The organism is Bordetella tumbae (assembly GCF_054780995.1).
Map to the genome: position 1 here is coordinate 230,687 of NZ_BAAGVG010000018.1, position 115,343 is coordinate 346,029.

General features: G+C 58.3%; 108 protein-coding genes and 1 pseudogene (1 of these 109 cut by a window edge). 51 read left to right on the forward strand and 58 right to left on the reverse strand.

Annotated features, from left to right (window positions below):
* Positions 1-37: 37 nt before the first annotated feature.
* Positions 38-238 carry a twin transmembrane helix small protein gene (locus ACYVI2_RS15915; protein WP_094819629.1) on the reverse strand — a complete coding sequence of 67 codons (201 nt, stop codon included), beginning with the start codon at positions 236-238 and terminating at the stop codon, positions 38-40.
* Between the two features lie 34 nt (positions 239-272).
* On the opposite strand from ACYVI2_RS15915, the gene ACYVI2_RS15920 reads away from it, so the two are divergent.
* Genes ACYVI2_RS15920 through ACYVI2_RS15940 form a run of 5 tightly spaced genes read left to right on the forward strand, consistent with a single transcriptional unit; the run spans position 273 to position 4,419 of the window.
* Positions 273-1,088, forward strand: a complete 816-nt coding sequence (locus ACYVI2_RS15920) for an SURF1 family protein (protein WP_415815308.1) — start codon at positions 273-275, stop codon at positions 1,086-1,088.
* 39 nt (positions 1,089-1,127) lie between these two features.
* Positions 1,128-1,847 (forward strand): SCO family protein, encoded by a 720-nt coding sequence (locus ACYVI2_RS15925; protein ID WP_415815310.1) that lies wholly within the window; start codon positions 1,128-1,130, stop codon positions 1,845-1,847.
* A 14-nt stretch (positions 1,848-1,861) separates the two neighbouring features.
* Positions 1,862-2,872 carry a COX15/CtaA family protein gene (locus ACYVI2_RS15930; RefSeq protein ID WP_415816469.1) on the forward strand — a complete coding sequence of 337 codons (1,011 nt, stop codon included), beginning with the start codon at positions 1,862-1,864 and terminating at the stop codon, positions 2,870-2,872.
* Positions 2,873-2,901: 29 nt separating this feature from the next.
* On the forward strand, positions 2,902-3,795 hold the full coding sequence (gene cyoE, locus ACYVI2_RS15935) for a heme o synthase (RefSeq protein ID WP_415815312.1): 894 nt from the start codon (positions 2,902-2,904) through the stop codon (positions 3,793-3,795).
* 18 nt (positions 3,796-3,813) lie between these two features.
* Entirely contained in the window at positions 3,814-4,419 is a 606-nt protein-coding gene (locus tag ACYVI2_RS15940; protein WP_415815314.1) for an SCO family protein, read from the forward strand.
* A gap of 9 nt (positions 4,420-4,428) precedes the next feature.
* On the opposite strand, the gene ACYVI2_RS15945 is transcribed toward ACYVI2_RS15940, so the two are convergent.
* From ACYVI2_RS15945 to ACYVI2_RS15965, 5 genes are all read right to left on the reverse strand, one after another.
* Complete coding sequence (locus ACYVI2_RS15945; RefSeq protein ID WP_415815317.1) at positions 4,429-5,427, reverse strand: tripartite tricarboxylate transporter substrate binding protein; 999 nt, start codon at positions 5,425-5,427, stop codon at positions 4,429-4,431.
* A gap of 39 nt (positions 5,428-5,466) precedes the next feature.
* Complete coding sequence (locus tag ACYVI2_RS15950) at positions 5,467-6,486, reverse strand: hydroxyacid dehydrogenase (protein WP_415815319.1); 1,020 nt, start codon at positions 6,484-6,486, stop codon at positions 5,467-5,469.
* A gap of 142 nt (positions 6,487-6,628) precedes the next feature.
* Entirely contained in the window at positions 6,629-7,528 is a 900-nt protein-coding gene (locus ACYVI2_RS15955) for a LysR family transcriptional regulator (RefSeq protein WP_415815321.1), read from the reverse strand.
* A gap of 102 nt (positions 7,529-7,630) precedes the next feature.
* Positions 7,631-7,852, reverse strand: coding sequence for a DUF3717 domain-containing protein (locus ACYVI2_RS15960; RefSeq protein ID WP_415815323.1), 222 nt, complete (start codon positions 7,850-7,852; stop codon positions 7,631-7,633).
* 88 nt (positions 7,853-7,940) lie between these two features.
* Entirely contained in the window at positions 7,941-9,176 is a 1,236-nt protein-coding gene (locus ACYVI2_RS15965) for an RNA-guided endonuclease TnpB family protein (protein WP_415815325.1), read from the reverse strand.
* 137 nt (positions 9,177-9,313) lie between these two features.
* Between ACYVI2_RS15965 and ACYVI2_RS15970 the strand changes: the two genes are divergently transcribed.
* From ACYVI2_RS15970 to ACYVI2_RS15990, 5 genes are all read left to right on the forward strand, one after another.
* A complete protein-coding gene (locus tag ACYVI2_RS15970) occupies positions 9,314-10,075 on the forward strand; it encodes a glycine zipper 2TM domain-containing protein (RefSeq protein ID WP_415815327.1) in 762 nt (253 codons plus the stop codon).
* A 21-nt stretch (positions 10,076-10,096) separates the two neighbouring features.
* Entirely contained in the window at positions 10,097-10,864 is a 768-nt protein-coding gene (locus tag ACYVI2_RS15975; protein WP_415815329.1) for a PhaM family polyhydroxyalkanoate granule multifunctional regulatory protein, read from the forward strand.
* Positions 10,865-10,928: 64 nt separating this feature from the next.
* Entirely contained in the window at positions 10,929-12,302 is a 1,374-nt protein-coding gene (gene glmU / locus ACYVI2_RS15980; RefSeq protein WP_415815331.1) for a bifunctional UDP-N-acetylglucosamine diphosphorylase/glucosamine-1-phosphate N-acetyltransferase GlmU, read from the forward strand.
* Positions 12,299-13,702: an MFS transporter gene (locus tag ACYVI2_RS15985; RefSeq protein ID WP_415815333.1), complete on the forward strand. Its 1,404-nt coding sequence runs from the start codon at positions 12,299-12,301 to the stop codon at positions 13,700-13,702. The genes glmU and ACYVI2_RS15985 overlap by 4 nt, the downstream gene beginning before the upstream one ends.
* 69 nt (positions 13,703-13,771) lie before the next feature.
* A complete protein-coding gene (locus tag ACYVI2_RS15990; RefSeq protein ID WP_415815335.1) occupies positions 13,772-14,839 on the forward strand; it encodes a glycosyltransferase family 4 protein in 1,068 nt (355 codons plus the stop codon).
* Positions 14,840-14,845: 6 nt separating this feature from the next.
* Here ACYVI2_RS15990 and ACYVI2_RS15995 read toward each other — a convergent pair whose 3' ends face one another.
* Positions 14,846-15,337: an Lrp/AsnC family transcriptional regulator gene (locus tag ACYVI2_RS15995; protein ID WP_415815337.1), complete on the reverse strand. Its 492-nt coding sequence runs from the start codon at positions 15,335-15,337 to the stop codon at positions 14,846-14,848.
* Between the two features lie 149 nt (positions 15,338-15,486).
* Between ACYVI2_RS15995 and glmS the strand changes: the two genes are divergently transcribed.
* Complete coding sequence (gene glmS, locus ACYVI2_RS16000; protein WP_415815339.1) at positions 15,487-17,319, forward strand: glutamine--fructose-6-phosphate transaminase (isomerizing); 1,833 nt, start codon at positions 15,487-15,489, stop codon at positions 17,317-17,319.
* A gap of 116 nt (positions 17,320-17,435) precedes the next feature.
* On the opposite strand, the gene ACYVI2_RS16005 is transcribed toward glmS, so the two are convergent.
* The 3 genes from ACYVI2_RS16005 to ACYVI2_RS16015 are packed head-to-tail and all read right to left on the reverse strand — an operon-like array spanning position 17,436 to position 19,751.
* A complete protein-coding gene (locus ACYVI2_RS16005; RefSeq protein ID WP_415815341.1) occupies positions 17,436-17,945 on the reverse strand; it encodes a RidA family protein in 510 nt (169 codons plus the stop codon).
* Positions 17,912-18,793 (reverse strand): PhzF family phenazine biosynthesis protein, encoded by an 882-nt coding sequence (locus ACYVI2_RS16010; protein ID WP_415815343.1) that lies wholly within the window; start codon positions 18,791-18,793, stop codon positions 17,912-17,914. The genes ACYVI2_RS16005 and ACYVI2_RS16010 overlap by 34 nt, the downstream gene beginning before the upstream one ends.
* Entirely contained in the window at positions 18,786-19,751 is a 966-nt protein-coding gene (locus ACYVI2_RS16015) for a tripartite tricarboxylate transporter substrate-binding protein (RefSeq protein WP_415815345.1), read from the reverse strand. The genes ACYVI2_RS16010 and ACYVI2_RS16015 overlap by 8 nt, the downstream gene beginning before the upstream one ends.
* Before the next feature lie 127 nt (positions 19,752-19,878).
* On the opposite strand from ACYVI2_RS16015, the gene ACYVI2_RS16020 reads away from it, so the two are divergent.
* Positions 19,879-20,814: an AraC family transcriptional regulator gene (locus tag ACYVI2_RS16020; RefSeq protein WP_415815347.1), complete on the forward strand. Its 936-nt coding sequence runs from the start codon at positions 19,879-19,881 to the stop codon at positions 20,812-20,814.
* Positions 20,815-20,900: 86 nt separating this feature from the next.
* On the opposite strand, the gene ACYVI2_RS16025 is transcribed toward ACYVI2_RS16020, so the two are convergent.
* The 5 genes from ACYVI2_RS16025 to ACYVI2_RS16045 form a co-directional block, all read right to left on the reverse strand.
* The gene (locus tag ACYVI2_RS16025) at positions 20,901-21,983 is read right to left on the reverse strand and encodes an amidohydrolase family protein (protein WP_415815349.1); all 1,083 of its coding nucleotides are present in this window, start codon (positions 21,981-21,983) and stop codon (positions 20,901-20,903) included.
* Between the two features lie 71 nt (positions 21,984-22,054).
* Entirely contained in the window at positions 22,055-23,374 is a 1,320-nt protein-coding gene (locus tag ACYVI2_RS16030) for an MFS transporter (protein WP_415815351.1), read from the reverse strand.
* Between the two features lie 81 nt (positions 23,375-23,455).
* A complete protein-coding gene (locus ACYVI2_RS16035) occupies positions 23,456-24,886 on the reverse strand; it encodes an NAD-dependent succinate-semialdehyde dehydrogenase (RefSeq protein ID WP_415815353.1) in 1,431 nt (476 codons plus the stop codon).
* 45 nt (positions 24,887-24,931) lie between these two features.
* Positions 24,932-25,822, reverse strand: a complete 891-nt coding sequence (locus ACYVI2_RS16040; protein WP_415815355.1) for an NAD(P)-dependent oxidoreductase — start codon at positions 25,820-25,822, stop codon at positions 24,932-24,934.
* Between the two features lie 107 nt (positions 25,823-25,929).
* Positions 25,930-27,036: a Bug family tripartite tricarboxylate transporter substrate binding protein gene (locus ACYVI2_RS16045; protein ID WP_415815357.1), complete on the reverse strand. Its 1,107-nt coding sequence runs from the start codon at positions 27,034-27,036 to the stop codon at positions 25,930-25,932.
* A 112-nt stretch (positions 27,037-27,148) separates the two neighbouring features.
* On the opposite strand from ACYVI2_RS16045, the gene ACYVI2_RS16050 reads away from it, so the two are divergent.
* The 3 genes from ACYVI2_RS16050 (at position 27,149) to ACYVI2_RS16060 (ending at position 29,965) form a co-directional block, all read left to right on the forward strand.
* A complete protein-coding gene (locus ACYVI2_RS16050; protein ID WP_415815359.1) occupies positions 27,149-28,087 on the forward strand; it encodes a LysR substrate-binding domain-containing protein in 939 nt (312 codons plus the stop codon).
* A 103-nt stretch (positions 28,088-28,190) separates the two neighbouring features.
* Positions 28,191-29,081 carry a helix-turn-helix transcriptional regulator gene (locus ACYVI2_RS16055; RefSeq protein WP_415815361.1) on the forward strand — a complete coding sequence of 297 codons (891 nt, stop codon included), beginning with the start codon at positions 28,191-28,193 and terminating at the stop codon, positions 29,079-29,081.
* A 98-nt stretch (positions 29,082-29,179) separates the two neighbouring features.
* A complete protein-coding gene (locus ACYVI2_RS16060) occupies positions 29,180-29,965 on the forward strand; it encodes a fumarylacetoacetate hydrolase family protein (protein ID WP_415815363.1) in 786 nt (261 codons plus the stop codon).
* Positions 29,966-29,981: 16 nt separating this feature from the next.
* Here the strand turns inward: ACYVI2_RS16060 and ACYVI2_RS16065 are convergent, their stop codons facing one another.
* The gene (locus ACYVI2_RS16065; RefSeq protein WP_415815365.1) at positions 29,982-30,647 is read right to left on the reverse strand and encodes a TetR/AcrR family transcriptional regulator; all 666 of its coding nucleotides are present in this window, start codon (positions 30,645-30,647) and stop codon (positions 29,982-29,984) included.
* A 96-nt stretch (positions 30,648-30,743) separates the two neighbouring features.
* Between ACYVI2_RS16065 and ACYVI2_RS16070 the strand changes: the two genes are divergently transcribed.
* The 10 genes and pseudogenes from ACYVI2_RS16070 to ACYVI2_RS16115 all read left to right on the forward strand — a co-directional run.
* On the forward strand, positions 30,744-31,739 hold the full coding sequence (locus tag ACYVI2_RS16070; RefSeq protein WP_415815367.1) for an HlyD family efflux transporter periplasmic adaptor subunit: 996 nt from the start codon (positions 30,744-30,746) through the stop codon (positions 31,737-31,739).
* A gap of 4 nt (positions 31,740-31,743) precedes the next feature.
* Complete coding sequence (locus ACYVI2_RS16075; protein WP_415815369.1) at positions 31,744-33,534, forward strand: ATP-binding cassette domain-containing protein; 1,791 nt, start codon at positions 31,744-31,746, stop codon at positions 33,532-33,534.
* The gene (locus ACYVI2_RS16080) at positions 33,531-34,715 is read left to right on the forward strand and encodes an ABC transporter permease (RefSeq protein WP_415815371.1); all 1,185 of its coding nucleotides are present in this window, start codon (positions 33,531-33,533) and stop codon (positions 34,713-34,715) included. Before ACYVI2_RS16075 ends, ACYVI2_RS16080 begins: the two co-directional genes overlap by 4 nt.
* Positions 34,716-34,719: 4 nt before the next feature.
* The gene (locus ACYVI2_RS16085; protein ID WP_415815373.1) at positions 34,720-35,835 is read left to right on the forward strand and encodes an ABC transporter permease; all 1,116 of its coding nucleotides are present in this window, start codon (positions 34,720-34,722) and stop codon (positions 35,833-35,835) included.
* A 14-nt stretch (positions 35,836-35,849) separates the two neighbouring features.
* Positions 35,850-37,370, forward strand: coding sequence for an efflux transporter outer membrane subunit (locus ACYVI2_RS16090; protein WP_415815375.1), 1,521 nt, complete (start codon positions 35,850-35,852; stop codon positions 37,368-37,370).
* A 192-nt stretch (positions 37,371-37,562) separates the two neighbouring features.
* A complete protein-coding gene (locus ACYVI2_RS16095; RefSeq protein ID WP_415815377.1) occupies positions 37,563-38,111 on the forward strand; it encodes a cupin domain-containing protein in 549 nt (182 codons plus the stop codon).
* 233 nt (positions 38,112-38,344) lie between these two features.
* A complete protein-coding gene (locus ACYVI2_RS16100; RefSeq protein WP_415815379.1) occupies positions 38,345-39,322 on the forward strand; it encodes a Bug family tripartite tricarboxylate transporter substrate binding protein in 978 nt (325 codons plus the stop codon).
* Positions 39,323-39,337: 15 nt separating this feature from the next.
* Positions 39,338-40,846 carry a M81 family metallopeptidase gene (locus ACYVI2_RS16105; RefSeq protein WP_415815381.1) on the forward strand — a complete coding sequence of 503 codons (1,509 nt, stop codon included), beginning with the start codon at positions 39,338-39,340 and terminating at the stop codon, positions 40,844-40,846.
* A 23-nt stretch (positions 40,847-40,869) separates the two neighbouring features.
* Positions 40,870-42,111, forward strand: coding sequence for an aspartate aminotransferase family protein (locus ACYVI2_RS16110; protein WP_415815383.1), 1,242 nt, complete (start codon positions 40,870-40,872; stop codon positions 42,109-42,111).
* A gap of 14 nt (positions 42,112-42,125) precedes the next feature.
* A pseudogene (locus ACYVI2_RS16115) lies at positions 42,126-42,446 on the forward strand (tripartite tricarboxylate transporter substrate-binding protein); the annotation flags it as partial.
* A 71-nt stretch (positions 42,447-42,517) separates the two neighbouring features.
* On the opposite strand, the gene ACYVI2_RS16120 reads toward ACYVI2_RS16115, so the two are convergent.
* Positions 42,518-43,558 carry an HpcH/HpaI aldolase/citrate lyase family protein gene (locus ACYVI2_RS16120; RefSeq protein ID WP_415815385.1) on the reverse strand — a complete coding sequence of 347 codons (1,041 nt, stop codon included), beginning with the start codon at positions 43,556-43,558 and terminating at the stop codon, positions 42,518-42,520.
* On the opposite strand from ACYVI2_RS16120, the gene ACYVI2_RS16125 reads away from it, so the two are divergent.
* Positions 43,557-44,330 (forward strand): class II aldolase/adducin family protein, encoded by a 774-nt coding sequence (locus ACYVI2_RS16125; protein WP_415815387.1) that lies wholly within the window; start codon positions 43,557-43,559, stop codon positions 44,328-44,330. The genes ACYVI2_RS16120 and ACYVI2_RS16125 overlap by 2 nt on opposite strands.
* 42 nt (positions 44,331-44,372) lie before the next feature.
* Here the strand turns inward: ACYVI2_RS16125 and ACYVI2_RS16130 are convergent, their stop codons facing one another.
* From ACYVI2_RS16130 to ACYVI2_RS16155, 6 genes are all read right to left on the reverse strand, one after another.
* Positions 44,373-44,888: a hypothetical protein gene (locus ACYVI2_RS16130; protein WP_415815389.1), complete on the reverse strand. Its 516-nt coding sequence runs from the start codon at positions 44,886-44,888 to the stop codon at positions 44,373-44,375.
* Positions 44,889-45,015: 127 nt separating this feature from the next.
* Positions 45,016-45,603: a DJ-1/PfpI family protein gene (locus tag ACYVI2_RS16135; RefSeq protein WP_094819522.1), complete on the reverse strand. Its 588-nt coding sequence runs from the start codon at positions 45,601-45,603 to the stop codon at positions 45,016-45,018.
* 54 nt (positions 45,604-45,657) lie between these two features.
* Positions 45,658-46,617, reverse strand: a complete 960-nt coding sequence (locus ACYVI2_RS16140) for a substrate-binding domain-containing protein (protein WP_415804663.1) — start codon at positions 46,615-46,617, stop codon at positions 45,658-45,660.
* A 68-nt stretch (positions 46,618-46,685) separates the two neighbouring features.
* Positions 46,686-47,675, reverse strand: a complete 990-nt coding sequence (locus ACYVI2_RS16145) for an ABC transporter permease (RefSeq protein ID WP_415815391.1) — start codon at positions 47,673-47,675, stop codon at positions 46,686-46,688.
* Complete coding sequence (locus ACYVI2_RS16150; protein ID WP_415815393.1) at positions 47,641-49,275, reverse strand: sugar ABC transporter ATP-binding protein; 1,635 nt, start codon at positions 49,273-49,275, stop codon at positions 47,641-47,643. Before ACYVI2_RS16150 ends, ACYVI2_RS16145 begins: the two co-directional genes overlap by 35 nt.
* A complete protein-coding gene (locus ACYVI2_RS16155) occupies positions 49,272-49,955 on the reverse strand; it encodes a GntR family transcriptional regulator (protein WP_415815395.1) in 684 nt (227 codons plus the stop codon). The genes ACYVI2_RS16150 and ACYVI2_RS16155 overlap by 4 nt, the downstream gene beginning before the upstream one ends.
* Positions 49,956-50,125: 170 nt before the next feature.
* On the opposite strand from ACYVI2_RS16155, the gene ACYVI2_RS16160 reads away from it, so the two are divergent.
* Entirely contained in the window at positions 50,126-51,340 is a 1,215-nt protein-coding gene (locus tag ACYVI2_RS16160; RefSeq protein WP_415815397.1) for an iron-containing alcohol dehydrogenase, read from the forward strand.
* 52 nt (positions 51,341-51,392) lie between these two features.
* Positions 51,393-52,226: an alpha/beta hydrolase gene (locus ACYVI2_RS16165; RefSeq protein ID WP_415815399.1), complete on the forward strand. Its 834-nt coding sequence runs from the start codon at positions 51,393-51,395 to the stop codon at positions 52,224-52,226.
* A 119-nt stretch (positions 52,227-52,345) separates the two neighbouring features.
* On the opposite strand, the gene ACYVI2_RS16170 is transcribed toward ACYVI2_RS16165, so the two are convergent.
* Both ACYVI2_RS16170 and ACYVI2_RS16175 read right to left on the reverse strand, forming a co-directional pair.
* Complete coding sequence (locus ACYVI2_RS16170; RefSeq protein ID WP_415815401.1) at positions 52,346-54,466, reverse strand: NHL repeat-containing protein; 2,121 nt, start codon at positions 54,464-54,466, stop codon at positions 52,346-52,348.
* A gap of 294 nt (positions 54,467-54,760) precedes the next feature.
* A complete protein-coding gene (locus ACYVI2_RS16175; RefSeq protein WP_415815403.1) occupies positions 54,761-55,660 on the reverse strand; it encodes a LysR substrate-binding domain-containing protein in 900 nt (299 codons plus the stop codon).
* Positions 55,661-55,817: 157 nt separating this feature from the next.
* On the opposite strand from ACYVI2_RS16175, the gene ACYVI2_RS16180 reads away from it, so the two are divergent.
* From ACYVI2_RS16180 to ACYVI2_RS16200, 5 genes are read left to right on the forward strand one after another with little or no spacing between them, the layout of a single operon-like run.
* Positions 55,818-56,825 (forward strand): TRAP transporter substrate-binding protein, encoded by a 1,008-nt coding sequence (locus tag ACYVI2_RS16180; RefSeq protein WP_415815405.1) that lies wholly within the window; start codon positions 55,818-55,820, stop codon positions 56,823-56,825.
* Positions 56,826-56,834: 9 nt separating this feature from the next.
* On the forward strand, positions 56,835-57,413 hold the full coding sequence (locus ACYVI2_RS16185) for a TRAP transporter small permease (RefSeq protein ID WP_415815407.1): 579 nt from the start codon (positions 56,835-56,837) through the stop codon (positions 57,411-57,413).
* The gene (locus ACYVI2_RS16190) at positions 57,407-58,690 is read left to right on the forward strand and encodes a TRAP transporter large permease (protein WP_415815409.1); all 1,284 of its coding nucleotides are present in this window, start codon (positions 57,407-57,409) and stop codon (positions 58,688-58,690) included. The genes ACYVI2_RS16185 and ACYVI2_RS16190 overlap by 7 nt, the downstream gene beginning before the upstream one ends.
* 24 nt (positions 58,691-58,714) lie before the next feature.
* A complete protein-coding gene (locus ACYVI2_RS16195; protein ID WP_415815411.1) occupies positions 58,715-59,854 on the forward strand; it encodes a zinc-binding dehydrogenase in 1,140 nt (379 codons plus the stop codon).
* Positions 59,855-59,902: 48 nt separating this feature from the next.
* A complete protein-coding gene (locus ACYVI2_RS16200) occupies positions 59,903-61,378 on the forward strand; it encodes an aldehyde dehydrogenase (RefSeq protein ID WP_415815413.1) in 1,476 nt (491 codons plus the stop codon).
* Positions 61,379-61,437: 59 nt separating this feature from the next.
* Here the strand turns inward: ACYVI2_RS16200 and ACYVI2_RS16205 are convergent, their stop codons facing one another.
* The 10 genes from ACYVI2_RS16205 to ACYVI2_RS16250 form a co-directional block, all read right to left on the reverse strand.
* Positions 61,438-62,592 carry an iron-containing alcohol dehydrogenase gene (locus ACYVI2_RS16205; protein WP_415815415.1) on the reverse strand — a complete coding sequence of 385 codons (1,155 nt, stop codon included), beginning with the start codon at positions 62,590-62,592 and terminating at the stop codon, positions 61,438-61,440.
* Between the two features lie 3 nt (positions 62,593-62,595).
* Positions 62,596-63,204 (reverse strand): ANTAR domain-containing response regulator, encoded by a 609-nt coding sequence (locus ACYVI2_RS16210; protein WP_415815417.1) that lies wholly within the window; start codon positions 63,202-63,204, stop codon positions 62,596-62,598.
* Positions 63,201-64,340, reverse strand: coding sequence for a transporter substrate-binding domain-containing protein (locus tag ACYVI2_RS16215; RefSeq protein WP_415815420.1), 1,140 nt, complete (start codon positions 64,338-64,340; stop codon positions 63,201-63,203). Before ACYVI2_RS16215 ends, ACYVI2_RS16210 begins: the two co-directional genes overlap by 4 nt.
* Complete coding sequence (locus ACYVI2_RS16220) at positions 64,337-65,848, reverse strand: amidase (protein WP_415815422.1); 1,512 nt, start codon at positions 65,846-65,848, stop codon at positions 64,337-64,339. Before ACYVI2_RS16220 ends, ACYVI2_RS16215 begins: the two co-directional genes overlap by 4 nt.
* A gap of 13 nt (positions 65,849-65,861) precedes the next feature.
* On the reverse strand, positions 65,862-66,566 hold the full coding sequence (locus tag ACYVI2_RS16225; protein ID WP_415815424.1) for an ABC transporter ATP-binding protein: 705 nt from the start codon (positions 66,564-66,566) through the stop codon (positions 65,862-65,864).
* Positions 66,550-67,284 (reverse strand): ATP-binding cassette domain-containing protein, encoded by a 735-nt coding sequence (locus ACYVI2_RS16230; protein WP_415815426.1) that lies wholly within the window; start codon positions 67,282-67,284, stop codon positions 66,550-66,552. The genes ACYVI2_RS16225 and ACYVI2_RS16230 overlap by 17 nt, the downstream gene beginning before the upstream one ends.
* Positions 67,281-68,285, reverse strand: a complete 1,005-nt coding sequence (locus tag ACYVI2_RS16235) for an ABC transporter permease subunit (RefSeq protein ID WP_415815428.1) — start codon at positions 68,283-68,285, stop codon at positions 67,281-67,283. Before ACYVI2_RS16235 ends, ACYVI2_RS16230 begins: the two co-directional genes overlap by 4 nt.
* A complete protein-coding gene (locus ACYVI2_RS16240; protein WP_415815430.1) occupies positions 68,285-69,154 on the reverse strand; it encodes an ABC transporter permease subunit in 870 nt (289 codons plus the stop codon). The genes ACYVI2_RS16235 and ACYVI2_RS16240 overlap by 1 nt, the downstream gene beginning before the upstream one ends.
* Positions 69,155-69,162: 8 nt before the next feature.
* Complete coding sequence (locus tag ACYVI2_RS16245) at positions 69,163-70,404, reverse strand: urea ABC transporter substrate-binding protein (RefSeq protein ID WP_415815432.1); 1,242 nt, start codon at positions 70,402-70,404, stop codon at positions 69,163-69,165.
* A 372-nt stretch (positions 70,405-70,776) separates the two neighbouring features.
* Positions 70,777-71,127, reverse strand: coding sequence for a hypothetical protein (locus ACYVI2_RS16250; protein WP_415815434.1), 351 nt, complete (start codon positions 71,125-71,127; stop codon positions 70,777-70,779).
* Positions 71,128-71,309: 182 nt separating this feature from the next.
* On the opposite strand from ACYVI2_RS16250, the gene ACYVI2_RS16255 reads away from it, so the two are divergent.
* Positions 71,310-72,437: a zinc-binding dehydrogenase gene (locus tag ACYVI2_RS16255; protein WP_415815436.1), complete on the forward strand. Its 1,128-nt coding sequence runs from the start codon at positions 71,310-71,312 to the stop codon at positions 72,435-72,437.
* Between the two features lie 48 nt (positions 72,438-72,485).
* On the opposite strand, the gene ACYVI2_RS16260 is transcribed toward ACYVI2_RS16255, so the two are convergent.
* The 3 genes from ACYVI2_RS16260 to ACYVI2_RS16270 form a co-directional block, all read right to left on the reverse strand.
* The gene (locus tag ACYVI2_RS16260) at positions 72,486-73,466 is read right to left on the reverse strand and encodes a Bug family tripartite tricarboxylate transporter substrate binding protein (protein WP_415815438.1); all 981 of its coding nucleotides are present in this window, start codon (positions 73,464-73,466) and stop codon (positions 72,486-72,488) included.
* Between the two features lie 89 nt (positions 73,467-73,555).
* A complete protein-coding gene (locus ACYVI2_RS16265) occupies positions 73,556-74,794 on the reverse strand; it encodes a CaiB/BaiF CoA transferase family protein (protein ID WP_415815440.1) in 1,239 nt (412 codons plus the stop codon).
* On the reverse strand, positions 74,791-75,678 hold the full coding sequence (locus ACYVI2_RS16270) for an HTD2 family dehydratase (protein WP_415815442.1): 888 nt from the start codon (positions 75,676-75,678) through the stop codon (positions 74,791-74,793). Before ACYVI2_RS16270 ends, ACYVI2_RS16265 begins: the two co-directional genes overlap by 4 nt.
* A gap of 179 nt (positions 75,679-75,857) precedes the next feature.
* Here ACYVI2_RS16270 and ACYVI2_RS16275 point away from each other — a divergent pair, with 179 nt between their 5' ends.
* On the forward strand, positions 75,858-76,778 hold the full coding sequence (locus ACYVI2_RS16275; protein ID WP_415815444.1) for a LysR substrate-binding domain-containing protein: 921 nt from the start codon (positions 75,858-75,860) through the stop codon (positions 76,776-76,778).
* An 8-nt stretch (positions 76,779-76,786) separates the two neighbouring features.
* Here the strand turns inward: ACYVI2_RS16275 and ACYVI2_RS16280 are convergent, their stop codons facing one another.
* A complete protein-coding gene (locus ACYVI2_RS16280; RefSeq protein WP_415815446.1) occupies positions 76,787-77,458 on the reverse strand; it encodes a TetR family transcriptional regulator in 672 nt (223 codons plus the stop codon).
* A gap of 277 nt (positions 77,459-77,735) precedes the next feature.
* Between ACYVI2_RS16280 and ACYVI2_RS16285 the strand changes: the two genes are divergently transcribed.
* The 7 genes from ACYVI2_RS16285 (at position 77,736) to ACYVI2_RS16315 (ending at position 84,811) form a co-directional block, all read left to right on the forward strand.
* Entirely contained in the window at positions 77,736-79,859 is a 2,124-nt protein-coding gene (locus ACYVI2_RS16285; protein ID WP_415815448.1) for a hydantoinase/oxoprolinase family protein, read from the forward strand.
* Positions 79,856-81,589, forward strand: a complete 1,734-nt coding sequence (locus ACYVI2_RS16290; protein WP_415815450.1) for a hydantoinase B/oxoprolinase family protein — start codon at positions 79,856-79,858, stop codon at positions 81,587-81,589. Before ACYVI2_RS16285 ends, ACYVI2_RS16290 begins: the two co-directional genes overlap by 4 nt.
* Before the next feature lie 69 nt (positions 81,590-81,658).
* Positions 81,659-82,660, forward strand: coding sequence for an ABC transporter substrate-binding protein (locus tag ACYVI2_RS16295; RefSeq protein WP_415815452.1), 1,002 nt, complete (start codon positions 81,659-81,661; stop codon positions 82,658-82,660).
* 16 nt (positions 82,661-82,676) lie between these two features.
* Positions 82,677-83,450, forward strand: coding sequence for an ABC transporter ATP-binding protein (locus ACYVI2_RS16300; RefSeq protein ID WP_415815454.1), 774 nt, complete (start codon positions 82,677-82,679; stop codon positions 83,448-83,450).
* A gap of 3 nt (positions 83,451-83,453) precedes the next feature.
* The gene (locus ACYVI2_RS16305; protein WP_415815456.1) at positions 83,454-84,296 is read left to right on the forward strand and encodes an ABC transporter permease; all 843 of its coding nucleotides are present in this window, start codon (positions 83,454-83,456) and stop codon (positions 84,294-84,296) included.
* A 136-nt stretch (positions 84,297-84,432) separates the two neighbouring features.
* The gene (locus tag ACYVI2_RS16310) at positions 84,433-84,537 is read left to right on the forward strand and encodes a hypothetical protein (RefSeq protein ID WP_415816471.1); all 105 of its coding nucleotides are present in this window, start codon (positions 84,433-84,435) and stop codon (positions 84,535-84,537) included.
* On the forward strand, positions 84,530-84,811 hold the full coding sequence (locus tag ACYVI2_RS16315) for a helix-turn-helix domain-containing protein (protein ID WP_415815458.1): 282 nt from the start codon (positions 84,530-84,532) through the stop codon (positions 84,809-84,811). Before ACYVI2_RS16310 ends, ACYVI2_RS16315 begins: the two co-directional genes overlap by 8 nt.
* Positions 84,812-84,868: 57 nt before the next feature.
* Here the strand turns inward: ACYVI2_RS16315 and ACYVI2_RS16320 are convergent, their stop codons facing one another.
* The 3 genes from ACYVI2_RS16320 to ACYVI2_RS16330 are packed head-to-tail and all read right to left on the reverse strand — an operon-like array spanning position 84,869 to position 88,393.
* Positions 84,869-86,338: a class I adenylate-forming enzyme family protein gene (locus ACYVI2_RS16320; protein ID WP_415815460.1), complete on the reverse strand. Its 1,470-nt coding sequence runs from the start codon at positions 86,336-86,338 to the stop codon at positions 84,869-84,871.
* A complete protein-coding gene (locus tag ACYVI2_RS16325) occupies positions 86,335-87,213 on the reverse strand; it encodes an amidohydrolase family protein (protein ID WP_415815462.1) in 879 nt (292 codons plus the stop codon). The genes ACYVI2_RS16320 and ACYVI2_RS16325 overlap by 4 nt, the downstream gene beginning before the upstream one ends.
* Positions 87,214-87,250: 37 nt before the next feature.
* Positions 87,251-88,393 (reverse strand): acyl-CoA dehydrogenase family protein, encoded by a 1,143-nt coding sequence (locus tag ACYVI2_RS16330; protein WP_415815464.1) that lies wholly within the window; start codon positions 88,391-88,393, stop codon positions 87,251-87,253.
* Between the two features lie 134 nt (positions 88,394-88,527).
* Between ACYVI2_RS16330 and ACYVI2_RS16335 the strand changes: the two genes are divergently transcribed.
* The 3 genes from ACYVI2_RS16335 (at position 88,528) to ACYVI2_RS16345 (ending at position 91,351) form a co-directional block, all read left to right on the forward strand.
* Positions 88,528-89,325 (forward strand): IclR family transcriptional regulator, encoded by a 798-nt coding sequence (locus ACYVI2_RS16335; RefSeq protein ID WP_415815466.1) that lies wholly within the window; start codon positions 88,528-88,530, stop codon positions 89,323-89,325.
* A gap of 125 nt (positions 89,326-89,450) precedes the next feature.
* The gene (locus ACYVI2_RS16340) at positions 89,451-90,461 is read left to right on the forward strand and encodes a Bug family tripartite tricarboxylate transporter substrate binding protein (RefSeq protein ID WP_415815468.1); all 1,011 of its coding nucleotides are present in this window, start codon (positions 89,451-89,453) and stop codon (positions 90,459-90,461) included.
* Positions 90,462-90,517: 56 nt separating this feature from the next.
* Positions 90,518-91,351, forward strand: coding sequence for an alpha/beta fold hydrolase (locus ACYVI2_RS16345; RefSeq protein ID WP_415815470.1), 834 nt, complete (start codon positions 90,518-90,520; stop codon positions 91,349-91,351).
* Between the two features lie 45 nt (positions 91,352-91,396).
* On the opposite strand, the gene ACYVI2_RS16350 is transcribed toward ACYVI2_RS16345, so the two are convergent.
* From ACYVI2_RS16350 to ACYVI2_RS16385, 8 genes are all read right to left on the reverse strand, one after another.
* Positions 91,397-92,356 (reverse strand): LysR family transcriptional regulator, encoded by a 960-nt coding sequence (locus ACYVI2_RS16350; RefSeq protein ID WP_415815472.1) that lies wholly within the window; start codon positions 92,354-92,356, stop codon positions 91,397-91,399.
* Between the two features lie 44 nt (positions 92,357-92,400).
* Positions 92,401-94,104, reverse strand: a complete 1,704-nt coding sequence (locus ACYVI2_RS16355; RefSeq protein ID WP_415815474.1) for a dihydroxyacetone kinase family protein — start codon at positions 94,102-94,104, stop codon at positions 92,401-92,403.
* A gap of 199 nt (positions 94,105-94,303) precedes the next feature.
* Complete coding sequence (locus tag ACYVI2_RS16360; RefSeq protein ID WP_415815476.1) at positions 94,304-95,317, reverse strand: transketolase family protein; 1,014 nt, start codon at positions 95,315-95,317, stop codon at positions 94,304-94,306.
* Positions 95,314-96,180: a transketolase gene (locus ACYVI2_RS16365; protein WP_415815478.1), complete on the reverse strand. Its 867-nt coding sequence runs from the start codon at positions 96,178-96,180 to the stop codon at positions 95,314-95,316. Before ACYVI2_RS16365 ends, ACYVI2_RS16360 begins: the two co-directional genes overlap by 4 nt.
* 31 nt (positions 96,181-96,211) lie before the next feature.
* Entirely contained in the window at positions 96,212-97,471 is a 1,260-nt protein-coding gene (locus ACYVI2_RS16370; RefSeq protein WP_415815480.1) for a TRAP transporter large permease, read from the reverse strand.
* A 27-nt stretch (positions 97,472-97,498) separates the two neighbouring features.
* The gene (locus tag ACYVI2_RS16375) at positions 97,499-98,026 is read right to left on the reverse strand and encodes a TRAP transporter small permease (RefSeq protein ID WP_415815482.1); all 528 of its coding nucleotides are present in this window, start codon (positions 98,024-98,026) and stop codon (positions 97,499-97,501) included.
* A 79-nt stretch (positions 98,027-98,105) separates the two neighbouring features.
* Positions 98,106-99,095, reverse strand: coding sequence for a TRAP transporter substrate-binding protein (locus ACYVI2_RS16380; protein WP_415815484.1), 990 nt, complete (start codon positions 99,093-99,095; stop codon positions 98,106-98,108).
* Between the two features lie 39 nt (positions 99,096-99,134).
* Positions 99,135-99,884: an SDR family NAD(P)-dependent oxidoreductase gene (locus ACYVI2_RS16385; protein ID WP_415815485.1), complete on the reverse strand. Its 750-nt coding sequence runs from the start codon at positions 99,882-99,884 to the stop codon at positions 99,135-99,137.
* A gap of 209 nt (positions 99,885-100,093) precedes the next feature.
* On the opposite strand from ACYVI2_RS16385, the gene ACYVI2_RS16390 reads away from it, so the two are divergent.
* Positions 100,094-100,981: a LysR substrate-binding domain-containing protein gene (locus tag ACYVI2_RS16390; protein WP_415815487.1), complete on the forward strand. Its 888-nt coding sequence runs from the start codon at positions 100,094-100,096 to the stop codon at positions 100,979-100,981.
* 51 nt (positions 100,982-101,032) lie between these two features.
* On the opposite strand, the gene panB is transcribed toward ACYVI2_RS16390, so the two are convergent.
* Complete coding sequence (gene panB, locus ACYVI2_RS16395) at positions 101,033-101,938, reverse strand: 3-methyl-2-oxobutanoate hydroxymethyltransferase (protein ID WP_415815489.1); 906 nt, start codon at positions 101,936-101,938, stop codon at positions 101,033-101,035.
* An 80-nt stretch (positions 101,939-102,018) separates the two neighbouring features.
* Positions 102,019-102,783 (reverse strand): MipA/OmpV family protein, encoded by a 765-nt coding sequence (locus tag ACYVI2_RS16400; protein ID WP_415816473.1) that lies wholly within the window; start codon positions 102,781-102,783, stop codon positions 102,019-102,021.
* A 163-nt stretch (positions 102,784-102,946) separates the two neighbouring features.
* On the opposite strand from ACYVI2_RS16400, the gene ACYVI2_RS16405 reads away from it, so the two are divergent.
* Positions 102,947-103,606, forward strand: a complete 660-nt coding sequence (locus tag ACYVI2_RS16405; protein WP_415815491.1) for a response regulator — start codon at positions 102,947-102,949, stop codon at positions 103,604-103,606.
* Positions 103,607-103,609: 3 nt separating this feature from the next.
* Positions 103,610-104,986, forward strand: coding sequence for an ATP-binding protein (locus ACYVI2_RS16410; protein WP_415815492.1), 1,377 nt, complete (start codon positions 103,610-103,612; stop codon positions 104,984-104,986).
* A gap of 106 nt (positions 104,987-105,092) precedes the next feature.
* On the opposite strand, the gene ACYVI2_RS16415 is transcribed toward ACYVI2_RS16410, so the two are convergent.
* From ACYVI2_RS16415 to ACYVI2_RS16440, 6 genes are all read right to left on the reverse strand, one after another.
* Positions 105,093-106,622, reverse strand: a complete 1,530-nt coding sequence (locus ACYVI2_RS16415; protein ID WP_415815494.1) for a tripartite tricarboxylate transporter permease — start codon at positions 106,620-106,622, stop codon at positions 105,093-105,095.
* Between the two features lie 6 nt (positions 106,623-106,628).
* Positions 106,629-107,057, reverse strand: a complete 429-nt coding sequence (locus ACYVI2_RS16420) for a tripartite tricarboxylate transporter TctB family protein (RefSeq protein ID WP_415816475.1) — start codon at positions 107,055-107,057, stop codon at positions 106,629-106,631.
* Between the two features lie 241 nt (positions 107,058-107,298).
* Entirely contained in the window at positions 107,299-107,979 is a 681-nt protein-coding gene (locus ACYVI2_RS16425) for a response regulator (protein WP_415816477.1), read from the reverse strand.
* Between the two features lie 145 nt (positions 107,980-108,124).
* The gene (locus ACYVI2_RS16430) at positions 108,125-109,357 is read right to left on the reverse strand and encodes an MFS transporter (RefSeq protein WP_415815496.1); all 1,233 of its coding nucleotides are present in this window, start codon (positions 109,355-109,357) and stop codon (positions 108,125-108,127) included.
* A gap of 174 nt (positions 109,358-109,531) precedes the next feature.
* On the reverse strand, positions 109,532-111,064 hold the full coding sequence (proP, locus tag ACYVI2_RS16435; RefSeq protein ID WP_415815498.1) for a glycine betaine/L-proline transporter ProP: 1,533 nt from the start codon (positions 111,062-111,064) through the stop codon (positions 109,532-109,534).
* Positions 111,065-111,177: 113 nt separating this feature from the next.
* Positions 111,178-111,906 (reverse strand): IclR family transcriptional regulator, encoded by a 729-nt coding sequence (locus ACYVI2_RS16440; protein WP_415815500.1) that lies wholly within the window; start codon positions 111,904-111,906, stop codon positions 111,178-111,180.
* 203 nt (positions 111,907-112,109) lie between these two features.
* On the opposite strand from ACYVI2_RS16440, the gene ACYVI2_RS16445 reads away from it, so the two are divergent.
* The 3 genes in view from ACYVI2_RS16445 to ACYVI2_RS16455 are tightly spaced (at most 58 nt apart) and all read left to right on the forward strand, a layout consistent with a single transcriptional unit that may run on beyond the window.
* Positions 112,110-113,051: a hydroxymethylglutaryl-CoA lyase gene (locus ACYVI2_RS16445; RefSeq protein WP_415815502.1), complete on the forward strand. Its 942-nt coding sequence runs from the start codon at positions 112,110-112,112 to the stop codon at positions 113,049-113,051.
* 49 nt (positions 113,052-113,100) lie between these two features.
* Entirely contained in the window at positions 113,101-114,303 is a 1,203-nt protein-coding gene (locus tag ACYVI2_RS16450) for a CaiB/BaiF CoA transferase family protein (protein ID WP_415815504.1), read from the forward strand.
* A 58-nt stretch (positions 114,304-114,361) separates the two neighbouring features.
* On the forward strand, positions 114,362-115,343 hold the 5' portion of the coding sequence (locus ACYVI2_RS16455; RefSeq protein WP_415815506.1) for a Bug family tripartite tricarboxylate transporter substrate binding protein. The gene runs 29 nt beyond the window's last position; 982 of the gene's 1,011 nt are visible here — the first part of the coding sequence; the start codon lies at positions 114,362-114,364; its stop codon lies beyond the right edge, outside the window.

Below are 115,343 nucleotides of genomic sequence, written 5' to 3' on the forward strand. Positions count from 1 at the left end.
CAATGGCCGTACTGCGGCTCGCCAGCCACGGTGGTGCTCATCGATAGCCGGTGCTTTCGATCCAGCCCATATGATGGGCGAACAAGACAAACAGAAACAGGGCGACCGATAGCCCGATACGTACGGTCAGTGCGTTGACGGTCCGATTGGTCGTGCCCTTGTCCTTCATCAAATAAATCAGCGCAGAGGCGAGACTGGCCAAAATACCGATGAATGCCAAGACGACAAATATGCGCATTTTGGCCTCCGGGTAAAACGGAATTATTGCAGACATGGCTCATTCAGTTCGGCGTATCTTCGCGGCTTTGGTATTACTGGGTGCGGCCGTGGCAGTGTTGGCGTCACTTGGCGCTTGGCAACTGCGCCGTGCCGACGAACGGCGAGCTATTGCCGTCAGTATCGAGGCTGGGCGGGCACAGCCGCCATTGGTATTGACCCCCGAGACGCGACCCGACGCGTTGACGGCGTGGCGGCCGGCCCAGGCCACCGGGCAATGGCTGAATCAATACAGCGTCTTGCTGGATAACCGCAATCAGGACGGCAAGCCTGGCTATTGGCTGGCCACGCCGCTATTGCTGGACGCAGCGAGTCATCGGGCGGTACTGGTCCTGCGAGGCTGGTTGCCGCGCTCGCTGTCCGCACCCTCGTCTTCATCTGCGTCGCCCATGTCTCCGGCGCCGCAATTACCCGACACGCCGGCCGGTGTGCAGTCCGTCATCGGCGAATTGTCTGTGCGCGTGCCTCGTTTGTTCGAACTCTGGTCATTGGGAGGCGCGTCGCAGGGACAATTGCCCGGCACACTGCCTGCCGCAGACGGCCGTGTGCCTCAAGTCCAGAATCTGGAGTTGCCCGCCTACGCCCAAGCCACCGGCCTGAGCCTATTGCCGGCCGTGCTGATGCAAACGCGTGGCGCGGATACACTGGTGCGCGATTGGCCCCAACCCTCGGTCGATTACAACCAGAACCGGGGTTATGCCTTGCAGTGGTTCTCGTTCGCTGCGATTGCGGCGGTTGCCTGGTTGGTACTGGCGTGGCGTGCCTTGCGCCGTCGGCGGGGACGCCAATTCGATGATTCCCAGAACCCTTGAGTGTGTCGCCGGTCTGATCATTCACTCTTGCACAGGAAAATGCGCGTGGCCCAAGTAACCCCTACTGCTCCTGCAAAAAAACGCTCGCTGATACCGCTGGTACTGGTATTCCTGTGCACGCTGGCCCCGATCCTGGCGGCCTTTGTCATGTATAACAACCCGCAATGGTGGCCGGACGACTCCAGTAATTACGGTACCTTGCTCGAGCCGCAGCGTCCCATACCGAGCGCGAGTGAGCTGCAATTGACTACACTGGAGGGCAAGCCTTTCGATCTGCAAAGCCTGAAAGGCAAATGGTTGCTGCTCAGCGTCGATGAGGCGGCTTGCCCGGAGTCCTGCGCCCGCAAGCTCTTCATCACCCGTAATTCGCACGCCAGCCAGGGCAAAAACGTCGATCGTCTGGCGCGTGTCTGGTTCATCACCGACGACGGCGAAGTCCCCGCCAAAGTGCTGGAGGCCTACCGAGGCACCATCATGGTCCGGGCACGGCCCGAGCAGTTGGCGCGTTTCCTGGCGGCACGTGAGGCGGGGGCGACAGCTGCCCCTGCAACTGGCCATCCGTCTGATTCACCTGTTTCCTCGTTATCGAATTCCTCGTCATCCGGTCAATCCGCTTTATCCGCCCCTTCGGACTTATTGGGGCCCATCTGGGTCGTTGATCCACTGGGCAACCTCATGCTGCAGTTCCCCCCAGAGGCCGACGGCGTCAAAGTGCGCAAAGACATCAGCAAACTGATCTATAGCTCGCGCATAGGCTAATGGCCGGTCTTACTATGCAACACATCAAACAACGTTATCGCAAGCTGGTTTTCTTCACTTGGTTTCTGACGCTCGATCTGATCATGTTCGGCGCGTTTGTGCGCTTGACCGATTCCGGGCTCGGCTGCCCGGATTGGCCCGGTTGCTATGGCAAGGTGACACCTTTGGGCGCCATGGGCGACATTCATCAGGCCACGCAGTCCATGCCCTATGGGCCGGTCACGCTTTCCAAAGCCTGGATCGAGATGATCCACCGCTATGTCGGTGCATTTCTGGGCATGTTGATCATTGCGATCGTGTTCATGGCTTGGCGTTATCGCCGGGAACTGGGGCGTTCTCCGGTGTTGGCGATTGTGACGCTGGTCGCGGTGTGCGTGCAGGGCGCCTTTGGCGCCTGGACGGTGACGCACAAGCTCATGCCCGCTGTGGTGACCTCGCATCTGGTGCTGGGTCTGTCGCTGCTGGCGCTGATGACCTGGCTGTCGGCCCGTGAGCGCCCGCATGCGCCGCTGCCGGCCGCTGCCATCCGATGGCGTCCCTGGCTGATCGTGGGCATTGCGCTGTTGGCCGTGCAAGTCGCCTTAGGCGGTTGGGTCAGTACGAACTACGCCGCGTTGGCATGTCTGGATTTTCCGACCTGCCATGGGCAATGGCTGCCGGATATGGACTTTCACGGTGGCTTTTCCGTCATCCGGGGGCTGGGCGAATTGCCCTCTGGCGAGATGATTTCCCAGCATGCCCTGACCGCGATCCATTGGGTACACCGCAATTTTGCGTTTGTGGTGTTGATTTACCTGGGGATATTGGCGTGGCGCCTGCGCGCAGAGGCGGGCCTGCGGGGGCCAGCCACCCTGGCCTTGGTCCTGCTGGCGGCGCAGTTGTGTACCGGCTTGACCACGATTTTCTTCCAGTGGCCTTTGCTGATCGCGGTGTTACATAATGGCGGGGCTGCCGGGCTGACCTTGGCCTGCGTGGTCATGTTGGTGCGTCTTTCCAACGCCGGGCGCCCAGCTCCGACCGCCTGATGGCCGCCAGCGTTTAAAATAGCCCCATTATGTCCAGTCTTGCCGCTCCTCAATCCGGCCTGCTACGCCAGTATCTCGTGCTGACCAAACCGCGCGTGACACAACTGGCGGTGTTCTGTGCCGTCATTGGTATGTTCCTGGCCGTGCCAGGCGTACCTGATCTCAACCATGTCGTTTTTGGCACGCTCGGTATTTGGCTCCTGGCCGCCGCCGCCTTTGCCATCAACTGCCTGATCGAACAAGAAGTCGACGCGCGCATGTTGCGTACGGCTCGCCGCGCCACGGCGCAGGGTACGATTTCGTCCGCCCAGGTCATCACCCTGTCGGGCCTGCTCGGCGGGATAGGCATGTTGGTGCTGTATCACTTGGTCAACCCGCTGACGATGTGGCTGACGTTTGCCACATTTGTGGGTTACGCGATCATCTACACCATCATTCTCAAGCCACGCACCCCGCAGAATATCGTCATCGGCGGGTTGTCGGGCGCGATGCCGCCTGCCCTGGGCTGGGCGGCGGTCGCGAATTCCGTGCCCGCCGAGGCATGGGTCCTGGTGTTGATCATTTTCATCTGGACGCCGCCGCATTTCTGGGCGCTGGCCCTGTATCGCAGACACGATTACGTCAAATCGGGCTTGCCCATGCTGCCGGTCACCCATGGGCAGAAATACACGCAGTTGCAGATTCTGCTGTATAGCATCGTGTTGCTGGCCTCGACCACACTGCCCTATATCATCCGCATGAGCGGATTATTCTATTTGGCGTCGGCGCTCGTGTTGGGCGCCATGTTTGTTGCCTACGCCTGGCGGCTTTATCGTGAATACAGCGACGAGCTGGCGCGCCGGCTGTTCCGCTTTTCCATCCTGTATCTGTCGCTGTTGTTCGCCGCGTTGTTGGTGGACCACTGGGCCGGCATATTGCTCTGACCTGGGAGATCCCGTTTCATGTCCGTGTTTTCCACCCATCGCCGTGCCGTGCTGCGTGGCGCAGCCGCTCTTGTGCTGACCAGTGTCCTGGCCGCCTGCAGTGATCCTGCACCGAAATTCAAGGGCAATGACATCTCCGGTACGCAATTGGGTAAAGCGCTGGCACTGAATGACCATAACGGCCAGGCGCGCACGTTGCAGGACTTCGCCGGGAAAGTCGTCGTGGCATTTTTCGGCTTTACGCAATGCCCCGACGTCTGCCCCACGGCCTTGGCAGAGCTGTCGCAGGTCATGCAGAAACTGGGGCCCGATGCTGACCGCGTCCAGGTATTGCTGATCAGTGTTGATCCCGAGCGCGATACGCCCGAGATCCTCAAACAATACGTCACGACGTTCGACCCGAGTTTCCTGGGATTGACAGGCACGCCCGACCAGGTCAAAGCCACGGCCGCCTCGTTCAAGGCCTATTACGCCAAGGTCCCGACCGAGGGCGGCAAGAACTACACCATGGATCACACCGCCGCGTTTTACCTGTTTGACGGTAAAGGCGAGTCTCGCGTGCTGGCCAACAGCACCATCGGCGTTGACGCGATGGTGCACGACATCAAGCTATTGCTCGATTGATCGGTCGGCCTACTTGTCGATCCAGGGCGACTCCTGCCAGAGCTTGCGAAAATTGGCTTCGCCCGCCTCCAGTTCTTTGGCGTAATCTGCCGGGGCCAAATAGCGCAGCGGGGCAAACATATCGCGTGCCTTGGCTTGAAACTCCGGATCTTGCATGGTCTTGTCCAAGGCATTGACCAGCTTGTCGCGCACGTCCGCCGGCAGACCCTTGGGCGCGGCCAGGCCGCGTAATGAGGCCAGCTCGATATCGAAACCCTGTTCCTTAAAGGTGGGGACGTCGGGCAGCGCTGACGAACGCGTCGAGCCCATTTGCCCCAGGAAATGCAGCGGTGTACCGCCCTTCTTGTATTGCAGGACTTCGCCAACGTTGATGGCGCCGATCATGATTTCGCCGCCTGCCACCGCGCCGCGTACTTCGCCTGCGCCTTTATAGGGGACATGAGTCAGCTTGGCACCCGACGCGCGCGCGAATTGCAGCATCGCCAAATGATCGTCGGAGCCAGTGCCGGTCGTGCCGACGGTGGCCTCACCGGGCTTTTGCTTGGCATAGGCAGTGAGATCTGCCAAGGTTTTTACTGAATTGGTCTCGAGCACCGCGAAAGCCCCGGGATCGTCGACGACGTTGCCAATGAGATCAAAGCTTTTCCAGGTAAAGGTCGTCTCGCGTTCGATGGGGATCGTCAGCAGATTCGGGGTATTGATGAAACCGATGGTGTAGCCGTCCGGTTGGGCCCGAGCGAGTTCTGCAAAGCCGATGGCGCCGCCCGCACCGGGCCGGTTCAGCACCACAATACGGCTGTCGCTACCCAAGTACTTCTGCAGAAACGGCGCCATCATGCGGGCTACCAAATCCGTGCCCCCGCCAGGGCCATAAGACACGATGAAATTAATAGGGTGTGACGGATAGCCGGCGGCCTGCGCTGCGCCTGCCAGGCCGGTCAGCGTGCCAAGGCAGGCTGCACTAGCTGCCAAACGAATGAAACGGCGTCGCAAATTCAGAGTTTGCATAGGGTTGTCTCCTGGTGATGGCGGATATCCCGCTCGTTTTCAGAATGGATGCTGGCCAAGGCGCTCTAGAAATCGTGGCCAGACATCGGGGTTTAACAGGCGTGGCGGCCGCTCTCCGCGCAGCATCATGACGAGTTGCTCGGCGGCCCCTCGTGCGACGTTGCGCCGTGCTTCGTGAGTCACACCCGCCGTATGAAAGCTGCCTACGACGTTGTCATGCAGCAGCAGCGGGGCGTCGTTGCCCGGCGGTTCCTGATCCCACACATCCAGGCCGGCACCCGCCAAGTGGCCACTGGACAGGGCTGCATTGAGCGCGGCCTCGTCATGAATGCCGCCACGGGCCGTAGTGATAAATACCGATCCGGGCTTCATGGCGGCAAATTGGGCTGTGCTGAACATCCCGCGTGTCTGGGCATTGAGCGGGCAATGCAGCGACACGACATCTGCATTGGCCAACAGTGTGTCCAGATCCATCGGTTCCGCTCCGCGTTCGCGGATCGCCGTCTCATCCAGCAACGGGTCATAGGCGCAGACACGCATGCCAAAGCCCTGTGCGATCCGAACGACCCGGCGGCCAATTTCGCCGACACCGATCAGGCCGATGCAGGTGCCCCGTATTTCATGACCCATCAGCGATTCACGGCTAAAGCCCGTCGCTGTGCGCAATTGCTGGTGAGACAGCACGATGCGCCGCTGCACGGCCAGCAACAAGGCAAACGTGTGTTCGGCAACCGAATCTGCATTCATGCCAGCCTGGTTCACGACCGCTACACCCGCCTCGGTGCAGGCGGCCACGTCGATGGTGTCGTAGCCGGCTCCCGAGGAAGAGACACACAGCAGGTTCGGACAATCGCGCAGTAACTCGCGTGAGACAAACCATTCCCGGGGGAGCTCATCCTTGGCGGCGGAGGCCAGATAGGCATGAGCCTGCTGCAGCTGGGATAGCGTGTGATCATTGTTGCCGCGGGCCGGCAATACCGATAGCTTGGCCGATTGCGCGATCAGGTCATCAAAAATCGGATTGACCCACAGGTCCAACCGGCAAACAAGAGGCATCATTCTCAACCGTCCTTTAACATGCAGACGACTGTACGAAACTCTTGTTGTGAAATAAAGCGAATATTTTTCCAAAAAATAAAACGCTTTTAGGAAACAAATATAGGAAAAGTGCGCATCGAAGGCCCACTCTCACGCAACCGACTCAAATCATGCAACTGGGGGCATGAAAATCGATGGTCTCCACAGCCAGCTTGCGCATGCTCTCCAGCATGGGCCGGGTATCGTCGCGCCGCCATTCAAAGCAGTACTGCAGTGGCGTGAGGGGCGGAAACTCCGCGAGCGGCACCATTTCGCCACGTTGACAGAGCAACTGCGCCCAGGCGCTTGGCAAAAAGCCTACGCCCAATCCCTGGCGGATGATGCCCGCCACTGCCCCCCAGCTGTTGCACGACAGCGTACGCCCGGGGGCGAGCCGGTTTTGGGTCAACCATTCGTCCAGGATGCGGATGACGCCGGAGTTTTGCGGCAGCGTCACCAGCGTCAGCTCTGACAGTTGTGCAGGCAGCGCCGGGCCGCGCCGGCCGAGCGCGCGCGGGGTGCCCACCCAGGAGAATTCCACTTGCCCAATCGTGCTGGACGCAATGGCAGGCCGGGACGACGGGCCGCCGATGATCGCGAAATCGAGCTCTCCTTCCTCCAGTTTGTCTTCCACCAGATGGCCGACATCGGCAAAGGGTTCGACCCGTAGATCGGGGTGATCGCGCTGAATGGCCTCGATAAACTGCGGCATCCATGTCCATGAAGTCAATTCCCCCACCCCGAAACAGCAGCGCCCCGAGTAGTTCAGATGCGTACCGGCTTGCTGCATGAACAGGTCTGCCCCGCGCAGCAACTCCTTCGCATGAGGTAGCAGGTGATCGCCCAACGGCGTCAGCGTGGCGGTGCGTGCGCTGCGATTAAAGAGCTGAGCACCCAGCGACGTCTCCAGTTCTCCGATGCGTTTGGAGAGCGACGAGACGGAAATATTCAAACGATTGGCGGCAATGGCGAAGTTCTTGCAGATTGCAGCCCAGTAGAAAGCTTCCAGTTGTTTGAGGGTCATATCTCGCGTGACGACGATCGGAAAAAAGCGAAATCAAATATATCAATAAATTCGCTTTTTTGAGATAAATCGTCGCGGATGCTGTGCCGGGCAAGTGCCCTTTCACCCATGTGCCGCGCGCCACGCCTGATATGCGGCCAGCGCCGACGGCGTCAAGTCGGCCGGTGAGATCTCGCGCTGATGTCCCATGATCATCAACGCGTAGGGCGTCGCCAAGGCAGCCGCCTCGGCACATAGACGCGCCTCCTCGCCTTGCGAGGGTAGCCGGTTGCGCCAATAATTAATGGCTTGCTCGAGATCGGGCAATGAAATGGGCGTGTTCATGCTGGTATTGTCCCAGAACGACGCGTGACAAGTCCGTCACCGTTTGCAAAGCGTCACGATAGCAACACGCCGATACGGCGGCCAGATGCTATATAACGGGTCGTGTTGTCGATGGAGGCACCTTTTGACTGCTCCCTTCCCTAAAGGAAAGGGATTCCCACTTCACCGAACCGAGCCGTTGTACATCATCACTCATGCACTCAGGTCTTACCGTTTCTCCATGGGCTAACACCGCCAGCCCGGCGGCTAATACGTTATGCGCCGCGTTGATGTCACGGTCGTGGTCTGCGTTGCATCCCGGACAGGACCAATGCCGCACGCTCAACGGCAGCTTAGGTGAAACATACCCACAGCTGTGGCAGCGCCTACTCGATGGGTACCAGCGGTCCACCCGCACGAACTCACGCCCATACCAACGGGCCTTGTATTCCAGCTGCCTCACAAACTCCGACCACCCGGCATCACCGATAGATTTGGAAAGACAGCGGTTTTTCTGCATGTTGGACACAGACAAGCTTTCTACGGCAATCACTTGGTTCTCGTGGATCAACCGGGTGGAAAGCTGGTGCAGGAAATCCCTGCGGATGTCTGCGATCTTTGCATGCAGCTTGGCGACTTTCAGCTTCGCCTTGGCGCGGCGAGCCGATCCTTTTTGTTTCCTGGCCAAGCGGCGCTGTAGCTTAGCTAACTTAACTTCATGCTTGCGAAAGATCTGTGGCGCATCGACTTTTTCTCCTGTTGAGAGCACAGCAAAATGAGACAGTCCCAGATCTATCCCGACACAGCTCGACGTAGGCGTTTTCTGCGCCACAACGTCGTCGCACAGCAGACTGACAAAGTATCGGTCCGCTGCGTCTTTGCTGACCGTGACGGTAGTGACCTTGGCGGCTTTGGGAATTTGACGGGACCAACGAATGGGCAACGCCTCGGTCATCTTCGCCAGTTTGAGCGAACGGCCATCCCATCGAAAGGCACTGGCGGTGTACTCCGCCGATTGTGTGCCATCCTTGCGTTTGAAACGGGGATATCCCGTTTGTTTGGTAAAGAAACCGACAAACGCCGTTTGCAGATGGCGCAGTGCCTGCTGCAACGGAACACAGCTGACCTCGTTCAACCACGCGTAGTCCGGCATCTTTTTCAGTGCTGTCAGCGCGGCAGAGGTAGCGTGATACCCCAGGCGCTCTTGTCGCTCAGCCCAGGCGGTCGAACGCAAACTAAGCATGTGGTTGTAGACCACACGTACGCAACCGAACGTACGAGCCAGCGTGCTCGCTTGCTCGGGCGTCGGATAGAACCGGAATCGGTAGGCACGTTTGGTTTGCATGCCCGAAATACTATCTACATCAAACCAGATAACTGGATATTTATCCAGCCACCAGCACGAATCAGACCAATCTTGCAGCCTCACGGCCGCGCCCCTTACCTTACCGGCATGAATGCCGAGGTTTCTCGGAGCAATGGATGAATACGCAAGTTCCTACGCCGGGCGAAACGCCGCGCCGCCGGTTGCACCCTTTAGTGGCGACTGCAGCAGTGTCGGTCATTGTGCTTTCCACGGTCGCAGTGGCTTCGTTGCTTGGCTGGATTCCCACGCCGTGGGCCGAGTCCACTGGCCAGCCTCCTGTGCACGAAGCAAAGGTCCAAGCCGAGGCCGAGGCTCAGGCGCAACAAGCAGCGGCTGAGCCCGGTTCTGTGCCGGATGCAGAGACCGAAGCGGCCTACGCTTCACCTGCCGCCCAGTCTAGTGCTTCCGCGCAAGGCCGTGCCGAGGCACAATCGTCTGCCCCCGCGCCGGCCAAGTCTGCCAGCGCGTCCAAATCGTCTTCCTCTCAGGCCTCTGCTGCCAGTAAATCGTCCGCCTCCTCGGCGACTTGCGCGAACTGCGGTGTGGTCGAGACCATACGGACCGTCCAGGTTCCCAAGAAAAATGAGGGCTATAACGTGGTGGGCACCGTCGCCGGCGGCGTCGTCGGAGGGGTAGTAGGCCATCAGTTCGGTGGGGGCAGCGGCAAAGACGCTCTGACCGTGCTGGGCGCCGTAGGGGGCGCTTTGGCAGGTCATGAAATCGAGCGTAATATCAGACAGCAACAGACCGTGACACACTACGAGCTGACGGTGCGCATGGATAATGGCAGCAAGCGTACGTTTCGCAGCTCGCAGCCGTTTGCCTATGCGTCCGGCGATCACGTTCGCGTCGAAAACGACCAACTGCTGCCACGCTAAGCATTGCCTTCTGGAGACTGCATGTCCACGTCCAATACCAATCCCTTTGTTTTGCCTGGTTTAGGGCAGGACAGCGACCTTTCGGGTAACCCGTTGCTGGCCAGCATGGAGATGATGCGCAAGGCATGGGCGGGGCTCGCGGGCCCGGGGGGCTTGGCCCAGTCGTTGCCTATCGCTCCTCCGATGAATCTCGAGGAGCTCGAACGCCGCATTGCCGAACTGCGTACCGTCGAAAGCTGGCTGCGCATGAATCTGTCGATGTTGAGCAGCGCCATCCAAGGCATGGAGGTTCAGCGTTCCACCATCGCAACGTTGCGCTCCTTTATGACCGGCGCCGCCGGAAACGGGCCATCGCCCCTGGAGGTCGTGCTGGGGCTTAAACCTGCTCAGGGGGCGGCCAAGCCTGCGTCGGCATCGACGGGGGCATCTTCCCGTTCCGAAACCCGCTCATCATCAACGGCCGAGGCGTCAGCTTCGTCTGGCGATGAGGCATCGGCGCCATCCGCTGGTGTCGGCACCGCCAGCATGGCAGATCAAATGAGCCAGGCGTCGCAAGCGTGGTGGAATCTGCTGCAGCAGCAATTCAACCAAATCGCGACAGCCACGGCCTCCAGCATGCCCGATCCCGCCGCCATGCAAGCCGCAGCCGACGCCGCTGCTAAAACGGCGACCGGGGCTCCTCCTGCACAGGCGAACGCTGCACCAGCCGCTGCGTCGGCTGCGGCTCCTCGCAAGCGTGCACCGCGCAAAGCCGCGGCCAAACGTGCGCCCGCCGCACCGAAGTCATAACCTTTCTATTCAATCGTGCGGCGAGCGAGTTGCTTGTCGCCCCAAAGCTGTTTTCTGAATTCCTATGCTAAACGTCGTTATTCTCGCCGCCGGACTGGGTAAACGCATGCAGTCCGATCTGCCCAAAGTCTTGCACCCTCTCGCGGGCAAACCCATGCTCGAGCACGTGCTCGATAGCGCCAGCCAACTGAATCCCGGCCGCATTACGATCGTGGTCGGTCATGGCGCTGATCGTGTCCGTGGCGCATTCGACGGCCGCGCAGACCTCAGCTTTGCCTTGCAGCAGCCGCAACAAGGCACAGGCCATGCCGTTCAGCAGGCAGTTCCATTCCTGCAAGAAGACGGCAAAGACGATGTGACGCTGGTGCTATACGGCGATGTGCCGCTGGTGCAGCCCGACACACTGCGCCGTTTGCTCGACGCGCGCGGTGAGGGTGCTGCCGTGTTGACCGAAATTCTGGACGATGCGACCGGTTATGGCCGTATCGTCCGCAACGACCAGGGCCAAGTCACGCGCATCGTCGAACACAAAGATGCGAACGAGACTGAGCGCGCCATTCGCGAGGTCAATACCGGCATTCTGGTTGCCCCCACGGCCAAGCTCAAGGACTGGCTCAGCCGCATCGACAACAACAATGCTCAGGGCGAGTACTACCTGACCGACGTGGTCGGCCTGGCTGTCGCCGATGGCGTGCCGGTAGGCGCCGCCCAGCCTGCTGCAGGCTGGGAAACACTGGGGGTAAACAGCCGCGTGCAGCAAGCCGAGTTGGAGCGCCGCTACCAACAAGAACAAGCCCGCCGTCTGCTCGAGGCTGGCGTGACGCTGGCTGATCCCGCACGTTTCGATGTGCGCGGTTCTCTGACGTGCGGACGCGACGTGGTCATCGACGTGGGCTGCGTATTCGAGGGCAAGGTCGAATTGGCCGACGGCGTGCGTGTCGGCCCGCATTGCGTCTTGCGCGACGTTTCGGTGGGTGCCGGCACGCAGATCGAGGCATTCAGCCATATCCAGCAGGCCGTTGTCGGCAGCGACGCACGTGTGGGCCCTTATGCTCGCTTGCGTCCTGGCGCGCAGTTGGGTGACCGCACACACGTAGGCAACTTCGTAGAAGTCAAAAACAGTGTGCTGGACGTGGACAGCAAAGCCAACCATTTGGCGTATATCGGCGACGCCGATGTTGGTGCACGCGTCAACGTTGGCGCGGGCGTCATCACCTGCAACTACGACGGCGCCAACAAGTTCCGCACGACCATCGAGGACGATGCGTTCATCGGTTCGGATAGCCAACTGGTCGCGCCGGTACGTGTTGGCCGTGGCGCCACGCTGGGCGCTGGCACCACATTAACCACCGACGCACCGGCTGGGAAACTGACCATCTCGCCGCGCGCGCGCCCGAGCACGATCGAGGGCTGGCAGCGCCCCCAGAAAAAGTCGTGAGCGCCGCAGCACCGGAGGAGCCGGAACCCCGCGAGGAGCCTCGTCCTCGTTCTGCGTTGCCTGATGGCTTGCCGACACCGAGGCGATATTGGGCGGCAGCTACCGTCCTGACGGGCATCAGCCTGTCGGTGCTGGATACCTCCATCGCCAATGTGGCGCTGCCTACCATTTCTGTCGACCTGAATGCGCAGCCCTCGCAGGCGGTATGGGTCGTCAACGCCTACAACCTGGCGGTGGTGATGCTGTTGCTGCCGTTGTCCGCCTTGTCCGAGCGCATTGGTTTTCGGCGCATGTTTTCGATCGGGTTGGCCTTGTTCACCGTGGCGTCATTCTGCGGCGCGATCTCGACCTCGTTGTGGCAATTGACCGCGGCGCGCGTCGTGCAGGGTATTGGCGCTGCTTCGCTGATGTGCATGTTCGGCGGGCTGGTGCGCAATATCTATCCGCTGCACATGCTCGGTCGTGGTATCAGCATCAATGCTACCGCCGTCGCCGTCATGTCTGTCCTGGGGCCCACGATAGGTTCGGTGATACTTGAGGTCGCCCATTGGCGCTGGATCTTTGCCATCAATCTTCCTATCTGCATCGGCGTCATGTTTGGTCTGCGCCATCTGCCCGAGGTTCCCCGCAGCAACATCCGTCTCGATTGGCGCAGTGCCCTGCTCTGCATGTTGACACTCGGCGTCTTTATTTCCGGTGTCGACACGCTGGGCCACAGCGCCTGGCGTGGCGTGTTGCTCATCGCGGTAGCGATTGTGGCGGGCTGCATATTGGTGCGCCGTGTGAGTCATCAACCTGCGCCCCTGGTCCCCGTCGATCTGTTGCGGATTCGATCGGTTGCCTATGCGGTAGCGGCGTCGGTATGTACTTTCGCGGCCCAGATGGCCTCGTTTGTGTCACTGCCGTTTTATTTTCAACAGATCCTGGGCCGGCCTTATCTAGAGGTCGGCATGTTGATGGGGGCATGGCCAGTAGGTACCGCCATCGTGGCGCCCTTGGCAGGCCGCATGTCCGATCGTTATTCCGCCGCCATGCTCAGTGGCGTTGGGGCGGCGGCCATGGTGTTGGGATTGGCCACCTTGGCATTCTTGCCGCTCACTGCGAGCAATACCTGGATCATGGTCGCGATGTTCATCACGGGTATGGGGTTCGGCTTTTTTCAAACCCCCAATAATCGTGCCATGCTGTCCTCGGCCCCGCGCCAACGCAGCGGTGCCGCGGGTGGTATGCAGGCCACGACACGCGTGTTTGGCCAGAGTTTCGGCACGGCGCTGGTCGCTATCGCCTTTGGCATGGGCGGGGCTCACGGACCGTCTGTCGCCTTGATATTGGCAACCCTGTGTGCGGCACTGGCAATAGGCGTCAACACAGTGCGAGCCAACAAGCTTCGGACAGATTGAAACGCAGGAGTATCCTCGGCGCATCGTCCTCCTATAATGCGCCGATATAGGCTTCCTTAGACGCGGCGCATGAAAATCCTGCAACTCAATTTTGAAAAAGGCTGGCGCGGCGGCGAACGTCAAACGCTCTATTGCATGCGCGCCTTTCGCGCGGCGGGACATGACGTAGAGGTGCTGTGCCGTGCGGGCGCGCCGCTGCAGGCGCGCGCCACCGAAGACGGCTTCGTCGCACATGGCGTACGCAACGTGTTTGCGCAACTCGCCTATTTGGCGCGCGCCGGCCAGCGCTACGACATCATCCACGCGCAAACGGCCAACACGGTGACCTGGGCGGTGCTGACCAAGGCCTTGCATCGTCGTCCCGTCGTGTTTTCCCGTCGCACCTCGTTCGAGGTCAAACCCAACGAAGAATGGAAAACCGGCGCCAAGTGGCGGCGTGTCGATTGTTTTGTCGCCATCAGTGAGATGGCCGCCTCCGAGCCGCGCCGTCTCGGTTTGCACCCCGTCATCATTCGCAGTGCTGTCGAGCCGCACACAATCGATACCGGCAACGTCGGGCGCTTGGTCGCCGAGCTGGGTCTGCACGGTAAAAAGGTCTTGGCAACCTCAGCCGCGCTCATTCACGACAAAGATCCCATCACGCTGATCCGTGCGGTCGGCGAGCTTGCCCGCACGCGCAACGACTTTGTTTTTGTGCACTTTGGCGCGGGAGGCGATCGCGAGGCACAGGCCCGGGCAGAGGTCCAGGCCCTCGGCCTACAAGACGTCTACCTGTTTGCCGGTTTTCGCAAAGGCATCGAAGACTACTACAGCATCTTTGACGTTTTTGTCATGAGTTCCCTCGAAGAGGCCCTGGGCAGCAGTGTGCTCGACGCCTTTCTGCAGCGCGTGCCTGTAGTCTCAACCGACGCCGGTGGCCTGAAAGAAAGCCTCGCAGAGGGCCGTGGTGTGTTGTGCGCGGTGGGAGATGTGCAAGGCATGGCGCAAGGCATGGCCCGTTGCCTGGATGATGCGGCCTTTCGCGCCGACTGCACCCAACGCGCTTACGATTACGTGCGCACCGAGCACGACGTCACCGAGATGGGACGGCGCTACCTCGCGCAGTTCGACAAGCTGCTGGCCTCACATCGAGCCTGATCGATGCTATGCATCGGGCACTTCGACTCGTGTTTCGAACTTTGCCCGATGCATTGAGAAAAACGTGCGTACGTTGCGCACATTCGCCTGTGCCGTGAACGCCCGATGCACTAGCGCATGATAGGCGGGCATATCGCGTACCTGCACAATCACGACAAAATCCGGACCCGTCGATACCCGATAGCATTGCTGTACGGCCGGTTCGTCCATCAGACTGCGTTCAAACACATCCAGACTTTCGGCCGCCTGCACATCCAGCGTGATCTCCACAATCGCCGTCAAACTGCTGCCCAGCTTCTCCGGTGCCAGGATTGCCACCTGACGTGCGATCACTCCCGATTCCACCAATCTCCGCACTCGACGCAGGCAGGTCGGTGGCGACGCATGCACTCGCGCCGCCAATTCCTGGTTCGTCAGCGCGCTGTCCTGCTGCAGCTGATTCAGGATGCGGCGATCCAAATCATCCAGTTCTAGAGGGATTGAGCCGTTGTCTTGCATTTTTATTTCATAAAATCCGATCAAACGAAAATATATTTAATCACGTTTATGTAAGAAAATAAGATTTCATATGTAATCAAATAAGGAAATCAAATTTCATTCCATCCGGCGCACAATGCCCCATACCCAAATTATTGGAGGTCCACCTTATGTGCGGCATCGTTGGCGCCGTCGCTCAGCGCGACATCACCCCTATCCTGGTCGAGGGCCTGAAGCGGCTCGAATACCGTGGCTACGATTCGTGCGGCGTCGCGCTGTACATGGACGGTCATCTGCGCCGTACGCGCAGCACGCAGCGCGTCGCCGAGCTGGGTGACCAAATCGCTCAGGACAAACTGTCCGGTTTCACCGGCATTGCGCACACCCGTTGGGCCACTCACGGCGTCCCCGCCACGCACAACGCCCACCCGCACTTTTCCCATCTCGGCAACGATGAGCCGCGCATCGCGCTCGTACACAACGGCATCATCGAAAACCACGACGAGCTGCGCGCCGAGCTGCAAGCCGCCGGTTATGTTTTCGAAAGCCAGACCGACACCGAGGTCATCGCTCACCTGGTCAATCACCTGTACAACGGCGATCTGTTCGACACCGTGCAACAAGCCGTCCGCCGCCTGCACGGCGCCTACGCGATCGCCGTGTTCTGCCGTGATGAGCCGCACCGCGTGGTCGGCGCACGCCAAGGCTCGCCCTTGGTCGTCGGCGTAGGCCAGAACGAAAATTTCCTGGCCTCCGATGCCTTGGCCCTGGCCGGCACCACCGATCAGATCATCTATCTGGAAGACGGCGACGTCGTCGACCTGCAGCTGTCGCGCGTCTGGATCACCGACAGCGAAGGCAAGCCCGTAGAACGCAAGGTCCACACCGTGCAGGTGCACACTGGTGCTGCCGAGCTCGGCCCCTATCGCCACTACATGCAAAAGGAAATCTTCGAGCAGCCGCGCGCGGTAGGCGATACCTTGCAGGACATCGAGACCATCACGCCTGAGCTATTCGGCGACGAGGCGTACAAGGTCTTCAAAGACATCGATTCGCTGCTCATTCTGGCGTGCGGCACCAGCTACTACGCCGGCTTGACCGCCAAATACTGGATCGAATCCGTCGCAAAGATTCCCGTCGCCGTCGAGATCGCCAGCGAATACCGTTATCGCGACAGCGTGCCCAACCCGCGTTCGCTGGTCGTCACCATCTCACAATCCGGTGAGACCGCCGACACGCTGGCCGCGTTGAAACACGCGCGTTCGCTGGGCATGGAGCACACGCTGACCATCTGCAACGTGGCTACCAGCGCGATGGTGCGTGAATGCAAGCTGTCATACATCACGCGCGCAGGTGTCGAGATCGGCGTGGCCTCGACCAAGGCCTTCACCACGCAATTGACCGCCTTGTTCCTGTTGACGCTGGCCTTGGCCCAAGTGCGCGGCACGCTGAATGCCGAACAAGAAGCCGAGCATTTAAAAGCCCTGCGTCACTTGCCCGTCGCGATTGGTTCAGTGCTCGCGCTCGAGCCTCAGATCATGGCCTGGGCCGATCGCTTTGCGACCAAGGAAAACGCCTTGTTCCTGGGCCGCGGCATGCATTACCCCATCGCTTTGGAAGGCGCGCTGAAGCTGAAAGAAATCAGCTACATCCACGCCGAGGCCTATCCTGCTGGTGAGCTCAAGCACGGCCCGTTGGCATTGGTCACCGAACACATGCCTGTCGTGACCATCGCCCCGCGCGATGCTTTGCTGGAAAAGCTGAAATCCAACATGCAAGAAGTCCGCGCACGAGGCGGTGAGCTGTATGTATTCGCCGATGCCGACAGCCGTATTGCCAACGCCGAAGGCATGCACGTGATCCGTATGCCGGAACACTATGGTGTGTTGTCGCCGATCCTGCATACGATCCCGCTGCAGTTGCTGTCGTATCACACGGCATGCGCGCGTGGGACGGATGTGGATAAACCGCGCAACTTGGCGAAGAGTGTGACGGTGGAGTAACCGCTTATCGGCACTTGCCACGCTGATCGTTATCCCTTGCTCTTCGAAAGTGAGGGCGCCCGTGGGCCGTTCTCAAGCGGGAAAATCACCTTGGGCCACTGCCGGATTGCGCGGGCTCATCCGACTATCAGGGCGGTGATCTCCACTTCGGCCCAGGCGCTGCCGGGCAGGCTAATCACGCCCATCGCGCTGCGCGCCGGGCGTGGCATGTCGGGAAAGGCGGTCCCGAGCACCTGCGAGGCGCCGTCCAGCACCGCGCTGTGTTCCTCGAAGTCTGCCCCGCTGCGCAGATAGCCGCGCAACTGCAGGATGGCGCGCACTCGGCCGAGGTCGCCGCCGCAGGCTTGCCGCAAAGCGGCCAGGCCGCTTAACGCCGCCTGCGCGCATGCGGCTCTGGCCGGCTCGAGGTCCTGTCCTGGCCGGCATACCCCCACGATCGGCACGCCGTCCAAGCGGCTCGCCTGGCCGCTGACGCAGGCTAGCCTAGCCTCGTCCAAAGGCGCCAGGTGGTAGGGTGCGTAGCTGCCGCGCGGGCGCGGCGGCGCCGGTAAGTGCCAGCCCGCGGTGGCCAGCCGTAACTCGATGACGCCGGTCACGTCATCCATTGCGTGTCTCCACTCAGCCAACAGCCCGCGCCATGGCCGCGCGGGCGCAACTGGATTGCCGACGGCGAACCCATAGCCATGCCCTGCCGCACCGTATAGACCTGGCCGGCGGGAATGGCGCGGGTCTTGTCCAAATAGCCCCACAACGCCGCTGCCGCAATGCCGGTGGCTGCGTCCTCGGGATAACCAGACGCTTTGGGGAACTGCCGTGCGCTGGCACCGTCCGTGGACAGTGCGTAGGGATACAGGCCGGTCGAGCCGATGGCTTCGCATAGGCCGTGCATGGCGTTGAAATCGGGGGCCAGGGCGTCCAGCACGGCCGCGTGGGGCAGCCTCACCAGGGTTTTGACGCGGCTGGTGTTGGCGTTGATCATGTGTAGGCCGGGTAGCCCGGGATCGATGCGTAGCACCGCCGCGATGGAGCGGCATTGCTCCGGCGTCAGCGCGGACGTGGCCACGGCGGGTTGCGAGACCCAGGCGCGGCCGCGGGCCTCATCCCATTCGACGTCCACGCTACCGCTTAGGGTCTGGACCCGCGTGGCGGGCGTGCACCAATGTCCCCATTGCCGCAGCGCCCAGAGTGTCCCAACGGTAGCGTGGCCGCACATCTCCATCTCGTGGCCGGGCACGAAGAAGCGCAGCCGGCACAGGTGGTCATCGTGATCGGCCGGCATCACGAAGGACGATTCATGACCGTGGTGCGCCGCCAGGGCCTGCATGTCGCCAGCCGTCATGCCGAGCGCGTTCAGCACCAGGGGCACGGGGTTGCCGCCTTGCGTGGTCTGGGTAGGATCGACGAAGACGCGCAGCAGGGCTGCGGTGCCGGCAGCAGGCTCGGCGGGCGGGCGCGGGGAATGAAGGTCAGTCAAACTGGACTCCGAGGGTGGTGATGAGATCGCCCCAGAAGGCGAGGTCGTGGGAGACGGTGTGCGCCAGTGCGTCGGCCGTGTCCAGCCGAACGTCGACTCCTTTGGCTGCGAGATCCTCCGCGATGGCCGGATCGCGCAACACCGTGTTCAGGGCAAGATTCATCTTCTGCACGATAGTCGGCGGCGTGCCTTTCGGGAACGCCAGGCCGTACCAAAGCGATTGCGTGTAGGCCGGCAAACCCTGCGCGGCGAAGGTCGGTACGTTCGGCAGGATGGGGGTAGCGCTGGTAGTGGCTACGGCGACCAGCTTGCCGCTCTGCACGAAAGGTGCCAAGCCCACGGGATTGTCGAACATGATGTCCACCTGGCCGCCGATCAGATCGGTATAGGCGGGAGCCGCGCCGCGGTAGGGCACGTGCGTCAGATCCAGATGTTGGTCTTTTTTAAACATCTCGCCCAACAGGTGCGACACGGTGCCGGCGCCCACCGAAGCGTAAGTGACGCTGCGGCCCTTCAGTACCGCGATTAGCGTGGGCAGGGTGGTGGCATTCAGGGCCGGCTGTGCCGCAAGCACATAGGGCGAGGTGCCGATGAAGCCGATATAGTCGAAATCCTGGCCCGGCTTGTACGGCAGGTTCTTGTACAGGCTGGCGCTGAGTGCGACAGTGCTGGTGGTGACGGCGACCGCAGTGTAGCCGTCAGGTTTGGCGCGCGCGGCCTGACTTGTGCCCACCGTGCCGCCGGCGCCGCCCGCATTCTGTATGATGACGGTCTGCTGCAATTGGCGCGTCAACGCTGGCTGCAGAGTGCGCACTACCAGGTCGGTGCCACCACCGGCCGGGAACGGCACGATCAGCGTGATTGGTTTATCAGGCCAGACGGACTCGGCTGCCGCGCTAGCAGGCGGCAGAGCCAGGGTGGCGGCGGATAGCAAAGCGAGTGGCAACGCGCGGATCATTAATATCCCCTTGTATTGGTTGAATGTCTCAGATCGTAGGGACCGGCCCGCCTGCAGGCGAACCACGACGCGACAGGGATTAATCCCGCATGCGACAGCGGCCGAGCGGCGCGGGCGCCGGGCTTGCATGAAAGCGGGGTGTGCGTCGATACTGGTCCAATGTCCATTCCCGCCTGCGTCGGCCAGTTGCTGGCGCGGCAACTGCGCCGCCCGACCCATCATGCGTTCCGTTCCGCTTTCGTCCAAACAGAACCTGATCTCCCAGACCGGCTTTGCCATCGCCGCCAGCCGTCAGCCGTACTACGCCTTTCACTGGCACGAGCACGACTGCGCCATGCTGCTCTGGCCGCGCGCTGGCGCGCTCGACAGCGCCTGGAACGATGAGGAAGGCGCGCGGCGCCGCAGTCGGCTGGTCCGCGGCCAGGCCTTGCTGCTGCCGTCGCATGTCGAGCACAGCACGCGCGCCGAGAGCGCCGTGCAGCAGCATGGGGAGCTCTATCTGGCCCCCGAATTGCTGCGGTCCTGCCAGGCCGTTGGGGTGCTGCAATTGGACGGCGCGGCCCAGGCGATGCTCGACGCGCTGTGCAAGCCAGCCATGTCGGCCGCGGCCCTGCCGATGCTGGTGGCGGCGCTGATCACCCAGCTCGACGCCAATCACCGCCTCCAGGCCCAGGCTCGCGTGGCGCAGGCGCCACTACCGATGGCGCGGCAATGGCTGGCGTTGCTGCGTAGCCGGCTAGAAGACGGGCTGCCGCTGCCCGCCATCGCGGCGTCGGCCAGCGCGCTGGGAGCCACCACGCGCACACTCCAGCGCGCCTGCCAGGAAGCCTACGGACTTTCCCCCATCACGCTGCGCCGCAGAATCCTGGCGCAAGCCGCACGTCAGCGGATCGCGCTGGGCGAACCGTTGGCGCAGGTTAGCGCCGAACTGGGATTTTCCAGCAGCGGGCACTTAGGCCGGCTGCTGCGTTCAGTCGATACTGCTTCGGTCCCCAACACATCGGGTTACGCCGCCTGTGACGACGCATCGTTCGCTCTTGATGCGGGGCCAGATGTAGGCTGAGTCTAGCGTTGCTCTCGCAATTGGCCTGAGTGTGCCGACCAGGCGCCTTGCCAAAATACTTGCCATCAGGACGCTTCCGTCCAGAATCAGCCGTAGCCTTTTCGCAGTAGCTCGTTTTTACGCTTAATCTGGTAAACGCGTGCCGCCGTTGCGGAGAACAAATCGTTCTTTTCATCCTCGCTGGCGGCCGCCGAGATTCGCTTGAAGGCATTCCAGACCGTGGCGTAGCTTCCGGATGAGCGATCGACAGGAAAATTACTTTCGAACATGCAACGGCTTGAGCCGAACGCATTGATAACCTCTTCTGCCGACGGGCGCCAGGTATCGGCAAGTACAGCAGAGGAGGGTGGGGACGCCAGCGATTCAGACTTGTGGCCAAACATGGCAATGCCATAGCCGCCAATCTTGACGCTCACGTTCGGGCATGCTGCGAGTAATTTGATCGACTTGCGCCATTCGTCGAACGCCTCATGGCGGCGTTGCGCGTAGCTTCCCACGCCGAGGATACCTCCGACATGGTCGAGAACAATCGTGGCGTCGGGAACGGCTCGTGCCAGGTCAATGACTTCCTGCAATTGGGGATGATAGACCCACGCATCAAAGACAAGATTCATTGCCGTCAGCCGGCGTATCCCCGCCCGAAACTCGGGAAATGAATAGAGGCCCATCGGCGGCAGAGGCAATACCCCGAACCTGAAAGACTCATTGCGCGCAGCCGAGGCCCGAATGCCCCGGAACCGTCCTTTCCCGGCTTCGACATGGGCAGCAAGAACCTCCTCTACCGCATCGCCCAGGCACAAGTCTGCGTAGCCTACGATTCCGGCAGCGACTTCGGTTGCTGCCGCACGTGACAGGGCTTCTTCGGCCAATGCCACCACAGCTTCCGTTTCGCCGACAGGACGGAGATGCTCCGGGCCGCTGGTTCGGTATTTCCAGCCAACCTGCATGAATATCGTAGCGTCTACGCGGTGGCCGGTCGCGGCATCCTGCAATTGGTCCTCGAGCCCATAGCCAGCCCAGTGATCGGAGAAGTGGAAGTGCGCGTCAATGATGCGGCGTTCCGGATCCAAAGCAGGCTCGGAGGGTGTCGAGTACCACGTGGGGCTCAAGTGCGGTGGTAGCAAAACGGGTGGTTCGCTGTTGGCAAGCGTATCCAAGGACGAGTTCATTTTTTAGACTCACTGAATTTAAATGACGGCCAGCATTGAGGGGGCCACTGAGCGTGCCCTTTGGCGTTTCTTTATTCGGTACGCAAGGCGGTCCTTGCCGTCTCCTTCTGAGGCAACATCGTGAGCAAGGAAATAGCCGCGGCCACGATCAGTATCCAAGCAGGCGAATTTGCGGATTCCGTGTTCGCGATGAGCCATGTGGCGGCGTACGGAGCAGAACCGCCCGCAACAATCGCGGCAATACTGATTCCCAGATTGATACCGCTCGTGCGCACGTTCGTCGGAAGCAACTCGCTAAAGAGCGTGTAGTTTGTCGATAGATAGGCGGCTTCAAAAAGGCCGAAGGCTATCTGTGCGAGGATCGCTGCTGTCAACGAAGTCTGCATCACCATAAAGAGGGGATAGCTGAAAACGATGAAGCACAACGTTGTGCCCAAGATCATGGGTCTGCGCCCGACCTTATCGGACAAGATACCGAGTGGATAAATAGCCAAGGCTGCGATCAGCATCGACAGTGTGGCGGACCAGCCTGCCATTTGGGCAGACATGATTCCCTGCTTCTGGAAGAACGTGACAAAATAAGTGAACGCAACGTAGTACCCCGCCATCCCGCAGCATGCAAGGCCCGTGATGGCCAGCACGCCCTTCGGATAGCGGCACAGCAGAGTAACCGTGGGTGTTTTCTGGACCTTGCTCTGACTCTCGAGATGGACAAAGTCAGGCGTTTCCTCCATTTTGTGTCGAACCAGCAATGCAATCACACCCATCGGGGCTGAAATGAGGAACGGGATACGCCAGCCCCATGAATGGAGCTCATCGAGTGTCAACGACGAATTGAGCAGCGCGACGGCAATCGCGCCTCCCATGGTGCCGACCAGGCATCCGATCTGCGTTGTGCTGGTCACGGCTGCTCGCCGAGCATCGGGGGCGACTTCTGCTACATAGGCGACTGCGCCGCCCATCTCTCCGCCTGCTGCGAAGCCTTGAACGCATCGCAGGAAGCAAAGGAGTATCGGAGCAAGCACGCCGATATGATCGTACGTCGGCAGCAGTCCGATGCACGTTGTCGCGGCCACCATGCCGACGACCGAAACCAGCAAGGCTGGCTTGCGCCCGTAGCGGTCTGCCAGGCTACCCAGAACGATACCGCCCAATGGTCGAACGACAAACGCGACGCCAAACACCGCAAAGGTGTAAAGCAGCGCAGACGTTCCACTTTGGGGAAAGAACAAGATTGCGAGAGTAGTGGCAAGAAACGCGTAGACGGTGTAGTCGTAGTATTCGATGAGCGTGCCGATCGATCCTGCCCATACGGCTCGGCGAATGGATCTATCGGATCGTGCGGATGCTATTGCCATCGTAGAGGGGATGCAATGCTGTATGGAACTCATGTTTTTCTGTCTCCGTGCTGTTGTGGGAATGACATGGCATCCGCACGAGTCTGCATGGGTGTTGACCCTGCTAGTAGTCAATCAGGTCGCCGCATTCTGGCGTACACATTTCACTCGTATGAACTCCCGGAGGCCTTCGATTCCACCTTCGGATCCGAGTCCGCTGTCCTTGTGGCCGCCGAAGGGTGTTTCGGGCAGCGAGGCTTGCCATTCGTTAATGCATACCGAGCCGCTCTCGATTTCGTTTGCCAGGCGGTGCGCCGTGCCCAAGTGATTGGTGAAGGCATAGGCGGCCAATCCAAAGGGCAGCCGGTTAGCCTCGCTGATTGCTTCATCGAGATGCTTGAACGAGCTGAGCAAGGCAACCGGACCGAACGGTTCGATGTTGGCAACGTCGCTCTCAATCCCAGGGCGAAGAATCACCGTCGGTTGGTAGTAAAAGCCGGTCGTTCCGATCCGCTGGCCTCCAGTGGCAATTTTGAATCCGCGAGCGCTTGCGTCGTCGACAAGTCTCTCGATCGAATCGAGCCGGCGCTGGTTCTTCAGGGGCCCCATCTGCGTCGAGGGATCAAGGGGATCACCGACCTTCAGTGCGGCGGCGGCATTGACGAACTTTTCGCAGAACTCCGGAAATATGGCTTCGTCCACGAGAAAGCGGGTCGGGCAGACGCAGAACTGCCCGGAGTTTCTATATTTTGTCGCGACCGCCGACTTGACGACACGATCTATGTCGACGTCAGCGCAGACGATGACTGGCGCGTGACCACCCAACTCGAGCGTTGCCCGCTTCAGGGTCTTGGCAGCCTTAGTGCCCAGTTCCTTGCCCACGGATGTGGCGCCGGTAAAGGTGAGCATCGCGATGTTCGGAGAGGCGCATAGCAAGTCAGCGATCTCGATCGGGTCGCCGAAAACCATATTGACTACGCCAGCAGGAATCCCGGCATCCTGGATGGACTGTGCGATCAGCAGCGCTACGCCGGCGGTTTCCTCGGACGGTTTTAGCACTACGGTGCAACCAGCCGCGAGCGCACCGCTGATTTTTCTGGCTGGCGTGATGGCGGGGGCGTTCCAACCCGAGAAAGCGGCGACGGGGCCAATGGGCTCCAGCATCACTGTTTGCGTGGTGCCAGCGGTTCGCGCGGGGATGGTGCGGCCATACAGCCGGCGTGCTTCCTCAGCGGACCACTCGAACATCTCCGATGCCGTGACGACTTCCTTGCGTGCTTCTCCGATCGGTTTGCCCAGTTCCAGGGAAATTTGTTCGGCAAACGTTTCCGTCCGTTCAGTCATCAGTGCCGCGACCCGTCGCAGTAATGAGGAGCGCTCTAGCGCAGACGTCTTTCTCCAGCTCTTGAACGCCCCGGTAGCAGCTTGTATGGCTTCTTCGACGTCAGTGGCGGTCGCGTACGGAAAGGCCTCAAGTGCCTCGCCAGTCGTCGGATTGACGCCTTGAATAAGCTTGTTCGATTTGCCTGGTCGAAACTCTCCGGCGATGAATTGCGTGTACTTCATGATGTGTGCCCTTTTTGATTGCTTGAAAACGTACGTGTTAATCCATTAACAACGGGGGGGCGGGACGTCGTTGGCTTGCGCCCAGAACTCGGTCATCGACGAGGTGTCTTTGCCGTCATAGCCCGCATTGCGCGCGAGTTGGAACATGCTGCGAACGAGGTTTCCGACTGGCAGAGAAACCCCGCTCGATTGGGCTGCTTGGCAGGCAAGCGTCAGATCCTTGAACCCAAGGGCAATGTCGAAGCCCGGAGAGAGATCGCCCTTCAGAACCTTGACCGGCCACTTTTCCTTGAGTTGGCCGTTCGATGCAGTGGTGCCGGTCAAGACATTAAAGGTCTTCTTTATATCCATGCCCAACGAGTTCGCAAGAACCAGGGCTTCGGAATTCAACTGGCAGTAGCAGAGCACCATGAGGTTGTTGATCAACTTCATCCGAGTTCCAGAGCCCGGGTTGCCGCAATGGAGAACCGTGGAACCCATGTCGAGCAAGATCGATTGAAACTCCTCGAAGTTCGAGTCCGTCGTGCCTAGCATGAAGAGCGACTCGCCCCGATCGGCATTTGTCGCGAGTCGTCCCACCGGCGCATCGGCAAAGCGGATGCCTTTCGCCTCTGCTGCACGCGCCATCTCGTCAACAGTGTCGATATCTATCGTGCTGAGCTCGACAAAGATTTTGCCGGCATCCATATTCGACAGTACGCCGTCCGGGCTCAGTACAACCTCCCGGGATTGCTTCGGGCCAGGCAACATCGTAAAGATGATGTCCAGGTCTTGCGCCATGCTCTTGATGTCGGAGCCGGCTACTGCACCTAATGTGACGAGCTTGTTGACTGGATCAGGTTGAATATCGAATACAACGACTTCACCCCGGTTGCGCAAAAGGTTTGCGGCCAATGCATAGCCCATCCGGCCCAGGCCGATAAATCCTACTTTCACTATTTGCTCCTTAGGAATCGCCGGTGCTGTTCACACGGGCGATGTGTAAATGCGATCACTGCTTTCTCTGAAATAGCGTCGGGTAAGCCGTGTCGCGTCCGTCTTGGTTATTGCTCAATGGTTAGATTCAAGGTCTTGACCAGATCCGCTGTTTGTGCGGACTGCTTACGAATGTGATCGGCAAATACGTCGACCGAGCCCGTGAATGGATACTGATCCAGCTTCTTAAGCCGTTCTTTTATGTTTGGGCTGGTCATTACTTCGTTCACGGCGGCATTCAATATCTGCACGATGTCCGACGGCAAACCCGCCGGACCAAGCAAGCCATTCCAAGGTTCCGCGGTAAATCCGGGCAGCTCATCACGTCCGAGCACCGGGATTTCTTGCAAACCGATATCAGGCGATGAACTGGCGGATGCGATCAGGCGAATCTTTTCAGCCTCGACCTGCGGAATAACGACCGATCCCGCCAAGAATGCAAAATCAACGCGATTGGCAATCAAGTCAGTCAACGCTGCGGCATCCCCTTTGTAGGGGATGTGAACGGCATCCATTCCTGTTGCCTTCGCAAACCATTCACCGGCCAAGTGATTTGCCGACCCGGGACCGGCAGAGCCAAAGGTCAATCCTTTTGCGTGTGATCGTCCATACTTCACCAGATCATCATAGGTACTGAATGTCGACTCCTTGGAAACCGCCAGGTAATAAGGAAACCGGGCGACAGGGGCAATCGGCACGAAGTCGCGCAGCGGTTGGTACTGTATGGTCTTTCTCACTGCTGGCAGGATAGACAACGTACCGTTGGCGCCGATCATTAACGTATATCCGTCTGGCGTTGCTTTCTTTAGTAGATTGGCCGCCAATTCCCCACTGGCTCCGGGCCGGTTCTCAATGACAAAGGATTGCCTGAATTTGTGGGTCAATCCCTCTGCCAACAGGCGCGCAACGACGTCGGTGGGACCGCCCGCAGCGAATCCGACATAAATCGTCACCGGCTTATCTGGATAAGCGGCTGCACCGGCGTTACTGGATGGAGCAAACAAGCCTGTTCCCAATACGCAAGCTGCGACACTCGTCAGTTTTTTAAAAATAGCCATCATCGTCTCCGTTAATTGTTTCTTGACGCCTGATCTTTTCCAGATCATTGGTTTTTGCCCTATGTCCGGTAAAGCCGAACTCATCCTGGTCAGCCTTGCCTGCGTCAAGTGCTGCACGGAACAGGCTTCTGGCCGCCGTGAGTTGTCGATAAGGTATCAGCAAAAATGTGCCTCAAGGTATACTCATATATGGGTATTCAAACTTTTAGTATTCTTATTGGAAGCACGAATGACGCTTCAACAATTACGCGATTTCATTGCCATTGCGGACATCGGTAGCTTGCGAGGGGCGGCGTCCAGTAGAGGTGTTACTGGCCCGGCATTGGCCAAGAGTGTCCGTTTGCTTGAGGAAGAGTTGCACGTCGCGCTGCTGGAACGCCGTTCGCGCGGTATGGTGCTGACTGAAGACGGCATGGCCTTACTTGCCCACGCTCGCCTCATTGATTCGCAATCGCGCAAAGCCATCGAAGACCTCGCACAGCGCCGGGGGAAACAAGAGGGCTCACTGGTCCTAGGAGTTGGTCCTTCAGCTGGCGTGGCTCTGATGCCAGGGGTGCTCAAGGATTTCCAACGTAAATACCCCGCGGTGCAGATAGATATGTTCGGCGGTTCCTATTACGACCACATTGGCCCCATACTCCAAGGCAGCATCGATCTCGCTATCGTGGCGGTGCCGGAAACTCGCGAATCGAATTTGGATGCAGAGCATCTGTTCTACAACGATCTGGCCGTGATATGCCGGCGTGGTCACCCCCTGAGCGGCGCTCGCTCGCTCGCGGAACTGGTGGACTGTGTATGGATACTGACAGGTCCCGCGGGACGCGGGCCAGGGTCGGCAATACTCGAGGCATTCAAGCAGCTTGGATTGCCTGCTCCGACCCGTCTGCTTCAGTGCGACATGACATGGACACTGAACAATTTGCTAGTCAAGAGCGATATGCTTTGCGCGCTGCCACGTATCATGATTGAGCAGCCCGCCCTGTCCGGCGCGCTCCAGGCATTGCATATCGTTGAATCGCTGCCGCATTACAGCATTAGCTTGCTCAAGCGCGGTGATGCGCCGCTGCTCCCCATTGCCGATTACATGGCAACGCTGATCCGGCGCCACGCGCATTACCTGGGTGAAGATTCACGGCGCTCGGCTCAGCCGCCGTTGGCAGCCCCCTGATGACTCCTCACGGTGTCGTGCTCGGTGTGATTTCCGCTTTCATGATCAAAGAGCGGGCACACAAGGCACATATCGACAATCATTAAAAGGGACTTGGAACCCGATGCACACCTATGCGATGGTGGAGCGATCAAATCATCTTGACTTCGACATTCGAGACCAGAGTCTGCGCGCGCCGCTCACGCAGCCGCATAAGCATGAGTATTTCCAGATCCAGGTCAATCTCGCCGGGGACACCCAGCACCACGTAGGAAACATTACACGTCCTTTCACCGCGCGGACGTTGAGCTTCGTGCTACCGCATCGCATGCACGTGGTGCTGCATCCTCCAGGCGCGCGTTGGCTTGTGATCAATTTCAGCCAGCGTTTTTTGCGGCCCGAGCTAGATGTAGACCCATTGGATCTAGAGGATGTACCACTCACGCTCGCTCCCGAATTGGCGCCATTTCAATTCCAGGAGCATCTCGATTTTACCTTTGATGAAGCCTGTTTCGACGAGGCGCTGGGGCTTATCGCGATCATGCAGCAAGAGAACAGTACGCGCCGTCTTGCCTCGCTCGCTCGCATCCGTGGTTGTTTGCTGCAGTTGCTCGCATTGACCTGCCAGCAGTGGGAAAACGAGTTGCTGGCCTTGGCGAGTACTCATGCACAACAGGGCAGCCGTCGCGCAGCGCTGGCACGTGTTTTGCGATACCTGCGCAATGAGCTCGCGCATGAACCCACGCTCGCGGAAGCGGCCCAGGCTGCGAGCCTATCGCCCAATTACCTCGCGCATCTCATCAAAAAGGAAACTGGCAGGACATTTACCGACCTGCTTACCGAGCGGCGTTTGGCACTCGCGCAGGAGCTTTTGCTCACAACAAATCAACGCATCAGCGAGGTCGCGCGACGCTGCGGCTTTACCGACGAGGCCTATTTCGCGCGGCGCTTTCGCCAATGGCATGGAACCAGTCCTCGCGCATGGCGCGAGGCACAGAGGCAAGCATTGGGTTAGTAGAGGTTGCGTCCAAGTCTTGCGTGGAATTGTCCGGTTTTTGAACGGCACATGAATCTACACTCGGGACGATAACTATCACCTGAGGAGACTGCTACATGAATCGACGAGACGCCTTGATGATCTCTACCGCATCCCTTGGCGGTGTACTGGCTGCCGGTTGCGCCAGCGTAGCCGCTACGTCTGCCCAGCGTACGCCTTTCACCGTATCGCAACCCTCCGTCCCCATCGCTGGCAGTGACGAAGTTTTTCCCGTTCATCGCATCTACTGCATTGGCCGCAACTACGCGGCCCATGCACGTGAGATGGGATCGGATCCCACACGCGAACCTCCGTTCTTCTTTCAAAAGCCCAGCGACGCGGTGCAGGTCGTGCCGCCCGGCCAGACCGTGGATCACCCATACCCCAGTCTCACGCGCAACTATCACTACGAGGTAGAACTGGTGGCGGCTCTGCAGAGCGGTGGCCGCAACATTCCTGTCGAACAAGCGCTGCAGCATGTCTATGGCTACGCTGTCGGCCTGGATATGACCCGGCGCGACTTGCAGGGCGACATGAAAGACCAGAGAAAACCGTGGGAGATCGGCAAGTCCTTTGATCTGTCAGCGCCCATAGGCCCTATCCATCGCGTGGCCCAAACCGGCCAGCTGGACAAGGGGGCGATCACTCTATCCGTGAACGGCGCAGTCAAGCAGAGCGCCGATCTGAATCAAATGATCTGGAGCGTGGCCGAGCAGATCAGCAAGCTGTCCGAAGCCGTCGAGCTGAAGGCCGGTGACCTGATTTATTCCGGCACACCCGAAAACGTAGGTCCGGTAGTGCGCGGCGATATTATGGTCGCGCATATTGACGGCCTGCCGGATATTTCGCTCAAGGTCGTCTGAATCAGTTGGCTGCCGCTCATGGCTTCGTAGCATCCTGAGGTACTTGAGCGGCTATCGCCTGCAATCCCCCCAACGAAAAGCGGCATAGATGGTCCACGATCGCATCTCGTGACATCTGGCGGGCCTCTTGCAGGGGCCCGGGGATACCGCGCGCGCCTACCAACAGCATCAGACAGGGGGCCGCAACGCTGAGCAGGCAGCGCGTTAATGCAGGGTCGTCTGGCGGAATATTTGTAATGTTGCTGAGGATCTGCCGGACGACTGCGAGCTTTGGCTGCAGCACATTCTGGAACAGCAACTGGAGATGTGAGCTCGGAGAGAGCAGCTCGCGAGCCAGCACATGCAAATGCCAGCCTTCCGGCTGGCCAATCGCACGGTCCACCAGCAAGCCAATGAAAGTCCTCAGCTTCTGGGGCGGCGAGGCAGTGCTGCCAGCGATCAGCTGAAGATCGGCATAGTTGACGAGTTGATGATGCGCTTCGACCAGCACCGCCTGATAAAGCCCGCTGCGATTGCCAAAATGGTAGTTGATCGATGCCAGGTCGACCTGTGCCCGGGTGGCGATTTCCTTGCTGGTGGTCTCGGCGTAGCCCGTGGTTGCAAATAGCGCTCCGGCGGCTTGCAGTATTCGGTTACGGGTCGCCTCTCCATCGGCACGAGGTCCGCGCGAGGCCTTAATCATTGGTGCAATCTCCTGAGCATCACAGCTTGCATTTTCTTCGATCATAAATTTAAAATCAATTTAACTTTAATGTCTGCTCTCCTCTTGGAGCCATGGATGAAAAAGCCCCTCATCGCCATTGTGGCCATCGTCGTGTTGGCCGTAGGAGGCGGAGCGTGGTGGTATTTCCGCGATTCCGGTGCAAACGGCACATTGGTCTTGCACGGCAACGTGGACATCAGGCAGATTGCGCTGGCCTTCGACGGCAATGGCCGGGTGATGGCGTTGCGCGCCGATGAAGGCGACCACGTCAAGGCAGGCATGGTATTGGGCATACTCGATACTCGTACCCTGCAATTACAGGCTGACCAAGCGCGGGCGCAAATCGACGTGCAGCGGCAGAATCTGGCGCGCTTGAGGAACGGATCTCGCCCCGAAGAGATCGCTCAGGCCCGCAGCCGGCTGGCCGCCTCGAAGGCTGAGGCCACGCGTGCGCAGCAGGATCTGACCCGTCTGCAAGGTATCGCGGCCAACACCCACGGACGCGGCGTCAGTGCCCAGGATCTCGATCGTGCTCGCAGTAGTGTCCAGGTAGCCAGGGCCAGATTGGCGGAGCAAGAGGAAGCCTTGCGCCTGACAGAGGTCGGCCCGCGCCAGGAGGACATCGACGCCGCCGCGGCGCAACTGCAGGTCTCGCAAGCACAACTGGCGTTGTTGGAACATCAAATCGCGCAGGGTGAGCTCAAGGCCCCAGCCGATGCCGTCATCCGGTCCCGGCTGCTCGAGCCGGGTGACATGGCTACGCCTCAGAGGGCGGTGTTCGCCCTGGCGCTGACTCAACCCAAATGGGTGCGCGTCTATGTCAGTGAACCTGATCTAGGCAAGCTCCAGCCGGGCATGGCCGCAGAGGTCTTCACGGACAGTCACCCCGATCAGGCGGTCAAAGGCACGGTCGGCTATATCTCTTCAGTGGCCGAGTTCACTCCCAAGTCGGTACAAACCGAAGAGTTGCGCACCAGCCTGGTTTATGAGGTGCGTGTGCTGGTCGACGACGCTGAAAACCGGTTGCGGCTCGGGCAGCCCGCCACCGTGCGTTTTGCTGTCGGCGAGTAGCGTCATGAGCGATGGCGACGCGATAGTCCTTGCTCGGCAATTGGGCAAGACGTTCGTCTCTTCGGCAGGCGAGCCGTTGCACGCGGTAGACGCCATCTCGTTGACAGTGCAGCGTGGCATGTTGACCGCCCTGGTCGGCCCGGATGGCGCGGGCAAGACTACCCTGTTGCGTATGACAGCCGGTCTGCTCAAGCCTGACGCAGGGAGTTTGCACGTACTTGGTATCGACGTGGCTAGCGATCCGCAGGCCGTGCAGGACAGGATCAGCTACATGCCGCAGCGCTTTGGTTTGTACGAAGATCTCGGCGTACAAGAAAATCTCGATCTTTACGCCGACTTGCATGGCGTGCCTCACGAGGTACGTCGCGAGCGATTCGCGCGGCTCCTGGAGATGACAGATCTGGCGCCCTTTACCGGGCGACCGGCGGGCAAACTCTCTGGCGGCATGAAACAAAAACTTGGCCTGGCGTGCACTCTGGTGCGTTCGCCTGACCTCCTGCTGTTGGACGAACCCAGCGTCGGTGTTGATCCGCTGTCGCGGCGCGAGCTATGGAAAATTCTGCAGCAGTTAGTCGCGGACGAACAACTCAGCGTCATCGTGAGCACGGCCTACATGGACGAGGCCGAACGTTGCGCCCAAGTATTCGTAATGAACCAGGGCCGGGTATTGGCCCAGGGAAAACCGGCGGCGCTGGCCGGCCAGGCGCGCGGCCTGACGTTCGTCGTGACTCCTGCCGGCAACATGCCCGCGCGCGATCTGCAGGCGCGATTGATCGACGCCGATGCATTGATCGTCGACGCCGTGCCAAAGGGCGGGGCCGTACGTTTTATTCGACAGGAAAAGGCGGATGACAAGAAGCTCGACGCTTTGCTCGGGGGGCTCATGCCCACACCCCGTCCAGAAGAGCTCGAAGACGCTTTCATGATGATGCTGCGGCAGCATCAGGAGGACGACGACGCTGCCTCGCATTCATACGCCAGCGCATCGCAGAATTCGGTCGTAACTCACGAGGACAAGCCCGTCATCGTGGTGCGTGACCTGGTGCGGAAATTCGGTGACTTCACCGCAGTGGCGAGCACATCGTTCGACGTGGCGCGTGGTGAAATCTTTGGCCTGCTTGGCCCCAATGGTGCAGGCAAGACGACAACTTTTCGCATGTTGTGCGGGTTGCTGCCTGCATCGAGCGGACATCTGGAAGTCGTCGGCGTGGATCTGCGAACCGCCCGCGCGCAGGCCCGCGCGCGTATTGGCTATGTGTCGCAGAAGTTCGCGCTATACGGCACCCTGACGGTTCGCGAAAACCTGGAGTTCTTCGGCGGCGCTTACGGTCTGCGCGGGCAGCGGTTGCGACAGCGTGTCGCTGCTGTCATCGAACAATTTCGTTTATCTCCCCAGGCTATCAGCGGGTTGTTGCCCGGCGGCTATAAGCAGCGTCTGGCGATGGCCGCCGGCCTGTTGCACCAGCCGGAAGTCCTGTTCCTGGATGAGCCCACCAGCGGCATCGATCCCCTCGCGCGGCGCGCGTTCTGGCGCACCATCACGGCCTTGGCCCAGGAAGGCGTGACCATCATCATTACCACGCACTTTATGGAGGAGGCGGAATATTGCGATCGCATCGCTATTCAGGACGCGGGCAAGATGCTGGCTTTGGGCACGCCGCTGGAGGTGCGTAAACAGGCAGGTGCTCCGCATAGCGGAGAAAAGGACATGGATATGAATAGCGCCTTCATCGCCATCGTCGAACAAAGCCGCGCTCGCGCCACCAGTCAGCCGGCACGGGGAACGGCATCATGACGGCGCGAGAACCGGCAAGCCATGCGAGTGCCTGCAAGGGCAGCGCATCGTCGTACGCTTCCGGTTTTTATCGCCGCTTTCTCGCCTTGCTGCGCAAGGAAGTCAGGCAGGTGCTGCGTGACAAGAGCAACCTTGCTGTTGGCCTTTTGCTGCCGGTGGCGCTGATCTTGCTGTTTGGATATGGCCTGTCGTTCGATGTCAAACACGCGCCGTTGGCTGTGGTCATGGAAGATCAGTCTCCAACCGCGCGCGAAGCGGTCGACGGATTGCGGGGCTCAGAGTATCTCGCGCCGATGTTCGTATCCGACATGAACGAAGCACAACGCATGATGAGGTCGGGATCGGTGGATGGCATTCTTCGCGTGCCCATGGATTTTTCGCGTCGCCTCAATCATGGCGATGCACGTCTGCAGCTGATACTTAATGGCGTTGATTCGAACTCGGCTTCTACGATCGAGGGATATGTGAATGGCGCGATAGGTGTCTGGGCGCAACGGCGGGCCGATCGCAGTGGAAATAAACCGCTTGCCTCAGGCGGTGTCGAAGTCGTGCAACGCATGTGGTTCAACGAGGCGGGAGAAAGCCGCTGGTATTTGGTGCCAGGCCTCATCGTACTGGTACTGACCCTGGTCGGCGCCTTCCTTACCTCGCTATTGATTGCCCGAGAGTGGGAACGCGGTACCTTGGAGTCGCTGTTTGTTACCCCGGTTCGGCCACTGGAAATCGTGCTGTCAAAAATCGCGCCGTACCTGGTGATCGGGGCCATAGATCTGTTGATGTGTCTGCTGGCTTCCCACTTCCTTTTCCATGTCCCGGTGCGCGGTTCGCTTGTCATCATCGTGATGGTGTCAATGCTGTACCTGGTCGTGTTGTTGCTGTTGGGGTTGTTTATCTCCGCCGTTGTACGCAATCAGTTCCAAGCCAGCCAGGTCGCTTTGTTGGCCAGTTTCATGCCCGCCTTGATGCTCTCCGGTTTTGTATTTGATCTGCGCAATACGCCTGTATTTATTCAGATCATCAGCCAAGTGCTGCCCGCGACGCATTTTATGGCGCTGATCAAGACCTTGTTTCTAGCGGGCAACCATTGGCCGACCATCATGTGGAGCGTTGGTGTGCTGACGCTTTACGCTGTGGTGCTGACTATTGCCACTCGCGCCCAGTTGCGCAAAACGTTGGAATGACGCCATGACTGCCTGGATCGCCACTCTCGCGCAAATAGGCGCACTGATACGTAAAGAGATCCTCGCGTTACTAAAGGACCCGTCCAGCCGGGTGGTTCTGTTTGCGCCGGCGCTGATTCAAGCCTTGTTGTTTGGCTACGGGGCGACGTTCGACCTGACGAATGTTCCGTATGCGGTACTCGATCAGAGCCGTGGCCAGGCGGCCTCCCAGTTGATAGCTCGACTGGACGGCACAGGAGTGTTTCATCGTGCGGCCACACTCAGTTCATCCACACAGATCGCCCAGGTTATCGACAGCAATGAAGCGCTGGTCGTCCTCGCGATTCCGGCGGATTTTGACCGGCTCCTCAATGCCGGTCAGCGCGCGCCGCTACAGGTGATTCTGGATGGGCGTAACTCCTCTACTGCAGGCTTGGCGGCCGGCTACGTGGGCTCCATCGTCGCCAGCTACAACGCCTCGATAGGCGCGGGAGGGCGAGGTATCAGTATCGAGCGGCGTGCCTGGTTCAATCCTAACTTGGAGTCTCGTTGGAACATCATGCCCGCGCTGATCGGTGCGCTGAGCATGCTGCAGACCCTGCTGATCTCTGCTCTGTCGGTAGCGCGCGAACGCGAACAAGGCACCTTCGATCAGTTATTGGTGACTCCGCTCACACCGATGCAGATCCTGATCGGCAAGGCCATTCCAGCCATTCTCATTGGGCTGCTGCAGTCCACGATCATTTTTCTGGTCATCCGATTCTGGTTCCAGATACCGATGAGCGGATCGGTCGCGTTGCTGTATCTGGGGCTGCTCACCTTCACCATCGCGTCGGTCGGGCTCGGCCTTTCCATCTCGGCGTTGTCGCTGACCATGCAACAGGCCATGCTCTATACCTTCTTGCTCATCATGCCTTTGATGCTGTTGTCGGGGCTGATCACCTCGGTGAAAAATATGCCCGAGGTCCTGCAGGTGGCGACATATGCCAACCCGCTGCGTTTTGGCACCAGCATTGTGCGGCGTGTATATCTAGAGGGCGCCGGCTTGGCTGATGTCGCACCCGATTTTGTTCCTCTGCTGGTGATGGGGGCCATTACCCTCCCCTTGGCGGCCTGGTTGTTTCGCCACCGGCTTTCTTGATTCAGGTGTTTGCCATGTCTGGTTATCGTCCTTTGCATCGATCATCTACGCTCCTTGCCTCGTGCCTGACTGCCTTGATGGTGGCGGGGTGTACTGTCGGTCCGGACTTCGCTACGCCCTCGCCCGAGGCGCCCGACGATTGGACGAGTTGGCGCAGTGCGGATGACAGTCTGCGTAGTCCGGCGATGACCAGCGCCATGTTGCCCGCAGATTGGTGGCGCGCATTTGGCGATCCCGTACTTGATGGATTAGAACGGCGCGCGTTTGAAGCCAGCCCCGATCTGCAGACCGCCACATTGCGTGTAGCGCAGGCGCGAACACAGCGCGCTGCTACGGCGGCGCAGCGTGGGCCTGATATCAACGCCAGCGGGGGCGTGAACCGGCAGCGCCAGAGTGAATACGGCGCAAGCGTTAGGTTGATTGATGCGGTGGCCGCGCAGGGTAATCGCGATGATCTCGTCAAATTGCTATCCGAGCCCTTCACCCTGTACCAGGCGGGTTTTGATGCTTCTTGGGAATTAGACCTGTGGGGACGTGTACGCCGGTCAGTCGAGGCCGCCGATGCAGATGTCGCCCAGCAGAGTGCTCTATTGGACTTGGCCCGGCTGACCTTGGTAAGCGACGTTGCGCGCAACTATTTCGATTTGCGGACAACACAGAGCCAGATCCGTTTGACGCGCGAGGATATTGCAACGTTGCAGGATCGTCTGGAACTTCTGGAGGCACAAGTACGCGGAGGGACGATCAATCACTTGAATCTGGAGCAGCAGCGTGCGGAGCTTTCCGCGCTCAAGGCACAGCTGCCTGGATTGCTGGCGCAGGAAGGGGCAGGCATCAACCAGATTGCCCTGTTGTTGGGGCAGCGGCCAGGCGCGCTGCGTGCAGAACTGACAACGCCAGCCGCCCAGCAGCCTGCATTGCCCGATTTGGCGTTGGGATTGCCCTCAGAGGTGGCATTGCGCCGACCCGATATCCGCGCCGCCGAAGCCCGCTTGCACAGCGCCACCGCAGCCATCGGTATTGCCAAAGCGGATCTGTACCCGAGTATTCGCCTGGGTGCGCGATTCGGATACGAGAGCTATCTCAGCGGCGAGTTTTCGGATTGGGGCAGTCGTACGTGGTCGATCGGCCCCAGTCTGAACCTGCCTATCTTCGATCACGGCAGGCGTACGAGTGTGGTGCAACTGCGCGAACTGCAGCAGCAGGAAGCCGCGGTGAATTATCAGCAAACCGTGCTCAAGGCCTGGCAGGAAATCGATGATGCGTTGAGCGGGTATACCGCCGAGCGCCAAAACCTCACGGAGCTTGAGCGCCGCGTGTATGCGGCACAACAGGCTTATCAGCTGGCGCAGGCCCGCTACGACGGCGGCGTCGCCGATTTCATCATCGTGCTGGATACCCAGCGCGGTTATGTCGCCGCCCGTCGTGACCTGGCGCTCAGCCAGGGGCACCTGAACAATCGCTTTGTTGTCGTGAACAAGGTTCTTGGCAATATTCCCACGAACCGCGCACCGCAACCGACAATCCGAGAGTGATGAGGCAAAAGTACAGATAGCGGCTCTGCATTCCTCACAGTCGCTAACAGAGCAATGGCAATGCTCTGGTGAATATAATTTCCAAATTTGTTGCACACCGTCATGTGAACCTGTGTTGCCAGGCCCCCGCCGAGTGCATCCCGGAGGACTCTAGGACATCGGGTGATCGTCTATTCACCATGGAGCCGAATCGTGTCAAAAATTGGTGTAAAGCTTCGCGAACTTCGTCGCCGGCGTGACTTGGGCGTACGCGAATTGGCCAGCCGCTCCGGCGTTTCGCATTCTTCGATCTCGTTGATAGAGCGGGACAAGATCAGCCCGTCCGTTGATACGTTGAGTGCCATTCTGGACGCGCTTGGAACGACGCTGGTGGGGTTCTTCTCCGAAATTCAAAGCATGACGGCCTATTCCCCCTTTTATCGAGCAGAGGACTTTGTCGAGATAGGAAAAGTGGGAAGGGTCTCGTATCGAATGCTGGGGATCAATCATCCCAACCGTGATTTACTGATGCTGCATGAAACCTACGCTCCTGGCGGAGAGTCCGGCGATGCTTTTTCCCATTCGGCTCAAGAGGCTGGCGTGGTGACTCGAGGAGCGATCGAGCTAACCGTTGGCGAAGAAGTGCAAATCCTCCGCGCTGGTGATGGGTACTATTTTGACAGCAGGCGGCCGCACCGATTCAGGAATGTAGACGACGGTGAGAGCCAGATTGTCAGTGCGGTGACCCCTCCCACATACTAGCGATGTTTGGTGAATGGCCAATCAACATAGTCGGCCATCCCGGCCGTGAAATTGCATGCGTGTGGTCGAAATACTTGACGATCCGTAGTTTCCCCAGCGACATCTCCTTGGCACTTTTCTATAGTGCACATTCCTGGCGGTTCATTCTCAATGGCGAGTCTGGCCAGGAAATACCTATAACTCGGCGGTGTCGTGCAGTCAGTCTGTCTCAACCGCCTTCTTGGGGAAAGCGCATGAGTATTCGTCCGTTTACTACGGTTATTGCCATCGTGATGCTTGCTGCGCCATTGACGGTATCATTTGCCCAGGCTGATTTCCCGTCCAAGCCCATTCGACTCATCGTACCGTTTCCACCAGGGGGAACGACCGATGTGGTGGCACGCGCGGTGGCGGATCCGTTGGGAAAAATCCTGGGTCAATCTGTCGTGGTGGAGAATCGTAGCGGCGCGGCCGGCCGTATCGGCACGGAGTATGTGATTCGCGCGCCCGCGGACGGATACACGCTGGGTATTGCAACGGTCAGCTCGCACGCCGTCACCCCCGTTGTGTACAGCGATATCTCTTATAACGTTGAGCGCGACTTGGCACCTATTACCCGTCTAGCCTCCGTCCCCAATGTGCTGACAGTAAGCAAGTCTCTAAAGGTGGACGATCTCTCCAGCTTCATCAAGACTGTTCACGCCCATCCTGGGCGGTATACCTATGGCTCCGCAGGGTCGGGATCCGAGGCGAACATGATGGGAGAATTGTTCAAACTGACGACCAAAACGGACATGCTGCATGTCCCGTATAAAGGATCGGCACCTGCGCTGCAGGATGCATTGGGCGGGCAGATTACGGCGGTTTTCGATAATCTGCCGTCCTCGTTGCCATACATCTTGAGTGGTGATCTGCAGGCGTTGGCGGTTGCCGCGCCTGAGCGAGTCTCCTCTATCCCCAATGTGCCGACCTTCAAAGAGGCGGGCGTTCCCGAACTGAATGACGCCTCGTGGTTTGGTTTGGTCGCCCCTGCGGGAACACCTCCGGAAATCGTGGAGCAGATCTATCAGGCCACGAAACAAGCGCTCGCGACGCAAGAGGTCAAGACGCGTCTTGCTGGATTCTCTGCAGTTCCTGTGGGAAATCGGCCCGAAGCATTCGCTGCTCAATTAAAAGAGGAAATTGAGAAGCAACGAGCAACTGCCAATCGCGCAAATATCGTCCTTCACTAATCACTCCATCAACCCATGAAACATCGCGCCTATCGCATTCTCGTCGCCCAGCTTTTCCAGGAGACGCACGGCTTTACTCCCGTGTTGACACCGATGTCGGCATTTGAGTTCGAGCATGGGACAGAAATGTTAAGCGCGAATCGTGATGCGGATTCCGTATTGGGTGGAATGTTGCGCGTTTTCGCGTCGAACCACTGTGAAGTGATTCCAACGCTGGCGGCTCGCGCGCGTCCGGGTGGGCGCGTGGAGGAAGACAGCTATCGATATATCAAGGAAGTCATTCTCGCCGGCGCAAAAGAGAAGGGCTTCGATGCGATTGCATTATGTCTGCACGGGTGCACGCAAACGGAAAGTCTGGATAGTGCAGAGCTAGATCTCTTGAGCGCGTTGCGTGAGGTCGTGGGGAACGAGCTGCCTATCGTGGCAGGCTTCGATCTGCATGCGAACGCCATTCCTCAGATGTTGAGGCTCTTGACGTTTTGCTCAGCATATAAAACTAACCCTCATGGTGATGCAGGGGATACAGGCGAGCGCGTCGCGAAAGAATTACTGAAAATTCTCGATGGCGCATCCACGCCACGGGCAGCTTATGCACATGTGCCGATGCTAACCAGAGGAAACGATGAGACCACGCATGGTCCATTGGCTATCCTTCATCGGCAGGCCAGAGATTCTATTCTGGAAAATGTTGGCTTGATTGACGCATCCCTGTTCAATGTAAATCCGTTCATTGATGGTAAGGGGGTAGGACAGAGTGTGCTTGTGTATGCTCAGCCGGACAGTATCGATCAAGCCAGCGCGCTAGCTCGAGATTTGGCCCAGGGCCTTTGGGATGCCAGAGACCTGTTTCAGCACGCCTTGCCTGGGCTCGAAGAGGTTCTTCGGGCCCACGAGGGCAGTACTGAAAAGCTCACGCTCGGCGATTTCGGTGATCGCGTGCTAGCCGGCGCACCAGGCGATAGCGTATACCTCTTGGAAAGCGTGCTTGCTCATTCCCGAAAGCGGGTGGTTGCCGTAGTGACTGATCCCGTCGCCTACAAAGCGTGCGTTGACTACGGCGAGGGTGCAGACGTGGAGATTTCAGTCGGCGGCCGTTTTTCGCCCGACTGCACGCCGATGGTCGCTCGCGGACGAGTCTCCCGGCTGGGGGACGGGTCCTATCGCAATCGTGGCAAATTTATGCGAGGGGCCACTATGCGGCTTGGGCCTTATGCCGTGCTGGAGAGTGATCGTTTTCAGCTGCTTATTACGAGAGAGGCTGTGATGTCCCAAGACCCCGGCTGCTACCTAGACATTGGAATAGATCTGGATTCGGCCGACGTCATCGTGACGAAATCCGGATATCACTTCAAGCTGGCCTTCGACGTGTTCGGCCCATGCCTGTGTATCGAGACTCCAGGCTATAGCGGATTCCATCCGGAGCGGCTGCCATTCTCTTTGGCGCGACCTATTTATCCAGTGGATCCCATTTCTTTTGCACCGGAGGTCGTTACCTGGACACCTCCTCAGCGCCCTTCCCATTGACTCAACCCCGACACACCCCACTGATGAAAAATCTGATCGGCGACGTATCCAGCAGTGCACGCATCCTTCCTGATCTCGACGGCGAGAAACTATTCATCTCCCGTGCAGAAGGGCCGTACGTCTGGGACACGGCCGGAAAGCGCTATGTCGATACCGCGCTGGGCTTTGGTGCGATTCTGCTTGGGCATTCTCCCTCAACCGTTGTGGAGGCAGTATCTGTGGCACTGCATTCAGGCGCCGCTCCGTCATTTGCGCATACTCGTGAACACCCCGCTGCGACCTTGCTCGCCAATTACACAGGTGCCTTGAGTAGGGTGATGTTCACGAATTCGGGAAGCGAAGCGGTACACCTGGCCTGTCGCGCCGCTCGCGCCTATACGGGCAAACCTGTCATCGCGAAGATGGCGGCAGGGTTCGATGGCTGGTTTGACGAGATCACGCTGGCAAATGTCGGCACACGGGAGGCGGTGTTTACAGCGGGACAGCGCCCCCTGACGGGCCGGACCACCGCATTGCGGTTCAATGACGAAACCGATCTCGAGCAGCTCTTTCGTGAACGCGATGATATCGCCGCTATTCTTTACGAACCGATGTTGGCAAATGCGGGGTGCATTCTGCCAAAGCCCGGCTACCTTCAAAAGGTACAAGACGTCGCGCGAAAACACGGGGCGCTGTTAATCAGCGATGAGGTGCTTATGGGGTTTCGCTTGCACGCGGGGCTGACCTCTCATCTTTGGGGCCTGGATCCCGATATTGCGACGGTCGGAAAAGCGATTGGCACCGGCGTACCAGTGGCTGGCGTCGTGGGTAAACCGCATATTCTCGCTCCTTTTGAGGAGGGCAGAGTGGCAAGAGGCGGAACGTATAGTGGAAATCCTCTTGCATGCGCGGCGTTGATAGCCACCCTTTCCGCGCTTGGGCGGAAAGACTACGTCGAACTCAATCGCCGTGGAGAAGACTTGCGAACAGCGCTGGAGACTTCTTTTCGGGAGAAAGGCGTCGAAATCGGGACCTCTGGCTTCGGAACGGTTTTTAGCATCTGGCCTGGGCCGCGAGTCCCGGAAAACTATCAGGTGGCATCCACGGCGGCAGACAGTCCCTTTTCGAACGGCCTTCATCTGGCATTACGCAGGCAGGGGCTGCTGATGATGCCGTCGGCGTACGGCCGCTTGTATCTCTCGTTTTCACACGATGATGCAGTTGTGGACCAAATGCTGCAATCGTTCGACAACGCCGCGGAGGAACTGAGCCGCCAAATAAAATAATGAGGCAAATTCCGAGAAGCGGGGGGGAGCTGTTGCACGTCCCATTCAAGGGCGCGACGCAAGCCCTGCCGGCCTTGATCAACGGCGATGTCGATGTATTCTTCGATATGGTGGCCACGGGTATGCCCCAGGTCACGGCGGGCAAGCTGAACGTGCTGGCCACGTTGCAACAAGCGTTGACCACGACACTGCAAGACCCAGCCGTACGCGAAAAAATGCTGGCCATGGGCATTGAACCGCGTTCAGGAACGGCTGCTGAGCTCACCAAGCAGATTCGCGATGAACAACCCGTGGTGAAAAAATTAGTCAACCAAGCGAATCTGAAGCCGCAGTGATCATGCATCGCGCACGTGATGCTTGATTCCAATACGGCACGTTGCGCGATGTCCTTTCTTCGCCAGCCGATCTATTGCTCGACGTCCTGCCCGTATTCCTGAAGCTTGCGCACGGCGATCTCATGATGTAATCGTTCAACCATCATGCCATCGAGACTGATCACCCCGGCATTTGCGTTCTCGGGCAGGTCGTAGGCCGCCACTATTTTTCTCCACCAGGCAATTTGCTCTTCGCTTGGGCTGAATGCCTTGTTCACCGTTTCGACCTGAGCGGGGTGGATAATGGTTTTCCCGTTCATCCCCAGCGCACGTGCGACTTCGCATTCTGCACGTAGTGCGTCGGTGTTTTTGATGTCGTTAAGCACACCGTCGATGACCGCCATATCGAACGATTTTGCCACCAGCATGACGTGGCTGAACCAGGGCATCAGATTGCCGCGGTCTTTCCCGGGATCGATATCGCTGTCCTTGACGAGGTCATTGGTACCGAGGATCAAGCATTCGAGGCCAGAATTTTTTCCTTGCTCTACGATGTTTTCCAACCGAAGGATACCGAGAGGGTTTTCCACCATGCTCCATATCTTTGGAGGCTGACGGGGCTGTGCAGAGAGCTCCACATACGCGTCATGTATATGCTGCGGCGTCGTGACTTTGGGCAAGAGCACCGCATCCGGCATGATCTGGGCCACGACGGCGAGATCGTCTTTCCAGTAATCGGTATCATCGGCATTGACGCGTATGACCAGATACTTTCCCTGAAAATTGGCGCGCTCCTTTGTCAGAAACTCGGCAAGTCCGGATCTCGCCTGTGCCTTCTGTTCAGGAAAAACACTGTCTTCCAGATCAAAGATGACTGCATCGACGTGCAGGGTTGCCGCCTTACGCATGGCCTTTTCGTTGATGGCGGGTACGTAAATAACGCTGCGTAGTTTTCTGTTCATATCGTTCAGGACGGGTTTTGGGCTCGTTTGATAGTATGCCAGAGGTGGTTTCGTTACCCGCGTTCTCGCTGCCCCTGGACGGCGGGTTGAAAATGCATTCCAGAGCGGCCGCTGGAGCTTTTTGGGCGCATGGATTAAAAAGGGAGAATCCCCTTTGGAGACGCCACCCATGAACCGCTCACTAACGTCCTTATCTCCCGAAACACAAGCTGACGCCGCTTGGCTCGCCCGCGTTCATCTTGCCGCGGCGAATCGGCTAGCCGTCCATGATCAATTGGAAGAAGGCATCGACAATCATTTCACCATGATGGTGCCTGGCTATGACGACCGCTACCTGGTGCTGCCGTTCGGCCTGCATTGGTCAGAGGCTCGGGCCAGCGATCTCATCGTTTTCGACGAGAACGGACAAGTGTTGGAAGGCCATGGGGATTTGGAACTGAGTGCGTTCTGTATCCACGCACCACTGCACCGGATTACTGGCGCCAAAGTCATCTTGCACACGCACCAAACGTGGGCGCTGGCGCTCAACATGCTGGAGGATAACCGGTTATTGCCATGCAGTCAGACAGCCGCGTTTTTCACCAAAAATATTGCGTATGACGATGGCTATACGGGACTCGCAGACACCCTGAGCGAAGGAGAGCGCCTGGCTGCACTGATTGGAGACAAGCACGTGCTCTTTATGAAAAATCATGGTGTGCTGGTGGTCGGCGATACCGTAGCGCAGGCGTATCGCCGTCTGTACAAGCTCGAGAGAGTCTGCAGGGCTCAGATACTGGCGATGTCGGCAGGCAAGCCCCTTTCGGTGCTGCCGGACGCGCTCGTTGACCGGGTCGACACCCCCAACCCCAAAGACAGCCACGCGCGCGCTGAGCGCGAGAGGCTTTATTTCGAGGCCATGATGCGTGTGTTGGATCGGGTCATGCCGGGGTACGCGGAGTAAGGCCGCGGGTGCGCCCGCTCATACGCCACGGTGTCCCGTGCTTTAGCCGGGTTTACGAAAGTCATTCTCGACCCAAGCTGTGGCTGTGCCCAGCGTGAATTTGTAGTTCGGCGCGACCGTGACTTCCGCAATGGTTTCGCCGTACTCATCCACGGCGCTGAGTACTGCAAAGGGCTGATCTTCGTCTGGAACGATGTCCAGTTTGACCGTCAGTGTGGCGTCCGGCGTTGTCACCCTGACGCTCTTGTGCAACTGCGCGTGCAGTTGTTGCTCGTGCCTGCGGATCACCTCGGATGCCGTCTTGACCAAGGTGCGAAAGGCGGTGGGATCCAAGGGCTTAGGGTTCTTTTTGTCGCGCCCCATCGTCCAGGGGCCCACCAGCGCCGGTTCGGATTCGCCTTCGCGGGTCATTTCGACGGCCCAGCCGTCGTCTTCTTCGTTCTTGATGACGCGTGCCGTCCAGCCGTTGTCACGCCACAGGTGCGGTTCGTGAATGCTCTCGTCTGTCGTGTTGTCACCCTCGTGCTCGAGGGTGGGTGTGTCATGGTGCGTGCCCACAGTGGATGCTCCGTGTTGCGATGCCAGTCATCCAGAGTGGATACTGAAGATTCATCCACTATTATCGCAGAGCGTGCGCCCACCCTTGGGTATGCGTGGCCAAGTGAGGGCGCCGCGTGCCTCCCGTCTACGAATGCGTAATGTTCGTCCCCAACACTTTCATGCACTCGCGCATGAAAGCAGCCAGGCCAGTCCAGCCTTTTGCCGACACCATGGTCCCATCCACATAAGCTTCGTGGGGCTTCACATCGATGTAGGTGCCGCCGGCAAGGATGACCTCGGGTTCGCAGGCGCCCAGCGCGGCTACCTTCTTCCCTCGGATCACGCCCTCTACTGCGACCAGGATCTGCACTCCATGGCATATGGTGAAGATCGGCTTCTTAGCCTCATGAAAGTGGCGCACCATGGCCTGGATCCGTTTGTCGGTGCGGATATATTCCGGGCCGCGCCCGCCTGCGCAGTAGACCGCATCATATTCCTCGACGTTCACCTCAGAGAACGTCTTGTTGATTTCGGCCAGATGGCCAAATCGCTCGATATAGGTTTGATGTCCCTCGAAATCGTGCAGCGAGGTCTGGATCATTTCGCCCGCTTTCTTGTCGGGGCAGATCACATGGACGGTATGGCCTACGGCCTCCATTCCTTGCTGGAACACATAGATTTCATATTCTTCGGTGAATTCACCGCAGAGCATCAGAATTTTCTTGCCTCTCATTTGGTCCTCCGTTTGGCTTTTATCACGGCCGGATGGTGGTCCGGCCAACTGTCGTCAGAATGGGCTGTCTGGGAAATAGAACTGGTCGGCGTTCTCGGGGGTAATCAAGGGCGCGTCGAGCTTGAAATTGCCACGCATCGGTGCTTGACCGCTGAGCTGGGCCGCCGTCATATAGATCGCCGATTTGATCATCGACGGCGGATAGGGGGTTGAGATGGGGGTGACCGGGTTCTTTGCCTTCACCAGTTCGATCACGTCTTTCATGCCGTTGCCGCCCAGCGCGTATTTGATCTCGGTACGGCCGGATTGCTTGATCGCTTCCAACACGCCTAGCAGCATGTCGTCGTCATTGGCCCAGACGGCGTCGATTTGGGGATACTTGGCCAGATAGTCCTGCATCAGCGTAAAGGCCTGATCCTGGTTCCAGTTGGCATACTGAATATCGAGTATCTTGATGTCTGTGCCCTTGATGACGTCGGTGAACCCTTTGATTCGTTCATCGTCAATGACGGTCGGGATGCCGCGCAGCACGACAATTTTTCCTTTTTTGCCCAGCTTTTCCGCTAGCCACTTCGCCGTGTTCGCGCCGACGGCGATATTGTCGCCCGCGACATATAGATCCTGAATCGTGGGATCAGTCAGACCGCGATCCACGACGGCGATAAAGGCGCCGCCTGCCTTGACCTGTGCGACCGGGCCGGTCAGTTCTTCTGAGGTGAACGGCAGGATGACCAACGCGTCGAGGTTTCGGCCGGCAGATAGATCTTCCAGTGCCGATACCTGAGCAGTCGCCGAAGGCGATGTCTTTACCACGACATCGATATTCGGGAATGCGGCTTTTATCTCTTTCGCAGCCTGTTCTGCGTGATAAACAACGCCTCCGGTCCACCCGTGGGTGGCCGCCGGGATGGAAACGGCGATGGTCTTTTTGCTCTGTGCCAAAGCACTGGTCGCGGTACATGCCATAAGGCTGACTGCCAGCATGGCGAGCGCACGCTTGGTCATGGATGTCATTTTGTCTCTCCTGATTATGGTTGTCATTTCATGTCTACTCTGAAAGCATCCATCCTTCGTCGTGATGGTTATTTGATGAAGCGGTGGGCCAACATGGCGAGGATGATGATTACGCCCTGGACGGCCGCGACGAGGTATTCCGAAACCATGTTGGATAGCACCATCAAATTGGCGATCATCTCCAGGATCAATGCGCCGGCGACGGTTCCCCAGATTCGCGCCTTGCCTCCTCGAAGTAATGTGCCGCCGATCACGACGGCGGTGATGACCTGCAATTCCCACAGTTGGCCTGTCGTTGGTGTCGCGGCGCCGAGTCGAGGGATGTAGCAGATCGCCGCAATGGCGACACATAGCCCCTGTATCACAAAGGCAACGGTGCGGACCTTCGTGACCGAAATGCCCGAAAAGCGAGCCACATCGGCATTTGAGCCGACGGCCATGCAGCGGCGTCCGTATTTGGTCCGGTACAGAATGAACGCACCGATCAAGGCAACGATCAATGTGATGGCCACCGGTATCGGAATGCCCAACACATCGCCGAAATAGACGGGCCGGTAGGGTTCGCGTAGCGCCCGGGCCATCGGAATCGAACCACCATCGGACATCCACGTGATCAGCGCGCGAAAGATTCCCATCGTGCCAAGCGTGGCGATGAACGGTTCGATTTTGCCGACCGTCACGATCAGTCCATTGAGCAGCCCACAGGCCGCACCGACCAGGATTCCCACGACTGCACCGACCAAGATAGCGTTTGCGCCGATCGATGGCTCAAGCCGGTTCATCGTCAGAATCATGATGCCCGTCACGAATGCCATCATCGACCCGACCGACAAGTCGAGACAGCGAGACGAGATCACGAACGTGGCGCCCACTGCGATGATGGCAATGAACGCCGATCGCGTGACGACGTTCGCCATATTGGTTCCGGTCGCGAAGTTCGAGTTCAGCACCATGCCGGCCAACATCACCACGGCCAACGCGATGAACGGGCCCATGGCGGCCCAGCGGATGCGCCGCGGCGCTTTAATGATCGCGATATGCGTCGTCGCGCTTGTCATTCTGGTCTCCTACCTTATTTATCGTTATGTGGTCTTGCTGGTCTGTTTCGTACGCGTTCCCACTGGTGGCCACGTAGACGACGTTATGCTCGGTAATCTGATCGCCAGTGAGTTCGGCGGCGATGCGTCCTCCACGCATCACCAGAACCCTATCTGCCAAGCCGACAAGCTCCGGCAGCTCTGATGAGATCACGATGCAAGCCTTATTCGATCGAACCAAGTGATCGATGAAGTCATAGATCTGGCTTTTGTTGCCGATGTCGATGCCGCGTGTCGGCTCGTCGATGATGACAACGCAAGGGTCGGTCATCATCACCTTTGCCAGCAGCAGCTTTTGCTGATTGCCTCCGGACAGTTGACCCGCGTTCAAATGGACCGATCGGGCGCGAATGTCGTAGTCGCGAACGGCTTTGTCCAGTGCGGCGGCCTCTCTGTCGCGATTTAGCGCGAGGCGCGGATGGATCCGGTCGAGAGCTTGTAAGGTCAGGTTCGGGGCCAGCGGCTCGTCCAGCAGAAGCCCCTTTCCCTTGCGGTCCTCGGTGAGATAAACCAGGCCCAGTTCTCGCCAGTCCTTGACAGATCGGTGCTCGACGGCACTGCCCGCCAGCTCGATTCGGGTTGCTTCGGCGGGCCGCAGGCCCATCAACCCTTCAAACAATTCGGTCCGGCCAGAACCGATCATGCCGCCTATACCCAGCACTTCGCCGCGACGAACCGTCAGGCTGGCTTGGACTGCGCCATGATCGACCGATAGCTGTTCGACCGCCAGCAGTGGTGTGCCAGAAGGCTGCGGGCGTTTAGGGGGATACAAGACGTCGAGTTGGCGACCGACCATGAGCTCGGCCATGCGGCGTTGCGACAGATCAGCCGCGGGCCACGTGCCGATCATCTTGCCATCGCGCAGTATGGTGATGCGGTCGGCCAGTGTCTCGACCTCGTCCAGACGGTGCGAAATATATAGGACAGCGACCCCTTGAGCCCTCAGCCCTCGGACGACTTCCAGCAATGCGGCGACTTCGTCGTTGGCCAGGACGGCGGTGGGCTCATCGAAAATCACGACCTTGCGTGGTTGCAGCAGAGCCCGGCCGATTTGTACCAACTGCCGCTGCGCCAACGGCAGGTCGCCCACATGGTCGCGCGGATGGCAATGCGCCCCGATAGACGCCAGCACTTCGGCAGTGCGTCGGTCCATGGTGCGATCATCAATCAGGATGCCACGCGATAGCTCTCGGCCAAGAAAGAGGTTCTCTGCAACGGTCAGATCCGGTGCCAGCAGGATTTCCTGATGCACCAGGACCACGCCCGCGGCCTCTGCCGCAGCAGCATCGGGAAAAGCGATGGGCTGCCCCTGCATGAGCAGGTGACCCGCGGTGGGGCTCACGTAGCCGGCCAACAGCTTCATCAGCGTTGATTTTCCGGCTCCGTTTTCACCTATGACCGCGTGGACCTCGCCGGCGCGAATATCCAACGTGACATCGGACAGGACGGTGACCGGTCCATAGGCCTTCGTCAGTCCCTCCGCGGCAAGCGCCGCAGCGGTACACGCTTCTACCGCCAACGGGATGGTGGCCGATAGCGATAGCGCGTCCACGGCATTCATTCGAAGGCCGCCATCAGGCGATCACGTGAACACAGGATGTGCTCACGCATCGCCGCTTGCGCAGCGGCCGCGTCCCCTGCCCGGAAGGCGGTCAGCAGCTTCTCGTGTTCTTCCAGCGCCTCTTGGGTGACGCGGCTGTGGAACATCAGGCGAAACAGGTGCAGGTGGACATGCTGGTTGAAAAGCGTGGTGCGGATGACCTCGTTTCCAGCAATTCGCATGATCTCGTCGTGAAAGTGCGAGTCGATCCGGGCAAAGCGTGAATAACGGCTGGTCCGATCTATCGGCGTCCCGCCGTCCGCCATGTCAGCGGCAATGCTTTCAAGATGCTCCAGTGCGGCAGGGGTCATATTGAGCGCCGCCAGACGTGCGCCTTCCGGTTCGACGAGCAAGCGAAAATTGAACAAGTCCTCGAATTGCTTGCGGCCCAACTGTGGAGCGGCGCTGTAGCCGATGAGGTGTGCCTTGTGGACCAACCCTTCGCGTTCCAGGCGCGAGAGGGCTTCCCGCACAGGTGTCTGTGAAACGTTCAGTTCTCGCGCGATCAAGTCGATGGGAATGCGGGCGCCAGGCGCAATGGCAAGCGACATCAGCCTTTCATTGATGGCGTCATAGACGTCGTCAACCACGCTGGAGCGGCGTACGGATACACCAGTTTGAGTTTCTCGTAGTACAGCCATTTTGCTCGCGCATACCCTGTAAGTTGACCTTGACATGCCCGAATGGTGACAAATACCATATCGAATGTCAAATAAAATATCCTATACGATATGATTTTTTAGGTCCGGCCCGACACCCGGGTGGCACGCGAACAGCGGTGGCAGACAACAGAGACAATGAGGGGACAGTGATGGTGAATTTCGGTGCAATGAGGTCGCCTGGCGAAGTGATATTTGGCTGCGGACAACGCAAGGCTCTGGGACTCGTGGCGAAACGGCTGGGGCGGCGGGCGCTGGTCGTCACAGATCAACGCCTCGCCGCGGATGCCGATTTCCAGGCCATGATGCTGGATTTGAAGACCAGCGGCCTGATCGTGCGAATCGAAAGCGGCACCTTGCCGGACGTGCCGGTCCGAGCTGCCGTCCTGGCTGCCGACGCGGCTCGCGAGTTTGCCGCCGACGTGGTGATCGGCGTCGGTGGAGGCTCTTGCCTGGACATGGCTAAATGCCTCGCACTGCTGCTGAGCCATGGCGGGCAACCCCAGGATTACTACGGCGAACTGAAGGTGCCTGGTCCAATTCTGCCGGTGATTGCCGTCCCGACGACGGCCGGGACCGGGTCAGAGGTCACCCCGGTCGCTGTCCTGTCAGATGAGCAGCGCACACTCAAGGTGGGCATCTCCAGTCCCTATCTGATTCCCATGGTGGCGATCTGCGATCCTGAGTTGACGTTGACTTGTCCTGCGACGTTGACCGCCATCGCCGGCGCTGATGCGCTGACCCATGCGATTGAGGCTTTCACCGCCGCGCGCCGCGAGGTCACTCCAGGTCTGACTCAGGAAAGGGTGTTCATCGGCAAAAATGCGTTATCAGATCAGTTCGCGCTGACCGCGATCTCACTGCTGTGGCAAGGACTCGAGGCTGTTTGCACAGATGGCGGCAACCTGGCTGCACGATCTCAAGTCATGCAGGGGGCGACGTTCGCGGGCTTGGCTTTTGGTGTCGCCGGCACGGCCGCCGCCCATGCAATTCAATATCCCGTTGGGGCAGTTACCCACACCGCGCACGGTGCGGGGGTGGCCTGCTTGATGCCCTGGGTGATGGAGTGGAATCGTCCGGTGATCGGCACAGAACTGGATCAAATGGCTGCCGTCATGAATCTGGCTGATGGTGCCGCCGTGATCCCTGCCGTCGCAGCGCTATTCGTCCGTATCGGGATTCCATCCACGCTAAACCAGCTTGGATTGGCCGAAGATCAGCTGGATTGGGTCGCGGATCAAGCGTGCGGCATCGAGCGGCTGATCCAGAACAACCCTCGTCCGCTTGATCGCAATAACATGCGAAAGTTGATCGAGGCGTCTTATTTCGGTATTGCCGATTTGATGCGGGATGCAAAAGCGGCATAGCAGGCGCGCTCGAACTTACGTAATCGCAGTATTTCACGGCGGACTTTCAACGATGGCTCAGGACCTTTATCGAAACCGCGACTTCATCCCGGACTTCGACGAGATCATTGCCGAGACGGCTGCACGTTCTCGCGAGTTCGCGAAGGGGGTCGATATGCGGCTCGACGTGCCCTACGGTTCGAGTCCGCGCGAACGGATGGACATCATTCTTCCGCCTCGTATGGAAAAGGGTGCCCCGATCCATGTGTTCATTCACGGCGGCTACTGGCGCTCGGGCAGCAAAGAAGATCACTGGTTGGTCGCTGCACCGGTGCTGGCCGCGGGCGGTGTTGCCGTCCTTGTCACGTACGACCTCATGCCTGGAACGAGACTGGGCACCATCGTTTCCCAAGTTCGCGCGGCTGTCCGGCACATAGTCAAAATGGCTGCCGATATTGGGGCGGATCCCACAAGGCTCACTGCCAGCGGCCATTCGGCAGGCGCGCATTTGGCGAGTTACTTAGCGGCGCAGGGACCCGAGGAAAGTGCACCACCGGATTTGCCTGCGCTTGGCGGCTTGCTGCTCGTCAGCGGCATTTACGACCTGACCGATATTCCAGGCAGTTTCCTGAAGAACGAAGCGCGAATGACACCGGCTGAGGCGGCGGCATGGTCGCCTCTGACCTCTCGGCAATTTCCCGGCCCTCGGCGTATCGTGCTGGTCAGTGAAATGGACTCGGCGCCATTTCATTCTCAAGGCCAAGAGTTTGCGTCTGTCCTCGAGCGCACCACGCATGACGGGCAGTTCCGAATGGAAGCTGGCCTGAACCATCTCACGATCGTTCTTGCCTTGGGCGATCCCAAGACTCCTGCAGGGCTTTGTCTCTCGGATTTGATTACTGGCTGAGGTCCTCCATTCTGGTCAAATGCTGTGATTTTGCGCATCATGGCCCCACGGAGCTTAATGCTCTATTCGGGAAATGAGCCGCTCATTCTCCGATCCCGAATTACGACAGTGATACATGCCTAACGCTTGCCCAGCGCTACGGGTTTCAATGGCACTGGCGGGCCGATCACAGGCGTGTTCAATGGCGCAGCCGCCCCGATCAGGATCACTATCGAGTTGCCGCCAGGGTTCAGATCAGGATTGGGGTTCTGCTTCCAATTGTTCATCACCCACAAGTTGCCCGATCTATCGATCTGGCCGCCGGTGATGCGTTCCAGTGCATCGCTCGTATAACCGGTCGCCGGCGAGATGGGATCGCCCACCTTTGCTCCTGGCCGGCATTTGCTCGTATCCGCGCCGCAGAATCGGCTGATGCCTGTCAGCGCGGTTGTTGGCGTGGGCTCAACGCCGTCAGGTCCGAAATTGAACACCCACACTGTGTCGTCGCCGTCCACCGAGATACCCCAGGGCACGGTGAGGCCGCCACCGGTAAAAGGAGAACCCGGGTAAGGATCGTGGGTGCCTGTTTGATACATCGTGATGGAAGGGCTCGTCGCAGGACCTTCGCGCGCGCTGGCCGGGCAGGGTGCATCCAGCCAATCCGAATTGGCGATCCAGATGTTTCCCTTGCTGTCGGCGGCATTACCGATGGGATGGTTAATCAGCGGGCGCGCAGGATCAGCCTCGGCATTGGTCAGTGTCTTGAGGATGGTGCCGTCCGGCGCAATCACCACCACGGTGTCGCCGCGATTAGTGGTGACCCAGACGTTGCCATCCAGGTCCACTACCGTGCCGAATGGCTTGAGCCGTGGCAGTCCGTCAGGGCCGAGTGAGCCCAGCGAGATGTTGATGGCCTGCGTCGGGTCGCCGTTGGGAATCTTGGTGACCGAATCGTTGCCGCAGTTGGCGACCCAGATGTTGCCTGCACGATCCGCCGACGTGCCTTGCGGCCACGATATCTTGCCCTGCGTGAATCCTGTGTTCGGGGAAATCGGAGTGCCATCGGGCTTGAATACCGAAACGCTGTTGTGAAGCGCCTCTGCCGGCGTGCCGATGCAGGGCGGATCCTGGAACCCGAAATTTCCCGTCCAGAGGTTGCCTGCCAGATCGAACGTGATGCCAAATCCCGCGCCGCTGAGACCGCCACCAAAGTAAGGCGAGCCGGATATGACCTGCGCAGCGGGAGAGAACTTGATCAGACGCAAACCTGCGCACGCCGGTTGGCCTACATACTGTGGCTCATAGTTGTCGTTCGCCCAGGCGTTACCCTCGGCATCAAAGGCGATGTTGCCCACACCATTGACGACATTGGTGGGGCTTTGCTCGCTGAAAAAGCCGCCAGTGACCTTCAGGAACAGCAGCCAGTTGTTAGGGCGTGCAGCGAGGCCCAGATAATTTGCGGGCGATGCCTTAGCCAGGTTGAACAAGGGGTCAGCCGCGTCATCTGGATAAGCTGGGTACGACGGGCTTTTCACAATATTGGAAAGTGCCTGCAATACGTTGGCCGGCGCGGTACCGCCGGGTGGCGTAGCGGCGGCAAACAGCTTGGCGCAATTATCATGCTCTGCGGCGCAGGCCGCGACGATGTTGGCCAGCGAGTTGAAAGTCGCTAGTGTCGATGTCTCATCACCATTAGGCGACGAGGCAATCGCAGCGCCGACGGCGCCGGAAATGGGATCAACCAGATTCGTCGCCATTTTCGCTGCATTGCGCATCCCGATGGCGTCGCCCGTGATGTCCGATGCGCTGATGAATTGGGCAAACGCGTTACCCGTGGCAACGGTCGTGTGGTCGTTGACCACGATAGACGAGTTCACCTCGCCGTTATCACTGCCGAGCGCACTGGCCAGCATTGCGGGGCCTGACGTCGCTTCGACAAACAGGATGGTTTGTTGACCGCTCTGCACGTCCGAGAGTGAATAATGAATGGTGAATGCACCGTCACTATCCGTCGACCCCGAGCCCAGTGGTACCCACGATCCGCCGTCATCGGAAAAGCTGCCGTATAGCTCGACGCGATAATCCTCAATGCCCGCCGAGCTGCTCTGGACGAGGCCCGAGAGCTTCAAGTGTTTTTCATCTTTAGATGACGATCCTCCATCCGAGCACGCACCCAGGGCCAGCGCGATGCCGGCCGACAATGCGATGGATCGCCATATATTGACCCGGCCAGGATGTTGGATGCTCTTCGAGTGTGCCATGTTCATCACCGTAGTTGGCTGACGCGTTTCGTGACGTGTGGACTAACGCGAGAAAACTACATGAACACAGACGGAGGATCTAGCTTTTTTCGATGAAAGTGCGTATCCGTTCGATGAAAAGACAGAGACGTTTATGTGGGGAAGATCCATTCAGCATGCGTGCAGATATAGAGAAACTTGTTTGTTTCTTGTCATCTAATGGTCATGTTTTTGTAATGCCAGTGGTACTGCCTAAAGCACGCACACAGTCCTATACGATAGGTGACAACTCGCCTGCCCATTTTCAACGCACACTCAAGGCGAGGTATGACGATTCAGTTCAATCTCCAATTCGCTGCCGAGCCAACTAATGAAGTAATGGAGGGGGCGTTTAATGGTCGCCGCTACGGGAAAGACCAGGGTGTGATTGCAAGTGTGAATGTCGATCGAGTTTCCGGCTAATGGCGCGACCAATTTCCCGTCTGCGATTTCCCGTTGTGCAATTAATGAAGACTCCAGAGCGACACCCAGACCATCTACTGCTGCACGGACGCACAAGAAATTACGATCAAAACTCAGACCTTTGATCGCGGGCGCCGAAACGTCGTTGTCCGAAAACCATTGCATCCAACGGACCTGACGGTTGTAGCTATCCAATAACGGCAGTTTTAGCAGATCCGCGGGCTTTTTGATCCGGCGCGCCAAGTCCGGTGAGCACAAAGGCGCAATGATTTCATTACCCAGAGGAAGTTCGCAGAGGCCGTCTGCCGGCCTGTGATCAAAAACGATATCGGCATCGAATTCATGGCGCTGAAATCGCAAATAGTCCGTGTCGGCTGACAAATGCAGCTCAATGCCCGGATGTTGCGAGACGAATGAAGACAGTCTCGGGGTCAACCATTGCGCGGCAAAGCTGGGTGCGCAATGCAGCCGCAACCGTTCAGGTGTAGCGCCCGAAATCGCCTCTATTCCTCGACGCAGGTCATCGAACCCTCGTCCCACGTACAGCATCAAGGCTTCTCCATCCCGAGTCAGCTGCACGGTCCTTCCTTCGCGCTGAAACAGGCTGGTTCCCAACTGAGCCTCCAGTTTTCGAACCGCATGGCTGACGGCACTGGGCGTCAGAAACAGCTCCGCCGCCGCTTTCGTGATCGAGTGGGTACGTGCCGCGGCTTCGAAGCTGCGCAGCAGTACGACCGGGATATGGTTTGTCATAGTCAATATGTGAATTCAATTCAACTATTTATGTATATAACGCGTTTGTGAAAACGGCTGGGGTACCTCAGAATGGATTGAGCCGCTTATAGAGAAAAAAAGGCGGCGCCCGGCGATGCCGGAGAAAAACAATAACCTACTTGGAGACAACAGAGACATGAATTCAATTTTCAAATGCTTGGCCATTGCTGTTGCCGTCATGGCTGCCGCGCCATCGGCTCTCGCGCAGACCAAGGCGCGCCTCGGTCATGTGTTCGCACAAGGGTCGCCTGCCGATGTGGCCAGCCATAAATTCGCAGATTTAGTAAAGGAGCGCACGAACGGGGAAGTGCAGATCACCATTTTCCCCAACAACCAATTGGGCGGCGATGAGGCCTTGGGCCGGGACCTGAGCCGCGGCTCGCTGGAGTTTGCCTTTCTCAACCCAGGGTCGTTAGCGGGCTTGGATCCTCTGCTGGATTTTCACTATCTCCCTTATATCGCCAGCACGTTCGAGCAAGTAGACAAACTCTTCTTCAATCCGGATGGCATTCTGCAAAAGACGTTGAGCGCTGCGCTGGTCAAACAGAACATGACGCCGCTCGCGTTCTTCGAGTTGGAGTTTCGTGCCGTGACCAACTCTAAGCGGCCCGTCGTATCGCCTGCCGATCTGAAAGGGCTGAAGGTTCGCGTTCCAGGCTCGGCCTCGATCCGCAGCTTCTTCGAGGCTGCGGGCACGCAGACGGTGACCATGCCATTCTCGAACTTGTTTGTCGCGCTGCAGCAGGGCACCGTGGACGGACAGGACAATGGCGCCACGATCACCTACAACTCACGCCTATTCGAAGCGCAGAAATACATGACGTTGACCAATCATGTTTACGCCATGGGCACCGTGACGGCCAGTCAGCGATTCTGGAAACGACTGACCGACAAGCAACGTGAAATCATTACTCAGGCGGCAGTCGAGGCCGCCGCAGAAGAAGTCAAAAACAGCAGGGCGATGAACGGCGAATATCTCGAAAAAATCGCGGCGTCAGGGGTCAAAGTGACCCGCCTCAAACCTGAGGAAATGGCGGAATTCGTCAAGGTGGGTCAAATCGGTTGGGAGCAACTGGCATCGACCTACGGCAAAGATCGGATTCAAGCGCTCAAAGACGAAATCGCGGCCGCCTCGCGTCCCTAGGAGGCCTTCATGTCTCACCAAGATGTTGGCAGGGACGCAGGCGCCCTGGCATCGCCACGCTCGCTCAAATCCTGCTTCCAAAGCGCACTGGATAGATTGATGCGATTCGAATTGATCGTGGCCAAAGCGGAAAGCAAGATCGCCATGGCCAGTTGGTTGGTGGCGACACTCTCCGTCCTGGCTTCACTGGTCATTCGCGCTTTTGCACTGCCCGTCCCCGATACAGGGGAATGGGCGCTGGTTGCGATGTCCCCGCTGACATTTGTGGGTGCCGCCCTGTGTAGTCATCTGCACAAGCATCTGACGGCCGACATCGTCGAGATGCTGCCGCGCGGAGCGTTGCTGCAGGTACTGGAGGCCGTGATCGCAATTCTGTTCATTATTTTCTCGGTGTTTCTTTCCGCCTTGGCACTCGACCTGTTTGACTATGCCTTGTCCTCCAATGAGCGGTTGACCGATCTGGGCACTCCGCTTGCCGTGCCGGTCGCGTTCATCTTGCTGGGCGCCCTTCTCATGGGTTTTCACGCCATTGTTGACCTGCTGCGGGCTTGTGCAGGCCGTGAGCCTGGAGGGATCAATCCATGGTGATGATTTTCTTCCTGATGGGCATCATATTGCTTGTCGGTGCGCCGTTGGCGGTGGGATTTGGCCTGCCGATTTTTTTCAGTCTCGATGCACTGGGTCTATCGATCACGAGCCTCAGCAATATTCCTTACGAGGAAATATCCGCCTTCTCGCTGATCGCCATACCCTTGTTCATGTTCACGGGCGGCCTGATGAGCGCCAGTGGAATGGCCAAAGAATTGATTGCGCTTTCGGACGTGGCCTTGGGGCGGATTCGTGGCGCGTTCGGTTATATCGCCATTGCCGCGTCGGCGCTCTTGGGCGCGATCACCGGATCTTCCGTTGCCACGGTCGCCGCAGTTGGCGGCATCGTGAGTCCAGAGATGATACGGCGAGGTTATCCCGCGGGCTACGTTGCAGCACTGACAGCGACAGCAGGTCTGTTGGGCGTCTTGTTGCCCCCCTCCATTCCGCTCATCCTGTATGGCGCGACCGTAGGCGTATCGGTTTCGCAATTGTTCACGGCGACACTGTTGCCCGCCGCATTGATGGCGGCACTGTTTCTGATCGTGCATGTGTTCCTATCACGCCGTCTCTTGCCCAACGGCGTGGAGCAGCGCACCGCAGAAAACAACGTCGCGCTTGACCATCAGCCTGTCACCCCATTACGGATAGCGGGCCGGGCGAGCTCCGTGCTGCTGTTGCCGTTCATTATCCTGGGTGGTATCTATGGCGGCATCATGACGCCGACCGAGGCAGCAGCAGTTGGCTGCCTATATGCGGTTGTCGTCGTTGTTCTGCGCCGCATGGTCAGCCACAAGGTGATGGCCGGCGCACTGCGCGAGGCAGTCATCACCGGCGCGGGCATCTTGTTCGTCATTGCGTTGACTGGGGTCTTTAATCGCGCCATGGTGCTGAACCAAGTGCCCCAGGACCTGGCGATGTGGGTCGCCACGCATATCGAGAGTCCGCTCGTTTTTCTGCTCACGGTCAATGTCGTCTTGCTCGTGGTCGGTTCGTTCATGGAAACGAATGCCTCGATCTTGTTGATGGGGCCGCTACTTGCGCCAGCCGCCGCGCAATTCAACATCGACCCGGTTCATTTCGGAATCATCGTCGCGACCAATCTAGAGATTGGCCTGCTCACTCCACCGATGGCGGCCAACCTCTATGTCGCGGCACGCGCGGCCAATGTGCCGATGCTGAAGATGCTGCGGTATCTCGCGTACTTCTTTACTGCAGCATTGATCGGTCAGGCGCTGATCACCTATGTCCCCTTCTTTACCCTCTGGTTCCGGTAACTTTCCCCAGTATTGACCTCAAACATGAATGATGACAATGAAACATACCTGGGCGCCGCACTACCCAGGTTTTCCAAGGCTGCAGTCGTGCGTGCATTCGGCACACCGCTGGAAATCAAAGACGTGCCGATCCCGACAGAGGTCGAGCCTGGCGCACTGATCGTCAAGACCTCTGCTTGCTCGATTTGCGGTACCGATGTGCATTTGGCGCGAGGTAATTTGGCGCTGAAAGTCGACCTGCCCGTTATTCTGGGTCATGAAATGGTCGGGCGCGTGGTTGCAATTGGTCAAGGGGCAGAGCGAGACAGCGTGGGCCAACCTGTACGGATTGGCGACCGCATTCTATGGACGCACACCTCCTGCGGCTCCTGCTATTTCTGCACGGTCGCCAATCAGCCGACGCTATGCGAAAACAGACGCGCCTACATGTACGAGAGCAGTGAAAAGCCTCCTTATCTGCTGGGCGGTTTTTCAGAGTACGGCTATGTTTTACCCGAGTCCGGCCGTGTGCGTGTCCCTGACAATCTGGACGATGCCGTGGCGAGCCTGTGCAGCTGCGCATTTCGATCAGTCATGAATGCGTTCGACAATCTGGGCCCGATCGATCCCTCCGAGCACGTCGCTATTCAGGGCGCGGGACCGCTGGGGATTCTCGCTGCAGCGGTGGCGCGAGTGGCCGGCGCGCGTACAGTCAGTGTGATTGGCGCGCCCGCTAGCCGACTGCAGATGGCCGAGGATTTCGGCGCGACCCGTACCTTCAACCTGGAAAACTCCACTCACGAGGAACGCGCGGAACAACTGCGGGCAATGACCGGAGGCCGCGGACCGGATATGGTGCTCGAGTTCACGGGATTTCCAGGTGCATTCAACGAAGGTTTGGATCTGGTACGCAAGGGGGGACGCTATCTCACCGTGGGCCAACTTGGCGCCGGTGCGACAACGTTCAGCCCCTCTCTCATCGTCAAGAAGAACATTCGAGTCATCGGTTCGTTCTCGGGGGATGTAAAGTCCTATTGGAAAGCCCTGCAGTTCGCGTCGGCGCATATCGATCACATTCCGTTCAGGAAAATGATCTCCGGTACTTACAGACTGGAGGACGTGAATGTGGCCCTGGAAAAGATGCACCGCCTGGAAGAAATCAAACCGCTGATCTTGATGGAATAAGGCGCACACCGGCTGCTCGTTTGCCTTTTTTCACCCCAAAGGATGATCATGAAAACTTACAGTAATTTCATTGATGGCAAGGCTGTTGAACCCGTAGGCCAAACCTGGATGGACACGGTGAATCCCTATACCGGCGAGGTGTGGGCAAAGATTCCCCGCAGCGATCAGCGCGATGTCGATCTGGCGGTCCAGGCTGCAAAGCGCGCCATGACAGAAGGCCCGTTTTCCAAGATGACTGCAACCCAGCGCGGCCAGATGATGTACCGTCTGGCACAGTTGATCGCCGACAATGCCAAGCGTCTGGCCGAAACCGAGGTGCGCGATAACGGCAAGCTGATTGCCGAGATGCAAGGCCAGTTGAACTATGTTCCCGAATGGTGGCGCTACTACGGCGGGCTCGCCGACAAGATCGAGGGCTCGGTCATGCCCATCGACAAAGCCGATCACTTCGCCTACACCACGCACGAACCCGTTGGTGTCGTGGGCGCATTGACCGCGTGGAACTCGCCGCTGCTGTTCGTGGGCTGGAAATGCGCGCCTGCCATTGCCGCAGGCTGCGCGGTCGTGATCAAACCCTCTGAGTTCACTTCGGCATCCACGCTGGAATTTGCAGAGCTCACCAAACAGGCTGGTTTCCCAGACGGCGTATTCAATGTCGTGACAGGCCTGGGCCAGGAAACCGGCGCGGCGCTGGTAGAACATCCTGACGTAGCCAAAATCACCTTCACAGGATCCGATGCAACGGGCCGCTTGATCTATGCCCAGGCTGCCAAAACGATGAAGCGCATCACGTTGGAGTTGGGCGGAAAATCGCCCAATATCGTGTTCGCCGATAGTGACCTCGACAAAGCCGCAGCAGGAGTGATCTCGGGCATTTTCGCGGCCACAGGCCAGACGTGTATCGCAGGCTCGCGACTGCTGGTACAGAACTCCATCAAGGAGGAGTTCGTGCAGCGCCTGATCAAACTAGGTACCACGGCCAAAAAAGGAAATCCGATGGAGGCCGACACCAACATCGGCCCGGTCACGACACCGCCGCAGTATAAAAAAATCCTCGACTACATCGACATCGCCAAGCGCGAAGGCGCTCGATGCGTCTTGGGTGGGCAGGCGGCATCCAGCATGCCCGGCGGTCAATTCGTCGAGCCCACGATATTTGTGGATGTGACGCCTGATATGCGCGTGGCACGCGAGGAAATTTTCGGCCCGGTGTTGGCGGTGATGGGCTTTGAGGACGAGGCAGAGGCCATCCGCATCGCCAACGATACGATCTATGGTTTGGGCGCGGGTGTGTGGACGGAAGACATCGGCCGGGCACATCGGGTCTCAAAGGCCTTGAAAGCCGGTACCGTATGGGTCAACACCTATCGCGCCGTCAGCTACATGATGCCATTCGGCGGAATGAAACAGTCTGGACTGGGCCGGGAAAGTGGCGTCGAATCCATACGCCACTATCTGGAAACCAAGAGCACCTGGATATCCTATGCGCAAGGCGCTCCCGCCAATCCGTTTATCATGCGCTGAGCAGCCCCTATCAAACGCAGACAGGGGCCGAGGTGCGCTTTTCCAGGCGACCTCCCGCCTCAATAAGCCTCTCGATAGATAGCTAGCGCCTGTGCCTCATCGATCGGCCGGGGGTTGTTCATCAGCAGGCGCTGTTGCTGCATGGCGGAGCTGGCCAGCACGGGCAGGTCCGCCTCGGCGATTCCGACCGCACGCAACCCTCGCGGCAGGTCGGATTGACGAATCAATTCCTCGAGAAAGGCGATGAACGCATTTGCCCCCTCGGCGGCATCCTTCGCAGCCGGCAATCCCACGGCTTGCCCCAGCTCGGTATAGAGACTGGCCGCAGCCGGTGCGTTAAAGCGTAGTACGGCAGGCAACACCAGGGCATTGGACAAGCCATGCGGGACATGGAAAATGCCACCCACGGGATAAGCGAGTGCGTGTACTCCGCCCACGGGGGCATTGGCAAAGGCTTGACCGGCGAGCATGGCGCCGAGCAGCATATCCGATCGTGCCTGCAGATTCGCACCATCGCGGCACACCGTCAGCAGATTCGCGCTCAGCAGTTTGAGGGCCAACGCCGCCAAATGATCCGACAGCGGATTCTTCAGTCGCTTGCTCGTGTAGGCCTCGATCGCATGGACCATGGCGTCGATGCCGGTGGCTGCCGTGGCGGCGGGCGGCAGGCCCACTGTCAGTTCGGCATCCAGATATGCAGCGTCGGCGTAAAGTTGAGGGGCGACCACGCCACTCTTGGTCGTCTCACCCGTGGTGACAATAGAAATGGGCGTTACCTCTGATCCGGTTCCTGCCGTTGTCGGCACCTGAATGAGCGGCAGGCGTTGCCCCTGCACTTGATTGATGCCGTACATGGCCGGCAGCGGCTGCTCGTTGGTGCACAACACGGCGACCAGTTTTGCGACATCCATTGACGAGCCGCCGCCAAAACCGATCACCAGATCTGCTCCAAAACCCCGCGCGCGTTCTGCGGCCGCTTGCACGACGGCCTCTGGCGGATCAGCCACGACGTCGTCGATGACCAGTGTATGCCAACCGGTCGCCGCGAGGCTGTCGAGCGCCGGCTGCAGCGCGCCGCTGCGATACAGGAAGGCATCGGTCACCAGTACGGCGCGGTCGCCTGTATGGCGTTCGCGCAGCAGCGTTCCGAGGCGCCGGGCCAGACCCGGTTCGACGACGATATGAGGCACAGTCTGGAATGAGAAAGCGGACATGATTCAGGAAAGCTCGTTGATAATGGATTGCGCCGTGTCCTCGAGTGAGGATCGCGTAGACATGGCGCGGCTCTGGATACGGCGGTGCGCCTCGTGTTCGGTAATGCCCTCACGGGCAATCAGCAAGGTCTTGGCAGTGGCGATTTTGCTGACCGCGGCATAACGGCCTTCCAGCTTGCGCATGTGGGCGAGCGTGGCCGCCTGTTGGCGCCAGGCGGTACGCGCCAGCAGCAACTGTGTCAGCAGGCCAAAGGGCCGGATGGGACGTTCAATGACGCCGCTGCAGCCGCTTTGCAATACGAGTTGCAGCGTGGCTGGGTTTTCATACTCGACAATGCCCACCAGCGGCGGGCTCAGTTCGGTCAGGCTGTCAGCCAGCCGTTGAATAGCGTCGCGCTGGTCTTCCTCAATGGGCAGCACGACTACGTCGGCTTCGATATCGAGCCGGTCCGGCAGCGGCCACAGTTGTGTGGGTACACATCCGATACGCTTGAGGTGCGACATCAGCAGACGTGACTCGGCGTCCAGCGGATGCAAGACCAGCACCCGCAGGCCGTTGAGTTCCCGCAGCGCCGTTGTGCTGCGGCCGGGTCGGTTCGGCGTTGCGGTCACGATAGCGCCAGGGCCTCAGGGTCCAACGCATGGTCAACCAGGTAAGGCACCGGGCTCACTGCAGCGCGCGCCGCATAGATGATCTCGAACTGGCGGCGCGCATTGATGCGTGCAATGCGGGGCCAGAGCGACGTATGTTGTGTGTCGCTATCGATGGTGACCGGGCCCTGCGGCGCTTCGAATTGAGCTCCCTTGAGTGCCGCGACCAGTTCGAGCACCGCGAGGCTCCCAGCACGGCGCGCCGCATCCGCCAGCAAATGCACCTGGAAATAGGCCGCCTCGGCGCCGGCGGTGATAGGACTGTCTTCGCCGAATCGATGTTGATAGGCGCGAGCGAAACGGCGGCTGGCCTCGGTGGGCAGCGTGGCAAAGTACGGGGCAGCGGTGATGTGGCCTTCCGCCTCTTCGGCGGTCAGCGCAGCCACGTCAGTCTCGTTGGTCGCGAGGCTGACGATAGGCATCCGAGCCGGGTCCAGGCCCAGTTCCCGATAGGCGCGGTAAAGCTTGACGATGTCCCGGCCCACCATCGTGGAATAGATGGCATCCGGGCGCAGCGCGACAGCGCGCTTGAGCACGCCGGTCAGGTCTTCCTGGGGCGCGTTCAGTGGCAGATAGACTTCGTCGACCACTACGCCGCCAGCCTGTTCATACAGTCCGCGCATAATGCGGTTGGACTCTCGCGGGTAGACATACTGTCCGCCGATGAAGAGCACGCGATTGCCGAAATGGCGAATCACGTAACTGGCCAGCTGCACGGAGTTCTGGTTGGGAACCGACCCGGCATAGAAGCAGTAGGGCGAATACTCAAAACCCTCGTACAGCGTCGCATAAAACAGCAGCGCCCTGCGGTTCTCTACGACGGGCAACACCGCTTTGCGGGTGCTGGACATATGCGTACCGAAGATCAACGGTACGCGCTGCGTATCGCACAGCCATTCAGCCGCCTTGCGGTAGTCTAGCGGCTGGGCGCCCACGGGCGCGCTGACCGGCGCCAACGGCACGCCATTGATGCCACCGGCCACATTGACCTCGTCGATGGCCATCAGCGTCGCATTCTCCTGAGTGATCTCAGTGGCCGCAGTCAGGCTCTCATGGGAAAACAACAGACCGACTCGATGGACAGCAGAGGTATTCACAGCGCCGTCCAGTCGTACGCAGATTCAAAGGCATGAGCGCTGCGGTAAAGCGTTGCTTCGTCGAAATGACGTCCGACCAGCATCATGCCGATCGGCAGCGTATCGCGCAGCGCGCACGGCACCGACATCGCTGGATGGCCGGTGACGTCAAAGGGAGCCGTATTGGCATTCATTTCCAGGGCGCGGGTCACAAAAAGGTTGGCATCGGCATCCGGGCCGATCAGCCGCGGCGCACGCATCGGCACCGTCGGCATCAACAGCACATCGACCCGGCTCAATGCCTCATCGTACGCCGCACGCAGGCGCCGCGCCAGGTTTTGTGCTTTGCCATAGTATTGGCCGCCGTAGCGCGCATAGAAGTACTCGCCAGCGAGCAGGCAGGTCTTTACATCATGCGGGAACTCATCCGCATGGTCGCGCCAATGACGCTGTGCTTGCATCAAGCCCGTCACGTAAAGGCCTTTCCAGTTGCTGCCGTAGTTATACCCTTTCATCTGCTGGGTCGTTCCTTCGACGGCGATAGGGGTCCAGATGGCATGGCCCTTGCGATGCAGCGGAATGGACAGTTCGGTCACTTCAGCGCCCAGCGCAGCCAACTGCGCGGCGGCGTGACGTACCGCCTCGTCGACGGCGGGGTCACTGTTGTGCCAGCCGAATCCCTCCGGCACTACGCCGATGCGCAAACCGTGCAATGGCTGGCCGAGTGCGTCGATACACGGCGCGCGTTCAGCGGGCAAGCCCTGCTGGCGGGGATCCAGACCATCGGCGCCGGCGATAGCATCGAGCAGCAGTGCGTTATCGGCCACATTGGCTGTCATGATGCCAGCATGGTCCAGTGTCATTTCGATCGGCATGATGCCGGTATAAGGGATCAGGCCGTGAGTGGGCTTCATGCCATAGATGCCTGAATAGGCGGCTGGAATCCGTACCGAGCCGCCTTGATCGGTGCCTATGGCCATGTCTGCCTCGCCTGCGCCGACCAACGCGGCGGCGCCTGAGGACGACCCGCCTGCCGAATGTTCGGGGTTGCGCGGATTGCGGACCGGGCCCGCCGCGTTGGTATGGCTGCTGCCGGATACGCAGAAATATTCGCAGTGGGCTTTACCCACAATACGCCCGCCGCCATCCAGGATGCGAGTGGCAACAGTGGCGTCCTGGTCGGGTACATAACCCCGCAACGTGGCTGCACCGTTCATCATGGGCACGCCTGCTAGGCACACATTATCTTTCAACACTACGCGCTTGCCTGCCAGCGGGCCATCTGCGCGGCCCTTGATCTCCGTGCGTACGTACCAGGCGTTGAGTGGATTGTCTTCAGGCTGCACGCCCGGTGTGCGGGGATAGCGCACGACTGGGGGCTGATCGATCAATGCATCAACCGTGTCGTAATCGGCAAAGGTCGCCTCGAGAATGCTGTCATAAGCGCGCAGCGTAGCGTCATCCAAATGCAGGCCAACGCGCCGTGCGGCCTGGTCCAGCGCTTCCAAAGTGGGACGGGGTAGAGACATCTTTGATTCCGTATCAGGATTGCAGACCGCCGTAACGCTGAGCGATCTCTTGAGCAGTAGTGGAGGCGGTGGGGATATCGGCAATCAACGCGCCTTTTTCCAGCACCAGAATACGGTCGGACAGGGAACACAGAAACTCGATGTCCTGCTCGACCAGCAGAATGGCGATGCCATGCGATGAGCGTAGCGTCTGCAAGGCTTCCACGATCTCATCACAGATCGACGGCTGGATGCCTTCGGTGGGTTCGTCCAGCAGCATCAGCTGGGGGTTGCCGCACAGACATCTAGCCAGAGCCAGCAGTTGCTGTTCACCGCCTGACAGGCTGCCGCCGGGGCGATCCAGCAATCGCTTCAAGCGCGGGAATACTGCCAGCACCTCGGCGATGCGGGCACTCGCCTCGCGCAGATTCTTCACGCAGCCCATGCGCAGATTCTCGGCCACGGTCAGTGCCGGAAAGATCTGCCGTCCCTGGGGCACGAAGCCCATTCCATGACGAGCGCGAGCGTGAGGCGCGAGCGCACCGATATCGTGGCCGTCGAATGTCAGCGAGCCGCCAGTCAATGGCAGTTCGCCTATCAGAGAACGCAGCAGCGTCGTCTTTCCCATGCCGTTGCGGCCCAGAATGCCGGTGAACTCGCCCGGTGCCATATCGAAGCGCACCCCATGCAGTACCGGGATGCGGCCATAGCCGGCTCTCAGATCATGCGCTTCGAGCATGCGACTCTCCTTGCTTGCCCAGATAGGCGGCGCGCACTTCAGCGTGCGCCATGATTTCGTCAAAACTGCCTTCGGCCAGGACTTCGCCTTGGTTGAACACGGTGATGCGGCCCGCGATCATGCGGATGAACTCCATGTCGTGTTCGACCACGACCACCGTGCTGTGCCGGTTGATGGCGGCGATGAGTTCGGCGGTTTTGCGCACCTCCTGATGCGTCATTCCGGCGGCTGGCTCGTCCAGCAGCACGAGCTCCGGACGCGAGGCCAGGATCATCCCGAGCTCGACCCATTGACGCTGGCCATGTGCCAATACATTGACGGGTGTGTGCGCTACTGCATCCAAGCCAATTTCGGCCAACACATGGGCGGCGATGCTAGAGGCGTTGCCGTCTGCGCGGCGCTCGGCCGCCAGCAGCAGGTTTTCCATCACGTCCAGCCCCTCGAAAACGCTGGGAACCTGGGTTTTGATGCCTATGCCGAGCCGTGCGACTTCATGCGTGGCGAGTCCGCGCAGAGGCTTGCCTTTGAAGTGAATTTCGCCGCGGCTCGGGCGCAATTGACCCGACAGCATCTTGAAAAACGTACTCTTACCGGCGCCATTAGGCCCGATCAGACAGCGCACTTCGCCGCGCTGCAATTGAAAATCGACGGCATGTACCGCATGGACGCCGCCGAAGCTCACGCCCAGGCCCTGAGTTTGTAATAGGACGTCGCTCATGTCGTTTCCTTGAGGGTGCGGGCACGAGAGCGCAGCAGCCCGCGTGCTGCGTCGACGACGGTCGGCGCGAGGCCGCGTGGGATCAACAATACGAAGAGGATCAGGATGATGCCCAATACCAGTCCGGTGTCGATAGTGTGCTGTGCCCCCAGTTGCGTGACCATCGCCTGCAGTGCGACGCACGCGATGATCGGGCCGATCAGCGTACCGCGCCCGCCCACGATCACCCAGATGATGATCTGCGCCGACTGCGACAGGCTGAACACGCCGGGGCTGACAAAAGCGCCCCAGTTGGCATAAAGCATGCCGGCAAGTCCGGCCAATGCGCCACCCAGGGTAAAGGTGATCAGCTTGTAGCGGCTCGCGTTATAGCCGAGCAACAGTGCGCGCTGTTCATTCTCGCGCACCGCAGCGACTACACGGCCGAAACGCGATGCCATGACAACGCGCACGCCAAAGTATGCACCGATCAACACTAGCGCTGCGAGCGTGAAGGTGCCCTCCGGTGACAGCGGTTCGGCCGCGCCGGGCAGCGTCAGGGGCGGGATAGAAGGAATGCCATTGAATCCGCCAAGTAGTGCTTCGCCCAGGCGGTAGCTATCCCCCGATGTGGAGTTCATCAGATTAAAGAGGATGAGCGTAACGGCCAGTGTGATGACGCCCAGATAGACGTCGCTGATTTTGCCGTAGAACATGAAATAGCCCAGGAGCGCCGCAAACACGGCGGGCACTGCGATGGCCAACGCGATGGCACCGACACCCGGCCCGAAATTGAACGCGCCGACAGCCCACGTATATGCACCCAGACCAAAAAACGCAGCTTGGCCAAAACACAGAATGCCGCCATGCCCCCAGACGAAGGCCAGGCTCAATGCCAGTAGCGCCATGACCAGATAAACCGTCATGGACAGCAGGCTGAACAGGTCGACCATCGAGGGCAGCGCAACGGCAGTGACGATCGCTATCACGCCCAGCAGCAGAGAAATAGGTGAGATACGCATCAGATGGCTCGCTTGAAGAATCGTCCGGTAATGCCTTGCGGCAACAGACGGATCAGCACGATGGCAGCCAGGAGCAGCGCGACCTGGCCATAGACTGGCGTGGAGAGAAAAGTAACGCCCTGGCTGATCGCGCCAAAAAAGGTGGACGCGCTGACCGTTCCCGCGATAACTGCGCTGCCGCCGCTGATCACCGTGATGAATGCCTTGGCAATGTAGGCGGCCCCGATCGTCGGGATGATCCCGGTGAGCGGAGCCAGCACTGCACCGGCCAGCCCCGACAGTGCCGCACCCAGCCCGAACGTGAGCTTGTAGATGACATTCGGATTCATACCCAGCGCATTCGCCATGGCGGCGTTTTGCATGCAAGCGCGTGCCCTCAGGCCAAAGTCGGTGAAACGCAGCAGGCACCAAAGCGCTGCCATCACTCCTGCAGCCAGAGCGATCAGAAACAGCGTATAGCCATTTGTCTGATGCGCACCGATCGCAACACCTCCCAGCGGCGAGGAGATGCCGACGGTAGTGTTGCCGAACACCATCGTGGCGATGCCGATGACAGCCAGCGAGAGCCCCCACGTTGCCAGCATGGTATCGATCATGCGGCCATACAAATGGCGTACCAGTAGATGTTCGACCAGTACGCCGAACACACCGACAGTCAGCGGCGCCACTACCAACATGGAAATCCAGATGGGTACACCGCCTTGGTTCGTCGCCAGAATGGCAATGTAGCCGCCCAGCATCATGAACTCGCCATGTGCGAGGTTGATGATTTTCATCATTCCGAATACGACCGCCAGTCCCACGCTCAAGAGCGCCAGAATGGCGATTGCGCCGAGAATATCGATGGCATAGATGGCAAGAATATCCATGAATATGCTCAGAACTTAATGGTGTATTGACGATTGTCCGTCGGGTTCTTGAGCAGATCGCACACACCGGCGGTATCGGATGGAGCCTGCTGCGGGAAACTCTCGACCAGGTTCAGTTTGCGGTCGCGCACTTCAGCGATATGTACGTCCAACACGCAATGGTGCGTCGCCGGATCCAGCGTCACCCGGCCGCTCGGCGCATCGATGGCAATGCCTGTTTCCAGCGCCTCGATGACTTTCATCCTGTCGACCGAGCCGGCCTTGCGTACGCCTTCGGCCCACAACATGAAGCCCTGATAGGCACCCATCGCGAGTTCCGTGATGTAGGGGTAGTCCTGTCCGTAGCGCGCGTGGAAACGTTTGACGAAGTCAGCATTGGCCGCGCCAGGCAGTTCCTGCAAATAGTTCTGGCACACCAGAAAGCCATTGCATTCCTCGGGTGACAACACGATATGTTCGTTCCCTCCCGCAAAGGTGGTCGACGCGAGCGGGATCTTTCCAGTCATGCCAGTGGCTTTCCATTGGCGGTAAAAGGACATATGCGCACCGCCCACCAGTGCCGACCAGATGAAGTCCGGCGATGCCGCCTGGATCTTTGAAATCGCGGCACCGAAATCCGTCACATCCATGGGGAAAAATTCGGTGGCGACAGTCTCGCCGCCAACCTCTGCAGCGTATTTACGCACCCAGTTCGAGACGATCTGCCCGTAGTTGTAGTCGGCCGCGAGAATGTAGACTTTCTTGCCCCATTTCTTGACGGCATAGGGCGCCAGCTTCTGCACGGTTTGCGCGGGAGTGACACCGGTACCGAAATAATTCCGGTCGCAGACGCCGCCTTCGTACTGGTTGTCGTAGAAATAGAGTGTGCGGTAACGATTGAGCACCGGCCGCACCACTTCGCGCGACGCTGATGTGATGCCGGCGTGAACCACGGCAGCCTTATCCCGCAGCGCCGCCTGCTGAGCGAATTGCGCATACAGCTGCATGTTCGATTGTGCATCATAGGCGATGAAATTCAGCGGTTTGCCGAGCAATCCACCCTGGGCATTGATCTCTTCAGCGGCGAAGCGCAAGGCGTCCATGACCGGTTTGCCATAGATGTCCAGTCCTCCGGACAGGTCATAGATGGCTGCAACATTGATTTTTTCTTCGTTCGATGCAAAGGCTCGGGTAGCGGTTAGACCCATCAGCGTGGCGGATGCGGTAGTGGCGGCAGTGCGAGAGAGAAACTGACGGCGATTCATGCTCATGGTGGATAGCCCCTTGCGCGTTTGCGGCGCGCAGGACTTGCCGCCGCATGCAGTATGTACGGACGAGCAAAGGCCGACGCCGAAAGTCGCGTTGACGTGATTGGGTGTTTGGATATGCCGAGAGACCGGCAAGATGTCGACGTCGTTGTCGACGAGAAAAGCTGCTGAACGACCGTGATGGCAGCTGCGCCGTTGAAGCTTGCCTGGCCGATCTTCATTGAAAGAAGACAGCACGCATTTTAGGGAAGGGCAATGCAAGACACAGCCCCGGGATTTCCCTAAGTTGCTCTGCGATGCGATCGCAGAACGTTCACCGATGCGTTTCAGGTTCGCGTCGCTGACGCTTCCTCTTCAGCGACGCGATTCATCCGATTATGGGAGCCTGGAGACAATAAAGGAAATCTCGTATTGATGGTTCGGATACTGGCTATTCACCCAAGCCGAAAATTCCTCTTTCGTGATCCGACGATGGTAGGCGTTATGGAGCCACACCATGAATTCCTCTTGCTGTGCCTCCGTATCCAGCGGAAGGCGTTTGTATTTTGGATCGGCCTTGATCTGAGTAACGAGCGTATTGAGCCAATTATTGAAAGGCTTATCCATCTCTGCGGCCACGACGCGCGGATCATTCTGGCTGCTGGTGGCGCAGCCTTGGAGCAACGGGACAGTCAGTGCAAACGCTGTTATGACAGCAGCGCTCACACGGCCAAATCGGGTCATCATGATTGGATTCCTTGTCAGTGGGTTTCAACGAAATACAGATAAGCCTTTGAAGAACACGCTTCCCTGCACGAGATCAGATCGATTCGGGCCTTATACCTTAACTTATCCGAATGGCTATCGACAGATTGCCCCGCTTCACGTCAAACTACGGGGACCTGTCTGAATGGCTCACCGGAGGCCCTATGCCCCTGCAATTGCGTTCTCTTGTCCGACCCGACGCCACATTGGAGCTGTCGCTGGCCGATGTGCCGGTACCAACTCCTGCAACTGCCGATGAAGTGATCGTGCGCATGGAGGCTTCACCCATGAACCCCTCGGACATAGGGGTGATGTTCACGGGCGCCGACATCGCCAAAGCCCATCAGTCCGGTACCGACGAGCGCCCGGTGATTACGGCTCCTCTGTCGGCTGCCGCGATGGCGGCGGCATCAGGGAGGGTCGGCCAGGCACTGCCCGTGGGCAACGAGGGGGCTGGTACCGTGGTTGCCGTAGGCGACTCCCCCGGGGCGCAGGCCTTGCTGGGAAAAAAGGTCGCCATGATAGGCGGTGCAATGTATGCCGAGTACCGCGCGCTGCCCGCGAAGCAATGTCTGGTCTTGCCTGATGGCGCGACGGCTGCTCAGGGAGCCTCGTGCTTCGTGAATCCCTTGACGGCGCTGGGCATGGTGGAAACCATGCGCATGGAAGGGCATCGCGCACTTGTGCACACCGTTGGCGCATCCAACCTGGGCCAGATGCTCAACCGCATTTGTCTAAAGGACGGCATTCCGCTGGTGAACATTGTGCGTCGACCAGAACAGGCCGAACTGTTGACGAAACAGGGTGCCAAGCATGTGGTTGACAGCAGCGCCGAGGACTTCGATGCCAAGCTTGTCGAAGCTCTCTTGGTCACGGGAGCGACCATCGCTTTTGATGCGATCGGTGGCGGCCAGCTAGCTGGGCGGCTCCTGTTCGCCATGGAAGCGGCATTGCTGCAGAGACCGGGGCGTACCTACAACCGATATGGCACCGACGTTCATAAACAGGTCTACGTCTACGGCAGCTTGAACCGGTCACTCATCGAGATCGAGCGCAATTTCGGATCGGCATGGGGGATAGGCGGATGGCTGCTTTTCCCCTTCTTGCAACGCGCAGGGGCCGAACGCGTACAGCAACTGAAGCAACGCATCTTCGACGAAATGACCAGCACATTTGCCAGCCATTACACGCGGGAAATCACGCTGCCTGAGGTGTTGACGCTCGACGCCATCGCGAGCTACTCGCGTATGGCGACGGGAGAAAAGACGCTGGTCCGCATCGCGCCAGGCTGATCTCACTCTCCTGCCGCTATGTCGAGACGGGTATCGTTCTAACGGTATTCAGTCGATGATGATGCCCGCTTTACGGACCACCGATCCCCATAGTTGGATTTGTTCCTTGATGAATGCGGAGAACGCTTCCGGGCTATTGGACATGGGCTCCAAACCCTCTGCGTGGAACTGTTTCAGCGTTTCTGGATCCGCCAACGCTTCGACAATGGCCGCATTCAATTTATCGACGATGGGTTTTGGAGTCCCTGCCTTGGTCAGGATGCCATACCACTGATCCGCCTGGAATCCCTCGAGCCCCTTGGTTTCGCTGATGGTCGGCACATCCGGTAACTGCGGCAGGCGCTTTGCGGAGGCCACGGCAATGGGCCGCAACCGGCCAGAAGACAGGAACGGAGCCAACGGGGGATACCCTGTCAGCACGAGAGACGTCACACCCCCCACCAGATCGTTCAACGCAGGTGCGGTGCCTTTGTATGGGATGTGTTGAATTTGAATATTGGCCTGCAACGCAAAGTACTCGGTCGCGAGATGCGCTGCACTGCCGCTGCCACCCGATGCGTAGTCATAACCATTCGGTTTGGCCCGCACGGTGCGGATCAATTCGTCTACGTTGTGCACATCCAGCTTGGCCGGGTTCACCGCCAGGACGTTGGGTACACCGGCGACGAGCGAAATGGGTGTGAAGTCTTTCACCGGATCATAGGGCAGACGTTTGTACAACGTCGCGTTGGCACCGAATGTGCCGATGGCTCCCATCAGCAGCGTATAGCCGTCAGCCGGCTGTGACTTCGCGTACTGCACGCCGACAATGCCGCCGGCGCCAGGCCGATTTTCCACCACGATGGATTGGCCCAGGATCTCGCCTAGCTTTTTGCCCATCACACGCGCAATGATATCGGTGCTGCCGCCCGGCGTGAACGGCACGACGAGCGTGATCGGCCGTGAGGGGTACGTTTCCGCCGCTTGCGATGGGCCGGAACCAATCGCCGCAAGCGTCATCAGCGATGCAAACACGAACTTATGGAACATTTTTGTCGTCTCCTCGGGGGTTGCGCGTCGTTCGTTTTATAGGCACGCCGTATGGCGCGATGCTGTGCGACGGTTGATTTTCAAGCTTCTTAACAATGGTTGACGGTGGCTCCGCTTTCCAGCATGGCTTCAATGTCCTGGTCGCTGACTCCGACGCTGCGCAGCAGTTCTATGCTGTGTTGCCCGATCAGCGGGGCCGGCCATTTCAGTGATGGTTCATAACTGGAGAACTGAATGGGATTGCGTAGATTGATGATCTTTCCCTCGGTCGGATGATCGATTGGTTGAAATAGCCGTGTGTCGGCGAGATGCGGATCATCGAGCACGGAATCCAGCGTGTGCAACGGCATTGCAGGGACATCCGCCGCCTCGAGTATTTCCAGCCATTGTGCGGTGGTGCGGCTCGCAAAGATCTCATTGCGGATCCGGAACATCTCCCCAATGTTCTCGAAACGTGCCCGTTTTTCCGCAAAACGCGGGTCGGTCCGTAGATCAGAGCGACCCATCGCATCAAACATCGCGAATACTTGCTCGTCTGTATTGGCCGTCACACAGATATACCCATCGGCTGTGCGTATGGGACGCGAGTTGGGATTGAGCAGACGCGAGTCACCTGTTTCCCCCAAGGGTGGATCAAAGGTCTTTAAAAACAAATGCTCGGCCAATACGAATGCGGTCATGCTTTCGAACATCGGTACTTCGATGATTTGCGGCCCGCCATGGCGTAGTCGCTGCACCACCCCCATCAGAATCGTGTTGGCGACCATGATGCCGACCGTACGATCAGCGATCACCATGGGGACGAACCGCGGCTCCCCGTCTCCCCCATTGTTGATCGCAGCCAGTCCGGATGCGCCCTGGATGATCGAGTCATAGGCCGGCTTGTCCTTGTAGCGCCCGCCCTGTCCGAACCCTACGACACTGCAATAAATCAGATCGGGTTTGAGCTCCAACAGATCCTGTGCCGACAGTCCCAGGCGGGCTGCCGCAGAGGGCCGCATGTTGTGTATGACGACGTCGGCGGTGACGATGAGTTTCTTCAGCGCTTCGGCCGCGCCGGGTTTCTTTAGATCGAGTGCAATGCTTTTCTTGTTGCGATTCAGATGCAGGTACTTCGCCGCCATGCCGGGTGTCGTGGATTTTCCACCTATCCAGCGAGCCAGATCACCCGTCGGATGCTCGATCTTGATGACTTCTGCCCCAAAATCCGCAAGAAATTGTGTGGCATAAGGACCCACTACGACTTGAGTCAGGTCGATGATGCGTAATCCTTCCAGCGGCGCTTTTGCTGCGTTGGATACATCGGGAGCGGATGTCATATGGCTCATGCCGCAACTCCCGTGGCGGAACCGCGCAGCGTCGTGACGCCTGTTTGTGACACAACCCGAAATTCAACTTCACCGTCATGCTCACCGGTGCGGCTTTCGACATGAAAAGTCTGTCCCTCGAACAGCGGTGCAACGTTGCGCGTCGTGATGTGGGAAAGCGACGTACCGTTCCAGGCTTGATGCAGATGTTCCGTCGCACATAGCGCTGAGAGTCCGCCATTGACGACCAGACCGGGATAGCCTTCCACCTGCGTGGCATAGGGGTAATCGTAGTGAATACGGTGACCGTTGAAACACAATGCGCTATAGCGAAAAATCATCACAGTATCCGCGACGATGGGCGCTGATCGGTAGCGAGCTTCGAAAGGGTCCGCAGTGGGTGTTTTGGCTGCACCTTGGTCTTTCTTATTGGTGTTCTCCCGATACACAACATCCTGCTCCTCTATGACGCAGACACCTGCCGCGTTGCTGATCGTGTGCCGAACCGTGACAAAGACCAGCTGCCCCGTGCTGCCTAGCTTCGGCGTAATCGACGCAATGGTCGACACCCGCCGCAATTCATCTCCGATCAGAATGGGACTAACAAACTGGATGCGCTTTCCGGCGAACATGCGCTTAGGCAACGGCACGGGGGGTAGAAAATCACCGAGCGCGGGGTGGCCGTCATTGCCGATCTTCGAGCGTGGCACGACCCGCGGAAAAAGCACGGAATACCACATTTGCGGGAACTCGATGCCGCGCTCGAACCGCATGTTGCGCGCAGATTCGAGTGTCGCCGCCAATCGTTCGGCCAACTGCGGAGTCACGATATCGGTGGTCTCTTCGCTGCGATTTATCCAGAATTGCAGGGCTTGGAGTGCTTCAGGCGTCGTCTCAGAGGTCACGTTTCTTCGTTGGAATGGTTGTCTAGGCGTCCATCCTAGTTCCTCGCGGGATTTCCAAGAAGTGATAGATTGTGGATGTCAATTCCAAATTGGAATACATTTCCTCCACAGATAACAAAAGGCCCCAGGCCCGGCGCGCTCGAGGGCGGCCCGTGTGGGAAACCGTCAAAGGAGACAGTGTGAACCTGCAACAGATACGTGCGTTCTGTGCGCTTGTGGAAAACGACATGAATGTCTCACGCACCGCGCTGGCGCTATACACCAGCCAATCGGCCGTCAGCAAACAGATCGCACAGCTAGAGGAACGACTCGGTACCGCGCTGTTGATTCGTTCCAAGAGTCGTATTCTGGCGCTGACCGAGGTGGGGGACCAGGTCTTGCGATGCATGCGGACGATGATGGCAGCCACCGAAGACATCTCCAACATCGTCGCAGACCAGCAGCTCAAGGCCCAGGGGCGTCTGGCTATCGCGACGACACATACTCATGCACGCTATGCGCTGCAGGATATCGTGCCGGAATTTTGCAGGCGCAATCCCAGTGTGGCGTTGCGCTTGATTCAGGCGACACCTCTAGAGATTGCCGATCTCGTCGCCACGGGAAAAGTAGACATCGGCTTGTCTACCGTGCCCCCCGTCCTGCCGCCGTCTCTGGCGGCGATCCCGTGTTACGAGCTCAATCATGTGTTGGTCAGCAAACGAGGTCATCCTGTTCTCAAGGACAAGCCACTGACACTGGAGAGCATCGCCCGTTACCCCCTGATCACGTACAGCGAACAACACGCCATCGGCCGGCGTATCACCCAGGCGTTCGACGCCGCAGGACTGACTCCCAAAATCGCAGTACAAGGCACGGACGTCGAGATCATGAAGCACTACGCGGCTTCGGGCGTGGGTTTGGCCATCATTCCCGTGATTGCTTTCTCGCAGCCTGTCGATAAAGAGCTGCAGGCTCAATCCGTCGATCATCTATTTCCGATCAGTATTGTCCATGTCCTGGCCCGGCGCGGCGCCTATTGGCCGCGTCATTTGTGCGACTTCCTAGGAAAGCTTGCGCCGGACCTGACGCCTGGTGCCTTAGAGGAGGCGCTGATCGGCTGAGCCGCCATTCAAGCATTCGGCGGGCGCTTCGAATTCGGCTGCAGCAAATAGCTCATCACCATTTCGCACACGTGCTGCAGGCGAGCCTCCACGCGTTCCTGTGCGCCGAGATCAACCCCCAGCACAAACGACAAGGTATACCGGTTCGATATCGAATAGGACCCCAGCCCTGATATCGATACATAGAGGTCGACCCAATCTGCGTCGGCACGAAATACGCCTTGTTCTTTCCCTCGTTCGAGAATGTCCGCCAACGCGCTCTTGAGCGGATTGAACATCGCTGGAATCACTTTGGATTTCCGGATGTGTTCGGCCTTGTGCAAGTTTTCCGTACTCAACAGCTGAATGAATTCCGGATGCTCAATGAAATGCCGAATCGTCTGCATCACCAAGGTTCGCATGTCTTCGACAGGGTTCTCGCCCAGCAAGCCGAACTGATTCTGCCGTTCTCTCATGGCGGAGTATGCCCGTTCCATGACCTCGATAAAGAGCGCCTCTTTACTTTCGAAGTAGTGGTAGACGAGGTTCTTGCTGATTTTGCTGCGTGCCACGATGCTGTCAACGCGCGCACCGTCATAGCCTTTAGAGGCAAATTCACGCGCGGCCATCTGAAGGATTTTTTCCCGCGTGGCCGCCGCGTCACGGGGCTTTGATTTTCCGCTGGGTTTCGTCGTTGGCATGGGTCCTGTCTGTCTCATTAGCGGTTCTGCCGTGCTTCTTTGATGTGTTGCATCGGCTAACTAGTTGGTTAGTCTACACCGTATCGGTCGATCTGCAATGAGGCCGAATATCTAATGCTGGCAACGCTTTCGGCTACGTGAAAACCCGAATTGGCGGGCACATTTTTCACGCTTATTGTACTGACTAGTTAGTTAGTAAATGAACTCGATCACGGCCCTGAAGCCAATCCATCCAGGCATAGCAGTGGCTGCGTCCCCTTTTCCTTGGAGTTGCACGATGCAAGTAGGAACCAGTGCAGGCGCCCGCGTCGGGTGCGATATCGGCGGCACTTTTACGGACATCGTCCTGTCATTACCGAATGGGCAGCTCTTTGTGAACAAGACGTCCACAACGCCCCACGATCTTGGGGAGGCCATCGTCACTGGCTTGGGCGCATTGATCGAGCAGGCTGGCATCCAGCCCGGCGACATTACGGAGATCGTCCATGGCACCACCACGGCGTCCAATACGATTCTTCAAAAAGTCGGCGCCCGCACCGGCGTACTGACCACCGCTGGTTTCCGAGACGTGCTCGAAATCGGCCGTATTCGTACACCCACCATGTTTGACCTGGGTTGGCAAAAGCCGCAACCGCTGGCCGCCCGCCGTTACCGTCGAGGCATTAATGAGAGGATGGATGCGCGTGGAAACGTCATCGTTCCCTTGAATGCCGATCAGGTCCTGTCCATTGCCCGCGATCTGGTCGATGAAGGGGTCGAGGCGCTGGCGGTCTGCTTCTTGAACAGCTATATCAACCCTGCCCACGAGTTAGAAGCCAAGGCACTGCTGGAGCGCGAGTTTCCCCAACTGCTCGTCACGGCGTCGTGCGATGTTCTGCCGGAAATCAAGGAGTACGAGCGCACGAGTACTACTGTGGTGAACGCCTACATTCTGCCGGCGATGCGCACGTATCTGCGCCGGTTGAAAGACGATCTTGGGCGTATGGGAGTCAAAGCATCATTGCAGGTGATGGCCTCCAACGGTGGCATGATGGGCGTCGATAGCGCCAGTGAAAAACCCGTCTTTGCCGTGGCTTCCGGGCCGGCAGGAGGAGTGGCGGGCGCTGCGCAGATAGGCGCGCTCGGCGATGGCAGGGACCTCATCGTTTTTGATATGGGCGGCACGACCGCGAAAGCTTCCATCATCATGGGAGGCGTGCCCTCATTAACCAACGAATACGAGTTCCGGGACGGAATCAGCGCCCCGAGCCGCTTTGTAAAGGGCGGCGGCTACGTGCTCAAGGTCCCCGCCATTGATATCGCCGAAGTCGGTGCCGGCGGCGGCTCTCTGGCCGGTATCGACGCCGGCGGCTTGTTGTGCGTCGGCCCCGAATCTGCCGGTGCGAATCCTGGGCCGGCATGCTATGGACGTGGCAACGACCGTCCTACTGTCACGGACGCCAACATGGCATTGGGTTTCCTGAATCCCACCGCGCTGGCAGGAGGCAGTCTGAAGGTCGATCCCGAGAAATCGCAGCATGCCATTGCGACGCATATCGGCGAGCCCTTGGGACTGGATATGCTGGCAGCTGCACACGGCATCCGTCATGTAGCCAATGTGAGTATGGCGCGTGCGCTGCGTGCGGTGACTGTCGAACGTGGCCGCGATCCGCGCGATATGACGATGATCGCATTCGGCGGCGGTGGCCCGTTGCATGCTGTCGATGTCGCCAAACTGCTAGGCATCAAGCGTGTGATTGCCCCTGTGATGGCCGGCGTATTCTGCTCGGCAGGCATGCTGGGGGCAGATGCCGAGCACAACTTTGTCAAAGCGATCCTGCGTCCACTCGCCAACTGCGACAAGGAAACCATCAACGCTGCGATTGCCGAACTGCGTACTCAAGGGTTCTCTGTCCTGGCACAAGAGGGCTATTCCCAAGACGCCGTTGAGATGGCAGTCAGCTTGGATCTACGTTATCTCGGCCAGAGTTCTGAGCTCACCATTGCATTACGCAGTCCGGCAGAGCAAGCGATCGACGATGCGGCCATTACTCAATTGGTCGAAGATTTCGGTGATCAATATCGGCAGACTTTTGGTTACGGTAACGACGAACCTCTGGAACTCGTGAATATCAGGCTGAGCGCCTATGGCCGCAGTGATCAACGGCTGAAATTCAACGATATTCGCGTTGACGCAAGCGCGTTGCAAGGCGTCTCGGGTACTCGCCAGGTTAGTTTCGAGCGCGATCAGCCGCCGTACGAGACTCGCCTGGTGCCTCGCTCGGCCATCAAGGGCGAGCCTTGGCATGGCCCGCTAGTCATCGAGTCATATGACACCACGATTGTTGTGCCGCCTGGCGCCTCGGCCCATGCAGACAAGATCGGCAACATCATCATCGATATCGCCCAGGAGCAAGCATGAGTACGCAATTCGATCCCGTTACCTTTGCTGTCGTCAAGAATGCGATGGACTCCATCGTCGACGAAATCGCATACACCGTCATCCGCACTGCGCGATCGGAAATCGTCAAAGATGTGATGGACTACTCGGCCGCCATATGCGATCGCCATGGCCGCATGGTCGCGCAGGCAAAAACCATTGCTTTGCATCTAGGCGCTATTCCGGAAGCCATGGCGGCGCTGCAGCAGCGTTATGGCAATACACTGCAGCCCGGAGACGCGGTGATCGTGAACGATCCCTATGAGGGAGGAATGCACCTTCCGGACATCTTCATGTTCGTTCCGTTCTTTTATCAAGGTGAGATCGAAGGATACTGCGTTGTCATCTGCCATCACACCGATGTGGGCGGACGTGTGCCTGGTTCAAATGCCAGCGATTCGACCGAGATCTATCAGGAAGGCTTGCGCATTCCAGTGCTAAAGCTCTATGAGGCCGGCAAGGTCAACGAAACGTTGGAGCGCATCATTGCGCAGAATGTCCGTGTGCCAGATCGCGTTCTCGGCGATTTGAAGGCTCAGTATGCAGCCTCTCAGATCGGAGTGCGCGAATTGACAGCCCTATTTGATCGCTATGGCAGAGATGATTCACGCGCCTACTTGAACGAGCTGTTGGACTATGCAGAACGCTTGACGCGAGAAGAGATCAGAAAGTGGCCCAAAGGGACGTTTCATTTCGTCGACTATATTGATGACGACGGACTGTCGCCAGACCCCATCCGTATCGAGGTGGCGCTGACTGTACACGAAGACCGTGTGTCGGCGGACTATACCGGATCCTCGCCACAGGTCCGTGCAGCCATCAATTCCACGTTGTCATACACCAAATCATGCACTTACCTGAGCGTGCGTTGCGCACTGTTGGGAGACGTTCCAAACAACGCAGGCGTATTCCGCTGCATTGATGTGCATGTGCCCGAAGGTTCAGTATTGAATCCGCTGCCTCCGAGCGCAGTGGCGGCTCGCGCGTTAACAGGTTATCGCGTGTTTGACGCCATGCTCGGTGCGCTGGCCCAAGTCGTACCGCATCGGATCCCGGCCGCGGGTGAGGGTGGTAACACCGTAGTATGTCTGTCTGGAAAAAGTGACGAAGGCAAGCCGTACATCATTGTCGACATGATCTGCGGTGCATGGGGTGGCCGTCCTGCCAGCGACGGAATTGAAGCCATCACCAATGCTTCCCAGAACCTTTCGAATACTCCCGTGGAAACCTTGGAGGCTCAACATCCCGTGCGGGTCGAGGCCTACGAATTGGTTGAGGACTCGTGCGGCGCTGGTCAATATCGCGGTGGGCTAGGTATCCGCCGCAGTTATCGTGTGCTGGCGCCAGATGCGCTGTTGCAACTTCGTGCCGATCGCATGAAATTCCCGCCTTATGGCTTGGCGGGCGGCACGCCGGCGAGCCCAGCTCGCAACGTGCTGCAGCATGGAGATGAACTGACGGAGTTGCCTAGCAAAGTCGGAATGACAGTTGCACGCAACGATGTGGTGACGCATATTCAACCGGGTGGCGGTGGTTTTGGCGATCCTATGGATCGTGACTGGGATCGCATCCGCGAAGACGTGTGGAACCACAAGTTGACCGCGAAATATGTCCTTGAGCATTACAAGGTCGTGGTCGATCCTCATACCGGTGCGGTGGATCACACGGCTAGCGAAGTGCTGCGCCGCAATGCCTTGGCGCAGGCTGCATAGCGCGCCGCTAGGGGAAAATTCCGAATTCCTGTTTGACGTTACCTATACATGCCTCACGAGGATTACAAAATGCGTTCGTCTTTTCTGAACCGGATCCACCGGACCGTTCTGGCGGCAACGATGTTGTTCGCTTTCACTGCAATGAGTGCGCATGCGGAAAGCGAAAAGCTACGAGTGCGATTGGATTTTTCTGCGTGGGGTATGCATGCGGCCATGCACCTGGCGCAACAAAAAGGCTGGTTTAAAGACGCCGGCCTCGATGTGGAAATTCAGGATGGCACCGGCACGATCAACACACTGCAACTGGTGGCCGTCGGCCAGATGGATATCGGTCAAGTCCAATTAGGCACGATGGCTATCGCCAAAGAGAACGGATTGGATCTCATCTCTATCGCTGGCTTTGCCCGTAAGGGCGACCTGGCGGTGCTGGTGGACGAAAAACTGGACATCAAATCCCCCGCCGATTTGATCGGCAAGAAGCTCGTTTGCTTTACGACCAGTCCCTGGGCTCCTTTTATCGATCCCTATTTCAAGGCCAGTGATGTACCGAAATCCAAGACCAATGTCGTGATGGTCGCGCCTAGTGCCATGATTTCGACCTACGCGTCGGGCAACAGTGACGGGTTCCTGTCACAAGCCCCCTTTGGCCAGCCGATGGTAGCAAAGGTACGACCGGCCAAGACACTGCTGCTGGCCGATAGCGGGATCAATTTTCCCAGCTATGGCTTGGTGACCACACCGAGAGCGTTGGGTGAGCGCGCGGAAGCGATCAAGAAGTTCACGCAGATTCAGGTCAAGGCATGGCAGTACATCTATGCAGGCCATGAAGACGAGGCAGTCGCCGCCATTGTCGCCCAACGGCCGAACGCGAAGCTTGATCCCGAGATTCTGCGTGCGCAGATCGTCGCGTACCGCGAGTTCTTCGAAAGCCCTTCGCAGAAAGGTGCGCCCTTTGGTGCCCAAAATGATACTGACTGGGTCGCGGCAATCCAGTCTATGGAGCAGGTAGGCGCTATCAAGCCGGGCCATAAGCCGTCCGATTATTACACCAACGCAATGTTGGCAAACTGACGAGACAGGGGCGAACATGTCGGCATTCTTAGAGATAGGTCAGCTCAACAAAATCTACCGCTCTCAGCGCGATCCGCTCTACGCGCTCAAGGACGTGAGCCTCGATATCGAGCAGGGCGAGTTTGTGAGCATTGTCGGGCCGAGCGGCTGTGGCAAAAGCACCTTATTGAAATGCGTGGCAGGGCTTGAACCCATCTCGAGCGGGCATCTCGCCCTGCAGGGTGATCCCATCGTCTGTCCCCCGTCGAACATGGGAGTCGTTTTTCAGCGTGACCTGCTTTTGGATTGGCGCACCATTCTCGACAATGTGTTGATCTCTGCCGAGTTTCATAATCTGAACCGAAAGGACTACGAAGAAAGAGCCCGCGCGGTGTTGAACCTGTTCGGGCTTGGCGCCTTTGCCGATCGATTTCCGTGGGAACTGTCGGGCGGCATGCGACAACGCGCCTCGATCTGCCGTGCATTGCTGGTCGATCCTCAACTGCTGCTGATGGACGAGCCCTTTGGGGCGCTCGATCCTTTTACTCGGGACGAACTGAATGAAGAGCTGCAGCGTACCTGGATGGATACCGGCAAGACGGTGCTCTTTATCACGCATTCGATTTCCGAGGCTGTCTACCTGAGCGATCGCGTTGTCGTGATGTCCCGTAATCCTGGCGGTGTGGCGGCAGTCGTCCCTATTGAGCTCGATAGGCCTCGCGGTTTGGCCATTCGTGAAACAAAGGCCTTTGCCGACTACGTGTCGCAGATCCGCGGGATCTTCCGCGAACTCGGAATCTACAAGGGGTAAGCGATGAAAGGCTTATGGAAACGCGCCGAGGAAAGCCGGCTGGCTATTTTGACGATGCTCGTTATTCTCGTGCTGTGGGAAGGCGGTGTCAGATGGTTTGCCGTCAGGGAATTTTTGCTGCCGGCACCTAGCAAGATCTTTGCCGAGTTCATGGCGCAGCCCGGGTTTCTATTAATGCAGACCCTGGATACCTTGCAGACTACGATGGCGGGCTTTGTTCTGGCCGTGGTGCTCGGCGTTGGGGCGGCCATTGGTATTGTCTATTCTCGATTCCTTGACCGTACTTTGTATTCCTTGATGGTTGCGCTGAATGCCGTACCGAAAGTCGCACTCGCGCCGTTGTTTGTCATCTGGCTCGGTACAGGTTCCGCACCAAAGATCGCAATCGCCATGCTGATCGCTATTTTCCCGATTCTGATCGATACAGTACTGGGTCTGAAATCTATCGATCCAGAAATGCTCAACATGGCGCGTGCAAATCAAGCCTCTCGCAGCAAAGTGCTGTGGAAGATCCGTTTTCCAAACGCATTGCCCAGCATCTTTGCCGGTATGAAGGTCGGTATTTCGTTTGCCCTCGTCGGTACGATTGTGGGCGAGTTTGTCGCCGGCGGCAGTGGATTGGGCTATGTCATCCTTGTCGCCCAGGGCAGCTTTGACACGCCGACGGTTTTTGTGGCGTTGGCGCTGCTTTGCATACTGGGTGTGATCTTGTTCAAAGGGCTGGAGATCGTCGAAGAGCATCTATTGCCTTGGCACGCTTCTCAACGTGGGAAACCGATTGTTGAGCCGCCGTCAGCCGCGCAACAGGACAAGCAAATGCCTATGCTGGCAGAGGTAAAGCGCTAACAACCACGGTGAGGCTCGTGTTGCTCGATGAGTCGGGCGTAGGATCGATCTGATCTGACGCAGAATCTGGCTAAAGATCCAGTTGTTAAGCCTGAAATAGGTAGGCTTTGGACTATGGACGCCTACGGTGATTTATGTGCTGCACTGTTTTCAAAAGAAGGCCCAGCAAATCAGCACATCAGATTTGGAGTTTGCCTCGAAGCGCTATCGTGCTTTATTACAGGAGTTGGGTCATGAGTAATCCGCGGTTTGCCGGCGTATGGGACGCCATTGAGGATACTCCAGAAGAGGCAGAGAACATGAAGTTGCGTTCTATCTTGATGACGGCTCTGAAAAATCATCTTGCCCGTACCGGAATGAGCCAGGCGCAAGCAGCAAAGCTCTTTGGTGTGACGCAGCCAAGAGTCTCTGACCTAATGCGCGGCAAGATCAATCTGTTTGCTCTCGATGCCTTGGTCAACATGGCCACCGCCGCCGGACTTCACATTGAGATGCGAGTTCTCGAAGCAGCGTGACCTGAGATCCTGACCGGTCTGCGGCCGCGTTGTATGACGCTCGGCACTGACTGGCTACTACAACGGCGGCAGTTTCGCCGTGAGCTCGCTTTTGATGATCTTTCCGCCTGAGTTGCGAGGTAATTCGTCCAATAGGAAAATCTCACGTGGAATTTTATAAGGTGCGAGCGTGGCTCTGCACATTCTCTTGAGCGCCTCTTCATCGAGAGCATGCCCTTTGCGCAAGGTGACAAAGGCAGCGACTTCTTCGTTGAACTCGCGCGATGGCCAACCGACTACAGCGACTTCGGCAATCGATTCATGGGTTGACAAGATGGTCTCGATTTCCAGGGGGTAGATGTTTACCCCTCCGCGGATGATCATGTCCTTGGACCGTCCTTTCAACGTCAGGTACCCCTCTGTGCCCAGGCTGCCCAGATCTCCCGGATAGAACCATCCTTGATAAAAGGCTTCTGCACTGGCTTCCGGATCGTTGTAGAACCCATTGGCGACGGCAGGTCCGCGATATCGAATTCGTCCTGTTTCTCCGCGGGGAACAGGATGATGATTTTCGTCCACGACTTGCACCTCGACGCCATAAACGGGCCGCCCGACGGAGTCTCCGTGCGCAATCTGGTCGGCGGAAGGCAACACAGTAATGCCGCCGCCTTCGGTGGAGCTGTAGTATTCAAGAAAGTTCGGACATATGTCTTCTTTGATGCGTTTGCGTTCCTCCGCCGTCAAGGCCGAACCAGACGAGATCAGTGTGGTGAGTGCCTTCATCGGAATCAACTTCTCAGACTCCGTATTCATCATTCTGCGCAGCAGCGTTGGTACCAGAAAGAGAATCGTGCCCTGTGTGCGTGCAATCTCGGTGGCCAGGTCTTCCGGGGCATAAGGCGGAGGAAACAGAACCAGCTTGCCTCCCGCATGTAGCGTGGACATGGCGAATGCTCTGCCACCTCCGAAGTAGAGTGGCGTGGCGTTGACGTAGACTTCCCGGCTGCCAAAGCCCAGATCCACCCAATGTGTCCAGAATCGCGCTTGAAACTGGCTATGCGTCAGCATGGGGCCTTTGGGACGTCCTGTTGTGCCCGACGACAATGACATGACAACGCCCCGATTCCCATCGGGAAAGGCATGATCGATCAACGTGCCGATGATTTTCTTATTCCAGCCCGCATCCGCTGTAATGCATACGGCCCCAGGAATGTCCCCTCCCGGCTCGACCATGATCAATGTCGGCTGGAAGTGTTTTGCAACGCGTAGCTTTTCAAACTCTTTCCACCGGCAATCCATAGGCAGAATCACTGCGCCTGCACGGGCAATGGCATAGAGCATCAATACATGTTCTATGCCGTCTTTCAGTGCCACGGCGACAATGTTGCCGGTGCGTATTCCCATCTCCTGCAACATCGCCGCGCGCTGCAAGACGGCTTTGTTCAACTCGGCGTACGTCAGTGATTCATCGCCATGCACAAGTGCGACGCTGGAAGGCCGCATCTGCGCATGCAGGGACAACATGTCTGCAATATTAGGCACGCTCACTGTGTGGCCCCTTCATTTATTTTGTACACACGTATCGCGTTGTCGCGCAGCAGTTTTCGTTTGGAGTCAGGGCGCAGGTCCAGGGCTTCGATCTCGTCGCGCGTGCGTTCGAAATCCAGGATCGGAAAGTCCGTGCCGAACAGGACCTTGTTGCTGCCGTACGTGTTGATGTAGTGGACGAACGAATCAGGCCAGTATTTGGGAGCATGTGCATCGCAACCGATGTATACGTTTGGATGCTTCCATGCCATGGCGATCATTTCATCTGTCCATGGGATGCCTACATGGATGCCGATCAGTTTCAACTCGGGAAAGTCGCAAGCGACTGCATCCAGGGTGATCGGCTTACCCACGCTGCGCAGGCGGTAGTTCGGGTCATAAAGCATGGATTGCCCCACCTGCAGTTGAATGGGAATATCCAGTTCTACACACTTGGCATAAAAGGGATACCACTTGGCGTGGTCCGGGGCCAATTCAAACCAATGCGGATAGCCGTGTGCGCCGATGAATCCATAGTCCCGAACCGCTGCCTCCAACTGACGGACCCCATCCATGCCTTCTGTGGGATCGATGCCGGCCAGACCCAGAAAACGATCGGGATGCAGATTGATGGCTTCGGCTACCATCTCGTAAGGAATGTGGTAGCTGGCGCGATGCCCTTTGGTGCCGACTTTGCTGGCAATCAGAAACGCCCGCTCAATACCCGCAGCATCCATCCGTCGCAGCATTTCATCATGAGTGATCCCACGCAACGTGTGATCCTGCACTTTCATTTTTCCACCGAAAAACGCGTCCCGATTGGGGCGCAGCTCATAAGTCTCAGGGGTCCAGATGTTGACCACCGCGTCTATGGCCAGCATGTCGTACTTGCTCATTTTTGGTCCTTAATCGAATTGGGCGGATCGCGCCCGTTTACCTGCACAGATCGCGGGCGATCAGCATGCGTTGTATTTCCGACGAGCCTTCGCCAATGCGATAGTGGCGTACGTCCCGATAAAAACGTTCCACGGGCTCATTACGTATGAGGCCCGCGCCGCCGTGAATCTGTATTGCCCGGTCTGCGACTCGTCCGACCATCTCGGAGCAATAGAGCTTGACCATACTCGGCGCCGTACCGACATCCTCGCCGGCGTCGATACGGCGCAGCGTGTCATAGGCAAGTGCGCGGGCCGCGGCCAGTTCCGTAGCGGAGTCGGCCAACATCCATTGAATGGCTTGCCGCTCGGATAGGGGTTTGCCAAACGTGCTGCGGTTTTTTGCGTAGCCGATAGACAGTTCCAACAGTTTGTCGGCAGTGCCCAGGCATGAGCACGCCACGCCCATACGGCCACTGGTGAGCGATCCCATGGCGATGGGGAACCCTTGTCCCACTTGGCCCAGTACCGCGGTATCAGGAACGAAGCAGTCGTCAAAGTGCAGCTCGGCAAGCTGCATGGGATCGGATCCTATGGTCTTGTCGATGCGGCTGATGGTCATGCCCGGTGTGTCTTTGTCTACCAGGAACGCCGTCATCCTCTCGCCGGCGCGTTTGGCAGCATCGGTGACGGCAATGACCATGATGACGCGAGCATAATGCGCACCGCTGATGTATTGCTTCGTACCGGTGATACGCCAGCCGCCCTCGCAACGCTGCGCTCGTGTGCGCAATGCCGCAGCGTCAGAGCCCGCGTCGGGTTCTGTCAGGGCGAATGACGCAGTCCATTCGCCATTGGCTAATTTGGGCAGATAGGTGAGTTTTTGCGCGGAGGTGCCATGTCGAACCAGTGCAATAGGGGTCAGTCCGCTGGAAGCGTCCAGCATCAATGTAAAAACCCGATGCGAGCGTCCCATTTCCTCGAGCGCCAGGCAATACGTCGATAGATCTGTCTCGGCACCGCCATACTCGGCAGGCAGGCGCATGCCGAGATAGCCCTGCGCGGCGATTAACTCACGGGTGCCAGGTGGCACATCACCCGTTGCGTCAATGCGCGCTGCGATGGGGTCCAGGCGTTCGGTGACGAATTTTCGCAGTGCGGACCGGAGTTCGGCCTGACCGCTATTTATTTCTGGATGCATAGGCTTCCCGATTATCCATTAATATTATTCGTATAGTGAATAAGCTATTCGCTTGATGAATCTATTGTTTGGCTTATATGAGCGTCAGTCAATGGCTCAGGCGATAATTCGCCGTCGATTTGGGGAAAACACTAGTGAAAGAAGATCGGATGTTCGTGACGGCGCTGCATCGGGGCCTCGAGGTTTTGCGTTGCTTTACCCCTGACACTCCCGAGTTGGGCACCAGCGAGATTGCGCGTATGACGGGCTTGCCGCAGCCCACCGTGTGGCGCCTCTGCTATACCTTGTCTCAGTCGGGATACTTGATTCCCGGCCGCAACGCCGATCGCCTGCGTGTCGGGCCTGGCGTGCTGACGCTGGGACATGCATCCATCACGCATGCGGGTGTCGCGGAATTTGCGTATCCGTTGATGAAAGTGGTGGCCGAAAAGTTTGAAGCCTCGGTGTCCTTGGCTGAACCTGATCGGCACAATATGGTGATCGTGCAGCGCGCCGAAAGCCCTGCCATCTTGAAACTGATTCTGCACGTGGGCTCACAACTCGAGATGGTGAACTCCTCATTGGGATGGGCCTATCTAGCTGCTTTGCCGGACGAAGAACGTACATCGCTATTGACGGCAATCAAGCAGCAGTTGGGCAAAGAATGGAAAGTGCATGCCAGTGCCGTGGAACAAGCGATCGCCCATTACAACGAACATGGTTTTGTTTTCAACCTGGGGCACTCCCATCGTGACGTCAATGCGATCGGAGTGCCGGTCATTTCTCCTGATGGGCGGCGTGTGCTGGCACTGACATGCGGGGGAAATAGTTCGTATATGACTAAATCGCGCCTGGCGGGGCCTATTGCAGCAGCTCTCAAAGAATTAGCCCGGCAGATCGCGCCGGCCTTGGCGGGCGAGCATGCGGCCCGTCACCGAAACGTGGCGTTCTAGCATTTACGCGTTAACGAGCATTGACGGCCTTCTGGCATCTGCATAGACTGATTTATGCTGCGAATAGATTATTCGCATAGCGAATTATTCGATATTGCTGTTGTGCGAACGGAAAAGGGGTTTCCATGGTCGCTATCAGTTGGGCGGTTATTCGTTGTAAAGCGGGTGCTATTGCGTTGGCGGCTTCACTCGGTGTGACTCTGGGCTCTTATGCGAGTCCAGCGGTATCGGCCCAATCTGGTGCATATCCATCCAAAGCCATAACAGTGATCAATCCCTGGACAGCCGGCGGGGCGTCCGACGCCATTGCCCGCCCGCTCCTCCAAAGGATGAGCGAGGTCATTGGCCAGTCCGTGATCCTGGAGAACATGCCTGGCGCTAACGGAACCATTGGCGCTGCCAAGGCAGCACGCGCAAATCCGGACGGCTACACCTTGTTCCTCGCGCATGTCGGTCCAATGGCGATCAGCCCGGCATTGCAGGAGCTCCCCTACAACCCGATTCGTGATTTTGAACCGATCACGCAGATCGTTTCGAGTCCGATCGTCCTGGTGTCTCGGCCTGATCTGAAATTCACATCAGTGAATGATCTATTGAACTACGCGCGCGCGCATCCCGGAAAGTTGTCTTATGGCTCGGTGGGGGTGGGCAGCACCACGCATCTGGCTGGCGAGATGCTGGCTCAGTTGGGAAAGGTCTCGCTACTGCACGTCCCATACAAAGGCGATAGTCAGATCAGTACTGATTTGATTGGTGGTCAGATTGAATTTGCGTTCATCAATATCGCGGCGGCGATGAGTTTGATGAAAGACGGCCGTGTTACAGGGTTGGCGATTACCACGCTGAAGCGCTCATCAGTGCTGCCCGAGCTGCCGACGGTTGCGGAAACTTTGCCGGGATTCGAAGTTAACTCTTGGTACGGAATGGTTGCCCCCAAAGGAACACCCAAGCCCATCATCGACAAGCTATATACAACCTTGCATGGCATTCTGATGGAGCCCGAAACAAAATCACGGTTGCAGGGCATGGGCCTCGAGGCCGAAGGCACAACCCCCGGCGACTATGCGTCCAAAATCAAACAAGACAGTGAACGTTGGGCAAAACTGGTCAAATCAGTCGGGGTATCGTTGAAGTGACATGTAATGCGTTGGCCCGTGTGTTAAGAGGATTCGTCACGTTGCCGGATTGCCAAGTGCACTATCGCACGGCATCTCCGGCGTCACCAGAGCCGGACGGAACATCACCCATTCCGCTGGTGATGCTGCATGCGTCACCAGGATCGGCAAAACTGCTCGAGCCGTTGATTGCCCGTCTGGGCAATAGTCGAACGGTGTATGCGCCTGATACCTTGGGCAATGGAGATTCCTCCGCCCCTGTCAGCGACCAGGTGGACATCCGCTACTTTGCACAAGTGCATGTGCAGGCCATCGATCAGCTAGGTATAGAGCGCTTTGATTTATACGGCAGCCACACCGGTGCAAACATTGCGTGCGAAATTGCCATTGCCTATCCCGGCAGAGTCAGAAAGCTGATTTTGGACGGCGTCTCGCAGTACACCGATGACGAGCGTGATGACATGCTCAAGCACTACGCACCTGGCGTCGATATAGACATGAATGGTGGCCAACTGGCATGGATATATCAGTTTGTCCGGGATGTGTATTTATTCTGGCCTTGGTATAAACGCGATGCGGCACATCGGCGGTCTATAGGTTTGCCCAGTGCCGACGAGCTGCATGACAAAGCGGTAGAGGTCATCAAGGCAACGCGTACATATCACATTCCCTATCGGGCAGCGATCGGCTACGACAAGACATCTCGTTTGCCTATGGTCCGAGTGCCCACATTGCTGGCGTGTGCACAGACGGATATGTTCTTGGAGTATTTCGATCGGATATGCCGACTGATGCCTGAGGCTCGACCTTTGATAACTGCAGGCACTGGGAACGCCGAGGCGTTGGAGAATACGGTTGCCCAATATCTCGCCTTCTTGGACGCGCAGGACGAAAATACTTATCTAATTTAACTCTTCACGCAGCTGGATCTGAGATGCTGACCGGTCAGCGCCTCCTCATCCGCCTTTGTTTCCACCATTCGCCCATTCACTCCACACGGCAGATGGAGGCACCGATAGGCTATCCAGCGAAAAATGTGCCTGCAAATGTTTGACGAGAATGTTAAGAAAGGCCGTAGCTTTAGCCGAGATCACGCGGCTTTCAAACAGCGCATACAACATGGCAGAGGATAACTCCCAATCAGGCAGCACGCGTTCCAGCCGGTAATTCTGCAGTAATTGGTTGCCAGAAAAGGGGGAGGGAACGGGAGTGATGCCTAGGTCCTTGCCAGCGAGCTGTAGATTCAAAAGAATCTGATTGCTGGAAAATTTCGGGATGAGCTGAACCGTCTCGACTTCTGTTCCTCTTCGGAGTTCCCAAGTGTCTGCTCCGTGCATGCAAATATGCGCATGATGATGAAGGTCGGCAGGTGAGTCAGGATATCCCGCTCGTTGCAGATAATCATGCGACGCCACCAGGATGAGACGAAAATTCACGAGCGGTTTTTGGATAAGAGGAGAGTCCTCTTGGCGCCCCGCCCGGATGTATAAGTCCATACCGGAAAGGTCGTTGATCTTTGTTGAGCTGCTGAGATCGAAATCGCAGCTGATTTTTGGAAAACGGTTGTGCAGCTCTTCTGAGACGCCTGGCAGCAAAGGCGCCAGGCCGGGCATGATCGAGACCCGCAGTTTTCCTTCAGGCGACTCGAGATATGTCTTGACGTTTTCGTGCGCTTTTAGAATGCCCTCGATTTGGGAGACACATTCCTCAAAGTAGCGCGTGCCCAAGTCGGTCAATGAAACCTTGCGTGTCGTGCGTAGGAACAGCGCATATCCAAGATTCTTTTCGAGTTCGGATATGCGCCTTGAAAGTGTAGCGACTGGCATATCCAATGCCGCAGCGGTGGCGCTGAAGCTCCCGCGTTTTGCGACTTCGACAAAGTACCAGATGTCGTTTAAAGAAATACCTTTTTCCATTGAGAATCGCTTTTACCAGTGCACGAGCCTATTCCTCGGGTGACTTACCCGATTTCCTTGATACCGTTTTGCAGTGCTTTTAGCCAATACGCTACCGCGACAGCGCCGCCATCCGGAATGCCGACGGCACGCTCTCCCAGGTAACTGGCGCGGCCTAGGCGGGGTTGCATATGGGCAGTGTCCTCGGCGGCTTTCTCTGCTGCCTGTACCGCCTGGCTAAACGCCTCCTTGCCTGCAGCGCCAGCCGCTAACGCCGCATGCCATGCATTGTTGGCCGCCGTGAGGGCGTCGACCATCGTGCGATCTCCCGCTTTGGCGCCTCCCATCTCCATCACGGCATCTACCGCGGCGGCAAAGGCTTTCTGCCATTGCGTCGGCGATGGCGCGGCCAGGTCCCCCAGTTCGCGACTGGCGCGTAGTAACCCTACGGCGTAGAACGGGCCGGAACTGCCCGCGATCGCTCTACGCATCGCTTGCGCCGCCGAGGCAAAGAATTGACCGGGCGTGTGAAAAGCCTCAGGAGCCAAGTCGAGAATGGCCTGGCCGCCGCGTGCCATGCTGGCGCCCAGGTCGCCGTCACCGGCTTTGGCATCAAGCTCCCCGAGTTCGGCTTCGGCAGTGATCAGCGCATGCGCGACGCCTTTTGCTACCCGTTCCAGTGTCGCGGCCAACGGGCCGGCTGGCATGGACGCGAGATTTGTCTCGAGGCCACTCGGCACAGGCACCATCGTGCGCTGTTCATTGATGCGGCCAGAGTGTGTCCATGCCGGAGCGCCGCAAGGCGCATCCAGCAGTTCGAGCAACTCGTCATCCACAGGCAATACCGAAAGCGAACATCCGGGCATTTCAAGTGCGGTCATGTAGTTGCCTACCCAGGCGCGCGTGGGTGTCAGGCCTTTGGCGCGTAAGGTGGCCAGTGCATGGCGCGCGATAATCTGCAGCTCTATGGGCGGCGTACCCCCCAAGCCGTTGACCAGCAGCGCGACTCGACTGGCATTGTCAGGTACCTCTGCCAATATCTGCGCCAGGATATCGTCCACAATCGCATCTGCGGGTTTCATGTCGACTCGGCGTACCCCTTTCTCGCCATGAATACCCAGACCGTATTCGATCTCGGTGTCGCCCAGCGAAAAGCTGGGCGTACCGGCAGATGGTACCGTGCAGGCACCCAGGCCAACGCCCATGGAGCCTACCGCCGCTGCGGCGCGTGCAGCGATGGCCGCCACTTTTTCCAAGGGCCAGCCTTTGGCTGCGGCCGCTCCGGCGATCTTGTGCACGAATACGGTGCCAGCAATACCGCGACGGCGATCGGTTGGAACCATGTCGCGCAACGATACGTCATCGGCCACCAGGACGATTTCGACCGGAATGCCTTTTTCTCGCGCGAGTTCAGCGGCTAAACCAAAGTTCAACCGGTCGCCGGTGTAGTTTTTAACGACCAGCAAGGCCCCAGCAGGTCCGGCGACAGAGACGATCGCCGCCAGTACCGCATCCACGCTCGGAGAGGTAAATACATCACCCGCGATCGCCGCCGTGAGCATGCCTATGCCGACATATCCGGCATGAGCAGGCTCGTGGCCACTCCCGCCACCAGAGAGCACCGCCACGGGGCGAGCCGCAAGACCAGGCAAATCACGCTGTACGACGATGTTTTCGCCATCGACCAGTGCCAGATGGTGCGTCGTATCAACTAATCCCTCGAGGGCTTCCCGTACGATGTGGCGAGGATTGTTGATCAGCTTTTTCATCCATTGCTCCGAGAGTCCGTGTATTCACACAGGGGGAAGACGGGGTCGGCCGTTAGTCGCTGGGCAGCGCCTATTTGACGGTCTAGTGGAATATTATGCTTGTTCTGCATGAGAATGCAGAACAAGCGCGCCAAACCGCGCCTGCCATAGAGCGTGGCCGCTGCGCCGAGTCCCCGAATCCCTGCTCGGAGCAGAGCCCTTAATGATCCAGCCAGTTCTTTATTCGCACGCTCAACGTTTCCCGGCTGATCCCATAGCGGTCATGCAAGGTCGGAAGTGCGCCCGCATCGAGAAATGCATCGGGTAATCCAGCCAATTGGAAGCCCGCCGGTTGCACGCGATGGCGCAATAGCGCGCTGGCGACTGCCTCTCCGAGGCCGCCGATAACAGAGTGATTCTCCGCGACCACAACCAGGCGGTGTTTATAGCGTACGGCCTCGACCAGTGTGGCTTCGTCCAATGGTTTGATGGTGGGCGAATGCATCACTGCCACACTTACATTGTCTTTTGCCAGGTCTTGAGCGACCTCCAGCGCGCGCATGGTCAGAATGCCGCTGGAAATAATCAGAACATCGGTGCCGTCGCGCAGCAGCTTCGCCTTGCCGAGTTCGAATTGATACCCTTCGATTTCGTCCAACACCATGGGAACTTGGCCCCGTAGCAAACGCATGTACACAGGCCCGTTATGGGCAGCGATCTGCGGCACCGCCTGTTCGATATCCAATGCGTCGCATGGATCGACAATTGTCATGCCCGGGATGCCGCGCATCATTGCCAGGTCTTCTGTGGCTTGATGGCTAGGCCCATAGCCTGTCGTCAGCCCTGGCAACGCGCAGCAGATTTTCACATTCAGATTTTCTTCCGCGATGATCTGATGAACGAAATCATAGGCGCGTCGTGTGCCAAAGACGGCATAGGTGGTAGCGAAGGGAATGAACCCTTCTTTCGCCATGCCGCCCGCAGCGCCCATCAATAACTGCTCGGCCATTCCCATCTGGAAAAACCGTTCGGGGTAGGCTTTGGCAAATAGGTGCAAGTCCGTGTATTTGGCCAGATCGGCCGTCAGTCCAACGACTTCGGGGTGCGCGGCGGCATATTCGACCAGGGCTTTGCCGAAGGGCGCTGCATGCACGCGTTGCCCTTCCGAGGCAATGGAGGCAATCATGGCCGAGGTGGTGAGGCGCGGTTTCTTTTCCAATGCGGTGCTGCTCATGCCATGGCTCCTTCAGTGTAAGAGGTCGGGCGGGTTTGGTCCAGAATATCCAGAGCTTGTTGCCATTCGGGCGGATCGACACGGATAAAGTGATTCTTTTCGCGTTGTTCGAGAAAAGGCACGCCTTTGCCCATCAAGGTATCGAAAAGAATGACGCGAGGCTGTGGCGACTCGAGGCAGCGTGCCTGATCGAACGCGTGCAGTACCGCGGCCAGATCATTTCCGGCGATACGCTGGGTATGCCAACCGAAGGCAGTCCATTTATCGGCCAGAGGTTCGAACCCCAGGACTTTTCCGGATGGACCATCCGCTTGCTGGTTGTTGATATCGACAAGGCAGATGAGGTTGTCCAGGCCATGGTGTGCGGCAGCCATGACGGCCTCCCAGGTGGAGCCTTCGTCGAGTTCGCCGTCCGACATCGAGTTGTAGACAAAGGCGGGATTGCGTTTTTGTTTCAACGCCAATGCAATGCCCACACCAATCGAGAGGCCTTGTCCCAGAGACCCTCCAGAGATTTCCATGCCGGGGGTGTATGCAGCCATTCCCGACATCGGCAGACGGCTGTCGTCGCTGCCATAGGTTTCGAGTTCGCTTTCGGGGATGATGCCCGCTTCAATCAGGGCTGAGTAATGAGCAATGGCGTAGTGCCCATGTGACAAGAGAAACCGGTCACGGCCCTCCCATTTGGGATCGTCCGCCTTGAGATTCAATGCGTGGCCATAGGCGACTGCCAACACGTCAGCCCAGCCCAGGGCTTGACCAATGTAGCCTTGCCCCTGCACTTCACCCATGCGTACTGCATTACGGCGGATGCGCCATGCGGCGCAGGCCAAGTGGTTCAACAATGCAGACTTTTCCGTCATCGTGACGTTCCTTTTAGCTGGTTAATGTATGTCAGTGCAGGATGCTCGCGGGCACATACGAGACCAACGCGAGCACGGCAAAAGCGACCAGATAGAACGGGCCGAGTTCGCGAACGGTCTGCCCCACTTTGACTTTGGCAAGCGCGCTGGTGATGAAGAGCGTTGTTCCCACCGGCGGGGTATACAGGCCTATCGCCAGATTCACGACCATCATGACGCCCAGCTGCGTGAGGTCCATGCCGATGCTTTGCGCCAGCGGTACGAATACAGGCGTCAATAACAAGACAGCAGCAGGCAGATCGATGAACATGCCCAGGAACAGCATGATGAGGTTCATCAATAGAATGACCAGCCATTTGATGTGTACGCTGTCTTGCACCCACTGAGCCAGACCTTGCGGTGTCTGATCAAAGGTCAATAGCCAACCGATCGCGGCCGATGCCATGATGACCAGCAAGACTACGCCCGTGGCAAGTCCGGCATGTACGATAGCGTCGTTGAGCCGTTTCCAACTGAGATCGCGGTACATCACCGCCGACACCAGTTCTGCATACAGCGTCGACAGCACTGCTACCTCGGTAGGCGTTGCGATGCCAAAACGCAGAAAGACGAGAATGAGTACGGGCAGCACGACCGCGGGAGACGCGTAGGCCAGGTGACGCCGAAAGGCCGCCATGTCAAAGGGAGTCTTATCCCGGGGGAAGTTACGGCGGCGTCCGACCCACCAGCATGCCAGCATGAATCCTCCACACAGCAACAAGCCGGGCAGCACGCCTGCGATAAACAGGGAGGCAATCGACGCATTGGCCGTCAGGGCATACAGAATGAGCGGAATAGAAGGAGGTATCAGGATGTCGATCGTGGCTGCCGCCGCCAGGGTCGCAGCCGAAAAAGCCGCCGGGTAGCCGAGCCGCTTGTGCCAGGGAATCAATAGCGACCCAATGGCGGACGCATCGGCGACGGCCGAACCAGACACGCCGCCAAAGAGCGTGGACGACAGTACCCCCACCTGGGCCGGACCTCCGTGAAATCGGCCAATGAGGGTAGACAATACGCCGACCAATGCTTCTCCGAGTTTTCCGCCCATCATGAGCGAACCCGTCAGCATGAAGAATGGAATGGCGATCAATGGAAAGCTTTGTACTTGCGCCACCATCTGCTGGACGAGCAGGTCCAGGGGGACGCGGTCTGTGCTGGCAACCGCCGTCAGGGCGGCAATCAGCAGGGCATGAGCAATGGGCATCGCGATGACCGCGGCTCCCATGAACACGACCAGAATCATTGCACTCATCACAGTTCCTTTTTATTCGCAGGCGTACTACCAATGGGCGGCGGGCGTTTGGTGCGTCACTTTTTTGGCTTCTGACACCGGCATTCGCCATGATTCGTACGCCGACTGGATGGCCAGTACCGCCAGCATCAACATGCCGCCCATGACGCAGGCATAGGTGATGGAGCCTGGAATCTGCAGGATGGGCGATTTCTCGTCATGCACAATCTCGAGCATTTGGAAAGTCGCCCACGACAGCGTGGCGTAAAGCGCAGCCACGACCAGCCATGCAGCGCCCGTCAGTGCTCGACGCGTTTTGGCCGGTAGGGCGTCCATCAAGAACGTGGTGGCGATGTGTGCGTTCTGTAGCGCAGCAAGCACGACGCCTGCCATGACCAGCCACGGGAAAAGCAGTTCGGGGATTTCATTGGCCCATTTCAGGCTGGACCCTGTGGCATAACGTAGGATGGTGTTGGCCACCAGAATGCCGAATATCACCGTCGTGGACAGCCACAGCACCAAACGGCATATGCTGCCGATTGCCCGCCCGACCAGTCCATGTTGACCAGCTTGCATGATTGTCTCCTGCCTTGTCATCAGCAACCCACCGTGCGTGGCCTACTTGGCGCCAGCGCGCGGCGGGTGGTTAATCGGCTTACTTGCTGCGTGCGGCGGCCAGTACTTTCTTCACATAAGGGCCAATGGGACCGGCAAGCCATTTCTCGTCGACCGACTCTGTCGCTTTGGCAAAAGCTGCGGTGTCGGGCGTCGTGACCTCTACGCCTTTAGACTTGAGCTCGGAAAGTAATTTTTCGTCCGCCTTGCGAGACAGCTCCCGCTGCAGGGCAGATGCCTCGTCTGCCGCTTCCTGAATGGCTTTGCGATCGGCTTCACCCAACTTGTCCCACGTGCGCTTGCTCATCAGAAACGGCGTCATCTGGAACTGATGATTGGTCATGGCCAGATATTTTTGTACTTCGTAGAGCTTGCTCGCCTCGAAATTGACCAGCGGGTTTTCCTGACCATCGACCACGCCTTGCTGCAGCGCGACGTATAGCTCTGCAAACTTGATCTGTTGCGACTCCGCACCGAGCGCCTGCATGATGTCTACCAAGGTTGCATCAGGCGGCACTCGCATTTTCAACCCTTTCATGTCTTGCACAGTATTGATCGGGTGTTTGCTGTTGGTCATTTGGCGTATGCCGTTATCCCACGTGCCCAGCAGGATCATTCCTTTTTTTTCTGACGCTTGGGCTAACTCTTTACCCAATGGCCCGTCCAGCAGTTTGAAGGCATCACTGGCGCTGGAAAACAGAAATGGCATCCCGAACGCCGCATATTCCGGAACGGCCGCTGAGACAGCGCCTTGGGAGTTCGCGCTGAGATCCAAAGCGCCCGTGCGCAGTGCAGTCACCATCGCCGCATCGTCGCCGAGCTGGGCTGCGGGGGCAACTTGTACCTGGACGCGGCCATTTGTCTTGGCTTTGACGACCTCAGCGAATTTGACTGATGCCTCATGCCGCGGGTTGCCTATCGCGGCGCCATGTCCAAGTGTCAGCTTGATGTCCTGCGCCTGGACTGTCAGAGGGAGCAATGCCATCCATGCAATTGCACATGTGGCACCCAGAAAATTCACGCTCTTCATAGTTTTATGTCTCCTCGATTTATAGGGTGGGTACTACGGTCAGTGAATCAACATTCCTCCGTTTACGTCCAGCGTGATGCCGGTGCAATAGGCGGACAGATCGCTCGCTAGAAAGACGCAGGCCCCGGCGACATCATCAGCCTTGCCGAGACGTGCCAATGGAATGCCTTCGGCGATTTCCATTTTTTTATCGGGTGTGAGTTTGCCTTGTGTGATATCGGTCTCGATCAAACCCGGTGTGATGCAATTGATTCGGACGCCTTCCGCGCCAAATTCACGCGCCATTGCTCGCGCCAATCCCAGCACACCGGCTTTGGCGGCGGAGTAATGCGGGCCGCCAAAGATGCCGCCGCCGCGTTGAGCGGAGACCGACGAAATGCAGACAATCGAGCCGGAGCGTCGCTCACGCATGATGGGCAGAGCCGCCTGCGACATGTACAGCGTGCCGCGTAAGCTGACGTCGAGCACGCGGTCATAGTCTTCACCGGTAATGTCCAGCGTTCTTACCGGTTGCGTGATCCCCGCATTGTTGACCAGGACATCAATCCGCCCATAGCGATCGATAATGGCCGATACTGCTGCTTCGCAGGCCGCTTTGTCAGTCACGTCGGCGATCAGGCCTGTATGGCCTTCGCCCAGCCGCTTTGCCGCGATGTCGGGCTCTGCGCGTGCCAGATCCAGAATCACAACTCGGGCGCCATGATTTGCCATCTGGCGAGCCGTTGCAAAACCGAGTCCGTTGATGCCCGCTCCACCTGTAATGACAGCAACCTTATCCTTGAGCAACATATTGTCGTTCTCCGTTCACGTGTGGGAAAGGGATAGAACGGCGGAGCCTGCACACAGGCCGTGAGGGTGCTTTGTGCGCGGTGCCCATTCGGTCGCCGCGTGTCTCCGTTGTTCCTTTTTTGCCATCTTCGGCGCGGGCTAACATTAAGACAAGCGAAGTATTATCAGTCTAAGATGATGATTCTTCATCTTACGTGAGGGACAACCCGATGCCTGCTCTCCCGCCTATTGCAAATCTGGTGGCGTTTGAGGCAGTTGCGCGCAGGCGCAGCTTTGCCATTGCGGCAACGGAGCTGCATCTCACTGCCTCGGCCATCAGCCACCAAGTGGCTCGTCTGGAAAGCGATCTCGGTCTTCGCCTATTCGAGCGCAATGCGCACGGCGTGCGCCTGAGTAACGCCGGCGAGCAATACCTGGCTCGTATTTCAGGGGCGTTGTTGGCGATTACTGCCGCGACCGAAGACATGCGCCAAGGGGTCAGCAACAGTCTGTATGTCCACTCGTCGCCCAGCCTGGCCAGCTTGTGGCTGATGCCGAGGCTTCGCCGATTTGCCCAGGCATATCCGGATATCGCGCTCAATCTCTCAGCTGCGCATACTCACAGCGACTTCGCGCTCGGGCAGTCCGACCTCGATATCCGCTATGGTGTGCCGCAATGGAACGATGTCGTGGTGGAACCGCTTTTTGAAGAACGCATCGTGCCGTTGGCCAGCCCTGCGTTCATTCGCGAACACCGTCTCAAGCGTGTAGACCAGTTGCTCAATGTGCCGCTGATCCAAAGCAATGTCAGCGTGGTCCAATGGGCAGATTGGTTCAAGAGATATTCCGACAAGAGAGCACCCGACCACTTCACCATTCGTTTTGATCGCGCGCAGATGTCACTGGACGGTGCGGCCCGAGGGCTGGGGGTTGCGTTGGAAAGCGCAACCATGGCGGGCCTGCATCTTGCCGAAGGCAAGCTCGTGCCTATTTTTGGCCTGGACAAGGCGGTTCTCGTGAAGGCGCATTTCTTTGTTTATCCCGCAAGGCATAGCAAGCGTCCCGCTGTGGACGCTTTTCTATCGTGGGTTCGTGCTGAAGCGGCCCGGATCACATAGGCTTCTTTGTATGCGTACAGGTTATCAGCGCCGTTATGCTTTTCTCCAGCGCTACCAGCTATGCCGTGCGTCTTCGGGAAACGTTCCGTCTTTGACTGCTTGAACATAAGCCGAAAAGGCCGCGAGAACGCTGTCTGTGTCGCTCATGAAGTTGCGAACGAATTTTGGCATACGTCCGATATTGATCCCCAGCATGTCATGCATCACCAGCACCTGGCCTGCCGTACCCGATCCTGCTCCTATGCCGATCGTTGCGCAGGTCTGCATCTGGCTGGTGAGATCCGCTGCGAGTTTTGCCGGAATCATTTCCAGCACCAACAACGATGCGCCAGCGGCTTCCAACGCTTTTGCGTCACGCATCAGCTTTGCCGCACCATCGTCGTCCTTGCCCTGCACGCGAAAACCGCCCAATGCCGATACGGTCTGAGGCGTCAGCCCCAAATGTCCGCATACCGGTACGCCTCGCTCGACGAGAAACTGAACCACCTCGGTCGTCCAGTCTCCGCCTTCGAGTTTGATCATCTGCGCGCCGGCTTCCATGAGGCGTACGGACGATGCCATCGCCTGATCTCGTGACTGATGATAGGAACCGAAGGGCAGATCGGCGACGAGTAGTGCGGCGCCATCAGCTTTCTCCAGGCCCTTGGCTACACATCGGGTGTGATACACCATTTCATCGAGCGAGACTCCCACCGTGCTGGTCTTGCCCTGGCAGACCATGCCCAGTGAGTCGCCCACCAAGATGCAATCGACACCTGCCGCATCTTCGATGGCGGCAAAGGTGGCGTCGTAGGCGGTCAGCATGGCGATTTTCTCGCCCTGCCGGCGCATGTCGGCAAGCCGTACCGTCGTTACTTTCTTTCGCTTTGGTACGTCGGCTGAGCGGCTCTGGATCCCATAGGGCGCGGCTGTCTCTGTTCCTGCTGCCGGAGTCTCTTTCTTATCTGATGTCGTCATTGCGCGTGAAGTGATGGTAAGGACACTGAGAGACTCCAGTGTGCCATAGGCCGACACTCACGCGCTGATTACCCCATTTATCAGAACCGGTAGCCGACTCCCAGGCTGCCGAAAACATTGGTCTTGCGTTCGGTCAGCGGGCTATCGCGCGCGTCGCCCAGTACGGTACTGACGCCTAATGTGCTCATTACCGTCCAGTCTTTATTCAACTGGTAGGTCCAGTTGGCGAACAGTGCGGCATTTTTAAAACCGGACGAAGCGGAGTAGGGAGACAGGTGTTCTCGGCTGCGCGCTGCGTCCGATGTGCTGACGCCATACCAGGTCTGCATATCGCTGCTATTGGCCCATTGCGTACTGACGCCCAGCCGCAGCTGTTGTCGTTCGGTTTGCACCACCGCATAGGACGTGCGTATTTCCAGCGTGCCACCGTAACCGGATTTCGCCGCTTGGCGATAGGCGGCTCCGAGCGAGTAGCGGCCCGGTGTCCATTCTAGAAAGGCACCGTATGCCCCGTGGAAATCGATATCGTCCAAACCGCGAGTGCGATCCGAATCATCCGAGTCTCGGCCCAGGCCCAGACCGACGAATACCCCGCCTTCCAGGTCGGGGGCGAGTTCATAGCTCAGCCCCATCGCCGGCAGACCCGCCCGCGGCGTGATGAAAAAATGTCCGGATCGATAATTGATCAGCGGTGTGGGGACGGCGCGATACTCGTCAGAGCCGGCATAGATGGGCACTATTCCCACCCCTATGCCGATCAGATTCGTACCCTCTGCGATGGCTGGCCCTGCTCCCGCGGCCAGGGCCATGGCGACTGCACCGCGTGTCATCGTGATTGCTTTCATCATTTTTCCCGGAATCCGAATTCACCTGCCGCATAACAGGCGGTCAGATTTCAGCCGCTATACTGCCTCGACAGTTTTAGGAATTCTTTAAGCCTCGTATGGGTCTTAAACCGGATTTAATCCGTTGGCGTAACAATGTCCCGCGATAACGAGGACGGATCCAATGCGCACACTATTAGTCGAGGACGACGCCATGCTGGCCGAGGCGCTGCAGCTGGCACTGCACCGTGAAGGTGCAAGCGTCGATATTGCAGCCGACGCGAGATCGGCGCAGACGGCGCTGGTGGACCATGACTACGAGTTGATATTGCTGGACCTGGGCCTGCCTGGTGGATCCGGCATGGGGATCCTGTCGCAATTGCGCGCGCGTTATGACACGACGCCGGTGATCATCATGACGGCGAGGGATCGCCTGAGCGAGCGGATAGCAGGGCTGGATGCCGGTGCTGATGATTATCTGGTCAAGCCGTTCCAGATCGATGAGCTGCTTGCGCGTGCCCGCGCCACTGTCCGGCGCAGCAAGGGGCGCGTCGCTCCCGTTCTGATGGCGGGCAACGTAACCGTAGACCCCGCCAACCAAACGGTCCTTCTTGCCGGCGACGCCGTTGCGCTCAGCTTGCTGGAATACCGCACCTTGCTTGCATTGGTGGAGCGGGGTGGCCGGGCGGTCTCTCGCGCCGCGCTCGAAAGCTCCGTCTACGGTGACAGCGGCGCCACAGGAAGCAATACTGTGGCTGTTTACATTCACCAGCTACGCCGCAAGCTGGGTGACGATTTGATTGAAACGGTACATGGCTACGGTTACCGTGTAAAAGGGATGTAGCTCATGATCCGTACCCCTTCGCATCGATCGTTACGATGGCGTTTGCTGGCCGGCATGCTCGTGACGGTGATGGTGGCTTGGCTGATTCTGCTCATCTGGTACCAACGTGATCAGACGCGCGAGCGCACGGGAGACTGGGATCTGAGTCTGGCGCGTGCGGGACAGATTGCCTTGCGGACTCTGCCCCAGGGATTGGAAGCCATTGCATTGCCGCGAGGCTATCAACTGTCGACTCAAGCCGTATCGCACGATAACGAGGCAGAACTGGTGCTGCAGGTTTACTCGCTCGTCAATGGCCGGTTGTTGCTGCGTTCTCCGAATGCTCCGGCAGAGCCTTTCACGACTTCACGCCGGGATGGATTCGCCACCAGTATGGCTGGCGGAGAGGAGTGGCGTACTTATACCATTTCCGATGAAGATGGCCGCATTCAAGTCCAAGTCGGAAAGGCGTTGAACGACCTGAAGCAGGAATTGCATCACAAGATGCGCAATGCGTTGATTTTCATGGCCGCGCTGTTTTTTCCGCTGGCAGCCGTAGCGTGGGCGGTCACCTACACCACCTTCCGGCCGGTTCTACGGTTGTCGACGCTGTTACGCCGGCGCCATCCTCTTGATCTTGATCCCTTGGCAACCCGGGATCTTCCTGACGAGATCAAACCATTAGTCGAATCTTTCAATCAGCAGCTGGCCCGAGTCGAGGCGGCGGTCGAGAACGAGCGCCGCTTTCTGCAGGACGCCGCACATGAACTGCGCACCCCTTTAGCGGTGCTGTCGTTGCAGGCCGATAATGCGTTGCGCAGCCAGGATATTGATGAAGTTCATCATTCAGTCCGGCAGATACATCAGGCTACGCAACGCAGTGCGCGGATTTCCGAGCAATTGCTGGACATGGCAATACTGGAGTCGACGGGGCTGCAGGAGGCCGCCGCGCGCATCGATCTGGGCGCCGTCGCACGTGCCGTTGTGCAAGATTATCGACAGCGGGCGCAGACGCGCGACCAGACGCTCATAGAGGATATTGAGTCCTGCTTTGTGCAGGGACACGTGGATAGTTTGGGTATCCTGTTGCGTAACCTGCTGGATAACGCCACGCGTTATAGCGGGAAAGGCAGCAATATTCGTATCATGTGCCGGCGAGAGGATGCCGATGGAAATATTCAATTATCCGTGCAGGATGATGGCCCAGGTGTGCCGAAAGAATATCGCGAGCGGATTCTCGATCGGTTCTTTCGAATGCCCAAGGCAGAGGGGCATGGCAGTGGCATTGGTCTGTCGCTGGTCGAACGAATTGCGCGGCTGCATGATGCGAATATTGAAGTTGGCACGGACGCAAATGGAAGAGGTTTGCGTATTACGCTGCGCTTTCCTGATGCACCATAAGGGTTGTGGTCTATCAGTATGGTTTGTCGACTCAGACCGGCAAGAAAAAAGGCCGACGCAATATTCATGCGCCGGCCCTTCATCCGCTATTTTTTGAGGACGCCTGCTAGGCAGTCTGCAGCTGCTCGGCGTCACCCTTGTTTTTCTTTTTTCCTCGTCGCAGGAACGCCCACACCTGCACCAAAATCAGTAGCGCGCTGGCGCCGACGAACCAGGCACTGATCGGGTGTTCGATGAATACGGCCATATCACCACGGGACAGCAACAGCGCGCGCCGGAAGTTTTCCTCGACCATCGGTCCCAGCACAAAGCCCAGCAGAATAGGCGCAACGGAGAACTCCAGCGTCATCAAGAGCGCGCCGATCAGGCCAAACGCCAGGACTTCCCAGATCTGAAATAGGTTGTTCTGTGTACTGAACACCCCGACCGCGATAAAAAAGAGTGCCGATGGAAAGAGATAACGATACGGCACTTGAAGAAGCTTCACCCACACGCCGATGAGAGGAACGTTCAATACCATCAGCAGTACGTTGCCGACCCAGAAGCTCGCGATCAGCCCCCAGAAAATATCTGGATGCTCGGTGATGAGTTGCGGGCCAGGCTGAATCCCTTGAATGAGCAAGGCACCGAGGATCAATGCCATTACTGCATCACCTGGAATACCGAGGCTCATCGTCGGGATAAAGTCCACCTGTGTTTTGGAATGAGACGAGGCTTCGGGCGAGGCGACACCCGCGATCATGCCAGTCCCGAATTTCTCCGGTGTTTTGGAGAGTTTTCGCTCCAACGCATATGAGATGAACGTCGTGATAGTCGGGCCTGTGCCGGGCATGGCGCCAAACAGTGTTCCGACCAGCGTGCCACGAACCATGGGCATGAATGCCGTCTTCATTTCCGCTTTTGACGGCCGCATATCGCGCAGTTTCAGCTTGGCGCCACTGCCGATGATGCTCATGCGATTGACACTCATGAGAAAGTCGGCGACGCCAAACAAGCCCATCGAGATTGCGACCAACTCCAGACCATCGGACAGATCGAGCAACCCAAAAGAAAGACGGATAGTCCCGGTATTCACGTCCGTTCCGACCACGCCGCACAGCAAACCAAAGAGCGTCATCGCTACACCCTTGAGCGCCGAGCCGCGGGACATGGTAGCACCGGCCAGCAAACCGAGCAGCATGATCGAAAAGATCTCGGTCGGCCCGAATTTGAACGCGATCTCAACCAGCAGCGGCGAGGCAAAGATCATGACGATAATGCCCACCGATGCGGCAAAGAACGAACAGATCATCGTGATGCCCAGGGCTGTTCCTCCTTTGCCCTGCTTAGTCAGAGGATAGCCATCCAGGCAGGTCACCGCGTGAGGCGGATGCGATGGTAGATTCAGTAGAATCGCGCCGATCGCGCCGCCATACTGCGAACCATAGAAAATCCCTGCCAACATGAGAATGGCAGGCACCGGCGACATGACATAGGTCAGCGGCAGCAGGATCGAAATGGCCGACAGAGCGCCCATCCCGGGCAATACGCCGATGAGGTTGCCCACCAGCACGCCAAAGAACGACCAAGCGAGGTTATGCCACTGAAAGGCAACGCCAAAGCCGTACCAAAGGTCCATCAAAGATTGTGAAATCATGGTGGATCAAACCCAACGAAAGAGAGGAAGCTGCAGTTGCAGCGCCCACCAGAACACAGCAATCGCGATCAATGACATTAGTACCGACAGCATGAGAGCTTGCTTGACGGTATTTTTTCGATCGCCGAGAGCCGAGATGAATACGATGGCAAATGTGGCGGGCAGCAGGCCGCCGTATTCCCCTAATAGCAAAAATGCCAAGACGCCGAGCACGATGCAGATGCCGCCGCGCAGATCCGGCAGCCCGTGTCCATGCCCTTCGCCAGGCACACTCTCAGCGGGTTGACCTGAGCGCGCCGAAAGCGCGATGAGCAGGCCCGTGATGGTCAGCAAGCCGCCCAAGGCAGCGGGGAAAAATCCCGGTCCCATATGGCTGAGTGACCCGACGTGGTAATCGGTGCCAGCGTATATCGCTCCTAATCCGACTAGCACCATCAAGGCGCCGCCGTAATAGTCCTTTCTATTTATTGCCTTCTGCACTTCTATCCTCCAGAAAACCGCGTCGTATTGGCCTCGACGCTGCGATCGAAACGAACGCAGCTTGGGTTTTAATGACGGTTCGGCGCACAGATTACGGAGGTAAGCTGTTGATCCGCTTTCTGTGCGCTGTCGGTTTCCTGAATTCCAGGGTATTCCCTGACGAGACTGCAGGGTCAGGCCGGCCGGTAGCGGTCGATCAGTTGTCTGCTGATTTGACGGCGGACAGCATGTACCCCAGACCACGCACGGTGACGATGCACACATCGCTGCCGGCCAGCTTCTTGCGCAGACGGTGCAGAATCACTTCGATGGCATCAGGGCTGGCGTCGCTGTCGTGAGAAAAGACTTTCTCGAATAACTGATTTTTCTCGACCGGATATCCGACGCGGATCAAGAGCGCGGCGAGGGTAGCGTGCTCACGCGGTGTGAGCATCAGCATTGAACCATCCAGCGTAAAGAGATGGCTTGCGCTGTCATAGCTGAGCGAACCGCACTGCAGCCTCGGGTGATCGCGGCCCCGGCTGCGCCGTACCAGCGCGGTCAAGCGGGCTTCCAGCTCCTCGAGGGCAAAGGGCTTTGTCAGGAAATCGTCAGCGCCCATGTTCAAACCGCGCACGCGATCTTGCAACGACCCTTGCGCGGTCAGCACCAACACCGGTGTACGGTCATCGCGCTCGCGCATGTCGCGCAGCACGTTCAGTCCATGTTTGTCAGGTAAACGTAAGTCCAGAACGACAGCGTCGTATTCGCTGCCCACCATATACCCTTCGGCATTGCGGGCATCGGCGGCATGATCGGAAACAAAACCACTCTGTGCAAGTGCGCGACGCAGCCAGAGGGCCATGTCGACTTCATCTTCAACTAGCAAAATGCGCATGGTATTCAGAATCACCAAGCAGGTATTAAGCATGACACCGTCACCATAGAACGGGAAATTGTCATGTGTTCACGGGAGTCGCGAGCCCTGTGAGCAGCGCAGAATGTATGGCTAAACCTGGAGGTGTGTCAAACGCAGAGCTGTTTTACTTGCCGGTTTTCCCTGGACCGCCACGTTGATCACGGGGCAAGCAGACCAACACCAGCAACGAGCATGCGCCAGCAAAAATGAACGCATAGTCATAGCGCCCGCTGACTGCGACAAATGCTGCAAACAGTGTAGGCGCCACCATGTTCATCAAGTTCACCAGAATGCTGGAGCCGGCTGACGTTTCCGAGATCATCTGTGGTGGCGAGCGCCGTGCGACTTCGGCGATTTGTACGCCATTCCAACTGGCTGCCGAGCAGCCTGCGACAAACGCCAGAGTAATCACAGACCAGAGCGGCCAGGCGGCACTGGTCAATCCCAGTAGTGCAGTGGTCACTGCGGAAAAAACCGCAGCGATCGTCAAGGTAATATTGGCCGAGCGCAAATAATCCGACAGCCAGCCCAGTACGATGCGGCCGATGACGCCGCCTGCCTGCATGACGGCAAAGACCATACCAGCCAAGGCTAGCGGATAGCCGAGCTGGTCCACGAGATAAATGACGGTGAACGTGAACCAACAGCTCTGAGCAATGGCAAACAGGCTGCCCACAACGGATATTTTCATCAGGCCGCTGTTGTGCCGTAACGAGGCCAGCGGCACGGTGAGTGTGCGTAGGGACTCCAACGTCGGGAAATGAAAAAAGTGATCCTTCTTGTCTGGTGTCTCGTCCAAGCTGGCGCTCAAACGCCAGGTCATCATGGTCGGCAGCAGTACGATGAGGGCGCAAAAGAAGAGAGCAATGCGCCAGCCTGTCAGCACGACCAGTAGTGGTACGAGCAGGCCCGCGATTACGCCGCCCAGAGGAACGCCAGCCTGTTTGATGGAGAACATCAGGTTGCGTTTGCCGGGCGGAGAATACTTCTGCAGGACTTCGCTGCCTGCAGGATTGGCCGCACCGCCGCTCAATCCCATGAACAGGCATGCTATCAGCGCAATGGCAAGACTAGGGATCAATAGCCATGCCATACAGGCGGCCCCGATCAGCAATGTCAATTGCAGCGTACGCATGCCGCCGATTTGCTTGAGCATGGCGGAGCCTGCCACCAGGATCATCAGGCCACCAAGGGAATTGCTGGCAGTCAGATAACCGATCGTGCTGCCGCTCCAGCCAAAATCCTCTGACATCGCTGGGGCCAGGATGGGAATGAGCCGATTCAGAAACGCCGAGATGGTTTGTAGCGTGAAAATTGCCACGATGGGCATTAGCCATGTCGGTGCTGCTCGATTCATTGCGTTTACTGAGTTGTTTTTCTGAGGCTGCGGCTGGGCGAGCATAGTCGCAGCCATCGGCGGGATGCCTTCTCCTTCCCCTTGATGATACTCCCACTCGCCGGCTGCTGCAGACGCGGCGCACATGAGCGCGCATCTGACAGCCTTTCTAGACGTTCGAGCCCCGGCGTTGCTTTACTCCAGATCGGGATGTCGATCTGTCAGCCGTTGGCGGCGGGCTTTCAAGTTTTCGAGTTGCTGCTCCAGCGCTTCGATCTCGGCATCGACGTCCTGCACGGTTTGCTCGATATGATCGTAGGCCTGTTGCAACAGGATTTTGGCTTCGCGGCGGCTGGATGCGTTTGGCGTATCGCCACGCAATGGCCGATTGGCGGTCTCTGGCAGATAGAGAGAGGTAATCAAACCGATCACCGAGGCGGCCATCAGGTAAATTGCAGGCACCATCAGGTTGCCGGTTCCTTCGACCAGCCATGCTGCGACGGTCGGGGTTAGACCCGCAATGATGATTGCGATGTTGAACGAGCTGGCCAGTGCGCTGTAACGGATGCGTGTCGGAAAGAGGGCTGGCAAGGTTGATGCCATCACGCCGATCAGGCAATTGAGGAATATCGCGATCAACAACAGGCCAAGGAAAATCAGGCCGATATTGTCGCTGCCAATGAGATGGAAAGCCGGCAGTGCAATCACGAACAAGCCCAAACTGCCAGCGAGCAGAAACGGCTTTCGGCCTATTTTGTCGCTGAAAAATCCCACGACGGGCTGCACGAACAGCATCCCGATCATGACTACGACGATGATCAGCACGCCATGGTCTTCGGAGTAACCCAGGCTGCTGGACAAATAGGTGGGCATATAGGTCAACAGCATGTAATAGGTGATGTTGGTGACCAAAACCATGCCGACGCAAACCAGCAGTGCCTTGCGGTACTTGGAAAAGATTTCGCGAAAAGAGATGGTTGGCTTCTCTTTTACCGCCTCGCGATCCTCTTGCTCCATTTTCTCCAGTTGTTGGGTAAACGCGGGCGTTTCTTCTGCAGCGTGACGCAGATACAGACCAAGCAGCCCCAGCGGGCCCGCGATGAAGAAAGGCACGCGCCAACCCCATGCCAGGAACGTCTCGTCGCCCAGTATCGTCTGCAGCAGCACAACAAGGCCGGCACCTAGTACGAAGCCGGCAATCGAGCCGAAGTCCAGCCAACTGCCTAGGAATCCGCGCCGCCGGTCCGGCGCATATTCGGCCACAAAGACGGCAGCACCTGTGTATTCGCCACCAACTGAAAAGCCCTGAGCCAGTTTGCACAACAGCAGCAGGATAGGTGCCCACAGGCCTATGCTGGCGTAGGATGGGATCAGGCCAATGCAGAATGTACTGATAGCCATGATGATGATGGTGAGCGAGAGCACTTTTTGCCGCCCGAACCTGTCACCCATCACGCCGAAGAAAACGCCGCCTAAAGGCCGCACCAGAAATGGCACGGAAAACGTGCCAAGCGCGGCAATGGTCTGCACAGCGGGCGACGCGTCAGGAAAAAATACTTTACCTAGCGCAAACGCAACAAAACCATAGACGCCAAAATCGAACCACTCCATGGCATTGCCCAGAGCAGCGGCCGTGACAGCCTTTTTAAGCTTGCTATCGTCGATGACGGTAATGTCGTCGATCTGGAGGGGCCGGACTTCTGGTGACGCAGGAACGGTTTGAGTCATGTCTGCTTCCCGTGGCTGGCTAGGGACAACGGTTTTGACGAGTTGCATGGCAACCCGAAACGTTTACTGCTGATCCTGTATCTTGAACGGGGACTCTGTCTTTTTCAAGCCTATCAGCCAACTCGGCTCGATAATTGGCTGGCTGCGCGTCGTACAACTGTCACATGGCTGGGGTTGTATCGATGGACAGGGACTGTCAACGTCACTGCGGCAGCGATCGCGCCTGCTGCTGAAAACACAGGCGCCGATATGCCCGCGACCTCGGAGAGGCGATCGCCTATCGCCGCAAAATAGCCATCGCTGCGGATTTTTCGGTACAGCTCCTGATCGGGGCCAGGGGCGGAGCCTAGAATGTCGTCGAAGGCCGTCAGGATGCGGCCGCCACTGCCTCGATCCAGAGGCAGCAAGTCCCCTGCGCGAATATGGTCTCGCACAGGATGGGGGGAGTCGACGCGATACAGGCATAACCGTGCATCGCCCTGACGCACGTGGTAGGCGGCGCTTTCCCCCGTGGTGGCGACTAACTCGCGCAGCACCGGGATGACAACACGCTCCAGTGAGAACGATGCCGAGTAGACACCGTGCAATCTCGCGACCTCGGGTCCGAGGGCGTACCGTCCGTCTTCGAGGCGTTGAATCCAACGCGCATGTTCCAGCGATGCCAACAGCCTCAAGACAGTGCTTTTGTACAGTCTGGTCCGCTCTGCGAGCTCACGCAGCGATAACGCATGGTCATTACTGGTGAACACCGACATCAGGCTTAGCGCGCGATCAACCGCAGCGACACCGCCTTGGGCTGCATCGGCGTCGGCGATGGATTCCGTCACAGCTTTACGGGGCATTTCGTGTTCTGCCTATTCAAAAGTCTAGAAATTCTATCTTATAGAACGGTCGGCGCGCTCCGTTCTCTCACCCATGGCGTGCTGTTGCCGATTTGCCGTAGAAATCCAGGGGCATTTCGGGTTGACACGAGAATGGGCTTGTACTTTAATTTCGTACAAGAGAATGATGTTCTATCTTTTAGAATTTTACAAGAGACACCTATATGCCGAGTCTGACCCCTCTTCAGCCCGAGGTTTTGATTAGCGAAGTCGGCCCGCGTGACGGATTGCAGTCGGTAAAGGCCACCATGCCAACGGCAGACAAGTTCAAGTGGCTTGACGCACTGGTGGCGGCTGGCATCCGGGAGATCGAGGTAGCTTCGTTTGTGCCTGCCCGCTTGCTGCCTCAAATGGCGGATGCAGCCGAGGTAGTGAAATACGCGACCACGGCGCACCCGGGTGTCACCATCATGGCATTGGTGCCGAACCTGCGTGGTGCACAAGCCGCATTGGAGGCGGGTGTACACAAGCTGACCATGCCCGTATCGGCGAGCCATGCTCACTCGCTCGCGAATGTGCGCAAGACACCGCAGGAAATGGTGCAGGAGGTGCAAGCGATCGCGCGGTTGCGTGACGAGCTCGCGCCGTCCGTCAAACTCGAGGCCGGCATATCTACCGCGTTCGGATGCACATTGCAGGGCGAAGTGCCAGAGGATGATGTCATCAAACTGGCGGTCATGTGTGTACAGGCGGGGGCGGATGAGTCGGGTCTGTCGGACACTGTAGGTTATGCGAATCCAGTTCAGGTACGACGGTTGTTTCGGCGATTGCGGCAGGAGCTGGGCGAGCACGCTGGCGCTGCACACATGCACAACACGCGGGGACTGGGGTTGGCGAACTGTCTTGCCGCATGGGACGAGGGCGTGCGTACGTTCGATAGCTCGTTGGGCGGATTAGGCGGTTGCCCTTATGCGCCGGGCGCCTCTGGCAATGTGGTGACCGAAGACCTGGTCTTTATGTTCGAAGCGATGGGTGTCTCCACGGGCATCGATATCGAGACGCTCGTCGCGGCACGCGCGCCGCTCGCTGCAGGGCTACCGGGCGAAGCGTTGTATGGCATGACGCCAGATGCCGGCCTGCCGAAAGGCTTTACTCAACACGCCTAGTATCAGCGGCGATTGTCAGGCCCTTTTTCTCAACATAGGTAGCACACCCATGTCTAACAACACCGCGTCCCGCCTTCCGTACGAAGGCATCCGCGTCATTGAATTCACCCATATGGTCATGGGGCCCACCTGCGGCATGCTGCTGGCGGACCTGGGAGCCGAGGTGATCAAGGTCGAGCCACTGGGGGGCGACTCCACGCGCAGGCTATTGGGATCGGGTGCAGGTTTTTTTCCGATGTTCAATCGGAACAAGAAAAGCATTGTGCTGGACCTTAAGCAACCAGAAGGCAAAGAGGCAGCATTGCGTTTGATCGATTCCGCGGACATTGTCAGCGAGAACTTCAAATCGGGTGTCATGGACAAACTCGGTTTGGGATATGCCGCGTTGAAGGCTCGAAATCCAAAAATCATTTACGTCAGTCATAAAGGGTTTTTGCCTGGCCCTTATGAGCATCGCACCGCATTGGACGAGGTCGTGCAGATGATGGGCGGGTTGGCCTATATGACAGGACGTGCGGGCGACCCCTTGCGCGCCGGCACGAGCGTCAACGACATCATGGGCGGCATGTTTGGTGCGATGGGGGCCATGGCGGCGCTGGCTCAGCGTGCAATCACTGGCGAGGGTATGGAAGTGCAGACCTCGCTATTCGAAAACAACGTCTTTCTCGTCGGACAGCACATGATGCAGTACGCCATGACCGGACGTGCGGCCGCTCCCATGCCTAGCCGCATTTCTGCGTGGGCAATCTACGACGTATTTACCGTCAAAGACGGCGAACAGATTTTTCTCGCTGTGGTCAGCGACAAGCAATGGGAAATTTTCTGCCGGGCCTTTGGCCTGTCCGAATGGTTTGCAGATCCGCGGCTGAAAACAAACAATGATCGCGTCCAGGCTCGGGATTGGCTGATGCCTAAGCTGCGGGCTCATCTCGCAGATACGTCTGCGGCGGAATTGGCTGCGGTATTCGAAAAAGAGGGGTTGCCGTACGCGCCGATCACTCGTCCGGAACAATTGTTTGATGACCCCCATCTGCTGGCGACCGGCGGGCTGGCCCCGATCACATTGCCCGGAGGAAAGCCTTCGCACGTGCCGTTGACGCCGGTAGCCTTCAACGGTGTACAGCCGCCGCTACGCACGCAACCGCCCGAGATCGGAGAGCATACCGATGCGCTATTGCGCGAAGCCGGCTATTCCGACGAAGAGATTCAAAGTTTGCAGGCCAGGAATATCACTCAAGGATGCCATCCGTAGTGAGTCCGTGGGCCTTTCACAAAAGCGCTCGCCCAAGCGTTGAATAAAGAGACAGGAAATGAACTATCGCTTGAAAACTTCGACCATCAGCCGCCGGGCATTGTCTCGCGGATTGTTTGTGTTGTCGCTTGGCCTGCTATGCAGTCAAGTCAACGCGGCCGATAGCGCCGAGAGTTGGCCATCGACACCGGTTCGGCTGGTCGTGCCGTATGCCCCTGGAGGCACCACCGACTATGCCGCCAGACAAGTCGCGCAGAAACTATCCGAGGCGACGGGAAAGACTTTTATCGTCGAAAACAAGTCCGGTGCCTCCGGGACCATTGCGACTCAGGATGTGGTTCGTTCAAAGCCGGACGGCAGTTCTTTTTTGGTGACTGATACGACATATGCCATGTTGCCATTGTCGTTCGCCAAGTTGCCGTGGGATTACGAACACGATCTGATCCACGTAGCCGAGATAATCGAAACTCCCCTGGTATTAGTCGTTCCGGAAAAGTCGCCGTTCAAAACCCTGGCAGATCTGATCGAGTATGCCAAGAAAAATCCAGGCGCTCTGAATTTCGGATCAGGTGGGCCCGCGAGTTCTACGCATCTTGCTGCGGAGATGTTCGCCTCCGAGGCCAAGGTCAAGATGTCCCATATCCCTTACCGTGGTGCTGGCGCGGCCTTGGCTGATGTGATGGCAGGCCAGATTGATCTATTGGTGACGGCTGCGCCGACGGCCATCCCACCTGTGCAAGGCTCGCGTGTGCGAGCGCTGGCCGTCAGTGGGGATCAGCGTCTGGAGTCTTTGCCTGATGTCCCGACATTCGCGCAAGCGGGACTGCCGTCGTATCAGGTCATCAATTGGTTTGGATTGGCAGCTCCAAAGGGCACGCCCGAGCCGATTGTTGAGAAAATGAACAGCCTGGTCAATGAGGTAATGGGCGATGCAGAGATGCAGCAGTTGATGGCTCGCCAAGGGGCTAGACACCGCTCAGTGGCACTGAAACCGTTCGGCGAATATGTTCAGCAGCAAGTGACTTTCTGGACCGATGTCG

Coding starts and splice junctions, on each gene's coding strand:
- ACYVI2_RS16160 (WP_415815397.1), top strand. CDS start 50,126: ATGGTGAATTTCGGTGCAATGAGGTCGCCTGGCGAAGTGATATTTGGC.
- ACYVI2_RS16350 (WP_415815472.1), bottom strand. CDS start 92,356: ATGGAAAAAGGTATTTCTTTAAACGACATCTGGTACTTTGTCGAAGTC.
- ACYVI2_RS16035 (WP_415815353.1), bottom strand. CDS start 24,886: ATGAAGTACACGCAATTCATCGCCGGAGAGTTTCGACCAGGCAAATCG.
- ACYVI2_RS15960 (WP_415815323.1), bottom strand. CDS start 7,852: ATGAACACGCCCATTTCATTGCCCGATCTCGAGCAAGCCATTAATTAT.
- ACYVI2_RS16415 (WP_415815494.1), bottom strand. CDS start 106,622: ATGATTTCACAATCTTTGATGGACCTTTGGTACGGCTTTGGCGTTGCC.
- ACYVI2_RS15945 (WP_415815317.1), bottom strand. CDS start 5,427: ATGCAAACTCTGAATTTGCGACGCCGTTTCATTCGTTTGGCAGCTAGT.
- ACYVI2_RS16285 (WP_415815448.1), top strand. CDS start 77,736: ATGCAAGTAGGAACCAGTGCAGGCGCCCGCGTCGGGTGCGATATCGGC.
- ACYVI2_RS16020 (WP_415815347.1), top strand. CDS start 19,879: ATGAAAGCGGGGTGTGCGTCGATACTGGTCCAATGTCCATTCCCGCCT.
- ACYVI2_RS16390 (WP_415815487.1), top strand. CDS start 100,094: ATGCCTGCTCTCCCGCCTATTGCAAATCTGGTGGCGTTTGAGGCAGTT.
- ACYVI2_RS15925 (WP_415815310.1), top strand. CDS start 1,128: ATGCGCGTGGCCCAAGTAACCCCTACTGCTCCTGCAAAAAAACGCTCG.
- ACYVI2_RS16090 (WP_415815375.1), top strand. CDS start 35,850: ATGTCTGGTTATCGTCCTTTGCATCGATCATCTACGCTCCTTGCCTCG.
- ACYVI2_RS16155 (WP_415815395.1), bottom strand. CDS start 49,955: ATGGCTGTACTACGAGAAACTCAAACTGGTGTATCCGTACGCCGCTCC.
- ACYVI2_RS16165 (WP_415815399.1), top strand. CDS start 51,393: ATGGCTCAGGACCTTTATCGAAACCGCGACTTCATCCCGGACTTCGAC.
- ACYVI2_RS15915 (WP_094819629.1), bottom strand. CDS start 238: ATGCGCATATTTGTCGTCTTGGCATTCATCGGTATTTTGGCCAGTCTC.
- ACYVI2_RS16150 (WP_415815393.1), bottom strand. CDS start 49,275: ATGAATGCCGTGGACGCGCTATCGCTATCGGCCACCATCCCGTTGGCG.
- ACYVI2_RS16360 (WP_415815476.1), bottom strand. CDS start 95,317: ATGAGCAGCACCGCATTGGAAAAGAAACCGCGCCTCACCACCTCGGCC.
- ACYVI2_RS16100 (WP_415815379.1), top strand. CDS start 38,345: ATGAGTATTCGTCCGTTTACTACGGTTATTGCCATCGTGATGCTTGCT.
- ACYVI2_RS15975 (WP_415815329.1), top strand. CDS start 10,097: ATGTCCACGTCCAATACCAATCCCTTTGTTTTGCCTGGTTTAGGGCAG.
- panB (WP_415815489.1), bottom strand. CDS start 101,938: ATGACGACATCAGATAAGAAAGAGACTCCGGCAGCAGGAACAGAGACA.
- ACYVI2_RS16425 (WP_415816477.1), bottom strand. CDS start 107,979: ATGCGCATTTTGCTAGTTGAAGATGAAGTCGACATGGCCCTCTGGCTG.
- glmU (WP_415815331.1), top strand. CDS start 10,929: ATGCTAAACGTCGTTATTCTCGCCGCCGGACTGGGTAAACGCATGCAG.
- ACYVI2_RS16445 (WP_415815502.1), top strand. CDS start 112,110: ATGCCGAGTCTGACCCCTCTTCAGCCCGAGGTTTTGATTAGCGAAGTC.
- ACYVI2_RS16325 (WP_415815462.1), bottom strand. CDS start 87,213: ATGAGCAAGTACGACATGCTGGCCATAGACGCGGTGGTCAACATCTGG.
- ACYVI2_RS16365 (WP_415815478.1), bottom strand. CDS start 96,180: ATGACGGAAAAGTCTGCATTGTTGAACCACTTGGCCTGCGCCGCATGG.
- ACYVI2_RS16410 (WP_415815492.1), top strand. CDS start 103,610: ATGATCCGTACCCCTTCGCATCGATCGTTACGATGGCGTTTGCTGGCC.
- ACYVI2_RS16315 (WP_415815458.1), top strand. CDS start 84,530: ATGAGTAATCCGCGGTTTGCCGGCGTATGGGACGCCATTGAGGATACT.
- ACYVI2_RS16300 (WP_415815454.1), top strand. CDS start 82,677: ATGTCGGCATTCTTAGAGATAGGTCAGCTCAACAAAATCTACCGCTCT.
- ACYVI2_RS16080 (WP_415815371.1), top strand. CDS start 33,531: ATGACGGCGCGAGAACCGGCAAGCCATGCGAGTGCCTGCAAGGGCAGC.
- ACYVI2_RS16205 (WP_415815415.1), bottom strand. CDS start 62,592: ATGTCCGCTTTCTCATTCCAGACTGTGCCTCATATCGTCGTCGAACCG.
- ACYVI2_RS15950 (WP_415815319.1), bottom strand. CDS start 6,486: ATGATGCCTCTTGTTTGCCGGTTGGACCTGTGGGTCAATCCGATTTTT.
- ACYVI2_RS16180 (WP_415815405.1), top strand. CDS start 55,818: ATGAATTCAATTTTCAAATGCTTGGCCATTGCTGTTGCCGTCATGGCT.
- ACYVI2_RS16060 (WP_415815363.1), top strand. CDS start 29,180: ATGAATCGACGAGACGCCTTGATGATCTCTACCGCATCCCTTGGCGGT.
- ACYVI2_RS16075 (WP_415815369.1), top strand. CDS start 31,744: ATGAGCGATGGCGACGCGATAGTCCTTGCTCGGCAATTGGGCAAGACG.
- ACYVI2_RS16230 (WP_415815426.1), bottom strand. CDS start 67,284: ATGAGCGACGTCCTATTACAAACTCAGGGCCTGGGCGTGAGCTTCGGC.
- proP (WP_415815498.1), bottom strand. CDS start 111,064: ATGACTCAAACCGTTCCTGCGTCACCAGAAGTCCGGCCCCTCCAGATC.
- ACYVI2_RS16400 (WP_415816473.1), bottom strand. CDS start 102,783: ATGAAAGCAATCACGATGACACGCGGTGCAGTCGCCATGGCCCTGGCC.
- ACYVI2_RS16385 (WP_415815485.1), bottom strand. CDS start 99,884: ATGTTGCTCAAGGATAAGGTTGCTGTCATTACAGGTGGAGCGGGCATC.
- ACYVI2_RS16305 (WP_415815456.1), top strand. CDS start 83,454: ATGAAAGGCTTATGGAAACGCGCCGAGGAAAGCCGGCTGGCTATTTTG.
- ACYVI2_RS16280 (WP_415815446.1), bottom strand. CDS start 77,458: ATGCCAACGACGAAACCCAGCGGAAAATCAAAGCCCCGTGACGCGGCG.
- ACYVI2_RS16170 (WP_415815401.1), bottom strand. CDS start 54,466: ATGGCACACTCGAAGAGCATCCAACATCCTGGCCGGGTCAATATATGG.
- ACYVI2_RS16220 (WP_415815422.1), bottom strand. CDS start 65,848: ATGTCTCTACCCCGTCCCACTTTGGAAGCGCTGGACCAGGCCGCACGG.
- ACYVI2_RS16110 (WP_415815383.1), top strand. CDS start 40,870: ATGAAAAATCTGATCGGCGACGTATCCAGCAGTGCACGCATCCTTCCT.
- ACYVI2_RS16255 (WP_415815436.1), top strand. CDS start 71,310: ATGCCCCTGCAATTGCGTTCTCTTGTCCGACCCGACGCCACATTGGAG.
- ACYVI2_RS16405 (WP_415815491.1), top strand. CDS start 102,947: ATGCGCACACTATTAGTCGAGGACGACGCCATGCTGGCCGAGGCGCTG.
- ACYVI2_RS16430 (WP_415815496.1), bottom strand. CDS start 109,357: ATGAATCGAGCAGCACCGACATGGCTAATGCCCATCGTGGCAATTTTC.
- ACYVI2_RS15920 (WP_415815308.1), top strand. CDS start 273: ATGGCTCATTCAGTTCGGCGTATCTTCGCGGCTTTGGTATTACTGGGT.
- ACYVI2_RS16330 (WP_415815464.1), bottom strand. CDS start 88,393: ATGCATCCAGAAATAAATAGCGGTCAGGCCGAACTCCGGTCCGCACTG.
- ACYVI2_RS15970 (WP_415815327.1), top strand. CDS start 9,314: ATGAATACGCAAGTTCCTACGCCGGGCGAAACGCCGCGCCGCCGGTTG.
- ACYVI2_RS16135 (WP_094819522.1), bottom strand. CDS start 45,603: ATGAGAGGCAAGAAAATTCTGATGCTCTGCGGTGAATTCACCGAAGAA.
- ACYVI2_RS16235 (WP_415815428.1), bottom strand. CDS start 68,285: ATGCGTATCTCACCTATTTCTCTGCTGCTGGGCGTGATAGCGATCGTC.
- ACYVI2_RS15990 (WP_415815335.1), top strand. CDS start 13,772: ATGAAAATCCTGCAACTCAATTTTGAAAAAGGCTGGCGCGGCGGCGAA.
- ACYVI2_RS16240 (WP_415815430.1), bottom strand. CDS start 69,154: ATGGATATTCTTGCCATCTATGCCATCGATATTCTCGGCGCAATCGCC.
- ACYVI2_RS16225 (WP_415815424.1), bottom strand. CDS start 66,566: ATGCTCGAAGCGCATGATCTGAGAGCCGGCTATGGCCGCATCCCGGTA.
- ACYVI2_RS16065 (WP_415815365.1), bottom strand. CDS start 30,647: ATGATTAAGGCCTCGCGCGGACCTCGTGCCGATGGAGAGGCGACCCGT.
- ACYVI2_RS16175 (WP_415815403.1), bottom strand. CDS start 55,660: ATGACAAACCATATCCCGGTCGTACTGCTGCGCAGCTTCGAAGCCGCG.
- ACYVI2_RS16030 (WP_415815351.1), bottom strand. CDS start 23,374: ATGAGTTCCATACAGCATTGCATCCCCTCTACGATGGCAATAGCATCC.
- cyoE (WP_415815312.1), top strand. CDS start 2,902: ATGTCCAGTCTTGCCGCTCCTCAATCCGGCCTGCTACGCCAGTATCTC.
- ACYVI2_RS16290 (WP_415815450.1), top strand. CDS start 79,856: ATGAGTACGCAATTCGATCCCGTTACCTTTGCTGTCGTCAAGAATGCG.
- ACYVI2_RS15995 (WP_415815337.1), bottom strand. CDS start 15,337: ATGCAAGACAACGGCTCAATCCCTCTAGAACTGGATGATTTGGATCGC.
- ACYVI2_RS16420 (WP_415816475.1), bottom strand. CDS start 107,057: ATGGTGCTAGTCGGATTAGGAGCGATATACGCTGGCACCGATTACCAC.
- ACYVI2_RS16195 (WP_415815411.1), top strand. CDS start 58,715: ATGAATGATGACAATGAAACATACCTGGGCGCCGCACTACCCAGGTTT.
- ACYVI2_RS16200 (WP_415815413.1), top strand. CDS start 59,903: ATGAAAACTTACAGTAATTTCATTGATGGCAAGGCTGTTGAACCCGTA.
- ACYVI2_RS16145 (WP_415815391.1), bottom strand. CDS start 47,675: ATGACAAGCGCGACGACGCATATCGCGATCATTAAAGCGCCGCGGCGC.
- ACYVI2_RS16380 (WP_415815484.1), bottom strand. CDS start 99,095: ATGAAGAGCGTGAATTTTCTGGGTGCCACATGTGCAATTGCATGGATG.
- ACYVI2_RS16190 (WP_415815409.1), top strand. CDS start 57,407: ATGGTGATGATTTTCTTCCTGATGGGCATCATATTGCTTGTCGGTGCG.
- ACYVI2_RS16245 (WP_415815432.1), bottom strand. CDS start 70,404: ATGAGCATGAATCGCCGTCAGTTTCTCTCTCGCACTGCCGCCACTACC.
- glmS (WP_415815339.1), top strand. CDS start 15,487: ATGTGCGGCATCGTTGGCGCCGTCGCTCAGCGCGACATCACCCCTATC.
- ACYVI2_RS16260 (WP_415815438.1), bottom strand. CDS start 73,466: ATGTTCCATAAGTTCGTGTTTGCATCGCTGATGACGCTTGCGGCGATT.
- ACYVI2_RS16295 (WP_415815452.1), top strand. CDS start 81,659: ATGCGTTCGTCTTTTCTGAACCGGATCCACCGGACCGTTCTGGCGGCA.
- ACYVI2_RS16125 (WP_415815387.1), top strand. CDS start 43,557: ATGAACCGCTCACTAACGTCCTTATCTCCCGAAACACAAGCTGACGCC.
- ACYVI2_RS15940 (WP_415815314.1), top strand. CDS start 3,814: ATGTCCGTGTTTTCCACCCATCGCCGTGCCGTGCTGCGTGGCGCAGCC.
- ACYVI2_RS15930 (WP_415816469.1), top strand. CDS start 1,862: ATGCAACACATCAAACAACGTTATCGCAAGCTGGTTTTCTTCACTTGG.
- ACYVI2_RS16025 (WP_415815349.1), bottom strand. CDS start 21,983: ATGAACTCGTCCTTGGATACGCTTGCCAACAGCGAACCACCCGTTTTG.
- ACYVI2_RS16055 (WP_415815361.1), top strand. CDS start 28,191: ATGCACACCTATGCGATGGTGGAGCGATCAAATCATCTTGACTTCGAC.
- ACYVI2_RS16085 (WP_415815373.1), top strand. CDS start 34,720: ATGACTGCCTGGATCGCCACTCTCGCGCAAATAGGCGCACTGATACGT.
- ACYVI2_RS16370 (WP_415815480.1), bottom strand. CDS start 97,471: ATGAGTGCAATGATTCTGGTCGTGTTCATGGGAGCCGCGGTCATCGCG.
- ACYVI2_RS16340 (WP_415815468.1), top strand. CDS start 89,451: ATGGTCGCTATCAGTTGGGCGGTTATTCGTTGTAAAGCGGGTGCTATT.
- ACYVI2_RS16070 (WP_415815367.1), top strand. CDS start 30,744: ATGAAAAAGCCCCTCATCGCCATTGTGGCCATCGTCGTGTTGGCCGTA.
- ACYVI2_RS16140 (WP_415804663.1), bottom strand. CDS start 46,617: ATGACATCCATGACCAAGCGTGCGCTCGCCATGCTGGCAGTCAGCCTT.
- ACYVI2_RS16450 (WP_415815504.1), top strand. CDS start 113,101: ATGTCTAACAACACCGCGTCCCGCCTTCCGTACGAAGGCATCCGCGTC.
- ACYVI2_RS16105 (WP_415815381.1), top strand. CDS start 39,338: ATGAAACATCGCGCCTATCGCATTCTCGTCGCCCAGCTTTTCCAGGAG.
- ACYVI2_RS15965 (WP_415815325.1), bottom strand. CDS start 9,176: ATGCAAACCAAACGTGCCTACCGATTCCGGTTCTATCCGACGCCCGAG.
- ACYVI2_RS16250 (WP_415815434.1), bottom strand. CDS start 71,127: ATGATGACCCGATTTGGCCGTGTGAGCGCTGCTGTCATAACAGCGTTT.
- ACYVI2_RS16375 (WP_415815482.1), bottom strand. CDS start 98,026: ATGCAAGCTGGTCAACATGGACTGGTCGGGCGGGCAATCGGCAGCATA.
- ACYVI2_RS16015 (WP_415815345.1), bottom strand. CDS start 19,751: ATGATCCGCGCGTTGCCACTCGCTTTGCTATCCGCCGCCACCCTGGCT.
- ACYVI2_RS16355 (WP_415815474.1), bottom strand. CDS start 94,104: ATGAAAAAGCTGATCAACAATCCTCGCCACATCGTACGGGAAGCCCTC.
- ACYVI2_RS16120 (WP_415815385.1), bottom strand. CDS start 43,558: ATGGGTGGCGTCTCCAAAGGGGATTCTCCCTTTTTAATCCATGCGCCC.
- ACYVI2_RS16440 (WP_415815500.1), bottom strand. CDS start 111,906: ATGCCCCGTAAAGCTGTGACGGAATCCATCGCCGACGCCGATGCAGCC.
- ACYVI2_RS15955 (WP_415815321.1), bottom strand. CDS start 7,528: ATGACCCTCAAACAACTGGAAGCTTTCTACTGGGCTGCAATCTGCAAG.
- ACYVI2_RS16265 (WP_415815440.1), bottom strand. CDS start 74,794: ATGAGCCATATGACATCCGCTCCCGATGTATCCAACGCAGCAAAAGCG.
- ACYVI2_RS16185 (WP_415815407.1), top strand. CDS start 56,835: ATGTCTCACCAAGATGTTGGCAGGGACGCAGGCGCCCTGGCATCGCCA.
- ACYVI2_RS16050 (WP_415815359.1), top strand. CDS start 27,149: ATGACGCTTCAACAATTACGCGATTTCATTGCCATTGCGGACATCGGT.